General features: G+C 64.7%; 99 protein-coding genes, 1 tRNA gene and 1 pseudogene (2 of these 101 cut by a window edge). 56 read left to right on the top strand and 45 right to left on the bottom strand.

Translation table 11 applies throughout. The features are described from left to right. The 12 genes from QO259_RS12340 to QO259_RS12290 all read right to left on the bottom strand — a co-directional run. A protein-coding gene (locus QO259_RS12340) for a phage replication initiation factor (RefSeq protein ID WP_285950184.1) crosses the window boundary here: on the bottom strand, window positions 1-959 show its 5' portion. It extends 337 nt beyond the left edge of the window; the window shows 959 of its 1,296 coding nt (coding positions 1-959); the start codon lies at window positions 957-959; its stop codon lies beyond the left edge, outside the window. Window positions 960-1,288: 329 nt separating this feature from the next. Next, entirely contained in the window at window positions 1,289-1,978 is a 690-nt protein-coding gene (locus QO259_RS12335) for a TraX family protein (RefSeq protein ID WP_285950183.1), read from the bottom strand. Next, window positions 1,975-3,246 (bottom strand): secretin GspD/PilQ domain-containing protein, encoded by a 1,272-nt coding sequence (locus QO259_RS12330; RefSeq protein ID WP_285950182.1) that lies wholly within the window; start codon window positions 3,244-3,246, stop codon window positions 1,975-1,977. Before QO259_RS12330 ends, QO259_RS12335 begins: the two co-directional genes overlap by 4 nt. Continuing rightward, entirely contained in the window at window positions 3,227-4,303 is a 1,077-nt protein-coding gene (locus tag QO259_RS12325) for a zonular occludens toxin domain-containing protein (protein ID WP_285950181.1), read from the bottom strand. The genes QO259_RS12330 and QO259_RS12325 overlap by 20 nt, the downstream gene beginning before the upstream one ends. Next, window positions 4,303-4,668: a DUF5455 family protein gene (locus QO259_RS12320; RefSeq protein ID WP_285950180.1), complete on the bottom strand. Its 366-nt coding sequence runs from the start codon at window positions 4,666-4,668 to the stop codon at window positions 4,303-4,305. The genes QO259_RS12325 and QO259_RS12320 overlap by 1 nt, the downstream gene beginning before the upstream one ends. 12 nt (window positions 4,669-4,680) lie before the next feature. Further along, complete coding sequence (locus QO259_RS12315) at window positions 4,681-6,153, bottom strand: hypothetical protein (protein ID WP_285950179.1); 1,473 nt, start codon at window positions 6,151-6,153, stop codon at window positions 4,681-4,683. Between the two features lie 94 nt (window positions 6,154-6,247). Beyond that, window positions 6,248-6,520, bottom strand: coding sequence for a major coat protein (locus QO259_RS12310; RefSeq protein WP_285950178.1), 273 nt, complete (start codon window positions 6,518-6,520; stop codon window positions 6,248-6,250). A 100-nt stretch (window positions 6,521-6,620) separates the two neighbouring features. Next, window positions 6,621-6,719 (bottom strand): tail virion protein G7P-2, encoded by a 99-nt coding sequence (locus QO259_RS20290; RefSeq protein ID WP_353057283.1) that lies wholly within the window; start codon window positions 6,717-6,719, stop codon window positions 6,621-6,623. 15 nt (window positions 6,720-6,734) lie between these two features. After that, the gene (locus QO259_RS12305) at window positions 6,735-7,076 is read right to left on the bottom strand and encodes a hypothetical protein (protein WP_285950177.1); all 342 of its coding nucleotides are present in this window, start codon (window positions 7,074-7,076) and stop codon (window positions 6,735-6,737) included. 370 nt (window positions 7,077-7,446) lie between these two features. Then, window positions 7,447-7,650, bottom strand: coding sequence for a hypothetical protein (locus tag QO259_RS12300; protein WP_285950176.1), 204 nt, complete (start codon window positions 7,648-7,650; stop codon window positions 7,447-7,449). After that, a complete protein-coding gene (locus tag QO259_RS12295) occupies window positions 7,647-8,375 on the bottom strand; it encodes a hypothetical protein (RefSeq protein ID WP_285950175.1) in 729 nt (242 codons plus the stop codon). Before QO259_RS12295 ends, QO259_RS12300 begins: the two co-directional genes overlap by 4 nt. Next, entirely contained in the window at window positions 8,372-8,578 is a 207-nt protein-coding gene (locus tag QO259_RS12290; protein ID WP_285950174.1) for a DNA-binding protein, read from the bottom strand. The genes QO259_RS12295 and QO259_RS12290 overlap by 4 nt, the downstream gene beginning before the upstream one ends. A gap of 123 nt (window positions 8,579-8,701) precedes the next feature. On the opposite strand from QO259_RS12290, the gene QO259_RS12285 reads away from it, so the two are divergent. The 5 genes from QO259_RS12285 (at window position 8,702) to QO259_RS12265 (ending at window position 13,224) form a co-directional block, all read left to right on the top strand. Beyond that, window positions 8,702-8,998 carry a hypothetical protein gene (locus QO259_RS12285; RefSeq protein WP_285950173.1) on the top strand — a complete coding sequence of 99 codons (297 nt, stop codon included), beginning with the start codon at window positions 8,702-8,704 and terminating at the stop codon, window positions 8,996-8,998. 139 nt (window positions 8,999-9,137) lie between these two features. Further along, window positions 9,138-9,689: a hypothetical protein gene (locus tag QO259_RS12280; protein WP_285950172.1), complete on the top strand. Its 552-nt coding sequence runs from the start codon at window positions 9,138-9,140 to the stop codon at window positions 9,687-9,689. A 31-nt stretch (window positions 9,690-9,720) separates the two neighbouring features. Continuing rightward, window positions 9,721-10,638, top strand: coding sequence for a DUF2971 domain-containing protein (locus tag QO259_RS12275; RefSeq protein ID WP_285950171.1), 918 nt, complete (start codon window positions 9,721-9,723; stop codon window positions 10,636-10,638). Window positions 10,639-11,373: 735 nt separating this feature from the next. Next, window positions 11,374-12,696, top strand: a complete 1,323-nt coding sequence (gene glpT / locus QO259_RS12270) for a glycerol-3-phosphate transporter (RefSeq protein ID WP_035475924.1) — start codon at window positions 11,374-11,376, stop codon at window positions 12,694-12,696. A gap of 216 nt (window positions 12,697-12,912) precedes the next feature. Then, window positions 12,913-13,224 (top strand): DUF6482 family protein, encoded by a 312-nt coding sequence (locus tag QO259_RS12265; RefSeq protein ID WP_285950170.1) that lies wholly within the window; start codon window positions 12,913-12,915, stop codon window positions 13,222-13,224. A gap of 1,107 nt (window positions 13,225-14,331) precedes the next feature. Here the strand turns inward: QO259_RS12265 and QO259_RS12260 are convergent. Then, window positions 14,332-14,748, bottom strand: a complete 417-nt coding sequence (locus tag QO259_RS12260; RefSeq protein WP_207031964.1) for a hypothetical protein — start codon at window positions 14,746-14,748, stop codon at window positions 14,332-14,334. 216 nt (window positions 14,749-14,964) lie between these two features. Here QO259_RS12260 and QO259_RS12255 point away from each other — a divergent pair, with 216 nt between their 5' ends. Then, on the top strand, window positions 14,965-15,642 hold the full coding sequence (locus QO259_RS12255) for a Crp/Fnr family transcriptional regulator (RefSeq protein WP_285950169.1): 678 nt from the start codon (window positions 14,965-14,967) through the stop codon (window positions 15,640-15,642). 146 nt (window positions 15,643-15,788) lie between these two features. On the opposite strand, the gene QO259_RS12250 is transcribed toward QO259_RS12255, so the two are convergent. Beyond that, window positions 15,789-16,199 carry a carboxymuconolactone decarboxylase family protein gene (locus tag QO259_RS12250; protein WP_207031960.1) on the bottom strand — a complete coding sequence of 137 codons (411 nt, stop codon included), beginning with the start codon at window positions 16,197-16,199 and terminating at the stop codon, window positions 15,789-15,791. 153 nt (window positions 16,200-16,352) lie between these two features. Then, complete coding sequence (locus tag QO259_RS12245; RefSeq protein WP_285950168.1) at window positions 16,353-16,676, bottom strand: glycine zipper domain-containing protein; 324 nt, start codon at window positions 16,674-16,676, stop codon at window positions 16,353-16,355. 305 nt (window positions 16,677-16,981) lie between these two features. On the opposite strand from QO259_RS12245, the gene QO259_RS12240 reads away from it, so the two are divergent. Beyond that, complete coding sequence (locus QO259_RS12240; RefSeq protein ID WP_285950167.1) at window positions 16,982-17,590, top strand: LysE family translocator; 609 nt, start codon at window positions 16,982-16,984, stop codon at window positions 17,588-17,590. A gap of 41 nt (window positions 17,591-17,631) precedes the next feature. On the opposite strand, the gene QO259_RS12235 is transcribed toward QO259_RS12240, so the two are convergent. Further along, window positions 17,632-19,287 carry an acyl-CoA dehydrogenase family protein gene (locus QO259_RS12235; RefSeq protein WP_285950166.1) on the bottom strand — a complete coding sequence of 552 codons (1,656 nt, stop codon included), beginning with the start codon at window positions 19,285-19,287 and terminating at the stop codon, window positions 17,632-17,634. Window positions 19,288-19,527: 240 nt separating this feature from the next. Here QO259_RS12235 and QO259_RS12230 point away from each other — a divergent pair, with 240 nt between their 5' ends. Continuing rightward, entirely contained in the window at window positions 19,528-20,034 is a 507-nt protein-coding gene (locus tag QO259_RS12230) for an NUDIX hydrolase (protein WP_285950165.1), read from the top strand. Between the two features lie 96 nt (window positions 20,035-20,130). Continuing rightward, a complete protein-coding gene (locus tag QO259_RS12225; protein WP_035475934.1) occupies window positions 20,131-20,625 on the top strand; it encodes a glutathione peroxidase in 495 nt (164 codons plus the stop codon). A 32-nt stretch (window positions 20,626-20,657) separates the two neighbouring features. On the opposite strand, the gene QO259_RS12220 is transcribed toward QO259_RS12225, so the two are convergent. After that, window positions 20,658-21,062, bottom strand: coding sequence for a DUF7079 family protein (locus QO259_RS12220; protein WP_285950164.1), 405 nt, complete (start codon window positions 21,060-21,062; stop codon window positions 20,658-20,660). A gap of 184 nt (window positions 21,063-21,246) precedes the next feature. Here QO259_RS12220 and fabV point away from each other — a divergent pair, with 184 nt between their 5' ends. From fabV to QO259_RS12175, 9 genes are all read left to right on the top strand, one after another. Beyond that, window positions 21,247-22,446 carry an enoyl-ACP reductase FabV gene (fabV, locus tag QO259_RS12215; protein ID WP_035475938.1) on the top strand — a complete coding sequence of 400 codons (1,200 nt, stop codon included), beginning with the start codon at window positions 21,247-21,249 and terminating at the stop codon, window positions 22,444-22,446. 65 nt (window positions 22,447-22,511) lie between these two features. Then, window positions 22,512-23,513 (top strand): GlxA family transcriptional regulator, encoded by a 1,002-nt coding sequence (locus QO259_RS12210; protein WP_207031936.1) that lies wholly within the window; start codon window positions 22,512-22,514, stop codon window positions 23,511-23,513. After that, complete coding sequence (gene ampD, locus QO259_RS12205; protein ID WP_502949111.1) at window positions 23,510-24,082, top strand: 1,6-anhydro-N-acetylmuramyl-L-alanine amidase AmpD; 573 nt, start codon at window positions 23,510-23,512, stop codon at window positions 24,080-24,082. The genes QO259_RS12210 and ampD overlap by 4 nt, the downstream gene beginning before the upstream one ends. Before the next feature lie 532 nt (window positions 24,083-24,614). Then, entirely contained in the window at window positions 24,615-27,305 is a 2,691-nt protein-coding gene (aceE, locus tag QO259_RS12200; RefSeq protein ID WP_207031934.1) for a pyruvate dehydrogenase (acetyl-transferring), homodimeric type, read from the top strand. Window positions 27,306-27,411: 106 nt separating this feature from the next. Then, on the top strand, window positions 27,412-29,514 hold the full coding sequence (gene aceF / locus QO259_RS12195) for a pyruvate dehydrogenase complex dihydrolipoyllysine-residue acetyltransferase (protein ID WP_285950163.1): 2,103 nt from the start codon (window positions 27,412-27,414) through the stop codon (window positions 29,512-29,514). 263 nt (window positions 29,515-29,777) lie between these two features. Then, on the top strand, window positions 29,778-30,434 hold the full coding sequence (gene adk, locus QO259_RS12190) for an adenylate kinase (RefSeq protein WP_285950162.1): 657 nt from the start codon (window positions 29,778-29,780) through the stop codon (window positions 30,432-30,434). 96 nt (window positions 30,435-30,530) lie between these two features. Next, window positions 30,531-31,220, top strand: a complete 690-nt coding sequence (tsaB, locus tag QO259_RS12185; protein WP_285950161.1) for a tRNA (adenosine(37)-N6)-threonylcarbamoyltransferase complex dimerization subunit type 1 TsaB — start codon at window positions 30,531-30,533, stop codon at window positions 31,218-31,220. Window positions 31,221-31,415: 195 nt separating this feature from the next. After that, window positions 31,416-32,213 (top strand): undecaprenyl-diphosphate phosphatase, encoded by a 798-nt coding sequence (locus QO259_RS12180; protein ID WP_207031920.1) that lies wholly within the window; start codon window positions 31,416-31,418, stop codon window positions 32,211-32,213. Then, on the top strand, window positions 32,201-33,007 hold the full coding sequence (locus tag QO259_RS12175; RefSeq protein ID WP_285950160.1) for a class I SAM-dependent methyltransferase: 807 nt from the start codon (window positions 32,201-32,203) through the stop codon (window positions 33,005-33,007). The genes QO259_RS12180 and QO259_RS12175 overlap by 13 nt, the downstream gene beginning before the upstream one ends. Window positions 33,008-33,067: 60 nt before the next feature. On the opposite strand, the gene QO259_RS12170 is transcribed toward QO259_RS12175, so the two are convergent. From QO259_RS12170 to QO259_RS12155, 4 genes are all read right to left on the bottom strand, one after another. Beyond that, complete coding sequence (locus QO259_RS12170; protein WP_285950159.1) at window positions 33,068-34,375, bottom strand: arsenic transporter; 1,308 nt, start codon at window positions 34,373-34,375, stop codon at window positions 33,068-33,070. An 87-nt stretch (window positions 34,376-34,462) separates the two neighbouring features. After that, a complete protein-coding gene (gene arsH / locus QO259_RS12165) occupies window positions 34,463-35,185 on the bottom strand; it encodes an arsenical resistance protein ArsH (protein WP_285950158.1) in 723 nt (240 codons plus the stop codon). Window positions 35,186-35,190: 5 nt separating this feature from the next. Next, on the bottom strand, window positions 35,191-35,622 hold the full coding sequence (arsC, locus tag QO259_RS12160; RefSeq protein WP_285950157.1) for an arsenate reductase (glutaredoxin): 432 nt from the start codon (window positions 35,620-35,622) through the stop codon (window positions 35,191-35,193). A gap of 8 nt (window positions 35,623-35,630) precedes the next feature. Next, entirely contained in the window at window positions 35,631-35,996 is a 366-nt protein-coding gene (locus QO259_RS12155) for an ArsR/SmtB family transcription factor (protein WP_285950156.1), read from the bottom strand. A gap of 164 nt (window positions 35,997-36,160) precedes the next feature. Here QO259_RS12155 and QO259_RS12150 point away from each other — a divergent pair, with 164 nt between their 5' ends. From QO259_RS12150 to nspC, 3 genes are all read left to right on the top strand, one after another. Further along, window positions 36,161-36,412, top strand: coding sequence for a CsbD family protein (locus tag QO259_RS12150; RefSeq protein WP_035475959.1), 252 nt, complete (start codon window positions 36,161-36,163; stop codon window positions 36,410-36,412). Between the two features lie 300 nt (window positions 36,413-36,712). Continuing rightward, window positions 36,713-37,912: a saccharopine dehydrogenase family protein gene (locus QO259_RS12145; protein ID WP_207031889.1), complete on the top strand. Its 1,200-nt coding sequence runs from the start codon at window positions 36,713-36,715 to the stop codon at window positions 37,910-37,912. A gap of 23 nt (window positions 37,913-37,935) precedes the next feature. Next, window positions 37,936-39,114, top strand: a complete 1,179-nt coding sequence (gene nspC / locus QO259_RS12140) for a carboxynorspermidine decarboxylase (RefSeq protein ID WP_285950155.1) — start codon at window positions 37,936-37,938, stop codon at window positions 39,112-39,114. Window positions 39,115-39,369: 255 nt separating this feature from the next. Here the strand turns inward: nspC and QO259_RS12135 are convergent, their stop codons facing one another. From QO259_RS12135 to QO259_RS12120, 4 genes are all read right to left on the bottom strand, one after another. Then, entirely contained in the window at window positions 39,370-39,573 is a 204-nt protein-coding gene (locus QO259_RS12135; protein WP_285950154.1) for a hypothetical protein, read from the bottom strand. After that, window positions 39,570-39,815: a hypothetical protein gene (locus QO259_RS12130; RefSeq protein ID WP_207031883.1), complete on the bottom strand. Its 246-nt coding sequence runs from the start codon at window positions 39,813-39,815 to the stop codon at window positions 39,570-39,572. The genes QO259_RS12135 and QO259_RS12130 overlap by 4 nt, the downstream gene beginning before the upstream one ends. A gap of 415 nt (window positions 39,816-40,230) precedes the next feature. Beyond that, entirely contained in the window at window positions 40,231-41,157 is a 927-nt protein-coding gene (locus tag QO259_RS12125; RefSeq protein ID WP_285950153.1) for a LysR family transcriptional regulator, read from the bottom strand. A 114-nt stretch (window positions 41,158-41,271) separates the two neighbouring features. Then, window positions 41,272-41,790, bottom strand: coding sequence for a hypothetical protein (locus tag QO259_RS12120; RefSeq protein ID WP_285950152.1), 519 nt, complete (start codon window positions 41,788-41,790; stop codon window positions 41,272-41,274). Window positions 41,791-42,109: 319 nt separating this feature from the next. On the opposite strand from QO259_RS12120, the gene QO259_RS12115 reads away from it, so the two are divergent. Next, window positions 42,110-42,745 (top strand): hypothetical protein, encoded by a 636-nt coding sequence (locus tag QO259_RS12115; protein ID WP_285950151.1) that lies wholly within the window; start codon window positions 42,110-42,112, stop codon window positions 42,743-42,745. A gap of 95 nt (window positions 42,746-42,840) precedes the next feature. Here QO259_RS12115 and QO259_RS12110 read toward each other — a convergent pair whose 3' ends face one another. The 3 genes from QO259_RS12110 to QO259_RS12100 form a co-directional block, all read right to left on the bottom strand. Further along, window positions 42,841-43,044: a cold-shock protein gene (locus QO259_RS12110; RefSeq protein ID WP_035475974.1), complete on the bottom strand. Its 204-nt coding sequence runs from the start codon at window positions 43,042-43,044 to the stop codon at window positions 42,841-42,843. Window positions 43,045-43,331: 287 nt separating this feature from the next. Then, entirely contained in the window at window positions 43,332-43,547 is a 216-nt protein-coding gene (locus tag QO259_RS12105) for a hypothetical protein (RefSeq protein ID WP_285950150.1), read from the bottom strand. Continuing rightward, entirely contained in the window at window positions 43,544-43,795 is a 252-nt protein-coding gene (locus QO259_RS12100) for a hypothetical protein (protein WP_285950149.1), read from the bottom strand. Before QO259_RS12100 ends, QO259_RS12105 begins: the two co-directional genes overlap by 4 nt. A 207-nt stretch (window positions 43,796-44,002) precedes the next feature. On the opposite strand from QO259_RS12100, the gene QO259_RS12095 reads away from it, so the two are divergent. Further along, window positions 44,003-44,224, top strand: a complete 222-nt coding sequence (locus QO259_RS12095) for a hypervirulence associated TUDOR domain-containing protein (protein ID WP_035475979.1) — start codon at window positions 44,003-44,005, stop codon at window positions 44,222-44,224. Window position 44,225: 1 nt separating this feature from the next. On the opposite strand, the gene QO259_RS12090 is transcribed toward QO259_RS12095, so the two are convergent. Continuing rightward, entirely contained in the window at window positions 44,226-45,299 is a 1,074-nt protein-coding gene (locus QO259_RS12090) for an NAD(P)H-dependent flavin oxidoreductase (RefSeq protein WP_285950148.1), read from the bottom strand. 96 nt (window positions 45,300-45,395) lie between these two features. Continuing rightward, window positions 45,396-46,619, bottom strand: coding sequence for an NO-inducible flavohemoprotein (hmpA, locus tag QO259_RS12085; protein WP_285950147.1), 1,224 nt, complete (start codon window positions 46,617-46,619; stop codon window positions 45,396-45,398). Between the two features lie 116 nt (window positions 46,620-46,735). On the opposite strand from hmpA, the gene QO259_RS12080 reads away from it, so the two are divergent. From QO259_RS12080 to QO259_RS12065, 4 genes are all read left to right on the top strand, one after another. Then, window positions 46,736-47,173, top strand: coding sequence for an RrF2 family transcriptional regulator (locus tag QO259_RS12080; protein WP_035475983.1), 438 nt, complete (start codon window positions 46,736-46,738; stop codon window positions 47,171-47,173). A gap of 110 nt (window positions 47,174-47,283) precedes the next feature. Next, a complete protein-coding gene (locus QO259_RS12075; protein ID WP_285950146.1) occupies window positions 47,284-47,913 on the top strand; it encodes a LysE family translocator in 630 nt (209 codons plus the stop codon). Between the two features lie 9 nt (window positions 47,914-47,922). Continuing rightward, on the top strand, window positions 47,923-48,744 hold the full coding sequence (locus QO259_RS12070; RefSeq protein WP_285950145.1) for an AraC family transcriptional regulator: 822 nt from the start codon (window positions 47,923-47,925) through the stop codon (window positions 48,742-48,744). 128 nt (window positions 48,745-48,872) lie between these two features. After that, window positions 48,873-48,949, top strand: a tRNA-Arg gene (locus QO259_RS12065). Window positions 48,950-49,140: 191 nt separating this feature from the next. Here QO259_RS12065 and QO259_RS12060 read toward each other — a convergent pair. After that, window positions 49,141-49,734: a LysE family translocator gene (locus tag QO259_RS12060; protein ID WP_285950144.1), complete on the bottom strand. Its 594-nt coding sequence runs from the start codon at window positions 49,732-49,734 to the stop codon at window positions 49,141-49,143. 145 nt (window positions 49,735-49,879) lie between these two features. On the opposite strand from QO259_RS12060, the gene QO259_RS12055 reads away from it, so the two are divergent. The 3 genes from QO259_RS12055 to QO259_RS12045 all read left to right on the top strand — a co-directional run bounded on the left by QO259_RS12055 (window position 49,880) and on the right by QO259_RS12045 (window position 54,803). Beyond that, on the top strand, window positions 49,880-50,422 hold the full coding sequence (locus tag QO259_RS12055) for a TetR/AcrR family transcriptional regulator (protein WP_285950143.1): 543 nt from the start codon (window positions 49,880-49,882) through the stop codon (window positions 50,420-50,422). Between the two features lie 905 nt (window positions 50,423-51,327). After that, on the top strand, window positions 51,328-53,670 hold the full coding sequence (locus tag QO259_RS12050) for a KAP family P-loop NTPase fold protein (protein WP_285950142.1): 2,343 nt from the start codon (window positions 51,328-51,330) through the stop codon (window positions 53,668-53,670). A gap of 626 nt (window positions 53,671-54,296) precedes the next feature. Continuing rightward, window positions 54,297-54,803: a GNAT family N-acetyltransferase gene (locus QO259_RS12045; protein ID WP_285950141.1), complete on the top strand. Its 507-nt coding sequence runs from the start codon at window positions 54,297-54,299 to the stop codon at window positions 54,801-54,803. A gap of 54 nt (window positions 54,804-54,857) precedes the next feature. Here QO259_RS12045 and QO259_RS12040 read toward each other — a convergent pair whose 3' ends face one another. Continuing rightward, a complete protein-coding gene (locus QO259_RS12040) occupies window positions 54,858-55,394 on the bottom strand; it encodes an HPP family protein (protein ID WP_285950140.1) in 537 nt (178 codons plus the stop codon). Between the two features lie 194 nt (window positions 55,395-55,588). Between QO259_RS12040 and QO259_RS12035 the strand changes: the two genes are divergently transcribed. Next, entirely contained in the window at window positions 55,589-56,494 is a 906-nt protein-coding gene (locus QO259_RS12035) for a methyltransferase domain-containing protein (RefSeq protein WP_285950139.1), read from the top strand. Beyond that, the gene (locus tag QO259_RS12030) at window positions 56,491-57,495 is read left to right on the top strand and encodes a methyltransferase (RefSeq protein WP_285950138.1); all 1,005 of its coding nucleotides are present in this window, start codon (window positions 56,491-56,493) and stop codon (window positions 57,493-57,495) included. Before QO259_RS12035 ends, QO259_RS12030 begins: the two co-directional genes overlap by 4 nt. Here the strand turns inward: QO259_RS12030 and QO259_RS12025 are convergent. Together QO259_RS12025 and greB are read right to left on the bottom strand one after the other, a co-directional pair. Further along, window positions 57,479-58,723 (bottom strand): EAL and HDOD domain-containing protein, encoded by a 1,245-nt coding sequence (locus QO259_RS12025; RefSeq protein ID WP_285950137.1) that lies wholly within the window; start codon window positions 58,721-58,723, stop codon window positions 57,479-57,481. The genes QO259_RS12030 and QO259_RS12025 overlap by 17 nt on opposite strands. A 105-nt stretch (window positions 58,724-58,828) precedes the next feature. Continuing rightward, window positions 58,829-59,362, bottom strand: coding sequence for a transcription elongation factor GreB (greB, locus tag QO259_RS12020; RefSeq protein WP_207031831.1), 534 nt, complete (start codon window positions 59,360-59,362; stop codon window positions 58,829-58,831). A 174-nt stretch (window positions 59,363-59,536) separates the two neighbouring features. Between greB and QO259_RS12015 the strand changes: the two genes are divergently transcribed. Continuing rightward, the gene (locus tag QO259_RS12015; protein WP_285950136.1) at window positions 59,537-60,178 is read left to right on the top strand and encodes a tetratricopeptide repeat protein; all 642 of its coding nucleotides are present in this window, start codon (window positions 59,537-59,539) and stop codon (window positions 60,176-60,178) included. 242 nt (window positions 60,179-60,420) lie between these two features. Here the strand turns inward: QO259_RS12015 and QO259_RS12010 are convergent, their stop codons facing one another. The 4 genes from QO259_RS12010 to QO259_RS11995 form a co-directional block, all read right to left on the bottom strand. Continuing rightward, a complete protein-coding gene (locus tag QO259_RS12010) occupies window positions 60,421-61,608 on the bottom strand; it encodes an HlyD family type I secretion periplasmic adaptor subunit (protein ID WP_207031819.1) in 1,188 nt (395 codons plus the stop codon). Continuing rightward, window positions 61,608-63,773 carry a type I secretion system permease/ATPase gene (locus QO259_RS12005; protein ID WP_285950135.1) on the bottom strand — a complete coding sequence of 722 codons (2,166 nt, stop codon included), beginning with the start codon at window positions 63,771-63,773 and terminating at the stop codon, window positions 61,608-61,610. The genes QO259_RS12010 and QO259_RS12005 overlap by 1 nt, the downstream gene beginning before the upstream one ends. After that, on the bottom strand, window positions 63,770-65,248 hold the full coding sequence (locus tag QO259_RS12000) for a TolC family protein (protein WP_285950134.1): 1,479 nt from the start codon (window positions 65,246-65,248) through the stop codon (window positions 63,770-63,772). The genes QO259_RS12005 and QO259_RS12000 overlap by 4 nt, the downstream gene beginning before the upstream one ends. Window positions 65,249-65,379: 131 nt before the next feature. After that, on the bottom strand, window positions 65,380-80,778 hold the full coding sequence (locus QO259_RS11995; RefSeq protein WP_285950133.1) for an Ig-like domain-containing protein: 15,399 nt from the start codon (window positions 80,776-80,778) through the stop codon (window positions 65,380-65,382). A 525-nt stretch (window positions 80,779-81,303) separates the two neighbouring features. On the opposite strand from QO259_RS11995, the gene QO259_RS11990 reads away from it, so the two are divergent. From QO259_RS11990 to ilvD, 7 genes are all read left to right on the top strand, one after another. Further along, window positions 81,304-81,930, top strand: coding sequence for an NUDIX domain-containing protein (locus tag QO259_RS11990; protein ID WP_207037306.1), 627 nt, complete (start codon window positions 81,304-81,306; stop codon window positions 81,928-81,930). Between the two features lie 43 nt (window positions 81,931-81,973). Then, window positions 81,974-82,420, top strand: coding sequence for a DUF1249 domain-containing protein (locus tag QO259_RS11985; RefSeq protein ID WP_207037305.1), 447 nt, complete (start codon window positions 81,974-81,976; stop codon window positions 82,418-82,420). Continuing rightward, window positions 82,420-83,142 carry a phosphodiesterase gene (locus tag QO259_RS11980; RefSeq protein WP_106419800.1) on the top strand — a complete coding sequence of 241 codons (723 nt, stop codon included), beginning with the start codon at window positions 82,420-82,422 and terminating at the stop codon, window positions 83,140-83,142. Before QO259_RS11985 ends, QO259_RS11980 begins: the two co-directional genes overlap by 1 nt. A gap of 182 nt (window positions 83,143-83,324) precedes the next feature. Further along, the gene (gene cysD, locus QO259_RS11975) at window positions 83,325-84,248 is read left to right on the top strand and encodes a sulfate adenylyltransferase subunit CysD (RefSeq protein WP_233076505.1); all 924 of its coding nucleotides are present in this window, start codon (window positions 83,325-83,327) and stop codon (window positions 84,246-84,248) included. Continuing rightward, the gene (gene cysN / locus QO259_RS11970; protein WP_285950132.1) at window positions 84,249-85,673 is read left to right on the top strand and encodes a sulfate adenylyltransferase subunit CysN; all 1,425 of its coding nucleotides are present in this window, start codon (window positions 84,249-84,251) and stop codon (window positions 85,671-85,673) included. Window positions 85,674-85,854: 181 nt separating this feature from the next. After that, a complete protein-coding gene (gene epsC, locus QO259_RS11965) occupies window positions 85,855-86,766 on the top strand; it encodes a serine O-acetyltransferase EpsC (RefSeq protein WP_207031216.1) in 912 nt (303 codons plus the stop codon). Between the two features lie 127 nt (window positions 86,767-86,893). Next, window positions 86,894-88,744 (top strand): dihydroxy-acid dehydratase, encoded by a 1,851-nt coding sequence (ilvD, locus tag QO259_RS11960; RefSeq protein WP_285950131.1) that lies wholly within the window; start codon window positions 86,894-86,896, stop codon window positions 88,742-88,744. Between the two features lie 304 nt (window positions 88,745-89,048). On the opposite strand, the gene cmoB is transcribed toward ilvD, so the two are convergent. Both cmoB and cmoA read right to left on the bottom strand, forming a co-directional pair. Next, window positions 89,049-90,104: a tRNA 5-methoxyuridine(34)/uridine 5-oxyacetic acid(34) synthase CmoB gene (gene cmoB, locus QO259_RS11955; protein WP_285950130.1), complete on the bottom strand. Its 1,056-nt coding sequence runs from the start codon at window positions 90,102-90,104 to the stop codon at window positions 89,049-89,051. Then, the gene (gene cmoA, locus QO259_RS11950) at window positions 90,101-90,898 is read right to left on the bottom strand and encodes a carboxy-S-adenosyl-L-methionine synthase CmoA (protein ID WP_285950129.1); all 798 of its coding nucleotides are present in this window, start codon (window positions 90,896-90,898) and stop codon (window positions 90,101-90,103) included. Before cmoA ends, cmoB begins: the two co-directional genes overlap by 4 nt. Window positions 90,899-91,136: 238 nt before the next feature. Here cmoA and pgi point away from each other — a divergent pair, with 238 nt between their 5' ends. The 9 genes and pseudogenes from pgi (at window position 91,137) to QO259_RS11905 (ending at window position 103,480) form a co-directional block, all read left to right on the top strand. Next, window positions 91,137-92,786 (top strand): glucose-6-phosphate isomerase, encoded by a 1,650-nt coding sequence (gene pgi / locus QO259_RS11945; RefSeq protein WP_035469939.1) that lies wholly within the window; start codon window positions 91,137-91,139, stop codon window positions 92,784-92,786. Window positions 92,787-92,790: 4 nt separating this feature from the next. Further along, window positions 92,791-93,447 (top strand): YqiA/YcfP family alpha/beta fold hydrolase, encoded by a 657-nt coding sequence (locus QO259_RS11940; RefSeq protein WP_285950128.1) that lies wholly within the window; start codon window positions 92,791-92,793, stop codon window positions 93,445-93,447. Window positions 93,448-93,637: 190 nt separating this feature from the next. Continuing rightward, window positions 93,638-95,517 (top strand): annotated as a pseudogene (gene parE / locus QO259_RS11935) (DNA topoisomerase IV subunit B). Window positions 95,518-95,685: 168 nt separating this feature from the next. Beyond that, window positions 95,686-97,938: a DNA topoisomerase IV subunit A gene (gene parC / locus QO259_RS11930; protein ID WP_285950127.1), complete on the top strand. Its 2,253-nt coding sequence runs from the start codon at window positions 95,686-95,688 to the stop codon at window positions 97,936-97,938. A gap of 109 nt (window positions 97,939-98,047) precedes the next feature. Then, complete coding sequence (gene serB, locus QO259_RS11925) at window positions 98,048-99,262, top strand: phosphoserine phosphatase SerB (protein WP_285950126.1); 1,215 nt, start codon at window positions 98,048-98,050, stop codon at window positions 99,260-99,262. 318 nt (window positions 99,263-99,580) lie between these two features. Continuing rightward, on the top strand, window positions 99,581-101,296 hold the full coding sequence (locus QO259_RS11920) for an HD domain-containing phosphohydrolase (RefSeq protein WP_285950125.1): 1,716 nt from the start codon (window positions 99,581-99,583) through the stop codon (window positions 101,294-101,296). A gap of 109 nt (window positions 101,297-101,405) precedes the next feature. Next, on the top strand, window positions 101,406-102,458 hold the full coding sequence (locus QO259_RS11915; protein ID WP_285950124.1) for a M4 family metallopeptidase: 1,053 nt from the start codon (window positions 101,406-101,408) through the stop codon (window positions 102,456-102,458). Next, the gene (locus QO259_RS11910; RefSeq protein ID WP_285950123.1) at window positions 102,455-102,796 is read left to right on the top strand and encodes a protealysin inhibitor emfourin; all 342 of its coding nucleotides are present in this window, start codon (window positions 102,455-102,457) and stop codon (window positions 102,794-102,796) included. Before QO259_RS11915 ends, QO259_RS11910 begins: the two co-directional genes overlap by 4 nt. A 261-nt stretch (window positions 102,797-103,057) precedes the next feature. Beyond that, window positions 103,058-103,480: a DUF3465 domain-containing protein gene (locus tag QO259_RS11905; protein WP_285950122.1), complete on the top strand. Its 423-nt coding sequence runs from the start codon at window positions 103,058-103,060 to the stop codon at window positions 103,478-103,480. Here QO259_RS11905 and QO259_RS11900 read toward each other — a convergent pair. Continuing rightward, entirely contained in the window at window positions 103,477-104,178 is a 702-nt protein-coding gene (locus tag QO259_RS11900; RefSeq protein ID WP_285950121.1) for a glycosyltransferase, read from the bottom strand. The genes QO259_RS11905 and QO259_RS11900 overlap by 4 nt on opposite strands. A gap of 310 nt (window positions 104,179-104,488) precedes the next feature. On the opposite strand from QO259_RS11900, the gene QO259_RS11895 reads away from it, so the two are divergent. The 3 genes from QO259_RS11895 to QO259_RS11885 all read left to right on the top strand — a co-directional run bounded on the left by QO259_RS11895 (window position 104,489) and on the right by QO259_RS11885 (window position 106,963). After that, window positions 104,489-105,151: a response regulator transcription factor gene (locus QO259_RS11895; RefSeq protein ID WP_207031160.1), complete on the top strand. Its 663-nt coding sequence runs from the start codon at window positions 104,489-104,491 to the stop codon at window positions 105,149-105,151. Continuing rightward, the gene (locus tag QO259_RS11890) at window positions 105,148-106,542 is read left to right on the top strand and encodes an ATP-binding protein (protein ID WP_285950120.1); all 1,395 of its coding nucleotides are present in this window, start codon (window positions 105,148-105,150) and stop codon (window positions 106,540-106,542) included. Before QO259_RS11895 ends, QO259_RS11890 begins: the two co-directional genes overlap by 4 nt. An 88-nt stretch (window positions 106,543-106,630) precedes the next feature. Then, on the top strand, window positions 106,631-106,963 hold the full coding sequence (locus QO259_RS11885; RefSeq protein ID WP_285950119.1) for a DUF2834 domain-containing protein: 333 nt from the start codon (window positions 106,631-106,633) through the stop codon (window positions 106,961-106,963). Here QO259_RS11885 and epmB read toward each other — a convergent pair. Further along, a complete protein-coding gene (gene epmB, locus QO259_RS11880) occupies window positions 106,958-107,983 on the bottom strand; it encodes an EF-P beta-lysylation protein EpmB (RefSeq protein ID WP_285950118.1) in 1,026 nt (341 codons plus the stop codon). The genes QO259_RS11885 and epmB overlap by 6 nt on opposite strands. 89 nt (window positions 107,984-108,072) lie before the next feature. Between epmB and efp the strand changes: the two genes are divergently transcribed. From efp to epmA, 3 genes are all read left to right on the top strand, one after another. After that, the gene (efp, locus tag QO259_RS11875; RefSeq protein ID WP_035469951.1) at window positions 108,073-108,639 is read left to right on the top strand and encodes an elongation factor P; all 567 of its coding nucleotides are present in this window, start codon (window positions 108,073-108,075) and stop codon (window positions 108,637-108,639) included. Window positions 108,640-108,807: 168 nt separating this feature from the next. Further along, window positions 108,808-109,578, top strand: a complete 771-nt coding sequence (locus QO259_RS11870; RefSeq protein WP_285950117.1) for an SDR family oxidoreductase — start codon at window positions 108,808-108,810, stop codon at window positions 109,576-109,578. Window positions 109,579-109,580: 2 nt separating this feature from the next. Further along, window positions 109,581-110,558, top strand: a complete 978-nt coding sequence (epmA, locus tag QO259_RS11865) for an EF-P lysine aminoacylase EpmA (RefSeq protein ID WP_285952769.1) — start codon at window positions 109,581-109,583, stop codon at window positions 110,556-110,558. Between the two features lie 96 nt (window positions 110,559-110,654). Here epmA and arfB read toward each other — a convergent pair whose 3' ends face one another. The 3 genes from arfB to QO259_RS11850 all read right to left on the bottom strand — a co-directional run bounded on the left by arfB (window position 110,655) and on the right by QO259_RS11850 (window position 113,039). Continuing rightward, window positions 110,655-111,071 carry an alternative ribosome rescue aminoacyl-tRNA hydrolase ArfB gene (gene arfB / locus QO259_RS11860; RefSeq protein ID WP_035469956.1) on the bottom strand — a complete coding sequence of 139 codons (417 nt, stop codon included), beginning with the start codon at window positions 111,069-111,071 and terminating at the stop codon, window positions 110,655-110,657. A gap of 238 nt (window positions 111,072-111,309) precedes the next feature. Beyond that, window positions 111,310-111,759: a nucleotide triphosphate diphosphatase NUDT15 gene (locus tag QO259_RS11855; RefSeq protein ID WP_285950116.1), complete on the bottom strand. Its 450-nt coding sequence runs from the start codon at window positions 111,757-111,759 to the stop codon at window positions 111,310-111,312. Next, window positions 111,759-113,039, bottom strand: coding sequence for an FAD-dependent oxidoreductase (locus tag QO259_RS11850; RefSeq protein WP_285950115.1), 1,281 nt, complete (start codon window positions 113,037-113,039; stop codon window positions 111,759-111,761). Before QO259_RS11850 ends, QO259_RS11855 begins: the two co-directional genes overlap by 1 nt. A gap of 299 nt (window positions 113,040-113,338) precedes the next feature. On the opposite strand from QO259_RS11850, the gene QO259_RS11845 reads away from it, so the two are divergent. Then, window positions 113,339-113,798: the 5' portion of a TetR/AcrR family transcriptional regulator gene (locus QO259_RS11845; protein ID WP_285950114.1), read on the top strand. Its footprint extends 80 nt past the window's final position; only the first 460 of its 540 coding nucleotides appear in the window; its start codon is at window positions 113,339-113,341; its stop codon lies off the right edge, out of view.

Raw genomic sequence — 113,798 nt, 5'->3', positions numbered from 1 at the left:
CGATACTTGCCCATGGAGGTGCGCCAGAGGCCGGTGAGGTGGGGCACGGTGTCGGTGAAGCGCTTGAAGCCGTGGGCCATGTCGAGGCATTCACCGGTGTCGACGTTGCAGGGGGTGCCCTGGGCGAACTCACGCAGCACCGACTGGTGAAAGCGCATCTCGATTCGCCATACGTCCCGCTCAGGGTCGTAGTCGGAGGCCATGGGGTCATCGCTGGCCGACTGCTGCCAGATGCTTTCCCAGAAGTGGATTTTGTCGCGGTAGTGGGCCTCTTTGGTCTTGTTGTAGAGGCAGCACTGTAGCGCGCCCGCGGTGCCGAACATGAAGGTTTCGGCGTTGCCGTAGGAGGTGGCGATGTGGCCGTGGTTGAAGCTGAACTCGTCGATGCCGTTGATGCGCGTGACTTTCTTGGAGCGGGTGATGAAGCGTTCGAGGAAGTCGGCGGGGGGCTGCCAGCCTTGGACGTCTAGCGCGAGGTGCACGGCACAGCCCATGGGCTCGACATAGGCGAGGAGCTGCTTGGCGATGCCATCCATGTAGGCTTGCACGTCGGCGGTGCTGTGCTCGTGGATGAAGTGCGGGGAGAGCTCGATCTTGAGGTGAGTGCCGATGTCTTCGGCCTTCACGTGCCTGGCGTAGAACAGGACGATGACGCCCAGGTCGTTGTTCTGCAGGCGGTAGCGAAAGCCGCTTTGGGTGTTGCCCGCGCCGACGCTCCAGGTGGTGCCGAACAGGTCCATGGTGGCGCCCCGGCCTTCGCGGTAGACCTCGATGATTTGATCGAACAGGGCCATGCAGGGCTTGCCCGCGTAGAGCTGGCGCACGGTGTCGACGCCGGCGTGCAGGAGCTTGATGTTGCCGTGGTTGCGCTGGCCCTTGGGACTGATGAACAAACGCCCCTTCTCGTCCTGCGTGCCTTTGGCGAGCGATGCCAGCGAATAGCGTTCCCAAGTCTTCATTGTCGAATACTCCAAAACTGTCCGTAGTGAGCCGGTATGGTCAGATCGATAGTCGGTTAGCGAGACGTGTTACAGGGAGGGTCTCGCCCAATGCATGCCCCGATATTGGCGTGTGTTTTCTTGTAAGTCATTGTTGTAAATAAAGAAATGCCGGATTGGGCAAGTGACTTTCCAGAACGAGACACAGTGATACGCAGTGACGTTTTTGAATTTTTGAGCGTGGAGAATCAGGCAAGTGGGCAAACGGCTGTCGACTACCGTTGCCCGACGACAGATTCGTCTACCCCCACTCACTAGTCGTCGGTCCCCGGCAGTCCGTGTTGACCCCCTCATGACGTGATGCCCGCGGTGACCAGGGTGATGACGAGCAGGTGCAGCGGGTACCAGGAGAGCCGCAGGGGGCGCGGTATGGCCGGGACGGGTATGCGCCAGGAGAGCGACCCGTTGGCCAGCAGGAGGAGCACGACGGCGGTAGCGAGGCTGACGACCATGCGGGCCGGGATGGCGTTGATGAGGATCGCGGCGAACAGGAGCGGGAGAGCGGCGGCGGTGTGCCGGGGGTAGCGGAACGCCAGGGCGAACGCGGGCACCAGCAGCAGCCCAGGGAGGCCGTATTCGATCCAGGGATGGGCGGCGAGGGCGAGCATCAGCAGTGTGAGCCCGGCGGCGAGCTGTAGAGTGCGCTCCTCGAGACGCACCAGCAGCACCACGGCGAGCAGCCCCAGGCCCAGGGTAAAGCAGACGTTGAGCTTGTCCGGGGTGACGACCAGGGCGTAAGGGAGCTGGGCGACGAGGCCGACCAGCAGCAGGCGACAGCCGTAGCGTAGCGGGCGGCGGGTGTTGTGCAGCAGATGCCAAGCGACCATGCCGGCAAACAGCGGGAAGACGATGCGCCCGACCAGGATGGCCCAGGGTACGGCGGGCGAGTCGGGCCATATGAACTTGATGGCGTGTTCCTGCGTCATGGCGAGGATCGCGAGCCACTGGGCGAGCGGTACCCAGGCGTTGGTGCGGGTCATGAGGCGGCCTCCCGAGTCGGTAGGACGGTGGCTTGCAGCAGGACGTAGAGGTTGCTGCTCTGGTGGCTGGTCGAGGTGGAGCGGAACAGGGCGCCGATGACGGGGATGTCGGAGAGCACCGGCACGCGGTTTTGCTGCTGTCGGTTCTCTTCGGAGACGAGGCCGCCCAGGAGCACCGACTGGCCCGATTGAATCTGTACCGTGGTGTTGATGCTGCGCTGGTTGGTGATGATGTCGGATGCGAGCACCGAGTCGGTGAGGCTGTCGGCAGAGGTGCCCACGTCCATGACGATCAGCCCCGAGGGGGTGACCACCGGCAGCACGTTGAGGGTGATGCCGATGTCGCGGCGCTCGATAGTTTGGAAGGGGTTCTCGACGTTGGCCGCGGAGCCGGTCACGCGACCGGTGATAAAGGGGACGTTCTGGCCGACCGAGATGGTGCCGCGTTGGCCGGAGAGCGCCAGTATCTGCGGCGTGGAGAGAATACGGGCGTTGCTGTCGCGCTTGAGTGCCGAGATCGCGAGCGCGAGGACGTTGCCGTCGAAGATGCCGAAGGCGCCACCGGGCACCGAGAGCGTGCGACCGAGCCCGGCGGTGTTGAAGCCCCCGGCGGGGTTGCTGCCAGGGCTGGCGCGGCCAAACGAGACACCGAGGTCGAGGGTGTCGCCGTCGGTGGTCTCGAAGATCAGCGCGCGGATGAGCACCTGGGCGCGGGTAACGTCGATCTGGGGCAGCAGCCGTTCGAGCGCCTGGATGCGGTCGGCGGGGCCGCTGACCAGGAGCGCGTTGGCGGCGTGCAGCACCTGGGCGTGGGTGGCCTGCGCGCTACCGGGGGTGTTCTGTATCAGGAAGGCGTCGACCAGGGGCGCGAGATCGTCGGCGCGTAGATGGTTGATCGGCAGTACGCGGGAGACGCTGGGCTCACGCGGGGGCGGGGTGGCGATACGGCTCATGAACGTCTGGTCGCGCCGGGCCGGTGCCAGGGTCGGCGGGTTGCCGGGGACGAGCTGATAGCCGTGGGACTGCATGACGCCGTGGAAGAACTCGGGGAGCTGATCGGGCGGCACGTCCGGGGCGTAGACGGTCAGGGTGCCATGGACACGCGGGTCGATGGCGATGGGGGTGGCGGTTTGCTGGCTGTACCAGTGCACGAAGTCGCGCACGTCGGCGTCCTGCATATCGATGGGCAGGGCGTGGGCGGTGGACGTGAGCAGCAGGGCGCCAGCGGTCAGGGTGGCGCGGACGAGATTAGCAACCGATGTCGACATGGTGGGCTCCAGAGCCGAGGCGGAGATGACAGGCACCCATCGGGATGACGTCGAGGCCGAGGCGTTCGAGGTCGTCGCTGGTGGTGGGCCGGTGGTCGCCGTCCAGGAGGCGGTAGGTGGTGAGGTCGCCCAGCTGGGCGTAGCCGGTGATGCGCGCGCGGTCGAAGCGGGAGAGATCGACGGCGGGCGCTGGATCGGGCGTGGCCTCGGGTGCGTTCTCTCGTCGCGCGCTGACGGCCTGGGTGACGAGGACGGACGTGGTGAGGGCGATGCCCAGAACGAAGGAAGCGAGACCCAGCAACGGGCGGTTGAAGCGCTTCCAGTAGATACGGGTCATGCGCATGTAGAACCTCGCATCGCGGGGGACGCGGAACACGCCATGGGTGAGCCACGGCGGTAGCATCATGTAGGTCTGGTGCGGGTAGGCGTCGGAGAAGGCTTGCTTGGTGTCATAGGCCGGGTAGAGCGCGCGGCCGGTGTAGGTCCAGCGCTCGACGACGAGGCTTTGCGGGGAGTCGCCGTACTTGACGATGCCGAGGTGGAGCTTCGGCATCGGCAGCTTGCCGCCGGCGAACATCGACCAGAGCGCGCCGATGAAGGGCAGCGACAGGCGGTCAAGGCGGCGGCAGTATACGACGTGCTCGGCCAGTGCCACGCGGGCCTGCTTGTCCATGATCGAGAGATCCTGGATCAGAAAGATGATGTCCCAGCCGAGCTTGCGCGCGTGCAGAAACCAGTTGATGACGTCCTGGCGCGACTTGTCGGCCCAGGAGCGGGAGTTAAACCAGGTGCCGCACTCATCGAGCACCAGGAGGCCGTTCTTGGCTTCGTCGTAGGTGTCATTGCCGCTGCCGATGGCTTCCAGGTCGGCGAGCTGGGGCTTGTCGGGGATGCGATAGACGCGGGTGTTGCGCGCGCGTTCGCCGATCAGCTTATGCAGGCGCAGGTCGAGGTTGGTGGCCACCGGGCAGCCGTGGTTGAGCTTGTCCTTGATCTTGCCCACGGCGACCAGCGTCTTGCCCGCGCCCAGTTTGCCGGTGACGACATAGACGGCCATTAGCTGTTCCCCATGAACATGGAAATCAACTTGCTGTGGATCGCGAAGATAAAGGCGAGCGCCTTGACGCCGAGGATTGCCGAGACACAGGCAACGAAGTTGCTGGGAAGAATACGGGCAATGCCGTCACTTAACATCGGCGGTAGGCTAACAATAATAGTGTCGATGAAGTCGGAAACGCCGGAGTAAAAGTAGACGATGACGGTGGCAAGAATGGTGGCCTTGAGAATGAAAAGGCCAACTCCGACACCGATGCGAGCCAGTAATATGCGAAGGTTGCCGTTAAAAACCCCTTGCCCAATGGTGTGAACAATGGCTTTCCAAATAGTGGCCGATAGTCCGAGTACAACTGCGGGAGCTGCCATCACTATCTCCTATTAGGCTGGCCGAGAATTAAACATGATGGAAATAATCATCCACGCCGTCAGCACGTAGAGGATCCAAGCAAGTGCCGAACGGATAAGCTCGAATATCTCGCAATCGATGGTGATGGTGTAGACCTTGCCGGGAGCGAAAACGAGAGGTGTGCAGGAGGGGGGCGGCACGCTGGGGATGACAGAGCCGGCTAAATCCTTCATGGCCTTGAAAGGACCAGAGAAAGTCGAATCTGTCCCATCGATATAGCCGGTCAGGGTCGAGCCGGCTTCTTTAAGCGCGGAGTCCAAGGTGCTTTGCGCATCTTCATCGGAGCCGAACTCAGCTTCTAGCTCAGCCTGAGTAGGGGCGCTTTCGGCCATAGCAGAGAAACGATCTTCGGCGGCCTGATTACCCTCATCGATGGCATCGCCCACACCGGCGATCTTATCGACGAGGTTGGAAAAGCCATCATTGATCGCCTTACGCACGCCGCCGATGGCATCCAGTACAGCATCGAGGCCATCGCCGGGTTCATCGCTCTCTTCGCCGTCGCCGCTGTCGTTGCTGCCACTGTCGCTGCTACCGCCGTCAGTGCTGCCGGTATCGCCTTGGGTGGGCGTGGTGTCGTCATCGGTCGACGTATCGCCGCCACCGGTCGAGGTGTCACCCCCGGTCGAGCCACCACCGGAAGACCCGCCACCGGAAGCGCCACCGCCGCCGCCTGATGAGCCGCCACCGCCGGTCGATCCACCACCCGTGGAGCCACCGCCAGTCGAGCCGCCCTCGCTGACCGAACCGGTATCGCCACCGCCGGTATTGCCACCGGTGTCGGTGCCGCCGTCATTGGTCACCGGGTTACCGTCGTCGCCGATATGGATGGTGTTGATATCGGTCGATTGGCCGGTGTAGCAGTAGCTTTTGCCCCCAGAGGAATAGGAGCCGTTGGCGCAGCTCGATGGATTATCCGTGAGCTGAAACGGTGATTCTTCGACGGTCGCGCCTTCGGTGTCGGGGGCGTTCTGTTCGCCGGTGGATTCGGTGCGCCAGATGGTGGAGCAATGTTCCGTACCGGTATCGTTGCCGTTAGCGTCCTTATTATTGGTGCAGAAGGTGACCCCGGGTGTTTGATAGAGCTTACAGGCACCGGTATTGACGTAGGCATTAGATGACAGCAAGGAGCCTGTCGGCACATCAACTGCCTTCATCTCACCGCCGTAAGCGGCTTGGCATTGTTCGTCAGTGTATACAGAACCGTAAACAGTCTCATTGTTTGGCGGCAAATCCCAGCCTGATTTAGGTGATCGATAGATAGGAATATATTTGCAGCCAGAGCTCGAAGTCTGCTCGGCGCCGGCATAAAACACATAATTTTCATCCCACATATAAGAAGACGGGGATTGGCCTTTGCACAAAAATGCATTGGAATAATAGGACCAAGAAGCAGAGGCGCTAGACGAGAGTAAGGCAAGGGTAAAAAAAAGAATAAATCGCATAACTCACCCGCAAAAAAAGGAGCCCCGAAAGGCCCCTGGCGACCGGCCCCGGTATGCGCCCAGGGCGGACAGCGGGGCCGGTTGAACCACCGGATCAGGTGGCCTTGTTGGCGAACTTCTTGAACAGCCCGATGGCGAGCAGCGAGCCGACGATGGCGGTCACCACCGGCCATGCTTCGCTCGCCATGCTGCTGCCCTGGTCCTGGAGCGACTTGAAGGCCGCAGAGGCAGCCGAGCCGCCGGCATCGGAGGCCATGGCGGCGCTGGCCGTGGCGATGGTGCCGACGCCGATCATGGCGACCTTGCCGGGGATCGAGCGGGCGGCGTTGCGGGTCGTGACGAGCGCGTTTTTCAGTCGGGTTTTCATAGGGTTTTCTCCGCAAATTGCTTGAAGGTGAGTGTGGCTTTGCCCCACGCCCAACCGAGGGCGTAGGCGCCGAGCAGGTAGCCGATGAGTTCCGAAGGGCTCATCGTTGGCCACCCTTGATTGCACCGAGCCCGAACGCGAGCACGAGCCCGATACAAAAGATGAGGAGCCACAGGGCATTGAATTGGTCGTCAGTCATCTGTGGCACCCCGTGTTAGCTGGTCTTGCCGCTGGCCGCGTCGGGCTTGGCGTCAGCCTGACGCGAACGCCCGCTCACGGAGGCTTCACGCACGGCGATGGCGTGCATCGTGACCTTGCCCTGGGAGGCGCGAATCTCGACATCGAGTTCGAGGTTGCCGGGCAGGCGCGGGTTGAGTTCGCGGATGCGGTCGACCATCTCGTAAGGCGCGGACATGGTGGAGGTCTGGAAGCCGAAGAGGTTGTCATTGGTAGGGTCGGCTTCATTCATGATGATGAGCTTGGCGCCCTTGATGCCTTCGACTTCGTAGCGAGAGGCACCGATGACGTGGGCTTGAATGGTGTTAATCATGGACATGGTTGGGTTCCTTTCAGCGTTGGTACCGGGTTGCCAGGATGTGGCAGTGGCGAGCGAGTACGACTAGCTCAGTGAGGTCGGACGACTCGGGGTCGAGCATCCGGGTGAGGTGTTCCGCCTGGGCATAGAGCAGGGCGGCGTGACCGTAGTCACGGCCCTGGAGGCACCGCTTGGCCCGCTCCCTCAAGACTCGGGGCTCCGGGCAGGCGGCTACCCACCCCTGCCCGTCGTCCATCGGTCGGGATGCACGGCGGCCGATCCCGCGCCCCCCGTCAACCCGTGCTGCGCAGGGTATGACGGGGGGCGCGGTGCCGGCCTGGGACGCCGTGCGACCGATGGGCGACGGGTGACGGGCAGGCAGCAACATGACTTAAGCCCCGGCGTCCGGGCGGGCCGGGGTGGTGCCTTCCAACGGCGAGCGGTCGCCGCTTTCGAGCAGGGAGAGGCCGTATTGCATGAGCCGTTCGCCCAGGGCGGAAGGGGTCAGGCGGTTGGTGCCAGCCTGGACGAGAAACCGGGAGTGGTCGCTCTGATCCAGGAACACACGAACGGGCTGTTTCTTGGTCGTGGTCATTGGGTGTTCCTCGTGGTGGGGACTGCGTGGCGATGACCGGGCACGAGAGGCACCACGGTCGGGGGAATAAAAAGCGCCCAGGTACCGCCAGGGGCAGGCGACGGGGGGAGCGAGCCACCGGTGACCTGGGCGAAGGGGAACGCGGTATTGGCGGGGCGTGGGTCGGCCCCGGCCTGGATGTCAGCGGCAGTGACGCGGCGATAGCTGCCGTCGGTGTAGTGCAAGAGGTTGAAGGTCAACGCCGGGTAGACGTTGAAGACGCGCTTGGTGGGACGCGGAGCGGGCACGGGCTCAGGCGATGCGCATTCAGGAGTGAACGCGAGATCGCGTGAGCCGTTGCCCTGGCTGGGGTCATTCCAGGTGCGCTGGTCGATCAGCACGCGGGCCAAGGTGCGCTGAAAATCGGTGTCGGCCAGCACACGCTGATAGAAGGTGCTGGCGCAGGGCGAATTGACGGTGGTCCGAGCGCGAGACCTCAGTTGCCGGTAAGCCAGACGTAGAGCAAGCCGAGACACAAGACGTAGGGCAGCGGATCGATCAGCGACGGGGACATAGCCGCGAGCCTCGCGAAGACGAGTAGGAAGCCAGAACGCGCGATGGAAATAGACAAAGGCGGCGCCGGTAGCGTCCTGCCCGATATAGCCCGCGTATAGGCCATCCAGGTAAAAGCCGGTGCCCTCAGAGGGGGCGTCGGCGACGAGGTGGGCGAACGTGACCTGGATCATGACCAGTCCTCCGCCTGGAGGCATTCGGCGTTGAGCAGCGCCACATTGACCATGCGACGGCGGCCGATCTTGAACAGCGGCAGATTGCCCAATTGGAGCTGGCCCTTAATGACGTCATGGGAAAGGCCGGAAAGCTCGGAGAATCGCTCAATGGTCATGACGGGCACGGTGGCCGGGACCTGGGGCGCGTTGTTCTTTTCCATGGCGGTATCAGCTCGTTTTGGCTCGCTGTGGTATGTTCATGCAGGTGTGGCGAGGTCGCGCGACACCTAGCGGTGCCCTCACTAATGGGTACCTATGTAATCAGTATACTAAGAAGTTAGGACATGTCTAGTGAGCTGGCAAGAAGAATGCGAGAAATTCGCGAGGTCGAGACGACTGGCCGCCATGAATTCTCGCAACTCATTGGTGTAGCGAAGAAAACTGTAGAGAGCATCGAGCAGACAGGCCGAGCCCCGAAGGGCGAAATGCTGGAGGCAATCTGTGTCCAGTGGCCGAAATACGCCCTATGGCTTATGACAGGGCAGGTAGACGAAGCAGCAGGGCAGATAAGCCCGGAGATTGAGAGAGCGCGCCAGACGCTCAAGAAGACAGGCACGGATACCGAGTCGCGAGACGGGTAACGGCGCGCTGGTACCGGGGAACAGGGAATCAGTGATGGGCGGGCGGAAGGAGAGAGCGCGTTAGACGCTCAAGGTGGCCAAGGATCTACGATTGGATTTGAACATGAGGTGATAATCTAAGATAAAAAAGGGGCGTGAAATGTGGGCGGATCTCATTCTGAGAGGAATGATTGGAGTAGTGCTGCTGTTATCTTTCAACGACAGCGTGAATATGTTGTCTGAAAGACCTCCTGCCCCTTCCGACGATGAAATTCGTCTTTATGGTTTGAAGAATATAATAGAGCGCAATAGAGAGCGCATCAATAGCTTTGCCCTGGACCCCATTCGAGTTTATAGGCACCAAAGTAGAAGTCAGTTGTTTATAGATCTGAGTGCTTGGAATGAACAGCAGAAATACAGTGCCGGAAAATATAATTTCGGTGGAAGCAAAAGCATGGTTAGTTATTCAAAGTCCGTGAAAGTTTATTTTGACTGCAAAAGCAGGCAAGATGCGTATTGCTATGCGGTTGATGTGAATAATTATGCTGGGCAATACGTCTCGGATGCTAAAAGCGGGATCTGCTCGAATGAAATGTTAGATGAGATACGTAGCATAGGGGTTGATAGCGTTGCATTTTATATCTCAGGGATAAAAAAGCCAATAGCGACATGCACCAATGGTTTTTGGCTGATAGACTCTAGAGATGGCTAGTATCTAGGCGACTGTTTGATTTGGATTTTAAATGTTATACAAGTATTGTGATTTTAGCAAGAAAACAAAGGATGGCAAGGTTGTTTGTTTTTCGCTGAAAAATTTGGCGGAGGGCAGTTTTTATCTTAGAAGTATCTGGGGCATGAATGACCCCTTTGAAAACAAGCTGTTACTTGAAGTGCCCGAAGTAAACAGCTTTAGAGAGCTGAAAAATTACAGAAGAGATGCTTTAGGGCTCATAGATAGGTTAATAAATCTGCGGCGCGTGAATGAACAAGATTACAGCAAGCTTAGAAGTTTTAGGAAAGAGGTTAATAGGTGTGGATTAGAGAACTATAAGGATGTTTTTGCCAAGTTCGAGAACCATGCTATAACAGGGATTGGATTCCTCTCTAGGGGGATAAATATAACCTGCTTCTCAGAACGGCACGACATTCCAATGATGTGGTCTCATTATGCTGATGGTATGAGAGGTTTTTGCGTTGGCTATAAGCGTGCAGATACTAGAAATTCAATCAAGGTTAAATATGTCGAATCACCCAATAAGATTAGTATGCTTGAAGCTTTACCGTTTAGCGAATTGCATGTGAGAAGACTCCAGGAAAATGTAATTAAATACAAAAGCATCGACTGGGCGTATGAGAGAGAGCATCGTGTATATAGCTTGGGTCACAAGCTACCTTTTGATGCCAGTGAGATAAAATGCGTGTTCGTTGGTTTTAAAGCAAGTGTGGAAGATGTTGAAGCTTTAAGGCTGGCTTTGAGGGAAGGTGGTTTAAGTCCCGAAATATATCTATGCTTGTTGGAAGATTGGAGCTACAAGGTGAGCACAAAAAGGCTATCTTTTAGTGAGATAATCGGTTTCTTGAAATATCAAAAGGAAAGGCTGGCCCAAGAAAACGTTACAATAGAAGAAAAGAGGTCGGAAATTTTAAATAGAAGGGGTTAGTGCTTGATTTGCAAGGCAGCCCTGAAGAGCCCTTGATCGGTGTGTTTTGATTTTTAATTTTCTTATGATGTCTGGGTTATACGGAGTGGTTGATGGGTGATTGTTGGTTAAATGGATTTTTAGTCTTAAGATGGCCAAAGTGGGCTATGGGTTTTAAGGCGTGAGTCCGTCACGCAAATTATGTTTAGCAACAATGTGAAGCACGAGAAGGTGTTTCGAGCTCATAGTCCACATTATGTCCATCGCTACTGTCCAGAACGAGCATTAGCCGGCCCATCTGCATCGCTAAGCGCTTGAGTTCGAGGGAAACCAGCCAGAACAAGCCGGAATCCCTCGCGTTCAAAATCCGTCATTGGAAACCGCATGCCTACGCCGGATTTGATCATCGCTGACCTTATTGGCGTGAGGACGACTCTGGGCGTCTTACCTCCGCTGCCGGATGTTCATTTCTGTACATTGATCGCAAGCGTGTTCTCAAACCACGCCCCGCACCTGCCCGTCGGCGACACCAACGCCACGCCTCCCACTCGTACCCCACATAACCCTGCAAGCCAGATTTTTCGTGCTTACGGCTGGTCTCACGGGCGCCATTAGACTAAAGCCTAGCAGCTTATATGACAGAAATATGACAGTTTGCGCGTCCGTTCGCTTTCGAAAGTGAACATCGTGCTCGCCTGCCTGTCGGCGAGTCGGCCGGTGGGGTATCGGCACTCATTCCGTGTTCACGAGGTAATCATGCTAGGCATCTTCAAGGCGGGTGGCGCGGCGGCGCGGCTGCCCGAGGCGCGTATCGATCCGGTCTATCGGCGGCTGCGCTGGCAGATCTTCGCCGGGATCTTCTTCGGCTACGCGGGCTACTATCTGGTGCGCAAGAACTTCACCCTGGCGATTCCGCATCTGGTGGAGCAGGGCTACTCGCGTGGTGACCTGGGCGTGGCGCTGGCCGGTGTCTCGGTGGCCTACGGTATCTCGAAGTTTCTGATGGGCGCGGTCTCCGACCGCTCCAACCCGCGCATCTTCCTGCCGACCGGGCTGCTGCTCTCGGCGCTGATCATGTTCCTGTTCGGCTTTACCGACTGGGCCACTTCCAGCGTGGCGATCATGTTCGTGCTGCTGTTCCTCAACGGTTGGGTGCAGGGCATGGGCTGGCCGCCCTGTGGCCGTACCATGGTGCACTGGTGGTCGCAGAAGGAGCGCGGGCGCATCGTCTCGACCTGGAACATCGCCCATAACGTCGGCGGTGGGCTGATCGGGCCGCTCTTCATTCTAGGCATGGCCTGGTACAACGACTGGCATTCGGCATTCTACGTGCCCGCCGCGGTGGCGGTGGGCGTGGCGGTGTTCGCCTTCCTGACCATGCGCGACACGCCCCAGACCTGCGGGCTGCCGCCGATCGAGGCGTACAAGAACGACTACCCGGAGGGCTACGACGACTCCCACGAGAAGGAGTTCTCCACCCGCGAGATATTCGTCGAGCACGTGCTCAAGAACCGGCTGCTGTGGTACATCGCGCTGGCCAACGTCTTCGTCTACCTGCTGCGCTACGGCGTGCTCGACTGGGCGCCCACCTATCTGCAGGAGGTGAAGGGCTTCACCGTCGATAAATCCTCCTGGGCCTACTTCCTCTACGAGTGGGCGGGCATCCCCGGCACGCTGCTGTGCGGCTGGCTTTCCGATCGGTTGTTCAAGGGCAACCGCGCGGCGACCGGGATCACCTTCATGGTGTTGGTGACGCTGTTCACCGCGCTCTACTGGCTGACACCGCCGGGACACGCCATGCTCGACATGTTCAGCCTGATCGCCATCGGTTTTCTGATCTATGGCCCGGTGATGCTGATCGGTCTGCATGCGCTCGAGCTGGTGCCCAAGAAGGCCGCCGGCACCGCCGCGGGATTCACCGGCCTGTTCGGCTATCTGGGTGGCTCGGTCGCCGCCAGTGCGCTGGTGGGCTACACCGTGGATGCCTACGGCTGGGATGGCGGCTTTGCGCTGCTGATCGGCGCCTGTGTGCTGGCCATCGTGCTACTGGCGATGACGTCGCGCCATGCCGCGCGCTGATCACCCTCTAAGTCCTTGACGACCGAGCCCTCGACTAGCGAGACCTAGACCACCAGCGCCCCGATTGCCTCGCAGTCGGGGCGCTGGCGTCTCTGGCGAACCGATAGCCGCTTCAGAAGCACTAAGCTGTACAGAATAAAATATCTGTACAAGACTTGTGCCATTAAGCGGCGCGGACATTGGCCGCGCTCTGGCTGCAACGCCTGGGAGGCGACGATGACATTTCAGGAACTGGTAACACTCGCCCGGCAGGGCGGTATCGAGGAGCTTCATGTCGAAAAGCTCGAGGGCGATCTCTTCCTCTATCGAGCGGTGACTTCGGCGGGCAGCGAGGTGATTCAGAACGAATCGGGTGGGGTGCTGCGGCCCGCCTCGCTGCAGGATGCGCGCAAGCGGCTGCGCCATGCCGGGGGTTTCGATGGCGTGCCTCTGTATCTGGTCCAGCAGTCGCCGTACGACGAGATGATCGGTCTGGAAGGCGAGCAGGAGGCGCACAAGGCCCCTATGTCGCTGCATACCGGTACCTGAGGGCAAGAGGCGCCGGGGCACGCGATGATGGTCGGGTGCGTGCCTGGCCATTCGAACGTTTTGCCGACGCAAAAAAGCCCGAGGCGTTGGCGTCGGGCGGAAAGATCGCTCAGAGAAGCGACCATGAACGCGGTGGGGGCGGGCCGTTCTTGCTGCTCGCCATGGGATCGTGATGGCTGAATCATGCGCCAAGATGGCGCGTTTTGCACTATTTAGCGCATTCTAATGTTGAATGTTTTTTTCTTCCTCCGCGATAGGGTAGGCGTATCGACCCGGTGTCGTGTGAGCCACCCCCCAATAATCGTGGGGCAAGACGCAAAGCAGGGTGATAGGTAGAGGCGCTGAAATGGAGTAATGAAAAGCCCGCGGCGCGCTGATCTCCCTGATGGGGGAGGGCGGCCGCGGGCGGTATGGCGTTATGAACCGCTTCGAGTGCGCTTGTCTGCGCACTTCCGTTCATGGTCGTCTGTGTCTGTCATGAATCGAACGCAGACCGGCTCACGTGCGCTGATCGGGGTGCGATTCACAACGGCAGTCTACGCCGGTTTTTCACGCTGCAGCACGGGAAAATTGTAACTAGCCGTTGATTATTAATTATAATTAGCTTCAGGGCGGAAAAGCGCTCAGCTTTCTTGTTCGAACCCGCGGTGGCGCCAGCGCCTGCAAACGAACCTCGACTGTTCAGCGCCATCCGCGACACTATTTGTCTCCTCCCTTTGTCCCCCCGCTTTGTCTCCCCCGCTCGGTAGCGGGTCGCTCAGGGGTTGCGGGGTCTCCCTTGCGGCCCGATCGGTGTCTCCAGCGCTAGCTTGATCGCTTTGTCGCGATCGTAGCCCCGGTCGACCAGGGTTTTGACTCGGCTTTTCAGGGTGCCCAGTGGCATGCCCGCTTGGGCGGCCAGGCTTGCCAGGCTCCCCGGTTGACGCCGGCTGCGTTTGCGTTCGGGGAGGCTCGCCAGTTCGTGTTTCGTCAAGCGCACGACGTATTCCTTGTCACAGCCATGAAAAAATCGCTAACTTTCGTTAGCAATCTCATCGTTCTATCGGCAGTGCCCGGGATTTCTTCATCGCCGCGCTCGGCCGGTCGAGCGCGGGTGTCCGTCGTATCTCAGGCGTTGGACGTGGCGGCCAGGCAATCGGCAAGGCCGGCGGCGTCCAGGGTTTGGCGGCAGGTGTCCCGAGCGGCTTCCGGCAGGGTGAACTCGCACAGCTCGGGATGCAGTGCCCAGAGCAGGTCCTGTTCGATCATCGAGCGGGCATTGTGTGGGTGGAGATGGAGTTTCTCCATGGCCACCAGCCTGGCGGCATCCAGCCCCTCCAGTGGGCACCAGGGCGTGGCGCGGGATTCGCGGATCGACGCCGCGTAAGAGGTGAGCAGAAAGAATCCGAAGGCTTCGCGCAGGGCTTCCTGATAAGCCGGTTCCTGCGTGTTCGTTTCCGAGCGGGCGAGGCCATGCTTGGAGAGGGCACCATGCAGTGCGGTTTGCCACAATGCTTGGTAATCGAAATCTGCGCGCTCTTTCATGGGGTAACGTCCTGTTGTCGATGAAGAGGGGCTTGGTTGTTTATCGGCAGAGCGCTTGTGGGCCTGATCCCCGGGGGCCATTTCGCTTGCCGATCTAACCGGTGTTATATAACTCGCTCTCCTAACATGCTGTCATGCCTGAAAAATTTCAAAAGGCACGGAAGCATGGGTCAGCAGGAAGGCTGTCTATCTCAGCATTTCAAACATTATGGTAGCTTGTCCGCGAGCGAGTGCCGCCGGCTCGATGGACTGGAGGGTCCGGCGCTGGCGCTGACCAAGGGGCAGGTGTTCTGGCGCGAGGGCGATGCCGCCCGGGAGTTCGGCACGCTGAGCCGGGGCTGGGCTTACTCCTTTCGCGATCTGGAGGATGGCACCCGACATATCCTCGAGGTGTTCATGCCGGGCGATGTGATCGGACTGCGCGAGTTCCCGTTCAAGCAGCGGTTGTCGAGTGTGGCGATGCTGGAGGATGGCGAAATTCGCCTGACGCCGCACCGGCGGCTGATCGAGATCTTCCGTGACTCCACGCGTCTGACCTCATTGTGCTTTGCCGTCTCTTCCTACCAGCAGGCGCTGTTGAGCGAGCGGCTGGTGCACCTGTCGCGGCGCAGCGCACGTCAGCGGGTGGCCTATCTACTGTTCGAACTCTATTCGCGCACCAAGCGTAACGACGATTCGACCGGCGACTCCTTTCGCGTGCCGCTGTCACAGCAGCAGCTCGCGGATGCGCTGGGGCTCTCTCCGGTGCACGTCAGTCGGACCTTGACCGCTTTTCGTCAGGAGGGGGTTTTACGCCGGCTGCGCGGCTGGGTGCATCTGCTCGATGCCGCCGCGCTGGAAGCGGAGGGGAGCATCGTGGGCCATCTGCATGATGAGATCGAGCGGGTGGAGTGAGGGCTGGCGCGTGACGGCGTCACGCTCTCTGGCAGCTGTACTCTCTTGCTTGCCATTTTTTGCGTCGCGGGGCTAGCGGGCAACGCCGACAACCCCGCTCATGGCGGGGTTTCGGGGATGAGCCCTGAAGAGACCGAACGACGCGATCAGTTCGCCGCGCGGCGCGAGGCGCGGCTCAGCGCGCTGGTCATCTCGATCGCCATGGTCAGGTCGGCCAGTTCACGCGCCGAGAAGGCGGTGAGTGCCAGTTTGCGCATGGCCGGATCTGCCGGGCGGAAGCGGGTGAAGGATTCACACCAGGCCAGCGCGGCCTTTTCACGCTCGTCGAACTCGTCGGATTCGGACCAGGCGTCGAGCGCCGAGAGCTTGCTGGGGGCGATGCCCAGCGCCTCGGCCTGCTCCTGCCGGAAGTGGGTGCAGGTCAGGCAGCCGTTGATCTGAGACGCCCGCAGTTCGGCGAGACAGCGAATCGACGGGTCCAGCGAACAGGCATGTAGGGATCGGGCGGATCTGTCGATGTGTTTCACGTCGATCGTCTGCCACTTGTCAGCGCTCATCTCGGGTCTCCTGAAAGCGGGTGTGCCACGATTAAACGACTATCGTTCTCAATATTCCACAGCTTCGATTGGAAAGTTTAATCGTGGTTAATCATTGAAGCTATGGTTGCGCTTGACCGGTTGTCGAAATCGGTTGCCGACCTCGAGCGGCGGTCAGCGGCGTCCGAGCAGCAGGCCGATGACTGCCCCTGCGGCTGCCGCGGCGCCGATGGCGCGCCACGGGTTGTCGCGCACGTAGCGGTCGCACTCGTCGAGAGAGCGGCGGGTCGAGCGGCCCAGGCGGCGCTGGCGCCTGCGGGCTTCGGCGGCCGCGCGGGCGTACTGCTCTTCGCTGCGCAGGCGGGCTTCTTCGATGGCGTCCGCGGTCTCGTCGCGCAGGTCGCGTCCCAGCGCCCGGCTCTGCTCGCCAATATCATGGATGTCGTCGCGGATACGCTCGGCTCGCGTCTGCGAGTCATCACGCTTGAATAAACTCATGGTCCACCTCCCTGGTGTCTGGACCTGTGACAGCGTAGACGGGGAAAAGTGTCCTGGCGATAGCGTTTGGTGTTGGATAACGCTGGGTGAATGGCTCTTGGCAGTAGCTCTTGGCAGTAGCTCTTGGAAATAGCTCCTGGCAATAGGCGACGTACTGGGATGCGTGACGAGAAAGCGCCTGTGATGCCGTCGCGCTAGCCCTATGGCGCCTTGGAGGGTAAGGTCGGCACTCTTCCAGGCTTGGCCAGCCGTCATGGTCGTCGCGCCACCTGCCCGTCACGTCGAGTCGTACAAGGAGTATCAGCGTGTCCCCGGAACTCTGGTTGTCGCTTTTGCTGATCTGCGCCCTGGGGGCGATGTCGCCGGGCCCGAGCCTGGCCATGGTGATGCGTCATACCGTCAGCGGCGGCCGCGCGCCCGGCGTGGTGGCGGCGCTCACCCATGCGCTGGGGGTGGGGCTCTATGCGGGGCTGACCGTGCTCGGCCTGGCCACGGTGATCGCGCATCAACCCTGGCTGTTTCGGTTGGTGACGCTGGGCGGCGCGCTCTATCTGGCCTGGCTTGGCGTGCAGGCGCTGCGTGCCGGCGGCAGCGAGGGGCTGCGCGTGGCGCGGGTCGCCAGTGGCCGCCGGCTTGCCATGCGCGATGGCCTGCTGGTGGCGCTGGGCAATCCCAAGCTAATCGTGTTCTTCGTCGCGCTGCTGAGCCAATTCGTGAGTGCCGACATGAGCGCCACCGGGCGCTGGCTGATCGTGGCCACGGCGACCCTGGTGGATGGCGGCTGGTATGTGCTGGTGGCGCTGCTGCTCTCCCACTCGCGGGTGCTGCCCTGGCTGCAGCGCCGTGCGGTGTGGATCAACCGCCTCACGGGGGTGGTGCTACTGGGGTTGGCGGCGAGGGTCGCGTTGGGCTGAGCGGTGGCCGCCGCCACGCACCCCGGCGTCGGCCAGGGTGTTCACCCAAGCCGTGCCAGAATCTCGGCCACTGGAGCGCCGGTGGGCAAGACACCGTACTGCGGGGTGGCCGCGGCCAGGCGCGTGGCACAGAAGGTCTCCGCCACGGCGGTCGGCGCCTGGCGCAGCAGCAGTGCGGCCTGCAGCGCCTGGGCCATGCGCTGGGTCAGCCAGCGAGCCTGCGCCGCTTGCGTCTCTGCGGGGGCGGCGAGCAGGGTATCGAGCTCTGCCAGGGCGCTATCCAGCGCCGGATGCCCGCCGCGTGCCGGTGCCAGTTCCTGGCGCAGCGCCGCGATGCTCTCGGGATGACGCGCGAGGATGCGCAGCACATCGAGACAGATCACGTTGCCCGAACCCTCCCAGATCGAGTTGACCGGCGCCTCGCGGTAGAGACGCGCCAGCGGTGACTCCTCCACGTAGCCGATCCCGCCCAGGCACTCCATGGCTTCTGCCATGAAGCCGGGGCCGCGCTTGTTGTGCCAGAACTTGGCCAGTGCCGGCAGCAGGCGTGCCAGCGCCGCCTCGTGGGCGTCGGTGGCGGCGCGATCCATGGCCCGGGCGCCGCGCATGGCTAGCCACAGGCTGGCCTCGGTCTCCAGTGCCAGGTCGGCGAGCACGCGCTGCATCAGCGGCTGCTCGACCAGGCGGGCGCCGAAGGCCGCGCGTCCGCTGGCATGCGTGTGGGCGGCTCGCAGCGCCTGGCGCATCATGCCGGCCGGTGCGGTGGCGGCATCCAGCCGGGTCTGCTGCACCATCTCCAGAATCGCGGCAACCCCGCGTCCCGGCTCGCCTACCAATTGCGCCCAGGCGCCGCGGTACTCGATCTCGGCGGAGGCATTGGCGCGATTGCCGCACTTCTCCTTCAGCCGCTGGAGTTCGATGGCGTTACGTTCGCCGTCCGGCGTGAAGCGCGGGGCGAGAAAGCAGGAGAGGCCCGCGTCGGTCTGCGCCAGGGTGAGAAAGGCATCCGACATCGGTGCACTGCAGAACCACTTGTGCCCGCTCAGCCGGTACCAGGCGCCGCTGCCCGGGGCTTCGACCGGCTCGGCTCGGGTGGTGTTGCGGCGCACGTCGCTGCCGCCCTGTTTCTCGGTCATCGCCATGCCGAAGGTGTTGGTCGACTTGTGCCACGCCGGCAGCGCGCGGGGGTCATAGTGGCAACCGCGCAGGCGCTGCTGCCAGCTCGTGTCGGCTTCGAGATGGCGCAGTACCGGCATCGCCGCATGGGTCATGGTGAGTGGGCAGCAGAAGCCGGGTTCGGCCTGGGTCAGCAGATAGAGCCCGGCGACGTGGGCCTGATGGCCGCCGTCATGCTCGCGCTCCCAGGCCACGGCGTGCCAGCCGCCCTCGATCGCCAGCGTCATCAGCGCATGGTAGGCGGGGTGGTAGTGGACCTCGTCGAGGCGTTGGCCGTAACGGTCGAAGGCGCGCAGCGTAGGCGGATAGCGGTTGGCCTGGTCGGACCACTCGGCGATGTCGGGCTGGCCCAGGCGCTGTCCCAGGCGTGCCAGGCGCTCGCCGACCCAGGCCGGGGCCGCGTAGGCGACGGCATCGCGTAGGGCGGCATCGCTGGCCCAGAGATCGTCTGCGGCGGGCGCGCAAGGCTGATTCTCGACCCGGTGAGTGTCCAGCTCGGTGCGCGGGGCATAATCGGTCATGCGCGGTCTCCGAAGCCTCAGGTTCGATAGCGTTGGCCCTAGAGCATAGCGCTGGGCGATGTGGGTGGGCGTGATATTCGACCAATGCGGCAGGGGGATGGCGAAGGCACGAAGTGGGGGTTGGCGAAGGCACGACATGACGCAGTGAGACGAAGCCATGGGCCGAAGCAGCACGCGATGGCGCCAGTACAGAGTGCTAAGCTGGCGCGCATCTTCTGGCCGATCGAACACGAGCATCCCATGAGCGATACCATCATCGCCGACGAGCAGGTGCAGCTCGTCGATCCGCGTAACCGCCCCTGCGGCAGCACCTCCCGGGTGACACTGCGGCGCCTGGGCTGCTGGCACCGCGCCACCTACATCGTGGTGCGCAACCCGGCCGGTGAGCTCTGCGTGCAGACGCGCACGCTGATCAAGGAGACCCATCCGGGCTGGTACGATCTCGCCGCCGGTGGCGTGGTCGGGGCGGGGGAGGCGGCGCTGCCGGCGGCGCGGCGCGAGCTCGAGGAGGAGCTGGGGATTCGGCGGGTGCCGCTGACCCCACTGGGCGAGTTCCGTTTCGTCGACGGCTCCCTGCGCATCTACGGCAGTCTGTACGGCGTACGCTATGCCGGCCCGCTGCGCCTGCAGCCGGAGGAAGTGGCGGCGGTCAGCTGGCTGCAACCCTCGGCGGCGCTGGCGCTCAAGCACGCCACACCGGATACCCGTGTAGCGCTGGAACTGGCATTGGATCAGGATGGCTGGTGAAGCGCTGCCCGGCGTGGCAACCTTGTCGCCTCGATGTTCAACGAGCCCGTCGCGCTTTGCGGCGACGGCGTTCCAGGTCAGGATGAGCGGCCCGCCATGTCGCTGTACACGCAAGACTGCCGCACCCATGCCGGCGAACCCTTCAATCTGCGCGCGCTGCGTGGCCAGGTGCTGCTGGTGGTCAACGTCGCCAGCCAGTGCGGTTTCACGCCCCAGTTGGAGGGGCTGGAGAAGCTCTATCGCGAGTACCGCGACCAGGGCTTCACCATTCTCGCCTTTCCGTGCAACCAGTTCGGCCGCCAGTCGCCGGAGTCGGCCAGCCAGTTCGGCGCCTTCTGCGAACAGCGCTACTCGGTGACCTTTCCGGTGATGGAGAAGGTCAAGGTCAACGGTCGCGACGCCCATCCGCTGTTCACCCAGCTCAGGCGACAGGCGCCGGGGTTTCTCGGCAGCACGCCGATCAAGTGGAACTTCACCAAGTTTCTGGTCGGCCGTGACGGCCAGATCATCCGCCGCTTCGGCCCCCGCGCCTCGCCGCGCTCCCTGCGGCGGGATATTCAGAAAGCGCTGGATACGCCGTTCTCGGCGTGAGCCTCGCGTGAGTTTCTCAGATGGGTGGGCGCTCAGGTGGGCGGTCGTTCGCCACGTTCTACCATCAACCGATACACCAGCTCGTCGAAGCGCGGGCGGCTCATCATGGTGGTGAGCCCGGAAAAGAGGGTGGCAACGGCCTTGCGCGCGCCACTCAGGCGGCGGTTATGGCGAACCAGGCGCAAGAGCAGCAGGTTCTCGTCGAAAGCGCGCCACTCGCCCGCCATCGACACCTGATAGCGCACCATCACCGGCGACATCTCCAGCCGATAGACCCACTCCAGCTCTTTCAGCGTCAGGCCGCTGGCCTCGATCTCGCGCACCATGCGCGCAAAATCCGTCTCGCGCGGCTCGCGCTCCAGCCACAGGGCTGACAGCGCCAGCCACAGCGCGCCGCGGCGGGCGATCAACGTTTCGATTTCCTGTTCGTCGCTCATGCTGACTCTCTGGCCGCAGGGGCTCGGGGGGATATGGCGCGCCATCTTCGGACAGTGCGCAGGCCGACACAAGCCTGCGCGGCCTGCGCACAAGTTTTCGTCACCCTGTTAGAATGCGCACAACATCGTTGCGGGAGGCATCTCCCGCAGCGTCCCGATTCGGTACTGGAAGACGAGGTTAGACGTGATCATCAAGCCCAAGGTCCGCGGTTTCATCTGCACCACGACTCACCCGCTCGGCTGCGAGCGCAACGTGCTCGAACAGATCGAGGCGACCCGCGCCAATCTCGATGGGGTCGAAGGCGGGCCGCGCAACGTGCTGGTCATCGGTGCCTCCAGCGGTTACGGGCTGGCGGCGCGTATCACCGCTGCCTTCGGCTACGGTGCCGACACCCTCGGCGTGTTCTTCGAAAAGCCCGGCAGCGAGAAGAAGCCGGGGACTGCGGGCTGGTACAACGCCGCCGCGTTCGACAAGTTCGCCAAGGCCGAAGGGCTCTACAGCAAGGCGATCAATGGCGACGCCTTTTCCCACGAAGTGCGTGAGAAGGCGATCGAGCTGATCCGTGAAGACATGGGCCAGATCGATCTGGTGATCTACTCGCTGGCCTCGCCGGTGCGCAAGATGCCGGACAGCGGTGAACTCAAGCGCTCGAGCCTCAAGCCGATCGGCGAGACCTACACCGCGACCGCCATCGACACCAACAAGGACACCATCATCGAGGCCTCGGTGGAGCCTGCCACCGAGCAGGAGGTCGCCGATACCATCGATGTGATGGGCGGCCAGGACTGGGAGCTGTGGATCGATGCCCTGGACAAGGCCGGCGTGCTCGCGCCCGGTGCCAAGTCGGTGGCGTTCAGCTACATCGGCACCGACATCACCTGGCCGATCTACTGGCACGGTGCCCTGGGCAAGGCCAAGGAAGACCTCGACCGCGCCGCTGGCGAGATCGACGCGCGCCTTGGCCAGCAAGGTGGCAGCGCCAACGTGGCGGTGCTCAAGTCGGTGGTGACCCAGGCCAGCGCCGCGATCCCGGTGATGCCGCTCTACATCTCCATGGTCTACAAGGTGATGAAGGCGCAGGGCGTCCACGAGGGCACCATCGAGCAGCTCAACCGGCTGTTCGGCGAGCGCCTGTATGCCGCCGGCGAGCCGCCGCTCGACGAGGCCGGGCGCCTGCGTCTGGATGACTGGGAACTGCGCGACGATATCCAGGATGCGTGCAAGGCGCTGTGGCCGCAGGTCACCAGTGACAACCTGTTCGAGCTCACCGACTACGCCGGCTACAAGCACGAGTTCCTCAAGCTGTTCGGCTTCGAGCGCGACGACGTCGATTACGATGCCGAGGTCGATCCGATGGTCGAGTTCGATGTCGTCCAGATGTGATTCGCGTGCGTTGAGCGGGCAGGGTGCCGGGGGCTCGTGGGTGTGATGCCGAGAGTCTCGACAGCATGACCACGTCGGCCCACGATGCCCCACGGCAGGTGGGGTTCGTACTCCTGCCCGGGTTCTCGCTGCTGGCCCAGGCCTGCGCCATCGAGCCGCTGATCGTCGCCAATGGCCTGGCCGAGCGGCGCCTCTACGGGGTCACCACCTTCGGCATCGATGGCCGCCCGGTGGCCAGCGTGGCCGAGCTGGCGCTGACGCCCCATGGGGTTGCCGGCAGCGATGCGCGCCACCTCGACCTGCTGTTCGTGTGCGCGCCGCCGCTGGCCGCCGAGGTGGCACGCGATGCCAGCGACACCCTGCTCGCCTGGCTCAAGCGGCTGGCTCAGCGCGGGGTGATGCTCGGTGGTATCGCCGGCGGCACTCAGTGGCTGGCCCGCGCCGGGGTACTCGACGGCTATCGCGCCTCGATCCCCTATGCCAGCGCCGACACCTTCAGCCGCGCCTTTCCCGCAATCCATGTCTCTCATCAGTTGTTCGAGATCGACCGGGACCGCCTGACCTGCGGCGGCGGCACCGCGGCGATGGATATGCTGATGACGCTGATCGGGCAGCAGCAGGGCGCGGGGCTGGCCCAGCGTATCTCCGAGCACTTCGTGTGCGAGCGCATCCGTATGGCCGACGAACCCCAGCAGCTACCGCTGCGCTCGAGGCTGGGCAACGCCCCCGAGAGCCTGCTCGACGCGGTGGCGCTGATGGAGGCCAATATCGAAGAGCCGCTCACCACCCACGAGCTGTCGGCGCATCTGGGGATCTCCCGGCGTCAGCTGGAGCGGCTGTTCAAGAAGCATCTGCAGGCGGTGCCCAGCCGCTACTATCTCAACCTGCGCCTGCAGCGCGCGCGCCGGCTGCTGCGCGAGAGCGATCAGGCGGTGGGTGATATCGCCCTGGCTCACGGCTTCTCCTCGGGGGCGCACTTTTCCACCAGCTATCGCCACCACTTCGGCATCAGCCCGCGCGATGAGCGTCTGGTGCAGGTGGCCCGCGACCCGGAGGGCGACGCATGACCCTGACGCTCGAGCAGCACTGGCTGACCCAGGCGCGGCGGGTGCCTTCGCCCAACGCCAACGCCCGCCCCGAGGGGGAGGTCTCGGCGGTGGTGGTGCACGGTATCAGTCTGCCGCCGGGTGAGTTCGGCGGGCCGGCGATCGAGCAGCTGTTCACCAATACGCTGGTGCCCACGGCGCATCCGTACTTTGCCAGCATCGCCGCGCTGCGGGTCTCGGCGCATCTGCTGATCCGCCGCGACGGCGAGCTGGTACAGTTCGTGCCCTTCGATGCCCGCGCCTGGCATGCCGGGCGTTCGCGCTGGCGTGACGAGACGGGCCACCTGCGTGAGGGGCTCAACGACTTCGCCATCGGTATCGAGCTGGAGGGCACCGACGAGCGCCCCTATCGGGCGGCGCAGTACCACGCCCTGGCCGCGGTGCTCTCGACCCTGATGCAGCATTATCCGGCGATCACGCCGGCGCGGCTGGTGGGCCACGCGCAGATCGCGCCGCTGCGCAAGCGCGACCCCGGGCCCGCCTTCGACTGGGCCTATCTACGCCGCTGCCTTTACCGTGGCGCTTGCTGACAGGCTCGGTTCTGGCAACTAAAGCCCTGGCGACTCTCAGCCGGACAACCCCGGTTCTGGCGACTCTCCGCCGGAAGCCCCCGGTCCTGACGAACCTTGGCCAGATACCCCCAGGCCTGACAAACCCTGGCCGGCTGCTATGGTGAGGAGGTCGGCGGCGTGGGCCGAAGCTTGGCGGTGAGTGTGTCAATTCCGCGTTGGTTTGCTCCTAGGTAAATTCACTACCGCCTGGCGGGGCACCGATCATCTTTGCGGCTCAAAAGCCAAGTGCCTGTAAATACAGGATTTATACGAGCGTTTGACGCCGGGAGAGGCGGCGACGAATTGGCAGCGGTGCGCGTTTGCGGTATCTTCTTCGCCGGATTTTCCGCGTCACGCACGCCCGCTGTAATTCAGTTACAGCCGAACAATCTCGGAAAGCGGCCCCAAAAGAGCTGCACCTGCACCGAAGAGCGCATATTCCCAAGCCCCGCTGCGGCTACCCGCCACGGCCGGGCGAATGGCAAACCTTTTCCCATTCGGAGAGTTGTCTATGAGTCTGGAGACACGAGAAGATCTCGATCCGGTCGAAACCACGGAATGGCTGGACTCCCTGGCCTCGGTCGTCGAGCATGAGGGCGAGGAGCGCGCTCGGTACATCCTGAGTCGGCTGGCTGATCGCCTGCGTCGTGACGGCTCTTCGCCGCCGTTCTCCGGCACCACGCCGCACCGCAATACCATTCCGGTGCATCGTGAAGCCAAGATCCCCGGCGACATGTTCATCGAGCGCAAGATCCGCTCGGCGATCCGCTGGAACGCCATGGTCCAGGTGCTGCGGGCCAACAAGAAGCACAAGGGGCTGGGCGGCCACATCGCCAGCTACCAGTCCAGTGCGACCCTCTACGAAGTCGGCTTCAACCACTTCTTCCGCGCCGACAACGGTGACCACAAGGGTGATCTGCTTTACATCCAGGGCCACGTGACGCCGGGCATCTACGCGCGCTCCTTCCTCGAGGGCCGTCTCGACGAGACGCAGATGGACAGCTTCCGTCAGGAAGTCGACGGCGAAGGTCTGCCGTCCTATCCGCACCCTTACCTGATGCCGGACTACTGGCAGTTCCCCACCGTCTCCATGGGGCTGGGTCCGATCCAGGCGATCTATCAGGCCCACGTGATGAAGTATCTCAACTCGCGTGAGCTCGAGGACATGCAGGACCGCAAGGTCTGGGCCTTCCTCGGCGACGGCGAGTGTGATGAGCCGGAATCCCTCGGCGCGCTGCATCTGGCCAGCCGCGAGAAGCTCGACAACCTGATCTTCGTCATCAACTGCAACCTGCAGCGTCTCGACGGCCCGGTGCGCGGCAACTCGCGCGTGATCGACGAACTCGAGGGCGTGTTCCGCGGTGCCGGTTGGAACGTCATCAAGGTGGTCTGGGGCGGTCTGTGGGACCCGCTGTTCGAGAAAGACACCAAGGGCATGCTGCAGAAGCGCATGGACGAGGCGGTCGACGGCGAGTACCAGAACTACAAGGCCCAGGGTGGCAAGTACACCCGCGACAACTTCTTCGGCAAGTACGAAGAGACCGCCGAGATGGTCAAGGATTACTCCGACGAGGAGGTCTTCCGTCTCAACCGCGGTGGCCACGACCCGCAGAAGGTCTACGCGGCCTATCACGAGGCGGTCAACAACGCCAACGGGCGTCCCACCGTGATCCTGGCGCATACCGTCAAGGGCTACGGCATGGGTGGCGGCCACGGCGAAGCCGACATGGAAGCGCACCAGATCAAGTCGATGGACGTCGACGCGCTCAAGGCGTTCCGTGACCGCTTCGGCATCCCGGTCTCCGACAAGCAGATCGAGAGCGGCGACATCCCCTACTACAAGCCCGACGACGACAGCCCGGAGATGAAGTACCTGCATCTCCAGCGCGAGAAGCTCGGCGGCTTCCTGCCGGCGCGCAAGTCGGACTTCGAGGCGCTGGAGATTCCCGGCCTCGACGACAAGATGTTCGCCACCCAGCTCAAGGGCTCGGGCGACCGTGAAGTCTCCACCACCATGTCCTTCGTGCGCGTGCTCAACGGTCTGGTCAAGCACAAGCAGCTGGGCTCGCGGGTGGTGCCGATCATCCCCGACGAAGCGCGCACCTTCGGCATGGAAGGCATGTTCCGTCAGCTCGGTATCTACGCCGCCGAAGGCCAGAAGTACGAGCCGATGGATGCCGGCCAGATCATGTACTACCGCGAGGACAAGAAGGGCCAGATCCTCGAGGAGGGCATCACCGAAGCCGGTTCGATGTCGGCGTGGATCGCCGCGGCGACCGCCTACGCCAACCATCACCTGCCGCTGATGCCGTTCTACATCTACTACTCGATGTTCGGCTATCAGCGTATCGGTGACCTGGTGTGGGCCGCCGGTGACCTGCAGGCGCGCGGCTTCATGGTCGGCGGCACCGCCGGGCGTACCACCATCAACGGTGAAGGTCTGCAGCACCAGGACGGCCACAGCCATATCCTGATGTCCACCGTGCCCACCTGCCGCGCCTACGACCCCTGCTACGGCCACGAAGTGGCAGTGATCGTCCAGGACGGCCTCAAGCGCATGTTCCAGGACAAGGAGAACTGCTTCTACTACCTGACCGTGATGAACGAGAACTACGCGCATCCGGAGATGGTGGAAGGCAGCGAAGAGGGCATCGTGCGTGGCATGTACCGCCTGCACGAAGGCAAGGCCGCGGCCAAGAAGAAGCAGCCGCGGGTCCAGCTGCTGGGCAGCGGTACCATCCTGCGCGAAGTCGAAGCCGCCGCCGAGATGCTCGCCGAAGAGCATGGCGTGGTCGCCGACGTGTGGAGCGTGACCAGCTTCAACGAGCTGCGCCGCGAAGCGCTGGAGTACGATCGTCAGCAGTTCCTCGACTACGACGAGAAGCGCGAGAAGCCGTGGGTGTCGCAGCAGCTCGAAGGCACCGAAGGCCCGGTGATCGCCGCGACCGACTACATGAAGCTCTACGCTGACCAGATCCGTGCCTGGGTGCCGGGTGACTTCCATGTCCTGGGTACCGATGGCTTCGGTCGCTCCGATACGCGTGAGCAGCTGCGTCACTTCTTCGAGGTCGACCGCTACTACGTCACCGTTCAGGCGCTGCGCGCCCTGGCCAAACGCGGTGAGATCGACGGCAAGGTCGTCAACGACGCGATGAAGAAATATGGCCTAGATCCGGCCAAGCCCAGCCCGCTGGTGTCTTGATCGGCAGTTTCCATCGCAGGGTCGCCGCCTCCAGGGGCGGTGACCGCGGCCAGTTGAGCCGGCGCGTGTGCATGACGCGCTGGCGGATGATCAGAGGAGCGCGACCTTGAGTAGCGAAATCATCAAAGTTCCCGACATCGGCGGTAGCGACGGTGTCGAAATCATCGAGATCTCGGTGCAGGCGGGCGACGTCATCGCTGCCGAAGACACCATGATCGTGCTGGAGTCCGACAAGGCCTCGATGGACGTGCCGGCACCCAAGGCCGGCAAGGTCGTCAAGGTGCTGGTGAAGGAGGGCGACACCGTCTCCGAAGGCGACGACATCCTCGAACTCGAAGCGGAAGGCGAGAGTGACGCCGACGCCGAGCAGGACGAGAGCGACGCCGAAGCGGGTGACGCCCAGGAAGAGAGCCAGGACGCTGAGTCCGAGCACGCCTCCGCCAGCGAAGCGGCGCCGAAGAAGAAATCCGGCGGCGGCAAGCGCACCGTCGAGGTCAAGGTGCCGGATATCGGCGGCGGCGACGGCGTCGAGATCATCGAAGTCGCGGTGAGCGAGGGTGACGAGATCAGCGCCGAAGACACGCTGATCACCCTGGAGTCCGACAAGGCCTCCATGGACGTGCCCAGCCCCTACAGCGGCAAGATCGTCTCGCTCTCGATCAAGGAGGGCGACAGCGTCTCCGAAGGTGACCTGATCGGCACCATGGAGATCGCCGGTGAGGGCGACGACGACGCCGAAGACGACGCGCCCGCGGCGGACGATGCCGAAGCGCCGAGTGGCGACGACAGCGCCGATGCTGAAGACGACAGCGCCGACGAAGAGGGTGACGACGAAGACACCGACGACAGCGCAGGCGGCCGTCAGGAGATTCGCGTGCCGGATATCGGCGGCAGCGAAGGCGTCGAGATCATCGAAGTCGCGATCAGCGAAGGCGATGAGATCGACAAGGAAGACACCCTGATCACGCTGGAGTCTGACAAGGCCTCCATGGACGTGCCCAGCCCGGTCAAGGGCAAGGTGGTCGAGCTGGCGGTCAAGGAGGGCGACAGCGTCTCCGAGGGTGACCTGATCGGCTACGTCGAAGTCGCCGGCCAGTCGGGCGGTAAAAAGAAGTCTGCCAAGCCCGCTGGTGACAAGGGCAAGGACAAGGCCGAGTCGAAGGCGCCGGCGGCCAAGAAAGACGATGCCAAGGCCGCGACCGATTCGCGCGCGCAGAAGCAGCAGGGCGGCGAGCCGAGCCCGGAAGCGCGGCACAAGCACGGCGATGACAAGAGCGCCGGTGCCCACGTGCACGCCGGCCCTGCGGTGCGCAAGATGGCCCGCGAGCTGGGTGTCGAGCTGAGCGAAGTCAAGGGCTCCGGTCCCAAGGGGCGCATCCTCAAGGATGACGTCGACGGCTTCGTCAAGCAGGTGATGCAGGCACGCAAGCAGGGCGGTGGGCAGGCGGCAGCGCCCGCGGCCAGCGGCGGTGCGGGCATCCCGCCGGTACCGGCGGTCGACTTCAGCCAGTTCGGCGAGATCGAAGAGAAGCCGATGGGCCGCCTGATGAAGGCCGGGGCGACCAACCTGCATCGCAGCTGGCTCAACGTGCCCCACGTCACCCAGTTCGACGAGGCGGACATCACCGAGCTGGAAGCCTTCCGCAAGGCGATGAAGGACGAAGCCCAGCAGCAGGGCGCCAAGCTCACGCCGCTGCCGTTCATGATCAAGGCCGCGGCCAAGGCGCTGGAGAAGTTCCCGCAGTTCAACGTCTCGCTGCATCCGGATGGCGACAAGCTAATCCAGAAGAAGTACTTCCACATCGGCGTGGCGGTGGACACCCCCAACGGCCTGATGGTGCCGGTGATCCGCAATGTGGATCAGAAGGGCATCATCGAGCTGGCCAAGGAGGTGATCGACCTCGCCGGGCGCGCCCAGGAGGGCAAGCTCAAGCGCGACGAGATGCAGGGTGGCTGCTTCACCATCTCCAGCCTGGGCTCGATCGGCGGTACCGCCTTCACGCCGATCGTCAACACGCCGGAAGTGGCGATTCTGGGGGTCTCCAAGTCGCAGATGAAACCGGTCTGGAACGGCTCGGAGTTCAAGCCGCGGCTGATGTGCCCGCTGTCGCTCTCCTACGACCACCGTGCGGTCAACGGTGCCGATGCGGCGCGTTTCACCGCCTATCTGGCCCAGGTGCTCACCGACATCCGCCGCATGCTGGTCTAAGCGCGCGGTTCGGCAGTACCAGCGCCGATGGCTCCTGCGGGAGCCATCGGCGTTTTTTTGTGCGGTTGTATAAACCGCCATCGGCGTTTCCGCGCCCCTATCCCCACCGATTTCTTACCGCGGGCCCGCTCTGCGCCCAACCGAGCCTTGTGCGCCCGAGTGGCGAAAGGTATCGTCATGTGCCACTGACGATGTCACCGGCGTCGCCTCGGGCGACCGTGAGGTCACATAAGAACGATGCCATTCACGAAGGAGCTGTATCGATGCGTTTGATCCTCTTGGGCGCCCCTGGCGCTGGCAAGGGCACCCAAGCTCAGTTCATCTGCGAGCACTTCCATATCCCGCAGATTTCCACCGGCGATATGCTGCGTGCCGCCGTCAAGGAAGGCAGCGAACTGGGGATCAAGGTCAAGGAGACCATGAACAGCGGCTCGCTGGTGTCGGACGATCTGATCATCGCCCTGGTCAAGGAGCGTATCGCGCAGCCGGATTGCGCCAACGGCTTCCTGTTCGACGGCTTCCCGCGCACCCTGCCGCAGGCCGACGCCATGAAGGACGCCGGCATCAAGCTGGATCACGTGGTCGAGATCGCGGTCGACGACGAAGAGATCGTCAAGCGTCTGGCCGGGCGCCGCGTCCATCCGGATTCCGGGCGCGTCTATCACCTCGAGTACAAGCCGCCGCGCGAGTCGGGCAAGGACGACGTCACCGGCGAGCCGCTGATCCAGCGTGACGACGATAGCGAGAAGACCGTGCGTCATCGCCTCTCCGTCTACCACGATCAGACCGCGCCGCTGGTCGACTATTACCAGGAGTGGGCCGCCGAAGACCCCGAGGCGGCGCCTGCCTACCACCGTATTGCGGGCGTCGGCAGCGTCGACGATATCCGCTCCCGCGTGCTCTCCGCCCTCGAGGGCTGAGACCGCGCGACCGTCCCGCCACTCGGCGGGGCGGTCGTCGTCACGCCGTTCACACGCTATACTCGCCCCTCCTTTTGTAGTCACCCCGGGAAACCGATGTCGACGCTGCTGGCCCTAGACGCCTCCTCGACCGCCTGCTCCTGCGCGCTCTGGCGGGACGACGACCTGATTCATCGTTTTGAAATCGCCCCGCGCGAACATACCCGCCGGCTGCTGCCGATGGTCGACGAGCTCCTTGCCGAGGCGGATCTCGATCTCACCGCGCTGGATGCCATTGCTTACGGTCATGGCCCCGGTTCGTTCACCGGGCTGCGCATCGCTGCGGGTATCGCCCAGGGTCTGGCCTATGGCGCCGAGCTGCCGCTGATGGGGGTTTCCACCCTCGAGGCGCTGGCACTGGCGGCCCACCGCAAGTGGCATGCGCGTCACGTGATCGCGGCGCTGGATGCGCGTATGGACGAGATCTACGTCGGCGCCTATCGCTGTGCCGACGGCGAGCTGACGCCCTGTCTCGAGGAGCGTGTGATCGCCCCCGAGCGGCTGCGCCTGCCGGCGGAGAGCGGTGACCGCGAATGGCTGGGCATCGGCAGCGGCTGGCAACTGTTGGCGCGCATGCCGGTCGAAATACAGGCCGTGCTGCCCCAGACCCTGCCCGACGAGCTGCCGGCGGCCGAAGACATTGCGCGTCTCGCCGCCGCTGCCTGGGCGCGCGGCGAGCGTGGCGCACCGCCGCATGCGGTGACGCCGGTCTATCTGCGCAATGAGGTGGCGTGGCGCAAGCCTTAGTCATTGAAAGCCCAGTGACGCAAGACCTGGTCACGAAAAACCTAGTCACGGAAAGCCTAGTCACTGAAAGCATAGCCACAGTGTGGAAAGGCCCAGGATGGGCCGAGTCCGGCAGGGTAGGTGGCTCGCGGCGGCAGTGGCCACTCCACGCTTATCCCGGGGCCGTTGGCCCCCTCTGCAAGGAAACGCTTCATCATGGATGTGTTGCATCTCGCGGCGCTGGCGCTGATCCAGGGCCTGACCGAATTCCTCCCGATCTCTTCCTCTGCCCATCTGATCCTGCCGTCGCAGCTGCTCGGCTGGCCGGATCAGGGGCTGGCATTCGATGTCGCCGTGCACATCGGCTCGCTGGGCGCGGTGCTGGTGGCCTTCCGCCATGAGGTGATCAAGATTCTTTGCGCCTGGTTCGGGCAGTTCGGCGCGCGCGGGTCGAGCCCCGAGAGCCGGCTGGGCTGGGCGATCATCGTCGCCACGCTACCGGCAGTGGTGTTCGGCCTGCTGGTCGACGACTGGGTCGAATCCGCCGGGCGCTCGGTGCTGGTGATCGCCACCACCACGATCGTCTTCGGCGTGCTGCTGGGCATCGCCGACGCCCGCGGCAGCCGGGTCGAGCCGCTGGGGGCGATGACCTTAAAGCGCGCGCTGCTGATCGGCCTGGCCCAGGCGGTGGCGCTGATTCCCGGCACCTCGCGCTCGGGTATCACCATGACCGCCGCGCTCATGCTCGGCTTCACCCGGCAGGCGGCGGCACGCTTCTCGTTTCTGCTCTCGATTCCGCTGATCCTGGCCGCCGGTACCCTCAAGGGGGTCGAGCTGGCGCAGACGGGTACCGCCACCCAGTGGCACGAGATCGCCCTCGGCGTGGGCTTCTCCTTTGTCGCCGCCTGGCTCTGCATCAAGCTGTTCCTGGCTGCGCTCGACCGCATCGGCATGCTGCCGTTCGTGATCTATCGTCTGCTGCTCGGCGTGGTGCTGTTCGTATGGGCGACCTGAGCGGCGCTGTGCCGTTGGGTGAGGCGGTGGTCGTGGTGGGCGAGCCGCTGCGCCCGCTGGCGGCTCGCTACGGGCTTGCGTGGCGCGCCGAGCCGCCCGCCGAGGGTCTGGCCCTGCGCCAGGGCCCGGCGGGGCTGGAGATCGCCGGTGATCCGGCGCTCTACGGCCACCCGGTGCGTGCGGACTTCGTCAGTGGCGCTGCCGACCATCGGCGCCGCTTCGGCGGCGGCCGTGGCCAGCTGGTGGCCAAGGCGTGCGGCTTCGGCAAGGGCGTGGTGCCGCAGGTGGTGGATGCCACTGCCGGGCTCGGGCGTGATGCCTTCGTGCTCGCCTCGCTGGGTGCCGAGGTGCTGATGGTCGAGCGCGTGGCCGCGATCCATGCGCTGCTCGACGACGCCCTCGCGCGGCTGGCGGTTGCTGATGAGCTCGGCGAGATCGCCGCACGGCTGGCGCTGCGCCATGCCGATGGCACCACGGCGCTGGCGGATGCCATCGCCGACTGGCCGCATGCGCCGCAGGTGATCCATCTCGACCCGATGTTTCCCCACCGGGAGAAGTCCGCGCTGGTCAAGAAAGAGATGCGGCTGTTCCGCGAGCTGGCAGGTGCCGATGACGACGCCCCGCAGCTGCTGGCAGCGGCGCTGGATCTGGCCACCCACCGGGTGGTGGTCAAGCGCCCGCGCAAGGCGCCGCCCATCGCAGGCCCAGCGCCCCAGCACGTGATCGAGGGCAAGACCAGCCGCTACGATCTCTACGTGCGCCGTTCGCTGCGCACGGATGCCGCCTCGCCCTGAGCCACTGCCGTGGCCGCTGTCGCCCCTGCTGTCGTGCCCGTCGATGTTCCCGGTCACGGCTCAGGGTGCGATCAGCGGCAGCCACAGCGCCAGCGCGACCAGCGTGGCCAGCAATACCGGCGGCGTGATCAGCAGCCCGATCTTCATGTAGCGACCCCAGCCGATGCGATAGCCCTTCTTGGCCAGCACGTGCAGCCACAGCAGGGTCGCCAGGCTGCCGATCGGGGTGAACTTGGGCCCCAGGTCGTTGCCGATCACGTTGGCGTAGATCATCAGCTCGCGGGTCACCGCCGGCACGTCGGCCTGGTGGATCGCCAGCGCCCCGACCAGAGTCGAAGGCAGATTGTTCATCACCGAGGCGAGCAGGGCGCTGAAGAAGCCGGTGCCGATGGTGGCCACCAGCGGGCCGTGCTGGCCCAGCCACTCGAGCACGCCGGCGGCCAGCGGCGTGAGCCCGGCATGGCCGAGGCCGTAGACCACCAGATACATGCCCACCGAGAACCACACGATCTGCCACGGCGCGTGACGCAGGGCGTGGCCGACCGAGACCACCGCGCCGCGGCCTGCCTGCCACCAGCGCCCGGCGATGACGATCAGCGACAGCGCCGCCGCACCGGTGACGAAGGCCACCGGCACATGCCAGGCGGGCGTGACGAAGTAGGCCACCAGCAGCGTGATCAGCAGCGGAAAGGCGGCGCGGAACACCAGCGGATCGCGGATCGCGGTGTGCGGCGGGTCAAGCTTCTCCAGCGCGTAGCGCTTGGGCACCCGGCGACCGAAGGCGAGCCACAGCACCGCCAGGGTCGCCAGCAGCGAGACCAGATTCACCGGCAGCATGACCAAGGCGTAGCGCGAAAACGAGATGCCGAAGTAGTTGGCGCTGACGATATTGACCAGGTTGGAGATCACAAGCGGCAGGCTGGTGGAGTCGGCGACGAAGCCGGTGGCGATGATGAACGCCAGTGCCGCCTGGGGTGAGAACTCCAGACGCAGCAGAATCGCCAGCACGATCGGGGTCAGCAGCAGCGCCGCACCGTCGTTGGCGAAGAACGCCGAGATCACCGCACCGAGCACCACCACCAGCGGGAACAGCCAGTGGCCGCGGCCATTACCCCAGCGTGCCACGTGCAGCGCCGCCCAGGCGAAGAAACCGGCCTCGTCGAGGATCAGCGAGATGACGATCAGGCCGACGAAGGTAAAGGTGGCGTCCCAGACGATATCCCAGACCGTGCCGATATCGCCCGGCTGGACGACGCCGGTCGCCAGTGCGAGCACGGCGCCGCCGACGGCGCTCCACCCGATACCCAGGCCGCGGGGTTGCCAGATCACCAGGATCAGGGTGACAACGAAGATGGCCAGCGCCAGCATGCCAAGACTCTCCACGAAGGGGGCGGGAGCCGGACGGCGCGAGACACCGCCCAGCACGGGCACCCGATAATCGATTAGGGAATGCGATCACAGATCGCGCTGATTGACCCGGGCGGAGAGCTGGGCTGCGCTCTCCACGCGCTCCGAGTAGCGGTCGGTCAGATAGGCCGCGCGCCCGCGGGTCAGCCAGGTGAACTTCACCAGCTCCTCGCAGACGTCGACGATGCGCTGGTAGTAGGGCGAGGCGCGCATGCGGCCAGCGTCATCGAACTCGTTGAACGCCTTGGGTACCGATGACTGGTTGGGGATGGTCAGCATGCGCATCCAGCGGCCAAGAATACGCATCTGATTGACCGCGTTGAAGCTCTGGCTACCGCCGCAGACCTGCATCACCGCCAATGTCTTGCCCTGGGTGGGGCGGATGCCGCCCAGCGACAGCGGCAGCCAGTCGATCTGTGCCTTCATCACCGCGGTCATGGCGCCGTGGCGTTCCGGGCTCACCCACACCATGCCCTCGGCCCAGGTGGCCAGCTCGCGTAGCGCCGCCACCCGCGGATGCTCCGGTGCCGCGGCATCCGGCAGCGGCAGGTCGCGCGGGTCGAAGGTGGCCACCTCGCAGCCCAAGGCTTGCAGCAGCCGGCCCGCCTCTTCGGCCACCAGGCGCGAATAGGCGCGCTCGCGCAGCGAGCCATAGAGCACCAGGATGCGCGGCGGATGATGGGGCCCCGCCTCTCCCGCCAGGGCCTCGCCATCGATGGGCGCGAAGGCGGTGGGATCGAGCTGGGGCAAGGTGTCGAATAACGCAGACATGGTGTTTACTCGGCGGCGGGCGGATGGCTGGACGACGGTGTCGGGTGCACGACCTCGCCATCTTCCTTGGTGAAGGTGGCGACAGGATGATCCAGCAGCGACAGCACCACCTCCGAGGGGCGGCACAGCGCAGCACCCTTGCCGGTGATCACTATCGGGCGGTTGATCAGAATCGGATGGGCCAGCATCGTCGTGATCAGCGTCTCGTCGTCGAGGGTCGGGTCATCCAGGCCGAGCGTGTCGTAGGGGGTGCCCTTGCGTCGCAGCAGCTCGCGCGGCGACAGCCCCGTGGCCGCCAGCAGGGCCACCAGTTGGGCGCGATCCGGTGGGGTCTCGAGATAGTGGATCACCTGGGGCGTCTGCCCCGAGGCTTCGATCATCGCCAGGGCGTTACGCGAGGTACCGCAGTCCGGGTTGTGATAGATCACGGGGTTCATGGCGTTTCTCATGAAGGATCGGTCGATGGGCTGGGTGCGGCGCTGGCACAGCCGCCGAGCAGGCTATCCAGTGGCGCGCAGACCTCGGGGCTGCCTTGGCAGCAGTCGCTGACCAGAAACGCGGCCAGGGCGCCGACGGCGGCGAGGTCGGCACGGTAGATCATCGAGCGGCTCTGACGCTGGGCATGAATCAGACCGGCGCGGCTGAGCACCGCCAGATGCGCCGACAGCGTGTTGTGCGGCACGTCGAGGCGACGCGCCACCTCGCCGGCGGCGAGGCCGTCGGGTTCGTGTCGGGTCAGCAAGCGAAAGGCCGCCAGCCGGGTTGGCTGCGACAGCGCAGCGAAGGCGTCGAGAGCGTCTTTTGTGTCCATATGTCCAAGAATATCGACATAAAGTCGGGGCGGCAATCATCGCGATGACATTTCGTCGGGAGTGAGAGCGGTATGACCTTTGTGTGACCTGTATGAGCGGTCTACGCTCAAGAAGCTGTCTGGGCGGCAACCCGCCCAGCGCCCTATACGATCAAGGAGGTCGCATGTACGAAGAGCAGATGAAAGGACGCACGGAGTCCCTCAAGGGCCAGGCGCAGGAAGCCGTGGGCCGGTTCACCGATGACGAGGAGCTGCGCGACGAGGGCCGCGCGCGACATGCAGCGGGCAAGTTGCAGGCCAACTACGGCGAGAAGCTCGATAGCGTGCGCGAGGCGACGGTCAAGAATCCGATCAGCGCGCTGGCGATCGCCGGTGGCGTCGGGGTGTTCCTGGGTATCCTGCTCGGACGCCGCTGATACGCCCGAGTGCGCTACCCGCTCCCTGACGACGAAAGCCCCGGCTCAGCCCGGGGCTTTCATCGTCAGGAGGTATCGGAAGGTAGATGTCGACGCAGTTTCACATTTGACGCGGAAAATACTTGAGGCCAGCCTTCGTCGGGGCCATTATCTGCGCCCTTCCATCGGTCGCTGTGGCCGGCGGAGGACCAAGACCGGGGTGGCATCGGGTCGGGGTGCGCTGAATCTGCACGACAGATGAGTTGCCCACTACCGATAAGACCTTCCACTGTTGACTTTTCCCGATCTGGAATCGAACTCATGAGCAAAGTCCTGATTATTGGCGCCGGTGGCGTCGGCGGTGTCGTCACGCACAAGTGCGCGCAGCATCCCGAGGTGTTCACGGAAATCTGCCTCGCCAGCCGCAACGAAGCCAAGTGCAAGGCGATCGCCGAGCAGTTGCCGCGCCCCATCCAGACCGCCCAGGTCGACGCCGACGACGTGGACGCGATCGTGGCGCTGATCGAATCGTTCAAGCCGGACGTCCTGATTCACGTGGCGCTGCCGTATCAGGATCTGACCATCATGGAGGCGTGCCTGCGCACCGGCGTGCCTTATCTGGATACCGCCAACTACGAACATCCGGACGAAGCCAAGTTCGAGTACAAGGAGCAGTGGGCATTCCAGGAGCGCTACCAGAAGGCCGGCAACATGGCCACGCTGGGCTGCGGCTTCGACCCCGGCATGACCAATATCTACTGCGCCTACGGTCAGAAGAACCTGTTCGACGAGATTCATCGCATCGATATCCTGGATGCCAACGGCGGCGACCACGGCTATCCGTTCGCCACCAACTTCAACCCGGAGATCAACATTCGCGAGATCACCGCGAATGGCCGCTACTGGGAGAAGGGCGAGTGGGTCGAGACCGCGCCGCTGGCCGAGAAGCGCACCTTCGACTTCGACGGCATCGGCGAGAAGGATCTCTACCTGCTCTATCACGAAGAGCTGGAATCGCTCTCCCAGAACATCAAGGGGCTCGAGCGCATCCGCTTCTGGATGACCTTCTCCGAGAAGTACATCACCCATCTCAAGGTGCTCGAGAACGTCGGCATGACCAGCATCGAGCCGATCGAGGTCGACGGTGCCCAGATCTCGCCGCTGCAGTTTTTGAAGCGCGTGCTGCCGGATCCGGCATCGCTCGGTCCGCGCACCAAGGGCAAGACCAACATCGGCGTCATCCTCGACGGCATCAAGGATGGCAAGCGGCGCAAGGTGTACATCTACAACATCTGCGACCACGAGAAGTGCTACGCCGAAGTGCAGTCCCAGGCGATCTCCTACACCACCGGCGTGCCGGCGGTGACCGGCGCCATGCTGATGCTCGAGGGCATCTGGAAGGGCGAGGGCGTGTTCAACGTCGAACAGCTCGACCCCAATCCGTTCATGGAGCGCATTGGTGAGATGGGCCTGCCGTGGCAGATGGTCGAGCTCGATCCCGACGTCGACCCGCTGGCCTGAGGGCCGGTGTGATGGCTGATGCGATGAGCGATTCCACGCACGCGACGCCGGCTGAGATCTGCGGCTTCGATATCCACGCCTGCCCGTCGCCGGCCTACGTGGTCGACGATGCGCGCCTCACGCGCAATCTGGAACTGCTGGCGCGGGTTCAGGCCGAGAGCGGTGCCAAGATACTGCTGGCGCTCAAGGGGTTTGCCATGTGGGATACCTTCCCGCTGGTGAGCCGCTATCTGGTGGGAACCACCGCCAGCGGGCAGGACGAGGCGCGTCTCGGCGCGGAGACCTTCGGCGGCGAGGTGCATGTCTACTCGCCCGCTTTCACCGCGCCGGAGATGGAGGTGGTGCTGCGCTATGCCGACCACCTCAGCTTCAACTCGCCCGGCCAGTGGCGCCACTTCCGCGACACCGTCGCGGCGGCGGCGCGGCCGGTCTCCTGCGGGCTGCGGGTCAATCCGGAGCACTCCACCGGCGAGGTCGCGCTCTATGACCCCTGCGCGCCGGGCTCGCGTCTCGGCACGCGGGCTTCCGAGCTGTGCCCGGGAGATCTCGAAGGGCTGGAAGGGCTCCACTTCCACACCCTGTGCCAGCAGAACAGCGACGCGCTGGAGGCGACCCTGGCGGCGTTCGAGGCTCGGTTCGGCGAGTATCTGGGCGGGCTGCGCTGGGTCAACTTCGGCGGCGGGCACCACATCACCCGGGCCGACTACGATGTCGCGCGGCTGGTGCGGGTGATTCGCGAGTTTCGTGCCCGCCATCCGCATCTCGAGGTCTATCTGGAGCCGGGCGAGGCGATCGCGCTGAATACCGGCTTCCTGGTGGCCACGGTGCTGGATATCGTCGACAACGATGGCCCCATCGCGATTCTGGATACCTCCGCCACCGCGCACATGCCCGACGTGCTGGAGATGCCGTATCGCCCGGAGATTCTCGGTGCGGCCGAGCCGGGCGCGAAGGCCTACACCTATCGCCTGGGCGGCACGACCTGTCTGGCGGGTGATGTGATCGGCGACTACGCGTTCGATGCCCCGCTCGCCATCGGCGATCGGCTGGTGTTCACCGACATGGCCCACTACACCATGGTCAAGACCACCACCTTCAACGGCATTCGTCTGCCGTCGATCTGCCGGGTCGACGCCGAGAGCCGCGAGGTGCGCACGGTCAGGACCTTTGGTTACGAGGACTATCGCCAGCGCCTGGGTTGAAGACCGGCGTTACCAGGTGGTACCCGATAAACCCCGCTTCGGCGGGGTTTTTTAATGTCTGGAACAGGCACCCGGGCCAAAAGGGTAGCGAGAAAGCGGAGAGGGTATAGCGTGAAAGTGGAGAGGGGAGAGCGAGAGAGTCGCGAGTGAGCATAAAAAAGGCCGCCGAGACGGGGGGAGGCGGCCAAAGGGCTTGGACAAAACATTCGAACATAGCGAGCCAGTAGAAGCTGGCGGTGCGACTGAACCAGAGGCTTACACGGCGGCCACGGATGAGCGACTCTCGCTCATCGCGGCCACCGCCGTATCGGCACGACGCGGTTCGTAGCGGGGTGACTCGAAGTGGTGCGCCGTACACTGAGCGCAGCGCAACTTGCGCGTTTCACCCGGCCCCGAGGCGACGTAGAACTCGCGGAAGCCGCAGATCAGACACGGCTGCTCGAGTTGCACTCGGCTCACGCCGAACGCCGCGCGGTGGAATCGTTGAGCGCCCGGCTGGAGCGTGCCATCTGCAGGATCAACCCACGTGACAGGTTGAGCGCATGCATGGGATAGGAGACACCGTGGGTATCGGCGTAGTGGCCGCAGGTGTCGATGAATTCACCGCAATCGGTGCAGGTGATTTCGTCCCAGTCGTGGGCGGTATCCGGGGCGATGGCGTGCTGACTTCCACAGCGGGTGCATGAGATCTGGTAGTTCATGACTTCCCTCCTTGGCGCTGAGAGTGGACTTCCGGTGTCCAGGGGGTCGGCTTCCTTGCCGGTCCGGCCAGTGCGGGGGAGGCTGGCCTTCGGGACATCCTGTCCGTGTGTGACACCCTAAACTTGGCATAACCCGCAAAACTGTACAAGGTTTTTTTCAAGTACAACTCTGGGTGAGCTTGTGCGATCCATATCCTGACGCGGTAGGGCATCTCTGTGTCAGGAAACGCGCTGACCGTGAGCCGTTGCCAATCACGCTAGCGTTCGATCTTTGCACGTCGATGACAGGCCGGTGTCAGCCCGCCGGACGCTCTCACCCGAATGCCTTCACTCTGGAGCAGGTTTTAGGGAAAGGTCTTTGAGAAAGCCCTGAGAGGAAGGTCGGCGGTCTTGGGTGACGGCCTCTAGAACTGCCTCAGGAGGCCGGCGGCTCGCCGAGTGGGCCCACCTCACCATTCAGAATGGTATCCAGTAGCTCCTGAGCGCAGCCGGGTAGCACGCCCTCGTCACGAATCAGCAGCGTGCGCTCGCGGTAGGCCCAGGCATCGCCGAGATGGCGTACCTGCAGCTTCATGCTGGCCTGATAGCGCCGCGCGCAGGACTCGGGAATGATCCCCACGCCGACCCCGGCCTCGATCATGCGGCAGGCCGACTCGAAGCCGAACACCTGAATACGCACCGGCAACGGCAGGCCGAGTTCGAGCGCTTTCACCTGCAGGAAATGAAACAGCGTGCTGCCCTCGTGGAGCCCGACATGCGGGAAGTCGAGCGCATCCTCGAAAGTCACCGCGTCGCGGGTCGCCAGCGGGTGTTCCCACGGAGTGGCCAGAACCAGCCGGTCGCGGCTGAAGGGCAGCGAGCGTAGCCGCGGCGGCACCTCCATGCCTACCATGATGCCGAGAACCCCCATGTCGGCGGTGCCATCGAGCACGCCGCGAATGATATCGCTGGTCATGCGCTCCTGCAGATCGACGGTCACACCAGGCCGGGTGGCCAAAAATTCGGCCAGCACCTCGGGCATGAACTCGATCACCGCAGTGGTGTTGGCGAAGATGCGCAGATGCCCGCTGGCGCCATCGGCGTAGGCGGAGAAGTCACTCTTGACCCGCTCCACCTGTCGCAGGATCAGGCGTGCATGGTGCAGCAGGCGCTCTCCGGCGGGCGTCAGCTCCACGCCCTGGGCGCTGCGATAGAACAGGCGGCTATCGAGCTGCTGTTCGAGAGACTTGATCCGCCCGCTGACCGCGGCGGTGGAGAGGTGCGCGCGGCTGGCGCCGGCGGTCAGGCTTCGGGCCTCGGCGACATGAACGAAGATACGAAGATCGGCGAGATCGAAATGCATGGCGCTCGGCGTCGCTGGGGAGTGACAGGGCAGACGAGTATAGCGCCGTGGCGGGTGGGCACGAAATGTCGCGGGCAATGCCGGGGGCGGTTCTCTGCCCCCGGCTTGGGCCTGTCAGATCTGGCCCAGGTAGCGCAGGTTGCCGCGTTGCGACTGTGGCACGTCTTCGAGCAGCACCACGTTGAGCTTGTGCCCATCGTCACTGGTGGAGGAGACCGCGGTTCCCAGGGTGGCGTCCACCGCATCCGGGCTGAGCGAATACATCTTGCCCGAGAAGGGGTCGACCACGAACCAGCCGATCAGGCCGCCGAAGACCAGGTTACCGGCCAGATACCAGCCGTTGGGCGAACTGCTGATGTTAAGCGTCAGCGGCGCATAGCCGGGCTTGTCGAGGGAGAGCCGGTAGTCCTTGCCGCCCCAGTAGGAGCCATCGCTCTTGGCCAGGGTCACGGTGGTCGGGGTCTGGCCCTCGAAGACCTGCTTGCCGGTCTCGTCGACGATGGCGATATGCGCCTGTGACGGGGTGCTGGAAATGGCGATCGTTTGATTGCTGTCGCCGACGATGGAGGCGCAGCCGGTCAGGGCGAGAGTACCCAGTGCGAGTAGGGCGGAGAGCGTGGCTTTGAACGTCACGTAGGAGGTTCCCTTTTTGCTTTTTTTGGCGGCGTATTGGCGTTGGCCGTCTCTTCGATTCATCAGGCGCTGATTGGAAGTCGCTCGTGAAGATCGGCGGCCACCTTAATGAAAGAGCGCCTTATTGTAAAGATAAGTTAATGTAAGTAATTTGCGTGTATTGTTGTAGGATATTGGCTATTGACAGCTTGGGAAGCCCGGTACGACGGGGCCGGAGGCCGGTATTGCGCAAGCACGTGGCAAAGGACCACATAGGTTATCGTAGCGCCCGGTGGAGAGGACCTAGAGTGGCGGCACTTTAATAAGGAGGTGCCGATATATGGAGTGGTTCGCACAGAACAGCCGGGCGATTACCGCCGTGAGCAGCCTGCTCACGCTGTTTGTCTGGGTCTTTTACGCCCAGATTCTCTACCGCAATTTCGCGCGTACTCGGCGGCCCAGGATCATCATCAACCGGGGCCATGGCAACGGCCTCGGGGCGCGCTGCTTGATCAGCAACATGAGTTCCGAGCCGATCTTTCTCGAGCACGTGATCGTCTCTCTGCACACCAGTGAAGGGTGGTTGACCAAGGATCTGATCGATGAAGAGGTCAACTATCTGCGAGAGGCGGAGTCCGACAGTCAGCACGTTTCCAGCCAGGGGCCTATGCTCTCCGGCAGCTTCAGCCATATCGGTACCTTCCGCGCGATCATCCAGCAGATCTGCCGCGGCCACGATATCGACTTCGCTCAGGGGCATACCAGTAACGGGGCCAAGCTGCACCATCTCGATGTGCGGGTAGTGGCGATCTACGGTAGCGAGGACCATCCCATTGGTGCCGCTCGCCGCTTTCGCATGGAGCATGAGGAAGACGGGGATACCTGCGTGCTGGTACCGGTCTCCATCGATACCAGGCGCTATGCCAGCCGGCTGCAGCGCTGGCGGGTGCGCCAGTGGATCCGTCGCCTCGATTGAGAGTCGAGGCCCAAACTCGAGGCCCAAACGCAACGAAGCCCGCAGATGCGGGCTTCGTCGATGCTATCTTGCGCCGTGGCGCAGGGCTAGCGAGATCAGAGCGGCTTGATGTTGGAAGCCTGCAGACCTTTTTTGCCTTGAGTCACGTCGAAGGAGACTTCCTGGCCTTCCTGCAGCGACTTGAAGCCGCTCGCTTGGATTTCAGAGAAGTGTGCGAACAGGTCGTCGCCGCCTTCGGACGGAGTGATGAAGCCAAAGCCCTTGGAGTCGTTGAACCACTTAACGGTGCCAGTTGCCATGTGTCGAATTCCTCAATACGTGAGCTTGCGCTCAAAAGTTGCCGGGTAATACCCGAATTAGTGGGCAAAACAAGGGGATATAACCAGGCTACCGATTGACTCGACTGCGACTGACAATATGCGACTTGCTACCTACCTGCCTCAGGGTGCAGCTTTGGGCCTGAAGTGTCAAACGATATTTTCGCTGATCAGAGAAAAAGTCATTCGACGCCCGCGCGTGCTGAGAAGCAGGGGCGAGCGACCGCCGATAGTACGATACTCACCGAGGTATCGAGACCCCTTGGGGCTCAGCGCCCGGCGCCCGCACGCTGTGAGCTGTGCTGCCCATCGATGACCGCGGCGTCAGTAGCGCGATGCGCGCCGAAGGCGGCAGCGGGCCGTGAACGCCCCAACTGGCGGTGGGCGTTGCAGCGCTCGCAGATGGCTCGCTCTGGCGTGAGCGACACATCGAATCGGTCGTGGCCGCAGACCCAGCACCTGACATCGAGACGCACCGCGCTCATGCCGCCTCCCCGGTGATGCCGGTGAAGCTGGCATCGCCCGGCTCTTCGCGGGCCATGCGCACCAGCGTCTCAACGGAGAGGCTCAACGTGTGAAGGCGATGGTTATGCGAACCAAAGGTGGCGTTGTGGTCGCGTGTGGCGATGAACTCGCCGCAACCGACGCAGATGATCTCGTCCCAATCCTGGGCGGTGTCGGTGGAGTGACCCTGGTCGTGGCCACAGCGGTGACAGGCAATATCGTGTTTCATTTTGGGGCCTTCCTCGGCATCCAGCCGCCGATCTTCCTGACCGGCGGTACTCAAAGGTGGCAATCCTTGCCAGGTGGTTCCAGCATCCGATGCTGACTCCAGTAGCCACAATCCTTGCGGCGTGATGGCAGAGTGGCATACTCCCAAAACTTGTACAAGTATAATTAGGAGTACAATTCGTGCAGAGCTGGAAACGGAGAGCTGGCAATGTCGACGTCTACCTTCAAGCAGCGTGAGTGGGTCAAGTGGAAGTGGGGGCCGAACTGGGCCGAGGGGCAGGTGACCAAACGTTTTCACGAGCCGGTGACGCGTAAGCTGCAGGGCAGCGAAGTCACCCGTAAGGGCTCCAAGGCCAACCCAGCGTATCTGATCAAGCAGGAGGATGGCTCGCGTGTGCTGAAGCTGCATAGCGAGCTGCAAAAAGCCTAGCCTAGCCTCGGCTGGCCTGGCGCCACTCTGCGTCGATCGTCTCGATCAGGGCCGCCGCGGGCAGCATTCGCGCGCGGTCGGCCCCGGTGCCCGCCCACTGGGCGCCGTAGGTGCCATCGCCGCTGGCCTTGGCGGCGGCATTCAGTGCCTTGCCCAGGTCATAGGCGCAAGGGTAGGCGGGTACCTCGTCTGCCTGCGCATCCCGCGCCCAGGCCGTGAAACCGTTCTCCAGGCAGCGCGCCGGGCGCCCGGAAATCGCCCGGGTCATGACGGTCTTGCCCCCGGCTGCCAGGCGCTCTCGGTAGGCCGGGTCCGCGGCGCTCTCCGGGCAGCCGATAAAGGCCGTACCCAGCTGCGCCGCGCTGGCTCCCCACGACAGCGCCCGGGCGATATCCACGCCATCCATCAGTCCACCGGCGGCAATGATCGGCGGTTCGAATTCCGCCACCAGTCGGCGCGTCAGCGCCTCGGTGGAGAGACCTTCATCGTTGCCTTCGGGGTCGAAGATGCCGCGGTGCCCACCCGCCGACCACCCTTGCGCGATGATCGCATCCAGGCCACTGGCGGCGATCCGGCGCCCCTCGTCCAGGGATGTCGCGGTGGCCAGAAGCAGGCAGCCTGCGCGGCGCAGTGCCTCGATCTGTGCTGGCGTGGGTAGACCGAAGTGGAAACTGACCACGGCCGGGCGGGTTTCCAGCAGCACCTCCAGCATTGCCGGGTCGAGCTGAAAAGGGCGATAGATCTCCTCCAGCGCTGGCGGTGGTGTGCTGCCGAAGGTCTCGAACAGCGGCCGGGCGCGTTCGATCCAGCGCGACTCGGCCTCGCTGTCGCGTGCCGGCGCTGCATGGCAGAACAGGTTGACCTGGAAGGGGCGTGCAGTCAGCGCCTGGGTGCGGAGAATCGCCGCATGTGCCGCCGCTGGGGTCGCGGCCCCCAGGCCCAGCCCGCCCAGCGCGCCGGCATTGGAGACCGCCGCTGCCAACTCGGGGGTGGCCGTGCCGGCCATGGGCGCCTGCAGCAGCGGCAGCGTCAGCGCCTGAAACAGCGCCTGTGTCGAAGCGTATCGTGGGTTCACGGGTCACCTATTTAGCTGAATCGTTTACCTTCACTGAGTCCTTCTGTATTACCCGGCCTTTCTCTTTTATCCGGTCTTTCACCCGACACGGCGGGATCAACTCGCCAGCATCTGCCCTGGGCCGAAGCACTCGTAGTGGCGGTTCTCCGCGCTCACCCCCTGTTCGGCCAATAGCCGGTCCAGCGCGCGCATCATCGGCAGCGGCCCGCACACATGGTAGCTGGCCGCCGAGTCACCCACCCAGGTAGCGAGATCTGCCGCTTCCAGCAGGCCATGCTTGATTTCGGCCACCGAGTCGGCGGGCTCATCGGCGCGCGGTTCGTCGTAACACAGATGCAGCGAAAAGTTGGCGTGTGCCCGGGCCAGTGCCGCCAGCTCTCCGCCAAAGGCGCGCACACCGGCGTGCCGGGCAAGCTGGATCATCACCACCTGCCGCTTCGGTGACGCGGCCAGGGCAGCATGCGCCATCGAGATCAGCGGGGTAATCCCCACACCACCGCCGATCAGCACCACCGGGCGGGCCGGGTCTTCCGGCAGCGTGAGTTCGAAGGTGCCATAGGGCGGTGTGAGCTCGACCTGATCCCCCTCGGCGAGCGTGGCATGAATCTGTGGCGATACCTGGCCTGCCGGCTGCTCGGCGCTACCCGTCTCGTGCTTGATGCTGAGGCGATAGGTTTCGCTGCCGGGGGCATTGGAGAGGCTGTACTGGCGCATGAGCCAGTTGCCTGCCGCATCCGCCAGCCGCAGGGTCACGTATTGACCGGCTACGTGGGTCGGCAGCTTGCGGCCGTCGCTCGGCGCCAGATAGAGCGAGACGATGTTCTCGCTCTCCGCCTGGCGGCGTACGATGGTGAACGCCAAAAAGCCGGACCAGCCTTGGGTCTCGCGCTGCTGAGTGTAGAGTTCATGCTCGCGGCCGATGAACACCGCAGCCAGCTGGGCGTAAGCTGCCTTCCAGGCGTCAATGATCTCCGGTGTGGCGGCATCGCCCAGAACCTCCTGGATCGAGGCGATCAGGTTTTCACCCACGATGGGATAGTGCTCCGGGCGAATGGTCAGCGAGGCATGCTTGTGCGCGATCACCTCCACCGCCGGCGCCAGCGCGGCCGTATCATCGATATGGCGTGCGTAGGCCAGGATCGCCCCCGCCAGGGCCCGTTGCTGCGCGCCCTCGCGCTGATGCGCGGGATTGAAGTAAGGCTTCACTTCGGGATTGTGCGCGAACATGCGAGTGTAAAAATGGCGGGTCAATGTTTCCCCATGAGCCTCGAGCACGGGAATGGTCTGCTTGACGGTGGCGATCTGGTCTGGACTGAGCATGGTGACTCCCCGATGGCGGGTAAGGCTGGCGGCTGGCACCAGCGTTTCTTAATTGGTATGTCATCTACCAATTTAAACTGGAGTATCATTTACCACTTTATGACTGTCAAGCGATCATGAAACTCACCACGCACACCGACTACGCGCTGCGGCTGCTGATCTATCTGGCGATCCGGGGCGATGACATGCCCGCGACCGTGCAATCGGCGGCGGGCCACTACGGTATTTCCGGGCACCATCTGGCCAAGGTCTCGCAGACGCTGGTGCAGTTGGGCTATGTCTCCAGCCTGCGCGGGCGGGGCGGCGGCCTGCGCCTGAATCGTCCGCCCGAAGAGATCAATATCGGCGCGCTGATTCGACAGACCGAGAACCTCGAACTGCTGGAGTGCTTCGGGCCCAACTCGACCTGCCCGATCGACCCCGCCTGCCGGCTCAAGCACGTGCTGTGGTCCGCCCAGCAGGCGTTCATGCAGGTGCTGGATGGCTACGTGCTGGCGGATATGATCGAGAACCGCGAGGCGCTGCGCCTGCTGATTTCGAGCGACGCTAGCTGAGAGCGGCGCGGCAAGTACACGACTGCACGATCGTTCAATACCGCTCCCTCGGGCGCCTTCACACTGGCGACGCATTCATGTGAACGGAACCGAGAGGCAGCGAGTCAATCATGGAGATCGTGCTGTACGCCTTTACCGTCATGTACACCCCGGGGCCGGTCAACCTGCTGGGGCTCAACGCCGGGCTCACGCGCTCGCCGCGGGAGAGCCTGGGGTTTTTCCTGGGAGTGGCCCTGGCGATGTTCGTCTGGTTCGTGGTGATTGGCTTTGCCGGGCAGCTATTCGTGGTCCAGCGTGTGCTGCCCTATATCGCTTTCGCCGGTAGCGCCTACATTCTCTACCTGGCGGTCAAGGTGTACCGCGCGCCGGTGTCGCTCGATGCGCAGACAGCGCCCGCCGCCAGGCTGATGTTTCGCGATGGCTTTCTGATGCAGCTGCTCAACCCCAAGAACTCGCTGGTGGTGATCCCCATCGCCACGGTGATGTTCCCGGGGCGCGGCATCGCCGGTGGCGAGCTGCTGGCATGTTCGGCGGCGATCGCCCTGGGCGGCGGCGGGGCACCCGCGCTCTACGCGCTGGCCGGCCATCTGATTGGCCGGCGTATCGCCCGGGTCGAGGTGTTCCGCCTGTGCCATCGGCTGATGGCGCTGCTGCTGGTGGTCGTGGCGATCCTGATGTTGCGTGACTATGTCTGGTATAGCGATGTCTGGTATAGCGATGTCTGGGCAGCACTGCGCTGAGGAGATGACATGGCAGAGGCGGAAGGAAGACGGACGAGTGATTGGCTGATCGCATCGCCGACATCGCGGCTGGAGCGAATCGAAGCGCGCTTCCAGGGGCATGCCTACGACATGCACCGGCACGACAGCTTCGCCATCGGCCTGACCCTGAACGGCGTGCAGAGCTTCCACTACCGCCGTGGCTATCGCCATAGCCTGCCCGGCACGGTGCTGGTGCTGCACCCGGACGAACCCCACGACGGCCATGCCGGCGACGCCCGTGGGTTTCACTACCGCATGCTCTATATCGAGCCAGCGCTGATCCAGGGTGCCCTGGGCGGGCAGCCGCTGCCGTTCGTGGCTGGCGGGCTCTGCCGCGAGCCGCGACTTGCCACGGCAGTGCAGACGCTATTGGCCAGCCTCGACGGCGCGCTCGACCCACTGGAGGAGAGCGACGGCATCGCCGAGCTGGCCGATGCCCTGGCCGCCAACGGAGATGCCCGCCGCGGCCCGCCCAAGCGCTTGCCCGACTATGGTGCCGCGCAGCGGGTGCGGGAACGGCTCGACGCGGCGCTGCTGGACGGCGTCTCGCTGGATGAGCTGGAAGCCATCGCCGGCCAGCCGCGCTGGACGCTGTCGCGGAATTTTCGCGCGCTCTTCGGCACCAGCCCCTACCGCTATCTGACCCAGCGCCGGCTAGCGCTCGCCCGCCAGCAGATCGCCGCAGGCACTGGCCTGGCCGAGGCGGCGCATGCCGCCGGCTTCGCTGACCAGAGCCATATGACCCGCGCCTTCGGGCGGACCTATGGCCTCTCTCCGGCGCGCTGGCGCGGTCTGCTCGGCACCCGCTGAGTGCCGGACCATCTGCCGTACAGCCCGGGCCGGCGGCACTCGGGGCCACAACGGGTTTATCTCGGAGAATCCGGCGCTTATACTGTGCGCCGCTTGGAAACAGCGGCGCCATGCCGTCTCGCCACCACGCCCCCGTAGCTCAGCTGGATAGAGCGGCCCCCTCCTAAGGGGCAGGTCATAGGTTCGAATCCTATCGGGGGCACCAAGTGACCTTCCTCGTTGCCCCACTTTTTTGCTATTCGCTAGTCCCCACCAGAATCGGCATACGCAGGGTTATGCAGTGAAGTATGGCTCTCCGTTCGGCGCGCAGCTGCATACCCACGTGCCGCTACGTATTAGAAAGATCGAATCGACCAGGCCGTATCGGCCATGGATCTCTTGGAACATCAAGAGAGCTCAACTCTGTATGAAGGCCCAGAAGACAGCGCCGATCATCAGCAGGGCGAAGGTGAGGCGTAGCAACCGGGAGAAGAGAGGGCGCTGCACAAGGGGCCGGATGGCGCCGCCGACGCACATCCAGAAGATATTGGTGAACACAGCAACCGCCAGGCAAACCCCCATGGTGGCCACATAAGCGATGGTCGCTGGCGAGATCGGCAGCAGAAACTGCGAATAGATCACCAGTAACACCGCGTAGGACTTCGGGTTGAGTACATTGAGCAGGACACCATCGCGCATCGTCAGGCGGGCGCCTTCGGCTGCGCGGGTGTCGAGTGGCGTGGTCGCAATGCGGTAAGCGAGGTAGAGCACGTAGAGCCCGCCCACGATCTGTAGTGTCAGCTTTGCGCTTGGCCAGGCTGCCAGCAGCGCCGCCAGACCCAGGGCAGCGGCCACCATGGATATCGCCAGCCCGGTCAGAATGCCCACGTAGAGCGAGAGCGTCTTGCGCACCCCAAAGGTGGCGGATGTCGCCACGATGGTCATGGGGCCCGGCCCTGGAGAGCCGAACAACAGCATTGCCGTCATGGCGAGCGTGGTGAGTGGCGACATGGGCCTCTTCGTCTCTGAGCAGGGGCTCTCACAGCGACAACGACCGTGGCATGCCGCTATCGTTGATCGGAACCGATCAGTACCGTTTGCGTGAGACGGTACTGATCATTACCATCCCATGTCAATCTCACAGAAGGGATAAGCCATGGCGACACAGGCGCGTGAACGACTGATAGCGACAGCGGAAGCGCTCTTCTATCAGCGCGGCATCCAGGCGGTCGGCATCAGCGAATTGATCGATGCCTCTGGCGTGGGGCGTGCCTCCTTCTACCGTCACTTCGACAGCAAGGACGCCCTGGTGCATGCCGTGCTACGCCACCGCAATGAGAGGGCCCTGGCCGCCTTCGAGGCAGCTCTTGCCGGAAGCGATGGTTCACCTTTGGATGTGTTCGACGTGGTCGCCGAGCGCTACGGGCAAGCCGACTTTCGGGGCTGTGCCTTTATCAACGCCATGGTCGAAGCCGCCGACCGGGGCAGCGAGACCCACCGCATTGCCAGAGCGCACAAGCTGGCTCAGATAGAGATCATTGCTCGCCAGCTCGAGCAAGCCGGCCATTCTCCGAGCGAAGAACTCGCCCGCGATTTTCAGCTACTGATCGATGGCGCGGTCATGGGCGTACTACGTGAAGGCAATCTCGAACCGGTCGAGAGAGCCAAGCAGATAGCGGCCAGACTGCTGAGTCTGTAAGCATCGGCTCAACCGTAGTGATGGTTCCCCGAGCATGCTCAGCCCGCGATAGGAGCGGGGTGCGATAGCCTCAGTGCCCCCTGAGTTGCACTGGTGGCCAATCTCGATCATCTACCACTCCCCGCGCCAATCTCATCCCGCCACGCACGATCAAAACCCCGCCTGGCCCGTGAGCTAAAGCAGGTAGCAATTGCGCAGCCTCCGACAAACCGTACGTTGCACTCCCACTGGTGCTGATATGAGCCTTGGGTAGCGCCAAGAATTTATCTAGATATCTGCCACATTTTTCCCTAAGCCAATTTCGGCTGCGGTGTGGCTGCGCTGTCGACTTACCGCTTGCACATTAAATGGGTCGGTTTTGATGCAGCGTTGCAAGTGCCGACAAGTGCTGCCAGTGTTGGATCAGCGTTGCGATTTGGTGGTCGATAGGATGGCGCGAAATGTTGCATTTTGCGGCTTAATAGATGAAAGTTAGTGAGGGTTAGATAGGGTGTGTTAGAGTGATGCAATATGTATTCCCGGTAAGTCATTATAGTGCTTATATATTTTTAAGTGTAGCGGGGTTTTAGTCTAATAGTAGGCGGTCTCCTGCTGAAGATAAAAGGTTTGGCAAGCTGAGAAAGTTGGGGTGTCCGGAGTTGCAAAAAATGATCAGCGGCGGAGATTTGGAGTGGCTGGGCTATAAGGGAGGGGGCGGGCTTAGATTTCAAACAGGCCAAACATTCTTTCTCAGGCGCAACCGATCATCAGAAGTCCGAGCTGAAGAGTATCCTGAAGATGTCTAATGCCTATCGAGCTAGTCCTGGTTATGTTCTAATTGCCGTCAAAGGCCAGGCACCACACCCAGTCGAGGTGGTTGGGGTTGCTGTCTAAGACCAACTTCTTTATGAGGAGTCTGCGCGATAATGACCAAGCTGTTGGCGTCACTTTGGGCGTGGCTCGCTCGCCAATTTAAAAAGTCTGCGTCAAAGGGGGCCGGGGTGGAACGGACGAATGATGAGATTGGGACTGAAGTGCCTATCCGGAATGCGTCCCAGGATCGCCTTAGGAGAGTAGGTTTTGCTGATCGAATTGCCTGTATACTCTCGGAGCTCAGTCCGCGAGAAGGCAGGGTGTTCGCAATCAGGGGAGGATGGGGGTTCGGCAAGTCCTCCCTTAAGAATCTGATAATCGAGAGACTCGGCGCTAGGAACGATGGAGCGAAATGGCTTGATTTCAACCCCTGGCAATGGGGTGACAGTGACGCCATAGCACGCGCTCTATTCGGCCAGATAGCGGATCGCCTAGGCAGCGAGTATTCAGGTGCATCTCTCGCACGCGCCGAGGCCCTGCGACGCTATGGCGCGATTCTCAACGGGAGCAGCGCTCCGCTAAAGAAAGCTGGGGACTATAGTAGTTTCATCTCGGCGACGTTGACAAACGTCTCAGTGATCGCCATTGCCTCGACCATAGGTTTCGATCTCCCAACGGCAGCAATGGTGGCTACATGTCTCGCTTTGCTTTCGGTAGGCGCATCTTTGCTGGGGCGTGTGCTGTCCTATTTCGGACGTGACCGCAGTGGTGATGCGCTTGACAAGGTCCGCGAAGCATTGGAAATACGGCTTCGCGAACTCGATCGTCCCCTTGTTGTATTCGTTGATGATATAGACCGACTTGAGCCCGAGCAGATTCGAATGCTACTGCGGCAGGTTAAGGTGAATGCCAATCTACCCAACATCGCATTTGTGTTGCTCTTCCAACCCAGCATCGTAGAGCAAGCACTCGCACCGGTTGCTGATGGCGATGGCCGCGCTTTCCTCGAGAAGGTCGTGCAGGCTTGCTTCGACTTACCTGCTGTCCCGGTATCGACTGTGCATCGAATCTTCGGGGAGGAACTCTCTGAATTAGCGGGACCCTACGCTACAGAAGCCAATGGGTTCTCACATACTCGCTGGGGGAACGCCTTCGTTGGATGTATCCAACCGTTAGTGCGCAACTTACGAGACGTACGCCGATTAATTTCCTCCATCGCCATGCACATTCCGTTACATGTGGCTGGCAACGTGTTTGAAGTGAACATTGTTGACTTCTTGGTTCTGGAGGCTCTCAGAGTTTTCGAGCCGGACCTCCACGAGACTATGTTCCGTGAAAGGGAGCTGCTTCTGCAAGAGAGTCGATTCAAAGGCGACGGCCGGAGAGAAGTAGATAAGGTCGCGGCAGAGAGGCTTCTCGAGACCGTATCGGAGCGGCACCGTTCTATTGCTCAAGATGTGCTCAAAGAACTTTTTCCCCCGCTTGAGTGGGCATACGGAGGCATGAACTATGGAGACGGCTTTCACGTCAGATGGCTGGCTGAGAAGCGTGTGTGTTCGTCACGTTACTTCCCACGTTATTTTGAACTCCAGACTGCGATTGGTGAGATTTCGGAACGTCGTTTCGTAGAATTCCTAGATGCCACCGCCTCGGAGAACAGGCTCGCGGAATCGCTCGAAGCCATTGAGGCTGACTTCCTACTACCTTCGCTCGCTGCGAGGCTTGACGAGTCTATCGATCGTCTTCCGGTTGAGAACGCCGCTGTATTACTGCCTGGGATGTTCCGCGTCGCTCAGAAGTTAGTAGGTCAGGGTGAAGCAGATCCCTTCAGTTCGCCTTGGGTGTCCGCATGGCGAGCGACGAGCTGGTTTTTGAGTCGAATACCTCAGGACCAACGAGGTGAGCTTGTCTTAAGGGCGCTTTGCCATACCAAGGCGTTGTCCGTCGCCGCTATTTTGATCCATCTTAATGACCCCACAGATCAAAAAGAGGATAGGGGGGAGGCCTTTGATCCGTCACTTGATCTCGATACTGTGGAGTCGATGAAGGCAGAATGGTTGAGATTGATAAAGAGCCTTGCCGTGGACGGTGACGTTCTGAGGAATCAACCGGATCTCGTCTCCCTACTTTACCATTGGAAGCAGTATTCGGGTTCCTTGCAAGAGCCTCGGGAGTGGGTTTCACAGGAAATCCAAAGTGACCAAGCTTTTGCAAGCTTGACTACACGCATGATGAGCCGTGGCATGAGTCACTCATCAGGTGATCGGGTAGGGACTCCACGCAACACATTCAGTAGAGAGGTGGTTGATAACTTCATCGGCATCGATGTGGCGAAAACAAGATGTGACATGATCGACCCCAGCGATTATCCCGAGCATGAGGAGGCGCTACGAACTTTGCATCGCTACGTTGAATTATGGCTCGGTCTTAGAGAATCCGGCCCACTCGATTATTAACTTTTTGCACGGTTACGTTGAAACGGCGGAATTGTGACTACTTTTTATCCGTGATCAACTAGTGGAAGCTCCCAGCTGAAGACTGCCATGCTCTCGCGTTAGGACCGTGTGGGTCGATTAAGTGGGTGGCCGGCCAAGCTGGGTGATTTATGCCTAGGTACAGCGGCATTTTTATTTTTTCCATCTAAAAATCAGAGGCTTGAATTAAGTCTAAGAATCCTATCTTGCGCGGCAGCGTGAGTTCTTGAGTCTTTTCCTCGATTTTCCGTGCTTATCGCACAGGACAGCGTGACGATGCGCTGCCTTCGCAAATTGCTCGCCCTCGACCGGCTCCCACAGCGCCATCGAGCGCTCAGACGCCGCTCGGAAAGCGGCGCCAGGTGGCCTGGGGTAGTCCATCAGCCATCGCCTTGTGCGAGATCTCTTACAAAGTTGGACCAAATAGTCTTAGAAAACTGGTCCTATGGCGGGCGGTGAGATTCGTTATCCTGTGTGGGTGCCCGTTTGGGCCTGCGTTTGAACCCGGCCCCTTGGGCCGGGTATTTTCGTTTCAGCCCCGCAAACCCCTGGCTGGCTCGGTAACGCTCGCAGGGGGCAGGCTGGATCTCGAAAAGGCCCGACCACCAATGACGCTGACACTCGTTCACCCTACGCAGGCGCACCAGTCGGCCTTTCTGGCCGCCGTTCGGCACAGCCAGCCGCTGTTGGGTGGCTGGGTCTTCCCGCCGGCAACGCCGCAAGCCTACGCCGACTTTCTCTCCCGCTACGCGGCAGAGACCCACGTGAGCTATCTCGCCATCGCCCCCGATGGCAGCCTGATCGGCTGTATCAACCTGAATGAGATCGTCCTCGGTGCGCTGCAATCCGCCTATTTAGGCTATTACGGCTTTGCGCCGCACCAGGGCAGGGGATGGATGAAGCAGGCGCTGGGCGAAGTGATCACCCGCGCCTTCGATAGGTACGGCCTGCATCGGCTGGAGGCCAATATTCAACCCACCAACCACCGCTCAATCGGGCTGGTGCAATCCCTGGGCTTTCGCCATGAAGGCTTCTCGCCGCGCTACCTGCGTATCGATGGCGAATGGCGCGACCACGAGCGCTACGCCATCACTGCAGAAGAGTGGGGTGTCTGATAGAGTCCCGCAGATGCGCTCGTCATCTGCGCTCTGGGGAACGTCTGGGCTGCCTCACCACCAGTGCTGCGGATAGCGCCGGTGCCGGGCGAGGTTGTTGATCACCACCGCCACGCTGAGCATCAGGATGCAGCCGAGGCCGACCGGGAAGAAAGCGTAGATCCAGCCGAGTTGGTGCAGTTCGCCCGAGCCGATCACCGCGATCAGCGCGGTGGCGCCGCCGGGCGGGTGCAGGGTGTGGGTGAGCTGCATCAGCAGGATGGCGGTGGAGACCGCGACCGCGGCGGCGATCCAGCCGTCACCCAGTAGCGACCAGGTGACGAAGCCGCAGAGCGCCGAGAGCACGTTGCCGCCGAGCACATTGCGCGGCTGGGCCAGCGGGCTCTCCGGTGCGGCGTAGAGCAGCACCGAGGTGGCGCCGAACGAGCCGACCATTAGCAGCGGGTGGGCCTGGGCCGCCTGGGTGCTGAGCCAGCCCACGCCGGCCATGCCCAGAAAGGCGCCGAGCCAGGACCACAGCGCGTCGCGCCAGTTGGGGGCAGGGCGCGAGACCGGGGCGCCTTTCATCTTGCTCAGATATTGCTTCACCATGGGGTAGGTATCGCCATGTGTGGAATTCAATGGGGGGATCGAAGGCGCGCTATCTTGCCAGCTCGTGTCCATGCGGGGAAATACGCCTTGGCAATAGCCTCATGACCGCCGCGCCGGGACGCCCGCCTTGGGCGTTGCTACAATGCCCGGCTTTCCCGGATGCAGGGCTTGCCCGTTCATGTTCGAGCTTTTTCATGCCTGATCGCGCCGATAGTGCCGCGCCTGCCGATGGTCTGCATGGCAATCGTCATGACAACCGCCATGGCAACGATGTGCCGGTGGCGCAGGACCGTATCTTCGACGGTCTGGCCGACAAGTTCGCCTCGAGCCTGTATGCCAGCGCGCGTGGGCGTATCCGCCTGGCGGTGCTGACGCCGCTGCTGGAGCAGGCGCTGCCGGCGGATGGTTCGGCGGCACTGGATGTCGGCGGCGGCCTGGGCCAGATGAGCGCCTGGCTCGCCGCGCGGGGGCATCGGGTCACCCTGGCGGAGCCCTCCGCCGAGATGCTGGCCCGGGCTCGCGAGACCCTGGCGCAAACCCCGTCGGCGATGCCGGTGCAGGCTCTGCAGGCGCCGCTGCAGGCGCTCGGCGAGCTGGCCCCTGGGCCGTGGCCACTGGTGGTGTGTCATGCGGTGCTGGAGTGGCTGGCCGACCCCGCAGCCGGGCTGCGCCAGCTCGCGGCACTGCTGGCCCCGCAGGGGCGGCTGTCGCTGATGGTGTTCAACCGCGATGCGCTGCGTTTTTCCAATGTGGTCAAGGGCAATCTCGACAAGGCCCTGGAGGATCGCCTGTCGGGTACCGGTCAGCGCCAGCGGCTGACGCCGATCTCGCCGCTGACCCATGCCGATATCGTGCGCTGGTGCCAAGCCTGCGGGCTCGAGATCGAGCGTGTCGCCGGGGTCCGCATCTTCCATGACTACCTGCGCGAGCGCGAGCCCAGCGAGGCCGACCTGGCCAAGCTGATTGCGCTGGAGCGCCGCTACTGCGAGACCGAGCCGCACTGGCGTCTGGGCCGCTACCTGCACTATCTGATCCGTCCCGCTGTCCCCGCCGGGAGCGAACCCCCGCGAGACGCGCACCTGCAAGGAGAGAGCCGATGAAGGCACAAACGCCCCCGTGTGAACTGCTGGCGCGCCAGGACGCGGACTACCGCGGCTGGCTGTGGGTGGCGCCGCCGCGGGATAGCTGGCTGGAGAGCGGCGAGGGCGTGGTGTGGAGCGCCGATCTCGGCGTGGTGAACGCGTGGCGGGCGGCCGGGCGCGAAGCCCACGCGGAGCTGGCGCTGCCGCCGCTGGCGCCCCCCGGGGCGGTGCTCTTCTGGCCCAAGAGCCACGCCCTGGGCGAGTGGTGGTTACGCACCCTGAGCGCGACCCTGCCCGCCGGCACCCCGATCCAGATCGTCGGTGAGCACCAGGGCGGGATCAAACGAGTGCCCAAGGTGCTTGCAGCCATGGGCCACGCCTGCCGCAAGCTGGATAACGCCCGCCGTTGCACCCTGTTCGCGACCGAGGCGGGAGAGGCCACGCCCGACCCGGAGGCGGGCTGGGAGCACTTCGAGACCCACGGGCTGGCGCTGGCGACCCACCCTGGGGTGTTCGGCCACGGCAAGCTCGATGATGGCACCCGGCTGCTGCTGGAGACGCTGGAAATACTCGCCGAGCGCGGTGAGCTGCCTGCCGGGCCCACCCTGGATATTGGCTGCGGCGACGGCATCCTGGCGGCGTGGCTTTCGCGCCGTGGCCAGGCGGTGACGGCCACCGATGTCAGCGCCTTTGCGGTGGCGGCGACCCAGCGCACCCTGGCGCTCAATCAGTTGGAAGGGGAGACGCGTCAGAGCGATGTGTTCGAGGCGGTGCCGGAGCGTTTTGCGCTGATCGTCAGCAACCCGCCGTTCCATCAGGAACGGGCGGTCGACTATGGCCCGGCGGCACGTCTGATCGAGGAGGCGCCGGCGCATCTCGAGGCTGGTGGGGTGCTGCTGCTGGTGGTCAACGCCTTCCTGCCGTATCCCGACTGGCTGACGGCGGCGTTCGGTGAGTTCGAGACCCTCGCCGATGATCGCCGTTATCGGGTCTATCGTGCGTTCAAAAGCCGCCGCTAGCCTGCAGCTCGCCGACGATTTTCAGCGCGCGCTGGTTGGCGGCGCCGACGTCGATGGCCTGAATGCCGAGGGCTTGTAGTCGCGCCCAGGGGATCTCGTTCCAGTCGCCGTGCTCCAGCTTGATCGCGGTGTCGAGCAGCGCGCCCAGCGGCCCTTCGTGCAGCAGCAGGGCAGCGTTGATCGCGGGGTGCAGCGGTAGGATGGCGACCAGGTCCTTCAGCGGACGGTCGAAGAACGCCTCGAGATAAGAAAACAGGCCGACGATGAAAGCGCGCTCGGAGAGCAGCGGGTCGTCGATCGCCAGCTCCCGGCAAAGGCTGGCCCGGGTCAGCGCCAGCTGGCGCAGCGAGTGAGGCTTGTCGTTCAGCTCGCTGAGCGCCAGCAGCGTGGCCAGGCTGCGCACCCGGTGAACTCCGACCAGCCTCACCGCCTGGTGCAGCGAATCGATCTCGCCGGGGCGCTGGTACTGCGTGGTATTGACCAGATGCAGCAGGCGCATACCGAGCGCCGGGTCGCGCTCGATCGTCGTGGCGATATGGCGGGTGCCGATATCGGGCTGGTTGAGTTCGGTGATCAGCTTGAGGATGGTCAGGCGGGCGGTGGTCACCGGCTTGCCGTGGACGATCTGAGGGCGAGCCAGGAAGTAGCCCTGGAAGTAGTCGCAGCCGGCGTCGAGACAGTGCTCCAGCTCCGCTTCGGTCTCGAGCTTCTCGGCCAGCAGCTTGAGATGGGGCTGGTGTCGGCGCAACTGGGTGATGATCCGGTAGAACTCTTCGTTCGAGTAGTGGGGATACTCCAGCTTGACGACATCCACCAGCGGCAGGAAGGGGTGGGTGGCATCGTGCTCGGTATAGTCGTCCAGCGCCAGAGTGAAACCCCTTTCACGCAGCTCCACGAGACGCTGGCATACGGCTTCGGTGCAGGGGGTGTCTTCGAGGATCTCCACGACCATATGCGCGTTGTCGAACGGAATCTCACCGGCCAGGGTATCCGCGGTGAAGTTGACATAGAGCTGCTTGCCCTGGCCCACCGTCTTCAGATCGCCCTGGGTGAAGGCGTTGAGCAGCACGGTACTGGTGGCGCGATTGCCGTCGAAGGGTAGCGGCATGGGCCCACCGTCGGTGGGGCGGAACAGCAGCTCGAAGGCGACGATCTCACGCGAGCTGTCGAAGATCGGCTGACGCGCGAACAGCACCGAGGGCTGATGAGGGTCGGAGAGCGCTGACATGGCAAGCTCCTCATGAGTGTCGGGCCTGGCCACTGCCGCCCCTGCAGGGCGTTCTATCGGCCGTTACCAATCAAATTTGAAGGCGGCTTTAGTGCGAGGCCCGACTCAGCCTGGTGCGTAGTCGATCGCGGTGATGATGTAGTGGGTCTCGCCGCCCGGTGCGGCGACCACGACGTCGTCGTCCAGCGCCTTGCCTAGTGCGGCCTGAGCCAGCGGGGCGTCGATGCTGATCCAGTGCTTGGCAGTGTCGGTCTCGTCGTGGCCGACCAGACGGATCGACAGCTCCTCGCCGTCGTCGTCCTCGAGGGTGACGAACGCGCCGAAGTAGACCTTGCCAGTGTCTGCGGGCAAGCGATCGACCACCTGTAGCTCGTCGAGGCGCTTGCGCAAATAGCGGATGCGCGCGATGACCCGATTGAGCTCTTTCTTGTTATAGGTGTAGTCGGCATTCTCGCTGCGGTCGCCCAGTGCGGCGGCTTCGCCTACCTTGGCCGAGAGCTGGGGGCGTTTGACCCGCGAGAGATGGTCATGGATACCCTGCAATCGATCATAACCCTGAGGGGTGATCAGGTTGCTCTTTTTCTCCTGGCGCGGATCCTTCTTGGGATCGCGCCAGCGGGTCATGTTGCGTCCTTGCATGCGTTGTCTCTGGAGGGGCTTGCTGACAGTGGCTGGCCATTTAGATTAACGCATCGGACGGCGCCGCGACCACGCGCGTAAGCTCCCTCGGAACCGGATGCGACTAAAACACAATGGCCGTGCATTCAAACGCTCGTTAGATTTTCCCCAGGATCGCAACCGGAGCGACGACTCATGCCACGCTTTACCAAGACGATGATGGGCATCACCGCTGGGGTAGTGCTGAGCGCGGGGCTGATCGGCAGCGCCGCAGCCCAGCAGAACGAACTCTTCCCGCTGATGCAGCGCTGGGGCAACGTCGAGTACGAGATGCAGGGAGATGCCCAGCAGCGTGCCTTCGAGAGCCTGGTCAAGGAGGTCGATGCGCTGGCCCAACGCTACCCCGATAACGCCCACGTGCTGACGGCGCAGGGCGTGGTCCTGGCCTCCTACGCCAAGGCCAAGGGTGGGCTGGGGGCGCTGGATCTGGCCAAGCAGGCGCGCAAGGCGCTGGAGCGGGCGATCCAGATCGACCCCCAGGGCGAGAACGGTTCGGCCTATGTCACCCTGGGTGCGCTCTATCAGCACGCGCCGGGCTGGCCCATCGCTTTCGGCGACGACGACAAGGCAGGGGAGCTTTTGAAGCGTGCGGTGGAGATTCGCCCCGACGGCATCGATACCAACTTCTACTATGCGCAGTACCTGGAAGATCAGGGTCAGCACGCCGAGGCCCGCCAGTACGCCGAGCGGGCGGTGGAAGGACAGGCGCGTAAGGGTAGGGCCTCGGACGAGGCGCTGCGCCAGGAAGTGCGGCAATGGCTGGCGCGGCACGGCTGAGCGTCTCGAGTCGCGTGTCTCTGGCCGCGGCTCTCGCATCTCTGGCCTAGACGCGTGGAGCTCGAACTTCCTTTCCAGAACCCCGGCTCTTCAAAACTCCGGCTCTTAAAAACTACAGCTCGTCAAAACTACAGCTCTTCAAAACTCCAGCTCTTCAAGACCTCTGTCCTTGAAAACCTCGCTACCCGCCCCCGGGAGACGTCGCTGCCGACGCCTCCCGGTTCGCTGTCGTGCGGGTCGGGTCAGTAGAGCTTCGCCTTGAGCAGTGGCTTGAGCAGGTAGTCCATCACGCTGCGTTCTCCGGTCTGGATATCCACCTGGGCGATCATGCCGGGGATGATCGGCAGCGCCTCGCGGCCGTGCTCGAGCGAGCCGCTGTCGGTGCGGATATAGACCTTGTAGTAGGACTCCTTGCCGCGCGGGGTCTCCTCCTCGATGGTGTCGGCGCTAATCTGCTCCACGCTGCCGCGCAGGTCGCCGTAGATGGTGTAATCGTAGGCGGTGATCTTGACGCTGGCGGGCATGCCGGGGGCGAGAAAGGCGACATCGCTGGGCTGGATCTTGGCTTCGATCAGCAGCCGGTCCTCCAGCGGGATCACCTCCATGATCGTCTCCCCCGGCGGCACCACGCCGCCACGCGTGGTGTAGTTGATGGCGTTGACCCGGCCATGTACCGGCGAGCGGATCTCGGTGCGCTCGAACTGATCGCGCTTCTGCACCAGCACCTGCTCGAGTGAGGCGAGTTCGCCTTTCTTGTCGGTCAGCTCGGTGTAGGCATCCTGCACGTAGCTGTTCTGGATCTCGGCGCGCTTGCCGCGCAGCGAGGCGATATCCTGGCGCAGCTGCAGGGCCTCCATCTGGCTCACCGCCTGACGCGCCACCAGCGGCTCGATCAGCGCGAGCCGGCGGTTGGCCATGCCGATCTCATGCTCGAGCGAGTCGGTGGCGGCGCGTAGCTTGTCGCGCCGGGCGCGGAATAGCTCGCGCTCTGACTGGGCCAGCGAGCTGTCCGGGTCGATCTCGGCGGGGAACTCGATCGACTCGCGCTCGAGTACCTCCGACTGCAGCCGGGCCACGGTCGCCTGCAGCGCGACCACCTGATTGCGGGTCTCGCGGTAGGCGCTCTCGAAGCGGGTGCCGTTGAGCTGTACCAGCAGTTGCCCCTCATCGACGATGTCCCCCTCCTTGACCGGGATGCGCGCGATGATGCCGCCCTCCAGGCTTTGGATCGTCTGGATGCGGCTGACCGGCACCACCCGGCCCTCGCCATGGGTGACCACGGCGATCTCGGCCCAGGCTGCCCAGCCGATGAAGCTCGCCAGCGCCAGCAGCACCACCCAGAGCGTGGGGCGTGCCAGCGGGTGGCGCAGGCTTTCGCTGGGGTCCCCCAGGTCGCGGCGCAGGCGCGCGTCCTCGTAGTGTGTCGACATCAGCTGGCCTCCCGTTTACCCGCGACCTGGTTGCCCGACACCATCTGCTCGATGCTGCCCTGATTGGCGAGCCGGCCGTCGCGCAGCACGATGGCCCGCTCGGTGAGCGCCAGTAGCGGCCGCTTGTGGGTCGAGACGACTAGCGTGCGCCCGCTCATCCAGCGCTGCAGGAACGCCACGGTGTGCTTCTCGCTGGCCTGGTCGAAGGCGGCGGTGGGTTCGTCGAGCAGCACGATACGCGGATCCTGCAGGACCAATCGCGCCAGCCCGATCGCCTGGCGCTGGCCGCCGGAGACGCTGCCGCTGGAAGCGATGGGCAGCTCCAGCCCTAGCGGATGCGCGCGCACGAAGCGGCCCAGACCGACCCCGTCGAGGGCCTGGAACAGCTCGTCGTCGCTGTAGCCGCCGCCATCCAGGGTGAGGTTGTCGCGCAGGGTGCCGTAGAACAGCGCGATATCCTGGGGCAGGTAGCCGATGGCACGGCGGCGGTCGGCGGTGTCGATCTGTGCCAGGTTGACGTCATCCAGCATCACCCGGCCACCTTGCGGCTCGGCGAAGCCAGAGAGCAGCCGCAGCAGGGTCGACTTGCCGGCGCCGTTGCCGCCGAGCAGTGCCACCCGGGCGCCCGCTTCCAGGCGCAGCTCCGGAATCTGCAACGCTGGCGGGGCGTCTTCTCCGTGACGCACCACGATCTCCTCCAGGCGGTAGTCGCCGCGCAGCGCGGGCTTTCGCACGCGCTGGCCGCTGCCGCCCTCGGTGGGCGCCCGCATCATCTCGTCCAGCCCTTCGATCGCTGCCTTGACGTGCTGCCAGCGCGCCAGCAGGGCGCTGGTCTGGGCCATCGGAGCGATCGCCCGTGAGCCCAGGATCGAGCAGGCGATCAGCGCGCCGATAGTCATCTCTCCCGCGCTGATGCGATAGACGCCGACGATGACGATGCCGACATAGCCGAGCTGCTGCAGCATCGAGGCGGCGTGACCGAGCAGGCTGGTGGTGGCGCGCAGGCGGATCGAGGCGCTGGAGAGCTGTGCCGAAAGCGACTCCCACAGCGCCAGGTTGCGCCCTTCGGCGCGGGTCGCCTTGAGCGTTTCGAGCTGATCCAGCGACTCCAGCAGAACGCCGTTGCGCACCGCGCCCTCGCGCAGGTTCTCCCGCGCCAGACGCGCCAGATGACGCTGCAGCAGCAGCCCGGGGAGAATCATCCCGGCGATGGCGGCCACGGGTACCCAGGCCACGGGCCCACCGATCCAGGCGATCAGCAGTACGAAGACCAGCACGAAGGGCAGATCACTGATCGCCCCGGCGGTGGCCGAGGTGAAGAACTCACGCACCGATTCGAACTCGCGCACCTGGCTGGTGAAGGCGCCGGTGGAGGCGGGCTTGGCCGCCAGCTTGAGCCGGGTCGCCTGGGCGAACAGGCGCGAGGAGAGGGTGAGATCGAGACGCTTGCCGATCACCTCGAGCAGGTGGGCGCGTAGCCCCTTGAGCACGAACTCCAGCACCACCGCCAGAGCCACCCCGCTGGCGAGCACCCAGAGGGTGTCGAAGGCCGCGTTGGGCACCACGCGGTCGTAGACCTGCATCGCGAACAGCGCGGTCGAGATCGCCAGCAAGTTGGCGGCCAGCGCGGCCATGCCCACTTCGGCGTAGGCTGGCCAGCAGGCGCGCAGCGGCCCCTTGAGCCAGTGCTCGGGTGCGGCCTTGGCGAAGCCCTCGGCGCGGTCGTCGTGGCGGTGGCGCGGGCGGGCGAAGACCGCCAGACCGGCGTAGCGCGCCTCCAGCGTCTCGCGGCTGAGCGTCTGGATACCGCCGCCGGTCTCGGGGATGGCGACCTCGGCGCTGGCGTCGTCGAGGGCCTCCAGCAGCAGCGTGCTGCCGTCATCGAGCAGCAGCAGCGCCGGCAGCAGGGTGGCCGGGAGACCGGCCAGCGGGCGTGACATCACCCGCGCGCTGACATCCGCGCGGCGTAGCGCGCGTGGGACCTCTGCCAGCGGCAGCTTGCCCTGGACCAGCGGCAGGCCATCGCCGAGCTGGCTGGCGGAGGTCGGGCGCTCGAGGCGCGCGCAGAGCAGCACCAACCCGTCGCGCAGCGGGTCGCTGTCGGCGCTGCTGTTGCTGTTGGTGCTGTTGGTGCTGTTGGTGTCGTTAACGCTATCGGCGGTCATGGCAGGCTCTCCCGGCGCATGGCGCCATCACTCCCGGCGGCTGCCGCGCTGGCGGTGGGTGGCAGCGGCAGGGCGTTGGCGATCAAGGGATGAATCAGGCCGAGCTGGGCGGCGGCGCGATACTCGATGCGTTTCTGCTGGCCCTCCACGTCGATCAACTGGCGGCGTGCGTTGAATGCCTCCTGGCGGATCGTCAGCAGGTCATTGATATCGCGCAGACCGACACCGAACTGATCCTGGTAGAGCGTGCCCACCGAGTCGGCCTCTCGCGCCTGCTCGACGAGCACTTGTTGACGCTGGCGATAGACCTCGGCGTTCTCGATCAGGGTCAGGACTTCGCGCCGAATCTCGCGGCGGCTTTCTTCGATACGATAGGTGGCGGCCTCGAGGCGCTGACGCGAGGCCTTGGGCCGCTCGAAGCTGGCCAACCCTTGCAGGGTATCCATGCGCAGGCGCAGGCCGATCACCGAATCGTTCTGCAGGTCGCCACCGATCTGGCGCCGCTGCAGTGAACCTTCGAGATTGAGCTGCGGCTTGAGCGCGGCCAGGTCTTCATCGAGGGTCGCTCTGGCCTGCGCCGCCTTGGCCTGCGCCTGGCGGTAGGCGGGCGCCTGGGCGATCCAGTCGTCCAAGGTGCCGCTGGCCTCCAGCCGGCGGGTCAGCGTGGCCGGGTCCGGCGCGGTGAGGTCGTCGGCTGCCAGCCCCACCAGTACGCGAAACTGGCGCCGGGCATCGGCCAGCTCGCCGGCGGCGGTGATCCGGTCATCACGCGCCTGGGCCAGGTCGAGCGCCACCCGGGCGCGCTCGCTGCGGTCGGTATAGCCCTGCTGACCGCGGGCCTGGGTCAGCTCGTCGAGTGCCGTGAGGCTGTCGATATAGCGCTGTGTCAGCGTCACCCGACGCTGGGCGGCGAGAATATCGAGATAGTTCTCGGCGATCTCGAGCGCGGCCTTCTCCTCGGCCACGCCGAGGGCCCGGCGAGCCTCCCGGGCGGCGGCATCGGCATTTTCCACCTGGCTCTCGACACGCCCCCAGTCGTAGAGCATCTGACGGGCCGAGGCGTCGTAACCCCACTCGCGGAAGGGGAAGTCCTCGGGCCCGGCGGAGAGGCTCAGCTCGGGGTAGTAGCCCCAGCGGGCGATATCGACCTCGGTACCCGCGCTCTCGAGATCGGCCACGGCGGCGCGTACCGATGGGTTGATCGCCAGGCCGCGGCGGATCGCCTCGGCCAGGGTCAACCCGGTGGGGGGCGATATCGGCTGTACGTCCGCCAGCGGGGGCGTCGGCGTCCCGGCCGCGACCGGTGACGCCGACCACGCCGGCGCCGGCAGGGTGATGCGCGGCGGCGTGGCCGAGTGCAGCGACGCGGCCTGCCACCAGCCGGCGTGGCTGGCCGCTGCCGCTGGCGGTGTCAGGCTCGCCAGCAGCAGCAGCGTGGAAACGGAAGACAGTCCCCGGTGTCGGGGAGCTGCCACGAGGGCGCGTCTCGCGCATGGCGCCATGGCGCGGGGTCGTGCGTAGCTGCGCATGCATTCTCGATCTGTCAGATTCGACTCGCGGGGCGCCGGCTGGCGCCCCGATCCCTTGCGCTAGTCACGCGGCCGATTCAGGTCTCCACGACGACGGTGTTGTGTTCCACCTGCAGCGTGGCGTCGCCAAAGGTGTACTGGTCATAGGCGGTTCCCTCCAGCGTTACGCTGCCGGTGAGCGTGGCGCCCTGAACGCTCAGGGTGTCTTGCTCGTCGCCGGTGATCTGCAGCACGTTGTCGTCGTCGGTCATGTCGAGCACGTTCTGAGCGCTGAGCGTGGCGCGACTGCTGCCATCGCCGCTGCCCAGATCGAGCCGCTCGATGTTGCCGATCGATCCGATGCCGCCCGCGATCATGTCGAGATCGATACCGCCATCCAGGACCAGGGTGTCGAAGCCGTCGCCACCGTCGACCGAGGCGAAGGCGTTGCCGCTGACCACGATGGTGTCGTCGCCGGTGCCGCCATCAAGGGTGTCGGCGCCGTTGCCGCCGATCAGGAGATCGTTGCCGGCGCCGCCGTTGAGCACGTTATTGCCGGAGCCGGCGTTCAGCAGATCATTGCCATCACCACCGTTGAGGGTGTCATTGCCGGCGTAGCCGTAGAGCCGCTGACCGCTGTCAGCGGCGTTCAGCACGTCGTTGCCGCTGCCACCTTCGAGCAGGAAGTCGCTGCCATCCAGTCCCAGCAGGCGGTTGATCGCCTGGAGACTGACCAGGTTGCCGGCGGCATCTGCGGTGGTGGTGCCGGAGATATCCGTGGCGGCGACGGTGAAACTCCCCAGCGCGCTCAAGCCGGCGTCCAGATTCAGCCCGGCTAGATCGAGCGAGCCGGTGTCGAGCTGCAGTGTGGCGAGGAATTCGTTGATCTCCAGGTTGTCGAGCGTGCCGCCGTCGCGCGCCGTGATGGTGATGGTGGTATTGGGCACCAGCACCCCGGCGAGGGCGCCGGTCTCTACGTTCACCTCATAGCCGAAGGCCTGCGCCATCGCCGTCGAGTAGGTGAAGGCGACGCTGCCGAGGGAGAGCGCGGCGAGTGCCTGATAGGTGATCTCCACCTGTCGCAGGTCGTTATCGGGATCCAGCGCGATGAACGACTGCTGATCGAGGTCGATGATGCCGAGCGCCTCGACACCGAGCAGCCCCAGCAGGGAACCATCGTCGGCCTGCACGATGGGCGCGTTGGCGCTGGTACTGTCGGTGCTGTTGCGATCGACGGTCACGGTGGTGGTGTCGGTGTCGCCGTCACCATCGACCACCGTCGCGTCGACCACGGTCTGGTCCGGCAACTCGGCGCTGGAATCGACGGTCTCGCGATTGACCAGCAGATTGCCGTTGGCCAGCAGATTGTTGATGATCGCCGCCTGGTTGGCGCCGAACTCGCCTACCAGATCGCTACCTTCGATGCGAATCACCTGATCCGCCTGTGCCTGAGCCGAGGCTTCGGTGATGCCGTCGGCGAACGCTCCTTCGGAACTCACGTAGAGCACGGTGGTGCCGCCGACCAGGGCGAAGAAGAGGTAGCTGGTGAGGTTGCCGGCGGTGGTGCCGCGGGCGCGGCCGCCCTCCAGCAGGCCGCGCAGATCGAGCCGATCACCGCCACCGCGCACGGGTTGCGCGCTGAAGTCGGTGATGATGTCGGTGGCGGCGGCGCCGACGCTACCGGCATCTCCGGACTGCCACAGGAAGGTGTCGTTGCCCGCACCGCCGGTCAGGGTATCGTTGCCACGCCCGCCGATGATCACATCGTTACCCGCGGCGCCGATCAGGGTGTTGGCGCCGGTACCGCCCAGCAGCCAGTCATTGCCCTCGCCACCGGAGAGGCTGCCGCTGGCGCTGGCGACCACCAGCACGTCGTCTCCAGCGGTGGCGGTCGGGTCGATGATGCTGCCTGCTCCACCCCCACTACCGGTCAGTAGATCGACGTTGAGCCCGCTGGTGTCGGAGGTGGTACTGGTATTGCCGGCGGCGTCGGTGGCGGAGAGCGACAGCGACGAGCCGGTCAGCGAGAGGATATTGACCCCGGACTGCTCGAGCCGGACGGTCGAAAGCAGGGCGTTGAGCTGCTGGTTGCTGATGGTGCCGCCATTGAGCCCGGTCAGAGTGATCGAGGCGTTCATCGACGAAATGATCCTGATGCCGAGGACCGTGGTCTGCTGGATATTGCTGGTCAGCTGGACATCGACGCCCAACGCCTGGGCCAGGGTCTGCGAGTAGGTGAAGGCCAGGCCGGCATTGCCGACCGCGATGTTCAGGTCCAGCAGGCTGCCGGTCGCGGTATTGATGGCGACCCGCGTGGTGTCGTTGTCCGGGTCCGATACCTGGAAGGCCTGGTTGCTGCTGTTGGAGACCAGCCCGCCGACCGCATCCACGCCGACGAGGCCTAGCAGATCGTTCGACGGATCGAGACTGACCTGTGGTGCGCTACCCAATGCCACGCTGCCGTACTGATACTCGCCGGTGGTCATGTCCACGATCAGCGTCTCGGCGTTGCCGATCTCGATGGTCAACTGACCGCTGTCGGCATCGAAGCTCTGCTGCAGTGCAAAGGTATCGCTACCGCTGGTGGTGACACTGGCGCTGTCCGGGTCATAGGTCAGTGTGTAGCCGCCGATACCGAGGCTCTGCACATAGCCGCCATCGGCGCCGAAACTGGCCACCAGGGTGCCGCTCGCCGAGGTGCCCTCAGTGCCAAGGCCGAAGACCTGATCCGCTGCCGCGGTCGGGGTGGCATCCTCGACATCGAAGGTCAGCGTGCCGCTGCCGAGATTGCCGGCCAGGTCGGTGAGCGCGATATCGAAGCCAAGGCTGAGCACGTCCGCGCCTGCTGCGAGATGATCGAACGGACGCGATTGCGTGAAGGTGTAGCTGCCGTTGCTGGTGATCTCGAGCACCGCGACCTCGGCGCCGCCGGCACTGCCGCTCAGGCGATAGGTGCCGTTGTTCTCGGTGAGGCTCCAGCTCACGCTGACGCCAGCGCTGGTGATACCGCTCGGCGCGCTGATATCCAGCTCACCCACGCCGCTGCCAGTGGCAAAATCGAGCGTGCCGGTGGTGGTGATGGCGGGGACGAAGAACAGCTCGGACTCCGAGGTCGCTACCGCGGTGTCTTCGACAGTGGGTGCCGTGAGATCCACCTGCACTGGGCCCAGACTATCGACTGGGCTGACATTGCCCGCCACATCGGTCTGGCGCACCTGCACATCGCCATCGGCATAGGTGCCTTCACCCAGCTCGAAGCTGGCGCCGGTGCCCGTGGTCCAGGTGGTGCCGCCGTCGGTGGAGTACGCCCAGGTGGCGTTGGCTTCGAGGCCGTCGACAGTCACGGTGGCATCGTTGGTAATGCCGTCGGCGATATCCGCGCCGGTGTCATTGGCCAGCGAGATCGTCGGCGCGACAGGTGCGCTAAGGTCCACGACTACCGGGCCCAGGTCACCAACCAAGCTGGTGTTGCCCGCGACGTCCGTCTGGCGAACCTGCACATCGCCATCGGCGTAGGTGCCTTCACCCAACTCGAAGCTGGCGCCGGTGCCCGTGGTCCAGGTGGTGCCGCCGTCGGTGGAGTACTCCCAGGTGGCGTTGGCTTCGAGACCGTCGATAGTCACGGTGGCGTCGTTGGTGATGCCATCGGCGATATCCGCGCCGGTATCATTGGCCAGCGAGAGCGTCGGCGCGGTCGGAGCACTGAGGTCCACGACGACCGGGCCTAGGTTGCCAACCAGGCTGGTGTTGCCCGCGACGTCCGTCTGGCGAACCTGCACATCGCCATCGGCGTAGGTCCCTTCACCCAGCTCGAAGCTGGTGCCGGTTCCGGTAGTCCAGGTGGTGCCGCCGTCAGTGGAGTACTCCCAGGTAGCGTTGGCTTCCAGGCCGTCGACATTGACTGTGGCGTCATTGGTAATGCCGTCGGTGATATCCGCGCCGGTGTCAGTGGCCAGCGAGAGCGTCGGCGCGGTGGGCGCGCTAAGGTCGACGACGACCGGGCCCAGGTCGCCAACCAAGCTGGTGTTGCCCGCGACGTCGGTCTGGCGGACCTGAACATCGCCATCGGCATAGGTGGCCTCAGCCAACTCGAAGCTGGTGCCGGTGCCAGTCGTCCAGGTCGTACCAGCGTCGGTGGAGTACTCCCAGGTGGCGTTGGGTTCCAGGCCGTCGATATTGACCGTGGCGTCATTGGTGATGCCATCGGCGATATCTGCGCCGGTGTCGTTGGCCAGTGAGATCGTCGGCGCGACAGGTGCGCTCAAGTCGACCGTGATCGGCCCCAGGGCATCGACCGGGCTGACGTTGCCCGCGACATCGGTCTGGCGGACCTGAACATCGCCATCGGCATAAGTCCCTTCACCCAGCTCGAAGCTGGTGCCGGTTCCGGTAGTCCAGGTGGTACCACCGTCGGTGGAGTACTCCCAGGTGGCGTTGGGTTCCAGGCCATCGACAGTCACGGTGGCGTCATTGGTGATGCCGTCGGCGATATCCGCGCCGGTATCAGTGGCCAGTGAGAGCGTCGGTGCAGTCGGGGCGCTGAGGTCCACGACGACCGGGCCCAGACTATCGACAGGGCTGACGTTGCCCGCAACGTCGGTCTGGCGAACCTGCACATCGCCATCGGCGTAGGTCCCTTCACCCAGCTCGAAGCTGGTGCCGGTGCCCGTGGTCCAGGTGGTGCCGCCGTCGGTGGAGTATTCCCAGGTGGCGTTGGCTTCGAGGCCATCGACAGTCACGGTGGCGTCATTGGTGATGCCATCGGCGATATCCGCGCCGGTGTCAGTGGCCAGCGAGATCGTCGGTGCGGTGGGCGAGCTCAAGTCGACAGTAATTGGTCCCAAGGCATCGACGGGGCTGACATTGCCGGCGATATCGGTCTGGCGCACCTGCACATCGCCATCGGCATAGGCCCCTTCACCCAACTCGAAGCTGGTGCCGGTGCCAGTCGTCCAGGTGTTGCCGCCGTCGGTGGAGTACTCCCAGGTGGCGTTGGCTTCCAGGCCGTCGACAGTCACGGTGGCATCGTTGGTGATGCCATCGGTGATATCCACGCCGGTGTCGTTGGCTAGCGAAATCGTCGGTGTAAGAGGCTCGCTCAAGTCGACAGTAATTGGTCCCAAGACATCGACCGGGCTGACGTTGCCCGCGACATCGGTCTGGCGAACTTGGACATCACCATCGGCGTAGGACCCTTCAGCTAGCTCGAAGCTGGCGCCGGTGCCGGTCGTCCAGGTCGTGCCGCCGTCGGTGGAGTATTCCCAGGTGGCGTTGGCTTCCAGGTCATCGACAGTCACGGTGGCGTCGTTAGTGATGCCATCGGTGATATCCACGCCGGTGTCGTTGACTAGCGAAATCGTCGGTGTAAGAGGCTCGCTCAAGTCGACAGTAATTGGTCCCAAGGCATCGACCGGGCTGATATTGCCGGCGACGTCGGTCTGGCGAACCTGTACGGCGCCATCGGCATAGGTCCCTTCACCCAGCTCGAAGCTGGTGCCGGTGCCAGTCGTCCAGGTGGTGCCGCCGTCGGTGGAGTATTCCCAGGTGGCGTTGGCTTCCAGGCCATCGACAGTCACGGTGGCATCGTTGGTGATGCCATCGGTGATATCCGCGCCGGTGTCATTGGCCAGTGAGATCGTCGGCGCGACAGGTGCGCTCAAGTCGACCGTGACCGGCCCCAAGGTATCGACGGGGCTGACGTTGCCGGCGACATCGTTCTGGCGCACCTGCACATCGCCATCGGCATAGGTGCCTTCATCCAGCTCGAAGCTGGTGCCGGTGCCGGTCGTCCAGGTCGTGCCACCGTCCGTGGAGTACTCCCAGGTGGCGTTGGGTTCGAGACCGTCGACAGTCACGGTGGCATCGTTGGTGATGCCGTCGGCGATATCCGCGCCGGTGTCAGTGGCCAGCGAGATCGTTGGTGCAGTCGGGGCGCTGAGATCCACGACGACCAGGCCCAGACTATCTACCGGACTAGTGTTACCGGCGACATCGGTCTGGCGAACCTGGACATCACCGTCGGCGTAGGTCCCTTCACCCAGCTCGAAGCTGGTGCCGGTGCGCGCGCTCCAGGTGGTGCCACCGTCGGTGGAATACTCCCAAGTGGCGTTGGCTTCGAGACCGTCGACAGTCACAGTGGCGTCGTTGGTAATGCCATCGGTGGTATCGAGACCGCTATCGGTTTGGAGAGCGACCGTCGGTGCGGTGGGCGCGCTAAGGTCCACGACGACCGGGCCCAGACTATCGACAGGGCTGACGTTGCCCGCGACGTCGGTCTGACGCACCTGCACCGCACCATCGGCATAGGTCCCTTCACCCAGCTCGAAGCTGGTGCCGGTGCCCGTGGTCCAGGTGGTACCGCCGTCGGTGGAGTACTCCCAGGTGGCGTTGGCTTCCAGACCATCGACAGCCACGGTGGCGTCATTGGTGATGCCGTCGGTGATATCCGCGCCGGTGTCAGTGGCCAGTGAGATCGTCGGTGCGAGGGGGGCGCTAAGGTCGATGCTCAGTGAGAATGGAGCGCTCTCTTGAGACGTGTTGCCCGCAGCGTCGGTTGCTGTGACCGTGAAGTCATAATTGCCCTCGCCAAGCGCTGCCGGTGTGTAACTCCAGTTGCCGGTGTCATCAGCGATTACCGTGTCTAGCTGGATACCTCCCAGGAAAATCGTGACGGTGCTGCTAGCTTCCGCGCTCCCTCTCAAGGTGGGCGTCGTGTCGTTGGTGCTGTCGCCATTGGCGAGATTTCCGACAGGGTCCACGTCGTCGACCGCGAAGTCGATCATGGGTGTAGGCGGTGGCGTCGTATCGTCGAGGTTGACATCCACATTTTGAGAGTCGGTACCGCCGATATTGCCCGCCAAGTCTGTCGCCGTCGCCTGCACCTGCGTCGCATCGGCGAGGGGAGTCGCTGGCTGGAACGACCAGTCACCGTTGGCATTGGCAGTGACCTCACCTAGGAACGTTTCGTCGCCATCGGTCAATGTGATCGTGCTATTGGGTTCGGCAGAGCCGGTGATGATCTGCCCGTTGGTCGGATCGATGGTAGGCGCGGGAGGCGGTGTGAGGTCGATAGTGACCTGGCCGAGATTGCCTACGCTGCTATTACCCGCCACATCGGTCTGGCGGACCTGCACATCGCCATCGGCATAGGTGCCTTCAGCCAGTTCGAAGCTGGTACCAGTGCCCGTGGTCCAGGTGGTGCCGCCGTCGATGGAGTACTCCCAGGTGGCGTTGGCTTCCAGGCCGTCGACAGTGACGGTGGCATCGTTGGTGATGCCGTCGGCGATATCCGCGCCGGTATCAGTGGCCAGTGAGAGCGTCGGTGCGACAGGTGCGCTCAAGTCGACAGTAATTGGCCCCAAGGCATCGACGGGGCTGACGTTGCCCGCGACGTCGGTCTGACGGACCTGCACGGCACCGTCGGCATAGGTGCCTTCAGCCAGCTCGAAGCTGGTGCCGGTGCCCGTGGTCCAAGTGGTGCCGCCGTCAGTGGAGTATTCCCAAGTGGCGTTGGCTTCGAGACCGTTAACAGTCACGGTGGCATCGTTGGTAATGCCATCGGCGATATCCGCGCCGGTATCAGTGGCCAGCGAGAGAGTCGGCGCGGTGGGCGCGCTCAAGTCGACAGTAATTGGTCCCGAGGCATCGACGGGGCTGACATTGCCGGCGATATCGGTCTGGCGCACCTGCACATCGCCATCGGCGTAGGTCCCTTCACCCAGCTCGAAGCTGGTACCGGTGCCAGCGGTCCAGGTGGTGCCACCGTCGATGGAGTACTCCCAGGTGGCGTTGGCTTCCAGGCCATCCACGGTCACGGTGGCATCGTTGGTGATGCCATCGGTGATGTCCGCGCCGGTATCAGTGGCCAGTGAGAGCGTCGGTGCGAGGGGCTCGCTCAAGTCGACCGTGATCGACCCCAAGGTATCGACGGGGCTGACGTTGCCGGCGACGTCGGTCTGACGCACCTGCACATCGCCATCGGCATAGGTCCCTTCACCCAGCTCGAAGCTGGTACCGGTTCCGGTAGTCCAGGTGGTGCCACCGTCGGTGGAGTATTCCCAGGTGGCGTTGGCTTCGAGGTCGTCGACAGTCACGGTGGCATCGTTGGTGATGCCATCGGTGATGTCCGCGCCGGTATCAGTGGCCAGTGAGATCGTTGGTGCAGTCGGGGCGCTGAGGTCCACGACGACCGGGCCCAGGTTGCCAACCAAGCTGGTGTTGCCCGCGACGTCCGTCTGGCGGACCTGCACATCTCCATCGGCATAGGTGCCTTCAGCCAACTCGAAGCTGGCGCCGGTGCCAGCGCTCCATGTGTTGCCACCGTCGGTGGAGTACTCCCAAGTGGCGTTGGCTTCCAGGCCGTCGACATTGACCGTGGCGTCGTTGGTGATGCCGTCGGTGATATCCGCGCCGGTATCTTCGGCCAGCGAGATCGTCGGCGCGGCCGGTGCGCTCAGGTCGATGGTGATCGGCCCCAGACTATCGACAGGGCTGACGTTGCCGGCGACATCGGTCTGGCGAACCTGCACATCGCCATCGGCATAGGTCCCTTCACCCAGCTCGAAGCTGGTGCCGGTTCCGGTAGTCCAGGTGGTGCCGCCGTCGGTGGAGTACGCCCAGGTGGCGTTGGGTTCGAGACCGTCGACAGTCACGGTGGCATCGTTGGTGATGCCGTCGGTGATATCCGCGCCGGTGTCAGTGGCTAGCGAGATCGTCGGTGCGACAGGGGCGCTCAAGTCGACAGTAATTGGCCCCAAGGCATCGACCGGGCTGATATTGCCGGCGACGTCGGTCTGGCGGACCTGCACATCCCCATCGGCATAGGTGCCTTCACCCAGCTCGAAGCTGGTACCAGTGCCAGTGGTCCAGGTGGTGCCGCCGTCGGTGGAGTACTCCCAGGTGGCGTTGGCTTCGAGACCGTCGACAGTGACGGTGGCATCGTTGGTGATGCCATCAGCGATATCCGCGCCGGTATCGTTGGTCAGCGAGATCGTCGGGGCGAGGGGCTCGCTCAAGTCGACAGTAATTGGCCCCAAGGTATCGACAGGGCTGACATTGCCCGCGATATCGGTCTGGCGAACCTGTACGGCGCCATCGGCATAGGTCCCTTCACTCAGCTCGAAGCTGGTGCCGGTGCCCGTGGTCCAGGTGGTGCCGCCGTCGGTGGAGTACTCCCAGGTGGCGTTGGCTTCCAGGCCATCCACGGTCACGGTGGCATCGTTGGTGATGCCATCGGTGATGTCCGCGCCGGTGTCAGTGGCCAGCGAGATCGTCGGTGCGGTGGGCGCGCTCAAGTCGACAGTAATTGGTCCCAAGACATCGACCGGGCTGATATTGCCCGCGACGTCGGTCTGGCGCACCTGCACATCGCCATCGGCGTAGGTGCCTTCACCCAGCTCGAAGCTGGTGCCGGTTCCAGTCGTCCAGGTGGTGCCGCCGTCGGTGGAGTATTCCCAGGTGGCGTTGGCTTCGAGGCCGTCGACATTAACCGTGGCGTCGTTGGTAATGCCGTCGGTGATATCCGCGCCGGTATCGCTGGCTAGCGAAATCGTCGGTGTAAGGGGGTCGCTCAAGTCGACAGTAATTGGTCCCAAGGCATCGACGGGGCTGACATTGCCGGCGATATCGGTCTGGCGGACCTGCACATCGCCATCGGCATAGGTGCCTTCACCCAGCTCGAAGCTGGTGCCGGTGCCCGCGCTCCAAGTGGTGCCGCCATCGGTGGAGTACTCCCAGGTGGCGTTGGCTTCCAGGCCATCCACGGCCACGGTGGCATCGTTGGTGATGCCATCGGCGATATCCACGCCGGTATCGTTGGCCAGCGAGATCGTCGGTGCGAGGGGGGCGCTCAAGTCGACAGTAATTGGTCCCAAAGCATCGACAGGGCTGATATTGCCGGCGACATCGGTCTGACGCACCTGCACATCGCCATCGGCGTAGGTCCCTTCACCCAGCTCGAAGCTGGTGCCGGTGCCAGCGCTCCAGGTGGTGCCAGCGTCGGTGGAGTACTCCCAGGTGGCGTTGGCTTCCAGGCCATCGACATTGACCGTGGCGTCGTTGGTAATGCCGTCGGCGATATCCGCGCCGGTGTCAGTGGCCAGCGAGATCGTCGGGGCGACAGGTGCGCTCAAGTCGACCGTGATCGACCCCAGACTATCGACAGGGCTGACGTTGCCCGCGACATCGGTCTGGCGGACCTGCACGGCACCGTCGGCATAGGTGCCTTCACCCAGCTCGAAGCTGGTGCCGGTTCCGGTAGTCCAGGTGGTACCGCCGTCGGTGGAGTACTCCCAGGTGGCGTTGGCTTCGAGACCGTCGACAGTCACAGTGGCGTCGTTGGTGATGCCATCGGCGATATCCGCGCCGGTATCATTGGCCAGCGAGATCGTCGGGGCGACAGGTGCGCTCAAGTCGACCGTGATCGGCCCCAGGCTATCGATAGGGCTGATATTGCCGGCGACATCGGTCTGGCGCACCTGCACATCGCCATCGGCGTAGGTCCCTTCACCCAGCTCGAAGCTGGTGCCGGTGCCCGTGGTCCAGGTGGTGCCGCCGTCGGTGGAGTACTCCCAAGTGGCGTTGGCTTCGAGGCCGTCGACAGTCACGGTGGCATCGTTAGTGATGCCATCGGTGATATCCGCGCCGGTATCGCTGGCTAGCGAGATCGTTGGCGCAGCTGGAGCGCTGAGGTCCACGACGACCGGGCCCAGGTTGCCAACCAGGCTGGTGTTGCCCGCGACATCGGTCTGGCGCACCTGCACATCGCCATCGGCATAGGTCCCTTCAGCCAACTCGAAGCTGGTGCCGGCTCCGGTAGCCCAAGTGGTACCGCCGTCGGTGGAGTATTCCCAGGTGGCGTTGGCTTCGAGACCGTCGACAGTCACGGTGGCATCGTTAGTGATGCCATCGGTGATATCCGCGCCGGTATCAGTGGCCAGTGAGATCGTCGGTGCGGTTGGGGCCGTGGCATCGATGTTCAGCGAGAACGATGCACTCTCCTGAGATGTATTGCCCGCTGCATCAGTGGCGGTGACCGTGAAGTCATAGCTGCCGTCAGCCAGTGCATCTGGCGTAAACGACCAGTTGCCCTCGGCATCGGTCATCGTGGTGCCCAGCAGCACGCCGCCGGCGAACACGCTGATACTACTACCGGGCTCTGCGCTGCCGCTTAGTGCGGGTGTGTTGTCATTACTGATGTCACCACTGGCTAGGTCGCCGGCGGGGGAGACGTCGTCGACCACGGTATCGATAGAGGGCGCGTCAGGCGGTGTGGTGTCCACATTGATGGCGAAGGGGCCGCTGGGCTGGGATGTTTGTCCCGTGGGATCGAAAGAGAGTGCCCGGAAAGTGGTGTTGCCGCTGGCCAGCCGCGAAAGGATGCGGAAGCTCCAGTTACCGAAGTTATCGGCTTGAGTCTCTCCCAACATTTGCATGCCGCTGCCACTATCCGCCCAAAGCTGTACGCGGTTGGTCGCTTCTGCGGTGCCAATCAGCGTCGGCATGGTGTCGTTGGTGGTACCGCCATCTCCGACTTCGCCGGTGATGGGAGCTTCGGTATCCAGAGACGTGATGATGACCGGGTCTGCCGGCGGACGGTTATCTACCAGGTCCGAGTCGACGGTGGCGCTACCGGGATCGCTGGCGTTGCCGGCGGCATCCGTTGCGACGGCGGTGACGGTACTGCCATCGGCCAGTGGCGTATCCGGTGCGTAGGACCAATTACCATTGCGGTCCACGTTCACCGTGGCGAGTTCGTTGGCATCGCCATCGGTCAGGGTCACCGTGCTGCCGGCTTCGGCCGTACCGGTGACGATCTCGCCGTCGGTCGGATTGACGACCGGCGCCGCGGGCGGCTGGGTATCGACCGTCAGGGTGAAGGGGGCGCTGGCCGGCGAGTCGTTGCCGGCGCTATCGGTGGCGGTAAAGGTGAAGTCGTAATCACCCTGGGCCAGTGCGTCCGGCGTGAAGTTCCAGTTGCCCTGGGCATCGGTGCTGGTCGTGCCGATTGCGTCGCCATTGGCGTAGACCGTCACTGTGCTGCCGGCTTCCGCGCGGCCGGTGAAGCGCGGGGTGGTGTCATTAGTGCTGTCGCCGCTGGCGAGCGCACCGGTCTGTGGCGCGACGTCGTCGCTGACGGTGGTCAGGGTCGGCGCGGCCGGCGGGGTGGTGTCGTTGAGATCACCCTCCACGGTGGCCGAGGTCGGTGCACTGGCATTGCCGGCGGCATCCGTGGCGACGGCGTTGACCGCACTGCCGTCGGCGAGCGGGGTGCCGGGCTGGAACGACCAGTTGCCGTTGGCATCGGTGGTGGTGGAGCCGATGGGATTACCGTCGCCATCGGTCAGGGTCACCGTGCTGCCGGCTTCGGCCGTACCGGTGACGATCTCGCCGTCGGTCGGATTGATGGTCGGCGCCGCGGGCGGCTGGGTATCGACCGTCAGGGTGAAGGGGGCGCTGGCCGGCGAGTCGTTGCCGGCGCTATCGGTGGCGGTAAAGGTGAAGTCGTAATCACCCTGGGCCAGTGCGTCCGGCGTGAAGTTCCAGTTGCCCTGGGCATCGGTGCTGGTCGTGCCGATTGCATCGCCATTGGCGTAGACGGTTACCGTGCTGCCGGCTTCCGCGCGGCCGGTGAAGCGCGGGGTGGTGTCATTGGTGCTGTCGCCGCTGGCGAGCGCACCGGTCTGCGGCGTGACATCGTCGCTGACGGTGGTCAGGGTCGGTGCGGCCGGCGGAGTGGTGTCGTTGAGATCACCCTCCACGGTGGCCGAGGTCGGTGCGCTGGCGTTGCCGGCGGCATCCGTGGCGACGGCGTTGACCGCGCTGCCGTCGGCGAGCGGGGTGCCGGGCTGGAACGACCAGTTTCCGTTGGCATCGGTGGTGGTGGAGCCGATGGGATTACCGTCGCCATCGGTCAGGGTCACCGTGCTGCCGGCTTCGGCCGTACCGGTTACGATCTCGCCGTCGGTCTGATTGACGGTCGGCGCCGCGGGCGGCTGGGTATCGACCGTCAGGGTGAAGGGGGCGCTGGCCGGCGAGTCGTTGCCGGCGCTATCGGTGGCGGTAAAGGTGAAGTCGTAATCACCCTGGGCCAGTGCCTCCGGCGTGAAGCTCCAGTTGCCCTGGGCATCGGTGCTGGTCGTGCCGATTGCATCGCCATTGGCGTAGACCGTCACTGTGCTGCCGGCTTCCGCGCGGCCGGTGAAGCGCGGGGTGGTGTCATTAGTGCTGTCGCCGCTGGCGAGCGCACCGGTCTGTGGCGCGACGTCGTCGCTGACGGTGGTCAGGGTCGGCGCGGCCGGCGGGGTGGTGTCGTTGAGATCACCCTCCACGGTGGCCGAGGTCGGTGCACTGGCATTGCCGGCGGCATCCGTGGCGACGGCGTTGACCGCACTGCCGTCGGCGAGCGGGGTGCCGGGCTGGAACGACCAGTTGCCGTTGGCATCGGTGGTGGTGGAGCCGATGGGATTACCGTCGCCATCGGTCAGGGTCACCGTGCTGCCGGCTTCGGCCGTACCGGTGACGATCTCGCCGTCGGTCGGATTGATGGTCGGCGCCGCGGGCGGCTGGGTATCGACCGTCAGGGTGAAGGGGGCGCTGGCCGGCGAGTCGTTGCCGGCGCTATCGGTGGCGGTAAAGGTGAAGTCGTAATCACCCTGGGCCAGTGCGTCCGGCGTGAAGTTCCAGTTGCCCTGGGCATCGGTGCTGGTCGTGCCGATTGCATCGCCATTGGCGTAGACGGTTACCGTGCTGCCGGCTTCCGCGCGGCCGGTGAAGCGCGGGGTGGTGTCATTGGTGCTGTCGCCGCTGGCGAGCGCACCGGTCTGCGGCGTGACATCGTCGCTGACGGTGGTCAGGGTCGGTGCGGCCGGCGGAGTGGTGTCGTTGAGATCACCCTCCACGGTGGCCGAGGTCGGTGCGCTGGCGTTGCCGGCGGCATCCGTGGCGACGGCGTTGACCGCGCTGCCGTCGGCGAGCGGGGTGCCGGGCTGGAACGACCAGTTTCCGTTGGCATCGGTGGTGGTGGAGCCGATGGGATTACCGTCGCCATCGGTCAGGGTCACCGTGCTGCCGGCTTCGGCCGTACCGGTTACGATCTCGCCGTCGGTCTGATTGACGGTCGGCGCCGCGGGCGGCTGGGTATCGACCGTCAGGGTGAAGGGGGCGCTGGCCGGCGAGTCGTTGCCGGCGCTATCGGTGGCGGTAAAGGTGAAGTCGTAATCACCCTGGGCCAGTGCCTCCGGCGTGAAGCTCCAGTTGCCCTGGGCATCGGTGCTGGTCGTGCCGATTGCATCGCCATTGGCGTAGACCGTCACTGTGCTGCCGGCTTCCGCGCGGCCGGTGAAGCGCGGGGTGGTGTCATTAGTGCTGTCGCCGCTGGCGAGCGCACCGGTCTGTGGCGCGACGTCGTCGCTGACGCTGGTCAGGGTCGGCGCGGCCGGCGGGGTGGTGTCGTTGAGATCACCCTCCACGGTGGCCGAGGTCGGTGCACTGGCGTTGCCGGCGGCATCCGTGGCGACGGCGTTGACCGCACTGCCGTCGGCGAGCGGGGTGCCGGGCTGGAACGACCAGTTGCCGTTGGCATCGGTGGTGGTGGAGCCGATGGGATTACCGTCGCCATCGGTCAGGGTCACCGTGCTGCCGGCTTCGGCCGTGCCGGTGACGATCTCGCCGTCGGTCGGATCGACGACCGGCGCCGCGGGCGCGCTGAGATCGATGGTAACGGCGCCTAGATTGCCGACCGGGCTGGTGTTGCCAGCGCTATCGGTCTGACGTACCTGAATGGCACCATCGGCGTAGCTTCCTGCCGGCAGTTCGAAGCTGGTGCCGGTTCCTGTGGCCCAGGTCGTACCACCGTCCGTGGAATACTCCCAGGTCGCGTTGGCTTCAAGGCCCGAAACGTTGACTGTGGGGTCCCCGGTAATGCCGTCATCGGTATCTGCGCCGGTATCGGTGGCCAGTGACAGTGTCGGGGCGCTCGGCGGTAGAGTGTCGCCGCCATTCCCCTCACCGCCATCGTTGCCACCATCGTCAGGGGCATCGCCACCACCGCCATCGTTGCCACCATCGTCAGGGGCATCTCCGCCGCCGCCGCCACCGCCACTACCTGCTGCCACCGCACCCGCTACACCCACCCCGGCGGCGATGGCCGCGATGCCGGCGGCGGAAAGGCCGCCACCACCTGCGGTATCGCCGGCGATCGCGAGAAGGCCCGAACTGTCATCGAGCGGTATATAGTCGGCAACGAGTAAACCATTGCTCTGGGCAACACCGAGATCCGCCAGATAGAGCTGGTTATCCTCACCCAGCAGATAAAGTTGGCTGGTGGCCGTTTCGCCGTAGCCGTAGAAATCGGTGATACGCAGGACCTGACCATCTGACAGCGTTACGATCAGGTCGTCGCCTTGGCGTACCACTTCTCCGATCTGGTCAGGAGAGAGCTTTAGCAGCACGTTGCTAGGCTGCTCGAGTGAGAGTGTGCCGTTATCGACGTTGATCAACGGGGCCTGGTTCAGATCTTCTGAGCGAGCGCTAACCCTGGCGGAGACGGTCATGTGGCTTACCCCTGCGTGAGATAATGATTTATATGTTTGAATTATAAGTGCGTAAGGTCATGCTTATTAGTTGCTGCTAATTACACTTAGTTTGTCTGTGCGGCCCCTTCAATGGTGTGATTGGTAAATAAGTGTTACCGGCTGTAAAGGGTCGGATTTTTCTTTCAAAAACAGTCTCGTCCTCTTCTTATTAGTAGTTTCTGAATAAAATTGACCAGGGTTATTGTATAAACATGTAGATGAGATAGAGGTTTCTATTAACTGGGTGGGGCGCTTTCTCTAGCCTGACAAACGTCGGCGAGGTGCTGGTGCCATTGATGCACGTGGCCGTACTGGCGTCGGCCGAGCGCGCTTTCTTCCCGGCTGACGCGCAAGCATCACCTCGAGTGGCTTGGCCACGCCGATAGCGGTGGTTGGAAACCCGGTTATCTGCCTCAATAGAGGGAGGCTACCGATGACAGGAGCACAGGCATGGCGCAGCATCCCCAAGAGCCGGGTCGGTTCGACGCCGATGACGTGGAGCGGTTGGAAACCGAGCTGATCTATGACGGGTTCTTTGCGCTGGAGAAGCGCCGTCTGCGTCACCGCCTCTTCAACGGCGGCTGGAGCGAGGCCATGGACCGCGAGGTCCATGTTCGCCGCGATGCGGTGGGGGTACTACTCTACGATCCGGCGCTCGACCGCGTCGTGCTGGTAGAGCAGATCCGGGCGGGAGCGCTCGACGACGCGCGCTCGCCCTGGAAACTGGAGCCCGTGGCGGGGCTGGTCGAGGCCGGCGAGTCGCCGGCCGAGGTGGCACGCCGTGAGGCTAAAGAAGAAGCCGGGTGCGAGATTGATGAGTTGATCGAGCTACACCGGTACTATCCCAGTCCAGGTGCCTGCACCGAGCAAGTGACGATGTTCTGTGGTTTGATCGATAGCTCGGGCGTAGGCGGCGTGCACGGACTCGACATCGAGCACGAAGACATTCTGGTTCACGTCATGCCGTTCCCGGAAGCTTGGGACCGGCTGATGGCGGGTGATTTGGACAATGCCATGGCGTTGATCGGTTTTCACTGGCTGGCGCGCGAGCGCGCAGGGCTGAGAGCACGGTCATAGCGGCTTCATCGCGGTCGACGCCAGGCCCTAGCAGGAGAAAAATATGGTCAAGACCGCCTATGTCACCGATCTCAAGGCACTGCAGGCGGAGTGCAGCAGCAACTACGTGAGGCTGTGCCGGCTGGTGGCCGACATGGCCGCGGGCGAGGTGCGCGAAGTGCCTCTGGCAGGGGAGCGTGCGCGCTTCGGCACGCTGTGGCTCGAAGTGCTGGAACAAGCGCCCTACACCACGATCGCCCGGGTTTCGCAGACCGGCGTGCTGGATGGCTTCATCGACTCGCCGCGCATGACCGTGCACCTCTATCACGATGCCAATATGGCCGAGGTCACCGATTTTCAGCGTCAGCGCCACTTCCAGGGGCGTTATCGCTATCCCAATCCGCGCATGCACCAGCCCGACGAGAAGCTCCAGATCAACCGCTTTCTGGGGGAGTGGCTGCAGCACGGTCTCGCCCATGGTCACGCGGCCGGTGTCCCGGAAGCCCCCTGATGCGCGTGATTCAGATTACCGATTGCCATCTGCTGGCCGACCCCCAAGGCACCTCGCGCAAGGGGTTCCCGCTACGACAGCTCCAGGCCGTATTGCGCCGGGCGGCCCAGCTGCGTCCCGATGTGCTGTTGGTCACGGGTGATGTCTCCCAGGACGAGACCTCCGCGACCTACCGTCTGGCCAGTGAGGCCTTCGCGCGGTTGGGCTGCCCCTGGTTCTGGATTCCCGGCAATCACGATCAGCCCGAGCTGATGGCGGAGTGGCAGCCGGCGCTGGACGAGATCGACCTCGAGCACTGGCGCATCCTGCTGCTGGACACGCGAATCAGCGGGCAGCCGGGCGGGGCGGTCGGGCAGACCCAGCTACAGCATCTGGCCGCGCAGCTCGAAGACGACGACAGGCCCACGCTGATCGCGATGCATCATCCGCCGCTCGCCATCGGTTCGGTGTGGATGGATGCGATCGGGCTCGAGGATCGTGACGCTTTCTGGCAGACCCTGGCGCCCTATCCGCAGGTGCGGGCGGTTCTGTGCGGCCACATTCACCAGGCCTTTGCCGCCTGGCAAGGGCTGGTGGCGGTCTATGGATGTCCCGCCACCTCCGATCAGTTCCTGCCCGGCAGCCACGAGTTCAGTGTCGACGAAGCCGCCCGTCCCGGGCTGCGCGTGGTCGACCTCGAAGGCGATCGGCTGTCGACCTGGATCGAGCGTGTCGAGCTGTAGCGTCGCCTGGCGGCAGCGCCCTTCGGGGTGTGAAGCGCAGCATCCGGCTGCGCTTCTTTATAACTAAATCAGATTTTGAGATTAGCTTTCATTCTTTGACGTTATTACCGATCTCTCGCTAGGGTGACGACTCTACGATTCCGAGCCGTGCCTTCACGAAGCACGTGACAGCGAGATTCCCCATGGCAGATCGATTGGTTAGCGCACAACGTCAAACCCACCTCAAGCAGCTCGAGGCGGAGTCGATTCACATCATCCGTGAGGTCGCGGCCGAGTTCCGCAACCCGGTGATGCTCTACTCGATCGGCAAGGACTCCTCGGTGATGCTGCATCTGGCGCGCAAGGCGTTCTATCCGGGGACGCCGCCGTTTCCGCTGATGCACGTCAACACCACCTGGAAGTTCAAGGAGATGATCGAGTTCCGCGACCGCATGGCGGCCAGCGTGGGCATGGAGCTGATCGAACATATCAACGAGGAGGGACGCGCCGCCGGCATCAACCCCTTCGATCACGGTAGCGCCAAGTACACCGACATCATGAAGACCCAGTCGCTGAAGATGGCGCTGGACAAGTACGGCTTCGATGCCGCCTTCGGCGGTGCGCGGCGCGATGAAGAAGCGTCCCGGGCCAAGGAGCGGGTCTACTCCTTCCGCGACAAGCACCACCGCTGGGACCCCAAGAACCAGCGCCCGGAGCTGTGGCGGCTCTACAACGGCAAGGTCAACCAGGGCGAGTCGATCCGCGTCTTCCCGCTCTCCAACTGGACCGAGCTGGATATCTGGCAGTACATCTACCTCGAATCGATCCCCATCGTGCCGCTCTACTTTGCCGCGCCGCGCCCGGTGGTCGAGCGTGACGGCATGCAGGTGATGGTCGACGACGAGCGCCTGCCACTGGCACCGGGTGAAGTGCCGGAAGAGAAGTGGGTGCGTTTTCGCACCCTCGGCTGCTACCCGCTCACCGGGGCGGTGGAGTCGCGGGCGGCGACGCTGCCCGAGATCATCCAGGAGATGCTGCTGACCCGCACCAGCGAGCGCTCGGGCCGGGCCATCGACCGCGATCAAGCCGGGTCGATGGAGAAGAAGAAACGCGAGGGGTATTTTTAAATGTCACATCAGTCTTCGCTCATCGCCGACAACATCGAGCAGTACCTGCACGAGCACGAGAACAAGGACCTGCTGCGCTTCATCACCTGCGGCAGCGTCGATGACGGCAAGTCGACCCTGATTGGGCGCCTGCTGCACGACTCCAAGATGATCTACGAAGATCAGCTTGCCGCCATCACCCGCGACTCCAAGACCAGCGGCACCACCGGTGACAAGGTCGACCTGGCGCTGCTGGTCGACGGCCTGCAGTCGGAGCGCGAGCAGGGCATCACCATCGATGTCGCCTACCGCTTCTTCTCCACCGACAAGCGCAAGTTCATCATCGCCGACACCCCGGGGCACGAGCAGTACACCCGCAACATGGCCACCGGTGCCTCCACCGCTAGCCTCGCGGTGATCCTGATCGACGCCCGCCACGGGGTGCAGACGCAGACCCGCCGGCACAGCTTCATCGCCGACCTGCTGGGTATCCAGCACCTGGTGATCGCGGTCAACAAGATGGATCTGGTCGACTACGCCGAAGCGCGCTTCGACGAGATCGTCGCCGAGTATCGCGCCTTCGCCGAGAAGCTCGACGCCCGCGATATCCGCTTCGTGCCGCTCTCGGCGCTGGAGGGCGACAACGTCGTCAACCCCAGCGAGCAGATGGATTGGTACGCTGGTCCGCCGTTGCTCGAGTTGCTGGAGACGGTCGAGATCGCCCACGACGCCAACCTCTCCGATCTGCGCCTGCCGGTGCAGTACGTCAACCGCCCGCACCTCGACTTCCGCGGCTACTGCGGCACGCTCGAAGCCGGCATCCTGCGCCCCGGCCAGGCGATCAAGGCGCTGCCCTCGGGCAAGCGCTCACGGGTGGCGCGCATCGTCACCTTCGACGGCGACCTCGAAGAGGCGTATCCCGGGCAGGCGGTGACGGTGACCCTGGAAGACGAGATCGACCTTTCCCGCGGTGACTGGCTGGTGGCAGCGGATGCCGAGGTGACCCAGGCCAGCGCGCTGGAGGCCGACATCGTGTGGATGCACGAGAACGCCCTCGAACCTGGTCGGCTCTACGACTTCAAGCTGGGCACCCAGGAAGTGGCCGGGCGAGTGGCCGAGATCGACTATCAGATCGACGTCAACAGCCTGGCGCAGCTGCCGGCGGAGCAGCTGGCGCTCAACGCCATCGGGCGCTGCCGGGTGGAGCTGACCGCGAGCGTGCCGCTGGACGACTACCGGCGCAGCCCGGGGACCGGCAGCTTCGTGGTGATCGACCGGCTGAGCAACGTCACCGTGGGCGCGGGGCTGATCCGCGGCGCGGCGGCGGGCCGCGAGGTGAGCGGCGAGGTCGACTGGCAGGCCTTCGAGGTCGAGTTCAACGCGCTGATCCGCAAGCACTTCCCGCACTGGGAAGCGAAGGATGTGCGCGAGCTACTGAAGCGCTGAGACGCGCCCACGCGACGTCTGTCGTACACCATGGCGGCCCCGGTAGCGGGGCCGCCTTTTTGCGTTGCGCGGGTGGGCGAGGCCGCCACGCCGGGGGCGCGACCCTCGCCGTGGTTGGTCAACGCGGCCTCGAGTCGTATGATATCGCTCCGGCCCGCGCGCAGATTCAAAGGACACGCTGATGCAACACGTCAACTGGCAGCTCGATGGCATCGTCACCCAGCTTCGCGCGACCCGCGAACAGTGGCGCGCCCAGAACGGTCGCGAGAAAGAGCGTGGCTGCCGCGAGCTGCCGTCGCGGCATCGCCTGCGCGATACCCTGGATGTCCTCAGCGGCGCGCTCTTCCCGATGCGCCTGGGGCCCTCGGATCTGCGCAAGGAGAGCGAGGACTTCTACGTCGGTCACACCCTCGACCGGGCGCTCAACGCGCTGCACGAAGAGGTGCTCCTGGAGCTGCGCTACATGGCGCGTCTGGACGGTGAGCGCGACAGCGATCCCACCGAGCGCGCCAATCAGATCGTGCAGGGCTTCGCCGACAGCCTGCCGGCGCTGCGTCGGCGCCTCGATGGCGATGTGATGGCGGCCTACTACGGCGATCCCGCCGCGCGCAGCGTCGACGAAGTCCTGCTCTGCTATCCCGGCGTGCACGCGGTGATCTACCACCGCATCGCGCACTACTTCTATCGCGCCGGCGCGGGCCTGGTGGCACGGATCATTGCCGAACTGGCCCACTCCGACACCGGGATCGATATTCACCCCGGCGCACAGATCGGTGAAGGCTTCTTCATCGATCACGGGACCGGCGTGGTGATCGGCGAGACCGCGATCATCGGCGACCGCGTGCGTCTCTATCAGATGGTGACCCTCGGGGCCAAGCGCTTCCCGGCCGACGAAAAGGGGCATCTGGAGAAGGGCCTGCCGCGTCACCCGATCGTCGAGGACGACGTGGTGATCTACGCCGGCGCCACGATTCTCGGCCGTATCACCGTCGGCCGGGGATCGATCATCGGGGGCAACGTCTGGCTCACCTGCAGCGTGGAACCCGGCAGCAATATCACTCAGGCAAACATCCAGAGTGGTCCGTGTCCTTGAACGACACCTTTCGACGCGCACCCCTGCCGCCGCGTCGTCCTGCGCGGGTGCCCTAAGCCCGCCTCTGAGACCCTGACACGCCCCGGGCCTGGCCAGGCCGGCCCCGACCCAGACAGATGAGGACAGCATGCCCGAGTATCGCTCGCGAACCACCACCCAGGGCCGCAACATGGCCGGCGCCCGCGCCCTGTGGCGCGCCACCGGGATGAAGGACGACGACTTCCACAAGCCGATCATCGCCGTCGCCAACTCCTTCACCCAGTTCGTGCCTGGCCACGTGCACCTGAAGGACATGGGCCAGCTGGTGGCGCGTGAAATCGAAAAGGCCGGCGGGGTGGCCAAGGAGTTCAATACCATCGCGGTCGACGACGGTATCGCCATGGGCCACGACGGCATGCTCTATTCGCTGCCGAGCCGCGACATCATCGCCGACAGCGTCGAGTACATGGTCAACGCCCACTGTGCCGATGCGCTGGTGTGCATCTCCAACTGCGACAAGATCACCCCCGGCATGCTGATGGCGGCCATGCGCCTCAACGTGCCGACCATCTTCGTCTCCGGCGGTCCGATGGAAGCCGGCAAGACCAAGCTGCTCGATCACGGCCTCGATCTGATCGATGCCATGATCTCCGCCGCCGACGACAAGTACAGCGATGACGAGATCGCCGAGATCGAGCGCAGCGCCTGCCCCACCTGTGGTAGCTGCTCGGGCATGTTCACCGCCAACTCGATGAACTGCCTGACCGAGGCGCTGGGCCTGGCGCTGCCCGGCAATGGCACCATGCTCGCCACCCACGCCGACCGCCGTCGGCTGTTCGAGACCGCGGGCGAGCGCATCGTCTCGCTGGCCAAGCGCTACTACGAGGGCGACGAGGCGCATCTGCTGCCGCGCGCCATCGGCTCCAAGACCGCTTTCCGCAACGCGATGACGCTGGATATCGCCATGGGCGGTTCGACCAACACCATCCTGCACCTGCTGGCGGCGGCGCAGGAGGCGGAGGTCGACTTCACCGTGGCCGATATCGACCGCCTGTCGCGGGAGGTGCCGCAGCTTTGCAAGCTGGCGCCCAACACCCAGAAGTACCATATCGAGGATTGCCACCGCGCCGGCGGCATCATGGGGATTCTGGGCGAGCTCGACCGCGCCGGGGTGCTGGATACCTCGGTGCCCACCGTCTATGGCGACTCCCTGGCGGCGGCGCTCGACGAGTGGGACATCATGCGCAACCCGACCCCGGAAGTGGTCGAGTTCTACAAGGCCGGCCCCGGCGGCGTGCCGACCCAGCAGGCGTTCTCGCAGGCGGCGCGCTGGCCGTCGCTGGACGGCGACCGCGCCGAGGGCTGTATCCGCAGCCTGGAGCACGCTTTCTCGCGCGAGGGCGGCCTGGCAGTGCTCTACGGTAACATCGCCGAGAACGGCTGCGTGGTGAAGACGGCGGGCGTCGACGACTCCATTCTGGTATTCGAGGGGGCGGCCCACGTGGTCGAATCCCAGGACCAGGCAGTCGAGCGAATTCTCGGTGGTCAGGTGAAGGCGGGCGAAGTGGTGGTCATCACCTACGAGGGGCCCAAGGGCGGCCCGGGCATGCAGGAGATGCTCTACCCGACCTCTTATCTGAAGTCGAAAGGGCTCGGCAAGGCGTGCGCGCTGATGACCGACGGCCGCTTCTCCGGCGGTACCTCGGGGCTCTCGATCGGTCACGTCTCACCGGAGGCTGCCGCCGGCGGGGCGATCGGACTGGTCGAGAGCGGCGACACCATCCGTATCGACATCCCCAATCGCACCATCGAGGTACTGCTCTCCACCGAGGAGCTGGCGCATCGCCGGCAGGCCATGGAGGATCGCGGCGCCAAGGCATGGAAGCCGACGATTCAGCGCGAGCGCAAGGTTTCCGCGGCGCTCAAGGCCTACGCCATGCTGGCGACCTCGGCCGACCGCGGTGCGGTGCGCGATCTGGACAAGCTCGAAGAGCGCTAGGCTGCAAACCTAAAAGGCTGTCCAGACTCACTCAATGCGTCTGGTGGCCACGAGCGAGAACGCCCGCTTATCAGCGGGCGTTCTTGTTGCTAGGCACTGTCTGAAAAGTACTGCGCTCGCCCATGCAGCGTTAAAAATCGGTTCAAAATGCTCATTTACACCCCGTAAACTCCGCGTTTTCGCCGATTTTTGCCTTGCCTGGCCTTCGCTCGTCGACTTTTCAGGTAGCACCTAGGCCTCTCGTGTGGCGAGCTTGGTGCGCCGCTGGTGCCTATCGCTATCCCAGGACATAGGCCGGCCAGGGTCAGCGTTGCGGCTTGCGCGCCACCAAGGTCGCCCGGCGTGGGGCGGGGTAGCCTTCGATCGTTCGAGTGCGGTCCTGCGGGTCGAGGAAGTCGGCCAGCGAGTGGAACCTCATCCAGTCGGTGGTGCGCTGCTCGTCGAGGCTGGTGACGGTCTCGTCGACACAGCGGATCGCCTCGAAGCCGCAGCGCGCGAGCCAGTGTGCCAGCGCCTGCGACGACGGCAGGAAATAGACGTTGGGCATGCTCGCGTAGCGCTCGCCGGGCATGAACACGGTCTGTTCGTCACCCTCGACCACCAGCGTCTCCAGCACCAGCTCGCCGCCGGGGGCGAGGGCATCCTTGAGCTGCTGCAGATGTTCCAGCGGCGAAGCACGATGGTACAGCACGCCCATCGAGAACACGGTATCGAAGGCGGCGAGGCGCGGCGGGACGTCTTCGATGCCCACCGGCAGAAAGTGGGTGCGGTGGTCGTCGGCATCGCCGACGAAGTGCCGCAGCGCCTGGAATTGATAGTAGAAGCGCGGCGAGGGGTCGATCACCAGCACGAAGGCGGCACCGGCGCCGGCCATGCGCCAGGCGTGATAGCCGCTGCCACCGCCGACGTCGAGCACCCGTCGTCCGGCCAGCGGGGAGAGGTGCGGAGCCACGCGCTGCCACTTCCAGTCCGAACGCCACTCGGTGTCGATGGTGAGGTCGCCGAGCCGGTAGGGGCCCTTGCGCCACGGCATCAGAATGCGCAGCAGGTTCTCGCAGCGGCGGCGATCGGCGTCATCGAGATCGACCTCGACGCTGACCGTGTCGGCATTGAGCACGACCCGGCGCGCCGCGGGCAGCGCTGGCAGCTTGGCCACCGCCTTCTCCCACGCGGGCAGATCGCCGTGGCGCTGGCGGTCGAGCCCGCGGGCGAGCTGTTCGGGCAGGGCGGCCAGCCAGCGGGTCAGCCCCTGATCGAGAAAGGCCAGATAGAGACGGCGTTCGGCCTCGGCCAGGGTGGCGGCGGCGTCGCGGCTGGCGGTGGACAGGATAGGGGTGGACGGAGTGGAAGGCTGACTCATGCGGGTTCATCGCCTGCGTGGGTGGCGCTCGTCTCGGCCCGGGCACCGCTCTCGCGCTCCTTGAAGGCGATCATGGAGGCGAAGTTGAGATACTGGAACCAGGTCGTTACGCGGCCGAAACCGGCCGCTTGCAGCCGCGCCTGGTGCTGCGCCAGGGTGTCGGGCACCAGTACGTTCTCCAGCGCGGTGCGCTTCTGGCTGATCTCCATGTCGCTGTAGCCGTTGGCGCGCTTGAAGTCGTGATAGCGCTCCACCAGCCAAGCGTTCTCCTGTTCGTCGGGGGCGACGATCTTCTCCGACAGCACCAGGATGCCGCCGGGGTCGAGCGCCGCGAAGAGTCGCGCGATCACCGCATCACGGTCCGCCGGTGGCAGGAACTGCAGGGTGAAGTTGAGCACGATCATCCCGCTGGGGCGGTAGTCGAGCTTGCGGATATCGCTTTCGATGAACGCCAAGCGATGGTTGGGGGCCTCGCTTTGCGCGGTGGCGCGGGCGCGGGCGAGCATCGCCGGTGACAGGTCGACGCCGGTCAGGGCGAACGCCTCCGGCGCCAGGCGCCCGGCCAGTGCCAGCCCTACCGCGCCCAGCGAGCAGCCCAGATCGTAGACGTGGGCGCCATGGCGCAAGTGGCGCTCGGCGAGCAGGCCGAGCATGCCCAGGATCTGGCCGTAGCCGGGAATCGAGCGGCGCACCATGTCGGGAAAACACGCCACGACCTGCTCGTCGAACGAAAAACTGGCCACACGATCGAGGGGTGTCGAAAAGATGGCGTCACGGTAAGATGCGTCAGTCATTGTCGGAAGACTACGTGGAAGATCCGTTTCATCGTGGAAGATCATTTTCATCGGGAGCGCGTGACGCGAGCGATGGGTCGCGGACGACGCTGAGCGCTGGGCGTAGTGTACGTTTTGCGCGCCCCGGCTGCACGTGACCGGCGCACGCCGGGAGGGCACGCCGGCCTGCTTGATTGGCGCCGATCCATTTGGCGACGCCGCGCGCGACACCCGTTCCCGATACAAGGAGAGTCAATCGATGTCGATCCGTGAGACCCAGGCATGGCAGGCGCTCGAGCAGCAGCTCGAGGATGGCATGCGCGATGTCCACCTCAAGACCCTGTTCCAGCAGCCGTCGCGTTTCGAGACCTTCGCCCTCGAGGCGGCGGGCATTCATCTCGATCTGTCCAAGCAGCGCTGGACCCCGGCGGTGCGCGAGCGACTGATCGCGCTGGCAGAGGAGGCTCGGGTCCCCGCGGCCATCCAGCGGCTGCTCAGCGGTGAGCGGGTCAACCAGACCGAGGATCGGCCGGCGCTGCACAGCGCGCTGCGGCTGCCGCGGGAGGCCAAGCTGGAGGTCGAGGGCGTCGATGTCGTCAGCGAGGTGCATGCGACCCTCGACAAGATGGAGACGCTGGTCGGCAAGCTGCTCGACGGGCAGTGGCGCGGTGCCACCGGCAAGCCGATCACCGATGTGGTCAACCTCGGCGTCGGCGGCTCCGACCTCGGCCCCTTGATGGTGACCTCGGCACTGGCCGACTTCGAGCCGGACCACGCCCATGAGGTGGCGACCCACTTCGCCTCGACCATGGATGGCTCCCAGCTCGCTGACTTTCTCAGCTGGCTCAATCCCGAAACCACGCTGTTCATCCTGTCGTCGAAGTCCTTCGGCACCATCGATACGCTCTCCAACGCCTCCACGGCACTCGACTGGATCGCTTCGCGCCTGGGCGGTGACGAGAAGCTGATCAAGCGCTTCCACTTCGTCGGTGTCTCGACCAAGCCGGACAAGATGAGCGAGTGGGGCATCGACCCGGCCAATCAGCTTTTGTTCTGGGACTGGGTCGGCGGGCGCTACTCGCTGTGGAGCGCCATCGGCCTGCCGATCGCCATTCGTGTCGGCATGGACAACTTCCGGCGCCTGCTCGCTGGCGCCCACGCCATGGACGAGCACTTCCGCACCGCACCGCTGGCCGAGAACCTGCCGGTGCAGCTGGCGCTGATCGGGATCTGGAACGTCAACTTCCTGGATATCCGCTCCCACGCGGTGCTGCCCTACGATGGCCGGCTCAAGCATCTGCCCGGCTACTTCCAGCAGCTGGAGATGGAGTCCAACGGCAAGTCGGTGACCAATGACGATGCCGTGGTCGATTACTCCACCTGCCCGGTGATCTGGGGCGAAATCGGCCCCAACGGCCAGCACGCCTTCTATCAGCTGTTGCATCAGGGCACCCAGCCGGTGGCGTGCGACTTCCTGGCGCCGATCAATCGCTACAACGACGTCGAGGATGAGCGCTTCCGTGACGACCTGATGGCCCAGCATCGCCTGGCGCTGGCCAACTGCTTCGCCCAGTCGCGGGTGCTGATGCTGGGTGACGACGCGATCAAGTCCGAGACCACGCCGCCGAGCTACAAGCGCTACCGCGGCAACCAGCCCTCGACCACGATGCTCTTCGACAGCCTCAACCCGGCCACCCTGGGGGCGCTGATCGCGCTCTACGAGCACAAGGTGTTCGTCCAGGGGGTGATCTGGGATATCGACTCCTTCGACCAGTGGGGCGTGGAGCTGGGCAAGAAGATCGCCACCGAGACCGAAGAGATCATCGCTACCCAGACCGGGCTCGATGCCCTCGACGACTCCAGCCGTGGCCTGATCGAGGCGATCTGGCGCGGCCAGCAGCAGGCCTGAGCGGATGTCATCGTCATCTGCCGCGCCGGTGAGCGAGCCTGCCGGCGCGTCGGCGCCGGTGGATTCGCTGCTTTACCTGCACGGCTTCAACAGTGCCGGCGCCTCGCCCAAGGCGCAGCTGGTGGCCGCCGCCTGCGCGACGCTGACGGCGTCGGGCGAACGCGAGCTGATCTGCGCCACGCCTGACTTGCCGCACCATCCCCAGGCCGCCCTCGATCACGCCGAGGCGTGCCTGGACGCGCTGCCCGGCACCACGCTGCTGGTGGGCAGTTCCATGGGCGGCTTTCTCGTCACCTGTCTGGCCGAGCGCCACGGCTTGCCGGCGGTGCTGATCAACCCTGCGGTTCAGCCGGCGCGCTTCGTGGCCGATTATCAGGGGCAGCACCTGGTCAACGCCTACACCGGCGAGTCCTTCGTCATCGGTCCGGCCCACCACGAGCAGCTGCTCGCGCTGCAGTGGTCGCGCCTGGTACATCCTCAGCGCTATCTGCTGCTGCTGGGCAGCGCCGACGAAACGCTCGACTGCCGCGATGCGCTACGCGCCTACGCCGGCTGTCGCATGCTGATCCATCCCGGTGGCGACCACGGTTTCAGCGAGTTGGCGCGCTATCTGCCGGCGTTGTTCGCGCACGGTGGCTGGACGCTGCCGCCGAGGGTCTGACCCCGACCGCTGGGCCCCTCGGGTGTCAGCGCCTGACGTGACCCGGTACTGATGATTTGAACAGTGGTGTATGATGTCCGCCGCGGTGACCGATTCCGTCGATAGCGGCGCTATCGCTGGCGGCGGCGTCCACGCCGTGGGACCGCTGCGGCATCACCCCTTCGTTTCTGCAAATACGGCGAGACACTGCATGACGCAATACAGTGCCAGCTCCATCGAGGTCCTCTCGGGGCTCGATCCGGTCCGCAAGCGGCCGGGCATGTACACCGACACTTCCCGCCCCAACCATCTGGCGCAAGAGGTGATCGACAACAGCGTCGACGAGGCGCTGGCGGGCCACGCCCACGATATCCGCGTGGTGCTGCTCGACGACGGCGGCATCGAGGTCTCCGACGATGGCCGCGGCATGCCGATCGATCTGCACCCCGAACACGGGGTCTCCGGGGTGGAGCTGATCCTGACCCGGCTGCATGCGGGCGGCAAGTTCTCGCAGTCGAGCTACCGCTTCTCCGGCGGTCTGCACGGGGTCGGGGTGTCGGTGGTCAACGCGCTGTCGACCCGGCTCGAGGTCGAGGTGTGCCGCGATGGCAGCCGCTACCGGATCGCCTTCGAGAAGGGCGAGAAGGTCGAGGAGCTGGCGGTGATCGGCAGTTGCGCCAAGCGCGCCACCGGTACCGTGGTGCGGTTCTGGCCGGAAGCCGGCTACTTCGACAGCCCCAAGCTGTCGCTGCCGCGGCTCAAGCATCTGCTTCGGGCCAAGGCGGTGCTCTGCCCGGGGCTCAAGGTCTCGCTCAAGGAGAGTGACGGCAACGAGAGCGTATGGCAGTACGCCGACGGCCTGCGTGACTATCTGGCCCAGGCCACCGATGGCTTCGAGGTGCTGCCGGCAGCGCCCTTCACCGGCCATTTCGAGGATGACGAGCAGGCGGTCGACTGGGCCATCCAGTGGCTGCCGGAGGGCGGCGAGCCGCTGCTCGAGTCCTACGTCAACCTGATCCCCACCCCCTCGGCGGCACCCACGTCAACGGCTTCCGCAGCGGCTTGCTCGACGCCGTGCGCGAGTTCTGCGAGTACCGCAATCTGCTGCCGCGCGGGGTCAAGCTGAGCCCCGAGGATCTGTGGGAGCGGGTCTCGTTCGTGCTTTCGGTGAAGATGCTCGACCCGCAGTTCGCCGGTCAGACCAAGGAGCGGCTGTCGTCGCGGACCGTGGCCGGTTTCGTCTCCGGGGTGGTCAAGGACGCCTTCTCGCTGTGGCTCAACCACCATACCGATCAGGCCGAAGCGCTGGCCGAGCTGGTGATCAGCGCCGCCCAGCGGCGCCAGAAGAGTGCCAAGAAGGTGGCGCGCAAGAAGATCACTTCCGGCCCCGCGCTGCCGGGCAAGCTGGCCGACTGTTCGGGCCAGGACCCGGTGGCCAGCGAACTGTTCCTGGTCGAGGGCGACTCCGCCGGCGGCAGCGCCAAGCAGGCGCGCAACCGGGAGACGCAGGCGATCCTGCCGCTGCGCGGCAAGATCCTCAATACCTGGGAGGTGGAGTCGGGGGATATCTACAGCTCGCAGGAGGTCCACGATATCGCCGTGGCGATCGGCCTCGACCCGGGCAGTGACGATCTCTCCAAGCTGCGCTACCACAAGGTGTGCATTCTCGCCGACGCCGATTCCGACGGCCTGCATATCGCCACGCTGCTGTGCGCGCTGTTCGTGCGCCATTTCCCGGCGCTGGTGGATGCCGGTCACGTCTTCGTCGCCATGCCGCCGCTCTACCGCATCGACCTGGGCAAGGAGGTCCACTACGCCCTCGACGAGAGCGAGAAGGCCTCGATTCTCAAGCGCCTGGAGAGCAAGCGCGGCACGCCCAATGTCCAGCGCTTCAAGGGCCTGGGCGAGATGAGCCCGTTGCAGCTGCGCGAGACCACCATGGCGGTGGACACGCGGCGGCTGGTGCAGCTCACCCGCGAGCTCGACGACGGCACGCTGGAGATGATGGATATGCTGCTGGCGCGCAAGCGGGCGAGCGATCGCAAGAGCTGGCTCGAGGATTACGGCAACCTCGCGGATATCGAAGTGTAGTGCCAGGGCGCGCGGCGCCGGCGGCAGGTCTCAGCGGAGGTCATTTGCCAGGGATGGCAAATGTAGCGCCCAGGGAGGGGTTCACAGCGCCTCCGCAAAGACCTGCCGCCGGGTAAGCCGCGAATAGGGCAGACAATGATTCTTGAACCCTGACCAAGGGCTTAGCGTATGACCATGGATATCCAGGTGGCGGAGGGCGACGTCGAACGCCTGTCGCTCAAGGAGTACACCGAGAAGGCGTATCTCGACTACTCGATGTACGTGATTCTCGACCGCGCGCTGCCGCACATCGGTGACGGCATGAAGCCGGTGCAGCGGCGTATCGTCTACGCCATGCGCGAGCTGTCGCTGACCGCCAACGCCAAGTACAAGAAGTCGGCGCGTACCGTCGGCGACGTGCTGGGCAAGTTCCACCCCCACGGCGACAGCGCCTGCTACGAAGCGATGGTGCTGATGGCGCAGCCGTTCAGCTACCGCTATCCGCTGGTCGACGGCCAGGGCAACTGGGGTAGCCCCGACGATCCCAAGTCGTTCGCCGCGATGCGCTACACCGAGGCGCGGCTCTCCAAGTTCAGCGAAACGTTGCTCGCCGAGTTGGGGCAGGGCACGGTCGACTGGACCCCTAACTTCGATGGCACCCTGAACGAGCCGTCGGTTCTGCCCTCGCGCCTGCCGCATGTGCTGCTCAACGGCGGCACCGGCATTGCGGTGGGCATGGCGACCGACATCCCGCCGCACAACGTGCGTGAAGTGGTAGAGGCGACCTGTCATCTGCTGCGCCATCCCGGCGCCAGCGTCACCGATCTGATGGCCTATGTGCCGGCGCCGGACTTTCCCACCGAGGCCGAGATCATTTCGCCGGCCGCCGACCTGCGCAAGCTCTACGAGAGCGGCCGCGGCTCGGTCAAACTGCGCGGGCGCTATGTGCGCGAGGATGGCAACATCGTCATCACCGCGCTGCCGTATCAGGTCAGCGGGGCCAAGGTGCTCGAGCAGATCGCCGCCCAGATGCAGGCCAAGAAATTGCCGATGGTGGCCGATCTGCGCGACGAGTCGACCCATGAGACGCCGACCCGGCTGGTGATCGAGCCGCGCTCGAACCGCATCGATGTCGAAGGTCTGATGGCGCATCTGTTCGCCACCACCGATCTCGAGAAGAACGTACGCGTCAATCTCAACGTGATCGCCCTCGACGGCCGGCCGCGGGTGATGCCGCTCAACGATATGCTCGGCGAGTGGCTCAGTTTCCGCCGCGAGACGGTGCGTCGGCGCAGCCAGCATCGTCTCGACAAGGTCGAGGAACGCCTGCATATCCTCGAGGGTCTGCTGGCGGCCTATCTCAATATCGATGAAGTGATCCGCATCATCCGCGAGGAGGACGAGCCCAAGCCGGCGCTGATGGCGGCGTTCGGGCTCAGCGAGCGCCAGGCCGAAGCGATTCTCGAACTGCGCCTGCGCCATCTGGCCAAGCTCGAGGAGATGAAGATCCGCGGCGAGCAGGACGAGCTCGAGGCCGAGCGCCAGCGGCTGCAGAAGCTGCTGGGCAGCCAGGCGGCGATGACCAAGCTGATCGAGAAGGAGCTGCGCGAGGCCGCCAAGACCTATGGCGACGAGCGCCGTTCGCCGCTGGTCGAGCGCAGCGAGGCCAAGGCGCTCTCCGAGGTCGAGCTGCTCGGTGCCGACCCGGTCACCGTAGTGCTCTCCGAGAAGGGCTGGATCCGCGCCGCGCGGGGGCACGACATCGACCCGGCGGGGCTCTCCTACAAGGCGGGTGACAAGTTCCATCTCGCCGCCCGCGGCAAGACCAACCAGCCGCTGGTGCTGCTCGACGACAGCGGCCGCAGCTACACCCTGAGCGCTCATAACCTGCCGTCGGCGCGGGGGCAGGGCGAGCCGATCACCGGGCGGATCAATCCGCCGGCGGGGGCGAGCATGATCGGGGTGATGCTCGATGTGCCCGAGGCGCGCTATCTGCTCGCCACCGACGCCGGCTACGGCTTCATGGTCAAGCTCGAGGATCTGCTCGGCAAGAACAAGGCCGGCAAGGCGGTGCTCTCGGTGCCCCAGGGCTGTAACGTACTGCCGCCGCAGCCGATTCCCGCAGGCGACACGCTGCGCGTGGCGGTGGTCTCCAACGAGGGCCGGCTGCTGGTGTTCGCGCTCTCCGAGCTGCCCGAGATGGCCAAGGGCAAGGGCAACAAGATGATCGCGATTCCCGGCCAGCGCGCCGCCAACCGCGAGGAGTTCGTGCGCGATCTGGTGCTGCTGCCGGAGGGCGCGGCGCTGGTGGTGCATGCCGGCAAGCGCAAGCAGACGCTCAAGGCGGCCGATCTTGATTACTACGTCGGCGAGCGCGGACGGCGCGGCAGCAAGCTGGCGCGGGGCTTCCAGAAGGTCGACCGGCTCGCGGTCGAAGGCTGAGCACCTCGCCTAGCACCATCCAGGACAGCGCTAGACTGACACGCGTGGCCCGCTGCGGCAGGCCGCGCCACCGACAAGAGGGGCGTCGACGGCGCCCCGTGGGGAGACAATGGCACGACGTTTCGTGATAAGAGCCACCGGCCCGGCGCGCCCGGGGCAGACCGCTACCCTGAGTACCGCGCTGGCGACGGCGGGGCTGCGGCTACTGGACATGGACCAGCACGTGGCCTTCGGTCAGGTGCGCCTGGAGGCGCTGGTCGAGACCGACGACGAGGTCGACGTGGCCGCGCTGCTGCCGAGTGCCGGTGACATCTGCGGGCTCGACTGCCGGGTCGAGGAGATCGGGCCAGAAGCCAACCAGCGCTGGGCCGAGGAGGCCGTGGCACCGCGTTGGAGGCTCAGCGTGCTGGGGCCGCGCATCAGTGCCGAAGTGGTTGCCGAGGTGGCGACGCTGACTGCCAGTGAAGGGCTGACCATCGAGCGCATCGAACGGCTCTCGGCACCACCGAGCCTCGACGCGGGACCCGAGGTGCTGGCGCATGGCGCCTGTCTGCAGTGGCGTCTGCGCGGTGAGTCCGCCGATCCGCAGGCACTGCGCGAACGCATGCTGGCGCTGAGCGAGCGTTTCGCGGTCGACGTCACCCTGCAGCCCGCCGATCTCTGGTCGCGGCATCGTCGCCTGGTCTGCTTCGACATGGACTCGACCCTGATCCAGGCCGAGGTGATCGACGAACTGGCTCGGCGCCACGGCGTGTTCGATGAGGTGGCGGCGATCACCGCACGCGCGATGCGCGGCGAGCTCGATTTTCAGCAGAGCTTCCGCGAGCGCATGCGTAAGCTGGAGGGGCTGGACGAGTCGGTACTCGCCGAGATCGCCGAGTCGCTGCCGCTGATGCCCGGGGCCGAGCGCCTGATGCACCATCTCAAGCGGCTGGGTTATCGCACCGCGATTCTCTCCGGCGGGTTTACCTACTTTGCACGCTACCTGCAGCAGCGTCTGGGGTTCGACGAGATCCATGCCAACGAGCTGGTGATTCGTGATGGCAAGGTGACCGGTGAGGTCGCCGAACCGATCGTCGACGCCGCGCGCAAGGCGCAGCTGCTTGAGCAGATCGCCGAGCGCGAGGGGCTCGATCTGGCCCAGACCGTGGCCGTGGGGGATGGCGCCAACGATCTCCAGATGCTGGCTCGTGCGGGGCTGGGTGTCGCCTTCCATGCCAAGCCGCTGGTGCGTCGCGAGGCCGCGCTGTCGGTCTCGACGCTGGGCCTGGATGGTCTGCTCTATCTGCTGGGGTATCCCGAGCACGCGCTGGAGGGAGAGTGACGCGCCGACGCGCAAGCCCTGCCGCCGGAGAAGTCCACGTCGCCTAGTAGTCGTGAAAGGCGTTGCCAGCCGCCGCTGGCGGTCACAAACAGCGTGGCCGCTGGCGGTCGAACCAAGTTGCCGCTGGCGGTCGAACCAAGTTGCCGCTGGTGGTTGAACCAAGTTGCGGCTGGCGGCCAAATCAAGTTGACGTCGGCGGTCAAAAAAAGTTGCCTTGGCGATTAAATAAAGTTGTCCCGCGCCAGTTCCGGTAGCAGCGTTCGGCAACCGAATGTTGTAAATTGTATCCACGATTTGCAGCCAGCCCCGAGATCTCGCATGAGCACCTCCGCTTCGACCGATATCGTCAACCCCTTGGCCAAGTGGGAGTGGCTCGATCCACTCTGCATCCAGGGCAGCGTCAATCTGGCGTTCGACCTGGGCGGCACATCGTGGCCGGTGCTGCTCGATGACATCGAGCGCGATCGCGCGCTGATCGTCGACATCAGCGCAGTCCCCGCGCTGGCCGAGCAGCTGGAGCGGGGCGATGCCTTTCATCTCTTCGGGCATGTCAATGGTGCCATGGTGCGCACCTCGACCCTGGCGCTGATCGAGTGGCTCGACCCCGAAGAGGGCGAGGGTGGCCGGCAGCGTCTGCGCTGCAGTTACCCCGAGTGGCTGAGCACGGTGCATCGGCGCAATAGCTTCCGCGCGCCGATTCGCGCCGAGATGGGCGTCGATGCGCGTCTGAGGCTGGAAGATCGTGACATACCGGTAACCGCGGAGCTGCGTAATCTCTCCCTGGGTGGCTGCCTTTTGGCGATGCCGCTGACGCATGCCGTCTCGCTCTTGGAAAATCAGCGTTTCGCGCCGCTCGAGCTGCACTTTCCCAGCCGCCAGTCGCTGCGCCTCAGTGGCTGTATTCGCCACGTGCGCAGCGATGAGGAGTGGCGCGAGGCGCTGGTCGGCTGTGAGTTCGACGAACCCGGCATCGATACCGAACGGCTGCTGTGGTACTGCGTCAAGGAGGCCGAGCGCGAGAGTGCGCGCAGCGTGACGACGCGTGACAAGGCGCTCTCGCCCTCGCCGCTGTTTCGGGGGCCGGACGGCAAGCGTCCAGCGCCGCGGCAGCCCGAGACGGCCTCGCTGCCGGTCGGCAACGCCACCGCGCGGCGGCTCAAGAAGATTGCCGATTATCTCAGTGCACAGATCCTGACGCTGCAGAACGGCGGCTCGATCGCGTCGTCGCTGCTGTCGCGTCACGCCGATACCCTGGTCACGCTGAGTAATCAGGGAGACCAGGCGCTGCTCTATGCGCTCGGCTATCTGCATGGGGAAACGCCGCTGGTACGCCACTCGCTCGGCGTTGCGATACGTGCCACCGACCTGGTGCGCTGGCAGGGCTATCCCGAGGACGTGATCAAGGCGGTGGCGGCCAGTGCGCTGGTGCATGACCTGGGCAAGTGCCAGTTGCCAACATCGATTGTGGAGAGCCGTGAGCCGCTCGGGGCCGAGGCGCGCGCGCATCTGTCCGAGCACGTGCCGGCAATCCTCACTCAGCTCGAAACGTGTCGCTGGCTATCACCGGATATCGCGCGTGCCATCGTTGGTGAGGCCAACGAGCGCCTCGACGGCAGCGGCTATCCGGCGGGCCTGGACGACACCCAGTTGAGCGCGCTGGGGCGCATGATGGCGGTGGTCGACGTGATCGACGCGCTGGGCCAACCCCGCGCGGATCGTGATGCTTGGCCATTGCTCGAGCGCTATCGCCATGTGCTGGGTCACCCGGCGCTGTTCGATGCGACCTGGGCGCAGCGCTACGTGCGCCGCTTCGGCACTGCGCCGGTGGGTTCGCTGGCGCGTTTCTCCAGCGGTGCGCTGGCCTGGGTGCAGCGTATCGACGATCGCGGGCTGCCGGCCCAGGTGCACCTGGTGCTCAATGCCAAGAGCCCACGCCGGCGCCTCGATCAGATGCTCAATGACAACGACATCGCCCAGCTCGGCAAATTCGAGGGCGTGGTGCCCGAGGCGAGTTATGGACTGTCGTTGAGCTGAGTGCATGTCACCTCGGGGCAGTGACAAAACGCAACAGGGTCATAACGGCATGCCTGCCGAGCCTGAACCACACTGACTGTGACCTTGATCTCATCACAGGAGGTGTCCGATGCCAGCGACGACGCGCCCGGGTCAAGCCTACGGCTTCATGCCGCCCCATGTATTGGAACGTCTTCTTTCCCACGGCAACGCACGCTTACAACGCTGCGCCCAGGCCACCCTCAAGGCCGATGCCCAGTTTCGTCTGCGCAACGCGACGCAGCCTGCGGCACGCCCCGCCGATGGGAGGCGTGGCGGCGAGCCCGCCCGCTATATCTATACCGCCGCTCAGCAGGAGATCCTGCCGGGTGAGCGGGTGCGCAGTGAGGGCGATCCGGAGAGCGGCGATGTCGCCGTCGACGAGGCGTATCGCTGGCTGGGTGCCACCTATCGCTTTTACTGGGAGGTCTTTGCTCGCGATTCCATCGACGCCCAGGGCATGGCGCTGTTGGGTACCGTTCACTACGGTGAAGACTACGACAACGCCTTCTGGAACGGGGCGCAGATGGTCTTCGGCGATGGTGATGGCGAGCTGTTCAATTGCTTTACCGCGGCCCTCGACGTGGTCGCCCACGAATTGACCCACGGGGTGATCGAGCGTGAAGCGGGGTTGATCTATGCCGATCAGTCCGGTGCGCTCAACGAATCCCTGGCCGATGTATTCGGCGTCATGGTCAAGCAGCACCATTTCGAGCAGGCGGCCGAGGAGGCCGACTGGCTGATCGGCGAGGGTCTGCTCACCGACCGCGTCAATGGTCGGGCGTTGCGTTCCATGGCCAGTCCTGGCAGCGCCTACGACGACCCGGTGCTGGGCAAGGACCCGCAGCCGGGGCATATGGACGCCTTCGTCAATACGGCCTCCGACAACGGCGGCGTGCACATCAATTCCGGCATTCCCAATCGCGCTTTCTACCTGGCGGCGACGCGCCTTGGGGGCTTCTCTTGGGAGGCCGCCGGGCCGGTATGGTTCGATGCGCTGCGGGATTCGCGCCTGGCACGGGATGCCAATTTTGCCACCTTCGCCGAGATCACCGTGCGCTGCGCGCAGCAGCGTTTCGGCGCTGACAGCCCGGTGATGGATGCCGTGCGCCGAGCCTGGGTCGATGTGGGAGTGCTGCGGTGAGCGCGCGTGGCGTACCGCGACTGGCACCCACGGCGGTGCTGGCGGTGGTGCGCGAAGGGGGCTTTGCCGCCATGCCCGGTCTGGAGCGCCCGCGACGCATCGAGTGCCGTGAACTCAGTGAACCCCAGCGCGAACGGCTACAGCGGCTGCTCGACGAGATCGACCGCCAGGCGTCGGCCGAACCCGCAGCGGGCGCCGACCGGCGCGTCTTCCGGCTGTCTCTCGAGCAGCCGGAGGCCGAATGCTGGCAGTGCGCGCTCGACGAGACACAGGCGCCGCGCGGCGTGGTGGGGCTGTGGCAGCACGGCCCCGACGCGCTGGACGAACCGGAGACCTGAACGCGACCGGCTATTTTTCTTTTTCAGGAACTCTAGCGGTATATCGTACTCTGATTGAGTAGCCCAGGACGGGCACACAGCGTAGGCCGAGCCCGGATTTTGGGGTTCGGCCTCTTTTTTTGCGTCCGGCGCGCACGTGGTATGCCTCCGGCGCGTGCGCGGATCTGCAGCTTGCGCTGCGGATCACCGCCCAGGCTTTATCGCACAGCGGCCCGGTGTCACAGTGGCTCTCTGGCAATAAAAGGGGCCATGACCCGGATGATGAAACGAAGAATCGGCGGTGCCGTGATCGCGTTGCTGTTGGCGGCACTGCTGGTGCCGACGCTGGCTCACTGGCAGGCGCCGGTATCTTCGACGATGACGCCGCGGGCGGCCTTCGAGGCGCAACGCGAGGCGGTCTGGGTCGAGGGGGAAGGGCGCGTGCAGCGCCTGCTGCCGGATGACGACGACGGTAGCCGGCATCAGCGTTTCATCCTCGGGCTCGGCGATGGTCATACGCTGCTGATCGCCCACAACATCGATCTGGCGCCGCGGCTCGACGGGCTCGCGCGTGGGGATGCAGTGCGCTTTCGTGGCGAGTATGTCTGGAATGCTAAGGGCGGCGTGGTGCACTGGACCCATCGCGACCCGCGCGGCGAGCGTCCGGGTGGGTGGCTCGAGTGGCGTGGGCGGCGCTACCGCTAGGAAATTGACGCCGGGCGGCGCGAGACCTGGCGCGGACGCCAGCGGCGGGCCTGGCGCCACTGCCTCAGGGTCTCGCCGAGTGTCGCGAATGAAGGCCGCGGTGCGGATATCGCGATGACGTCACCCTGCGTGCGCCAGTGGATCGGGTGCTGACCCACGCGACCGCCACCGCGGCGGATCAGCAGCGGCAGAAAACGCATCAGGCCTTTTAGCGGCGGCAGGGCGCACATGGCCTCGCGCTCGATCAGATACAGCCCTTGGGGTTGTGCGTCGACGGCGGTGAACGGCGCCGCCAGCCGTGCCAGCCAGTGCCTCGCCCTTGAAGCGTGGTGCGCTCGCCCCTGCACCAGTGCCAACCCCTGATGGCGTGCCGCGCAGAGCATGTCGGGAAGATCGTGGGGGTCGGCGCGGCCACTGCTGCCGAGGGTCACCAGCCAGTCGCCCCGGGCCTGGCGTGCCGCCTGGGCCAGGGCAGCGTCGATATCGCTGGCGCCTGGCAGCACCTTGATCTGGTCGGTCTCCAGCGATAGCCCCTCGAGTGCCTTTGCGAGACGCGCATCGCGCCGGCTGTCGAGGATCAGGAATTCCAGCGCCCGGGCGTGCACCAGCGCGTGCGAAGCCTCTTCGATCAGCGCCGCGACTTGGGCCGCGGGGGCAGTGGCGAAGACGATCAGCGAGAGCTTGGGCAGTGCGAGCATCGTGGTCTCCCTGGGCGTGGATGGCTTGCGCAGCGGATCGTTTGACGGACCTGGCCACGGTCGGGATCGACTGTGACAGGGTTTCCTTAACTCAGGCTTAGAAACGGGCCTTGGATGTGCTCGTCCACTTCCGCGGCGCCAGGCTGCGCGCTGCCGATGACTCGGTGATGACACTGCCGGACACGCGAGCGGATGACGCGGTATGCTGAAACCGTGCATGTGACACCGCGCCGAGCACCGCCGTGGGGCGAGTGGGGTAGACATGAGATGCCGTCTCGAAGCGAGCCGGGGCAAGACGAGAGAGAAAGCTATGCGGGTAATGCTGGTGGAGGACGACCCCCTGCTCGGTGAGGGGGTGGTCGAGGTGCTGCGGCGCGAGAACATCACGCCGGAGTGGCTGGGCGAGGGGGAGGGCGTGTGCGAGGCGCTGGCGCATTCGGCTTTCGACGCCCTGATCCTCGATGTCGGCCTGCCCGATATCGACGGGTTCGAGGTGCTCAAGCGGCTGCGCGAGGCCCAATGCCAGATACCGGTGCTGATGCTCACCGCGCGGGACGGCGTCGAGGATCGCATCCGCGGACTCGACGGCGGCTGCGACGACTATCTGGTCAAGCCGTTCGACAGCGGCGAGCTGCTGGCGCGTCTGCGCGCGCTGGTCCGGCGCAGCGCCGGGCGCGCCTCCCCACAGGTGACCCATGGCCTGCTCAGTCTCGATCCGGCCGCCCACGAGGTGCGTCTGGCGGGAGAGCTGATCCCGCTGGGGCGGCGCGAGCACGATCTGCTGGCCTATCTGATGACCCATCCGGGCCAGGTGTTTTCCCGCGACCAGCTGGTGGAGGTGCTCTACGGCTGGGATGCCGAGGTCGAAAGCAACGTCATCGAGGTGCATGTCCACCATCTGCGACGCAAGTTCGGCAGTCGCGTCGTCGCCACCGTGCGGCATGTCGGCTATCGCATGGGGGAGACCGGTTGATTTCGATCAGACGCTATCTGCGGCGCGTGCTGCTGATCTCGGTGACGTCGATCACCGCGGTGGCGGCGCTGTGGAGCTACTACGACACCCGCGACCAGATCGACGAGCTGTTCGATGCCGAGCTGGCTCAGACCACGCGCACCATGGTGGCGCTCTACTTCGCCTATCGTGCCGGCTCGGAAAACGACCAGGCCGCGCCGGTGGATATTCAGCTTAAGGCGCCGCTGGTGCCGGACAACGCCACCGATGCGCCGACCGCCCTGGGCCACCCCTATGAGAAGAAGCTGGGGTTCCAGGTATGGGACGAGCAGGGCCGCGCGCTGTTCGGCATGCAGCCGACCGGGGCGCTGCCGGCGCTCGAACGGCGCCCCGGCTACTCCCATGCGCTCAGCGGCGGTCACGACTGGCGCACCTTCACCCTGCACGACGAAACCCGCGGCGTGTGGGCCAGCGCCGCCCAGCGCGACGACGTGCGCGACGAGCTGACCTGGCAGATCGCGCTGCGTAACCTGATGCCGCCGGTCATCGGGGTGCTGCTGATCGCACTACTGATCCCGTTCGCCATTGCCCGCGGCTTCTCGCCGCTGCTGCGAGTCAGCCGGCAGATCACCGCGCGCCAGCCCAACTTCCTCGAGCCGCTGGATGCAAGCCAGGTGCCGGAGGAGATTCGCGGCATGGTCGATGCGCTCAATGGCCTGTTCGCACGTCTGGCCGAGACCCTGGAGAAGGAGCGCCGCTTCACCGCCAACGCCGCCCATGAACTGCGCACACCGCTGGCGGCGGTCAAGGTCCACGCCCAGAATCTGCTCAGCGAGACCGACACCGAGAGCGCGCGACGCGCGGCGCAGTCGATCATCAATGGGGTCGACCGCATGACCCGGGTGGTCGAGCAGCTGCTCACGCTGTCGCGGCTGGAGAGTGGCCAGGCGATCACCCGCCAGACCGTGCGTCTGGCGCGACTGGGCAGCGAGCTGGCCCGCGACACCCAGCCGCTGGCCGCGCAGCGCGACATCCACCTGACTCAGCAGCTCCCCGAGGGGCTCAGCGTGCAGAGCTACGAGAATGGCCTCTATGTGCTGCTGCGCAATCTGCTCGACAACGCCATGCGCTATACCCCCAGCGGTGGCCAGGTGCATCTGCGCATGGCCGCCGAAGCGACGCGGCTGCATATCGAGATCGCCGACACCGGCCCCGGTATCCCGCCGCAGGATCGCCAGCGGGTGTTCGAGCGCTTCGTGCGTCTGGCCGGGCAGAAGACCAGCGGCTCGGGCCTGGGGCTGTCGATCGTCAAGGAGCTGGTCGAGCGTCTGGAAGGCGAGATTCGCCTCGACGACACCTCGCTGCCGGCGGCCAGCGGTCTCAGCGTGCATGTCTATCTACCGCTATCCTGAACGTGAGCGGTAGCGCCGCGAGTGCTCGCGGCGCTACCCGTCGGGGTGGTGCGGCCCGGCCACCGCACCCGTGAACGGGAGATGAGAGATGCTGCGTTTCTGGGTGCCGCTGACGGCACTGATCGCCTTTTCGGCCTATACCGCCTATGCCATTGCCACCAGTGACCAGAGCCTGAGTGCCTTCGCCGGCGAGCTGATGCGCAAGCCGACCACCGCGCTGGTGGTGTTCGATGTCTACCTGGCACTGCTGATGCTGGCGGTGTGGATGTTCTTCGATGCCCGGCGCCGGGGGCACGGGATGGGCTATCTGCTGGTGTTCTACGTGATCACCTTCTGCTTCGGTTCGGCCGGGCCGCTGGCCTATCTGACCCTGCGCGGCTGGCGTGACTGGCGAGCCCAGCAGCGGCGCACGCGCTCATAGCGGGGTCTTGCTCGCCTCGCCGGGGATCTCGCGCACCAGCCGTGGCATCAGAAAGCCCGGCAGGCGCTCGCGCAGCGCTGCCACCAGGGCCCTGGCGCTGTCGTCGTCGACATCGAAGTGGGCCGCGCCGCTGACCGGATCGAGTACGTGCAGGTAGTAGGGCAGCACGCCGGCGGCGAACAGCCGTTCCGACAGCTCGGCCAGGGTGTCCACCCGGTCGTTGATCCCGCGCAGCAGCACGCTCTGGTTGAGCAGGGTGACGCCGGCGGCCGCCAGGCGTCGGCAGGCGTCGACCACCGCGGCGTCGATCTCCTGGGCGTGATTGATGTGCAGTACCATCACCTTCTGCAGGCGTGTACCGCCGAGCCAGTCGAGCAGCGCGGTGTCGACCCGGTCGGGAATCACCACCGGCAGGCGGGAGTGGATGCGCAGGCGCTGAAGATGGGGGATCGCCTCCAGCCGCGCGACCAGTTCGGCAAGGCGCCGGTCCGGCGAGGCCAGCGGATCGCCGCCGGAGAGGATGACCTCACGGATCGAGGCGTCGCCGCGCAGATAGTCGAGGCTGGCGTCCCATTCGCGCATCGAGGGGGCATGCTCGGCATAGGGGAAGTGGCGCCGGAAGCAGTAGCGGCAGTTGATGGCGCAGGTCGGGCTGGCGATCAGCAGCACGCGCCCGGCATATTTGTGAATCAGCCCGGGGCGCGGGGTATGCTCGCGCTCGGCCAGCGGGTCGGCGACGAAGCCGCCGACGGCATCCTGCTCCGCTGCCAGCGGCAGCACCTGACGCAGCAGCGGGTCGTAGGGGTCGGCGTGGCGGATGCGCGCCAGGTAGGCTTCGGGTACCCGTACCGGGAACAGCGCATGACCCGCGCTGGCGCCGGGCAGCAGCGCCGGGTCGAGGCCGAGGCGCTGGCACAGCACCCGCGGGTCGCGGATCACCTCGCGCAGCTGGTGCTGCCAAGCCGCGGGAGCGCGCGATTCGGCTTCACGATGCACGGCGATCGGGGTTCGGGTTATCATGCGGACCACCTGAGTTAGAACGCGCCCTGGCAGCGCTGTTACGGAATTCTCGTCGCGGACGCCCCGCGATCGTTCATTAGTGAGGAAACATGGCGAACTATTCTACCAACGAATTCAAGGGCGGCCTGAAAGTCATGCTGGATGGCGACCCGTGTAACATTCTCGAGAACGAATTCGTCAAGCCCGGCAAGGGCCAGGCGTTCAACCGCGTCAAGCTGCGCAACCTGATCACCGGTCGGGTCTGGGAGCGTACCTTCAAGTCGGGCGAGTCGCTCGAGGGCGCCGACGTCATGGACCTCGACATGGAGTATCTCTACACCGACGGTGACATGTGGCACTTCATGAAGACCGATGGCTCGTTCGAGCAGTACGCGGTGGACAAGAAAGCCATCGGCGACGTCGAGAAGTGGCTCAAGGAGCAGGCGGTCTACACCGTCACCCTGTGGAACGACAACGCCATCGCCGTCAGCCCGCCCAACTTCCTCGAGCTCGAAGTGGTCGAGACCGACCCGGGTCTCAAGGGTGACACCGCCCAGGGCGGTTCCAAGCCGGCGACGCTCTCCTCCGGTGCGGTGGTTCGTGTCCCGCTGTTCATCAACCAGGGCGAAGTGCTCCGGATCGATACGCGCAGCGGCGAGTACGTCTCCCGCGCCTGATGCTGGCGCCGCACCGGCGCTGAGATCGCACCGGTGCAAGCGAGGTATCAGTCAGATTGGCCACGCTTCGGCGTGGCCTTCTGCGTTTGCTGCCGGCAGCGGCCGCGGGGTGGAATGGCCGGCGTGCTCGAGCCGTTGATCGCGGCGGCGCCGTGGGAGGAGATCGGGATGGGCAGACTGACGGGGCGGACCGCTCTGATCACCGGCGCGGCCAGCGGCATCGGCCTGGCCACGGCGTTGCGCTTTGCCGCCGAGGGCGCGGCACTGGCCCTGCTCGATCGCGACCGGGCGGCGCTGACGCGCGCCTGCGAGCGTGTCGAACGGGAGAGCGGCCGCCGTGTGGTGGGCGTCGAGGCCGACGTCGCCGAGGCCGATGACGTCGGCCGTGCGGTGGCCGAGGCCGCAGCGGCGCTCGGGTCGCTCGAACTGCTGGTCAATGCCGCCGGGGTCAATGTCTTCAGCGACCCGCTGACCACCGACGAGGCGAGCTGGCGGCGCTGCCTGGCGATCAATCTGGAAGGTGCCTGGCATGTGATCCAGGCGCTGCTGCCGGAGATGCTGGCACGCGGCTATGGCCACGTGGTCAATATCGCTTCGGTGCACGGCCACAAGATCATTCCCGGCTCCTTTCCCTACCCGGTGGCCAAGCATGGTCTGATCGGGCTGACCCGCGCGCTCGGCATCGAGTACGCCGCCCGCGGGCTGCGCTTCAACTCGATCTCGCCGGGGCTGATCCGTACCCCCTCGGCCCAGGCATGGCTGGATGGCCTCGACGACAGCGAGCGCCAGCGCCAGATTGCGCTGCTGCCGTGCCAGCGCATCGGCGAAGCGGAGGAGGTGGCCAACACCGCCCTGTTCCTGGCCAGCGACGAAGCGCGTTTCATCAATGCCACCGATATCCTGATCGACGGTGGCCGCAGCCAGGTCTATCACACGTGACGATGACGCCCAGCCCGGACGACTGGCAGCCCTCGGCAACGCGCGAGACACTGCGCCAGCGGGCGCGGCTGCTGGCGGCGGTGCGCGCCTTCTTCGCCGCGCGTGACGTGCTCGAGGTGGAGACCCCGATCCTCGGCCATGCGGGGAGTACCGACCCGCATCTCGATTCGCTCTCATTGAGCGCGACCACCCCTGCCGGGCGCGAGACGCTGTGGCTGCAGACCTCGCCGGAGTTCCACATGAAGCGCCTGCTGGCGGCGGGCAGCGGCCCGATCTTCCAGCTCGCCCGCAGCTTTCGCGATGGCGAAGTGGGGCGGCGCCACAATATCGAGTTCACCATGCTCGAGTGGTACCGCCCCGGTTTCTCGCTGGGTGCGCTGATCGAGGAGTGCGAGGCGCTGATCCGCGCGCTGATGCCGGCGGCCGGCTCGGCACGCCGGCGACGCTATCGCGAGTTGTTCCGTGAGGCGCTGGCGCTCGACCCCTTCACCACGCCATTGGCCGAGCTGCAGCGGATGGCGGGCGAGCGCGGCGGGCTCGATATGGCTGACAGCGATCGCGATGGCTGTCTCGACCTGCTGATGAGTCTGGTAATCGAGCCGACGCTGGGGCAAGACGGCATCGACGTGGTGGTGGACTATCCCGCCACTCAGGCGGCGCTGGCGCGCAAGCGGGTCGATGAGGAGGGCACCGAGGTTGCGTCTCGCTTCGAGATCTACCTGCAGGGTATCGAACTCGCCAACGGCTACGACGAGTTGACCGATGCCCGGGAGCAGGCCGCCCGTTTTCAGGATGACAATCGCCAACGTGTGGCGCTTCACAAGCCGGTCGTGGATGTCGACCGCCGTCTCGTCGCTGCTCTGGCCCACGGGATGCCGGCTGGCAGCGGGGTGGCGCTGGGGATCGACCGCCTGATTCAGCTGGCGCTGGGCAAGGCGTCGATTGCCGAGGTCCTGGCGTTCCCGACGCCGCGCTGCTGACCGGCCGTGGCGCTATCATCATCCCGCCGGTAGCGGCGCCTGCGTTGGCGAGGCGACCGGCGCGAGGCATCAGTACCTGCCGAGCTGCACAGCGCTTCAATCATCGACTCGCCCGCGCAGACGTTTCTTCTGGCCGTGTTTGGTCTTTTGATCGACCCGCTTGCGTTTGGCGCTGCGGCTCGGCTTGGTCGCCTGGCGCGGTTTGTCGCCGTAGAGCACGGGTTTGATCAGCTGTTTCAGCCGGACGCGTGCCGCTTCCCGGTTGAGCTCCTGAGTCCGATGCTCCTGCGACTTGATCACGATGATGCCGTCGCGAGTGATGCGCTTGTCACTCAGGGCCAGCAGCTTCTCCTTGAACCCGGGGTGCAGGCTGGAGGCGCGGATATCGAAGCGTAGATGAATCGCCGAGGAGACCTTGTTGACGTTCTGGCCGCCGGCACCCTGGGCGCGCACGGCGATGAGTTCGATCTCGTGGTCGGGGATCGAGACGTTGCGCGAAATCTCTAGTGCCATTCACGGGACCTCAGGTGTTGCGGGAAATGATAACCGGGGCGAGATCGCACGGCGTGGCAGCGGGGATGGGTGTCTGGCGAAGCGGCGCTGGTGCACCATGATGATCTCGCCCCGGGGAAGAGGGGCGAGACAAGGTAGCGGCGCCACCCGCTGAGTGCAATAGACGAGGCGATGGCGCGATACCGAGTGCTGCAGAAAGTGTGAACTCGACGCCGAGGGTGCGGTTATCGAGGCCGGATCAGGGAGCCTTTCGCGGATAGGCATGCCAGCCATCCGGCAGGGGCTGGCCCGCAGTCTGCGCCAGCAGTGCCGCGCTGGCAGGGAACAGCGGCCGGGGCAGCGCATCGCAGGGGAACCAGCGCCACTGGTCGAAGACCTCGGGTTCTGTGACCCGCGGCGTGGGGGGATCTTGCAGATGCAGGTGCGCGGCGACGGTGATGGCGGTGCAGTCGGGATTCAACTGATGCAGGAAGGCGCCGATCTCGATGGTTGCCTCGGTGAGGATGCCGGTCTCCTCATGTAGCTCCCGCCGCGCCGCCGCGGCAAAGGTCTCGTTGGGTTCGACATGGCCGCCGGGCATGCACCAGCAGGGCGTCTCGCCCGCCTTGATACGGTAGCCCAGCAGAATCTCACCCGCGCCGCGGGTGAGTATCAGGCCGACGCCGATTCTCGACTTAGGGGCCGGCATCAGGCGCGCTCCTGGAGGCGTGCCGGCTGGGCCAGCGTTTCGGCCACGGCGCTGGCGGCGTAGTGGCCGCTGACGAAGGCGGCGACGATGCCGCGGAACAGCCCGCAGGCGTCACCCACCAACCAGGTGGGCCGGTCGACCAGCCGCAGGCTGTCATCGACCTTCGGATACCAGCCGACGCCTTCCAGCGTCGGGCCTATCAGGCGTGTGGTGTCGTCCTCTAGCCTTGGGAAGTTGTCGACCAGTTGGCGTAGCCCGCGCTGCATCGCCTGTGCCAGCGGCGCCCCATAGACCCGCTCCATGGTCGCCGTGGCGTCGGGATCGTCGGCGAGCCAGGCGCTGAGCGGGAGATTGAAATGCGAATCCGCGCGGCTTAGCGTGCGGGTCAGCGCAGTGATGGTCTCGCGGGCCAGCGCCTCATCGAGAATGCGCGTGTTGAAGCCGACGTTGGAGCGCTCGGTGGGCGGGCCGTCCGAGTGCCCGGAGACCGTCCACAGCCCCTGGGTTCGGGTCAACACGGTGCGTCCGTGGCGACAGGCGCAGAAGGTGCGCCACTCGGTCGCCTTGTCGGCGGCGTGCAGGGTCAGCTTGGGGTCGAGATCGACGAAATCCTGAAAGAAGGCGCGCTCGCTCGGCTGTTCGATACGAAAGCCCACTTCCAGCCGGCGGAAGCGCGTGTTGATGCCGTCACCTAGCCCCAGCGGCCCGAAACGCCCGGCAGCCCAGATCAGGGTGGTCGCGGTGAGCGCGCTCCGCGTGCCGTCGGCGGCGCGCAGTTCGAGATGATGGCACGTCTCGTCTTCGTCGTAGCGCTGGCTGATCACCTGGGTGTCGCTGACGATATCGACATCTAGCGCGGCGATCAGTTCGGCGATCATCGCCTCGCGCTGGGTCAGCGGCAGATAGTAGGAGGGGTAGTGCTTGATTGACCAGGCATCATGGCACGGCGTGTAGACATCGGCGCGATCGGGAAACGGCGGGGTCTTCATCCCGTGGCTATTCAGCAGCTCGCGGGTCCAGGCATAGGCCTGATGCAGCGGCGCACGGCGTGGCAAACGCCACAGCTCGGTGGCGGAGGGGTAGAACGAGAACTTGCCATCGGAGTAAAGGCCGGCACCGCCGTGGCCCTGGGTCAGCTCGGCCTCGCTCTGGTGGTCACGCCGGTCGATCGCGTGGCCCTGGTCGACCAGCAGTACGCGCAACCCGCGGTGCGCAAGGCGGCTGGCGGCGGCGAGTCCGGCAGGGCCTGCGCCGACAATGACGCTATCGTATTCTGTCACTGGAGCCTCCAGTCGCGCGGCGGCGAAAGATGGAAAGAGTCGACACCTCGTGTAGAGTGCCGCTTCACTGAGGGTGGCGTACACCGTTTCATGGTAGTGTTTTACAATTCCTGACTAAAAAGTGATACGAGTCGCTGCGTATCAGATAGTATCGTATTTCCCAGGAGCTGTTTTTGACAAGGATGTCTCCCATGTCTGCGTCTACATCGTCTATGTCCGCATCTACATCATCTATGTCTACATCTACCGATTCACCGGCTCGTCCCGGCCGACCGCGCAGCGCCACGGCCTCGGCCAAGGTGACGCGTGCCGCCCTCGAGCTGGCGCTGGAAGGTGGGTTGCCCTATGCCACCATCGAGCGTATCGCCAGCGTCTCCGGGGTCGCCAAGTCGACCATCTATCGGCGTTGGCCCAACGCGGGCGCCATCCTCATGGACGCCTTCCTCGATGTCGTCGGCCCGGCTATTGCCTATGACGACAGCTTGCCGATCTTGGCCAACTTCCGGCGCAGCGTGGCCGGGCTCTCCGAGGTGCTCAACGGCCCCCACGGGCGCCTGCTGCAGCATCTGCTGGGGGCGGCTCAGTCGGACCCCGAGCTCAGCCGTGCCTTCGTCGAGCGCTGGATCGGCCCGCGCCGGCAGATGGGGCGCGAGGCGATCGAGCACGCGGTGGCGCGCGGAGAGCTGGCTGCCGAGATCGACCCTGGACTGAGCATGGATCTGATCTACGGGGCGATCTATTACCGGCTGGCGGTGTCGT

It is taken from the genome of Salinicola sp. JS01 (assembly GCF_030284585.1).
Lineage (GTDB): Bacteria > Pseudomonadota > Gammaproteobacteria > Pseudomonadales > Halomonadaceae > Salinicola.
The sequence above is the reverse complement of the archived record's forward strand: the minus strand, read 5'-3'. Positions and strand labels throughout refer to the sequence as shown.

Excerpts from the sequence above, each read along its gene's own strand:
- QO259_RS12335 (WP_285950183.1), bottom strand. The coding sequence starts at position 1,978 with ATGACCCGCACCAACGCCTGGGTACCGCTCGCCCAGTGGCTCGCGATC.
- epmA (WP_285952769.1), top strand. The coding sequence starts at position 109,581 with ATGACGCCCAGCCCGGACGACTGGCAGCCCTCGGCAACGCGCGAGACA.
- QO259_RS11900 (WP_285950121.1), bottom strand. The coding sequence starts at position 104,178 with ATGCTCGCACTGCCCAAGCTCTCGCTGATCGTCTTCGCCACTGCCCCC.
- QO259_RS12275 (WP_285950171.1), top strand. The coding sequence starts at position 9,721 with ATGTTATACAAGTATTGTGATTTTAGCAAGAAAACAAAGGATGGCAAG.
- QO259_RS12310 (WP_285950178.1), bottom strand. The coding sequence starts at position 6,520 with ATGAAAACCCGACTGAAAAACGCGCTCGTCACGACCCGCAACGCCGCC.
- QO259_RS12245 (WP_285950168.1), bottom strand. The coding sequence starts at position 16,676 with ATGAGTTTATTCAAGCGTGATGACTCGCAGACGCGAGCCGAGCGTATC.
- QO259_RS12130 (WP_207031883.1), bottom strand. The coding sequence starts at position 39,815 with ATGAACTACCAGATCTCATGCACCCGCTGTGGAAGTCAGCACGCCATC.
- QO259_RS12315 (WP_285950179.1), bottom strand. The coding sequence starts at position 6,153 with ATGCGATTTATTCTTTTTTTTACCCTTGCCTTACTCTCGTCTAGCGCC.
- QO259_RS12080 (WP_035475983.1), top strand. The coding sequence starts at position 46,736 with ATGAAACTCACCACGCACACCGACTACGCGCTGCGGCTGCTGATCTAT.
- hmpA (WP_285950147.1), bottom strand. The coding sequence starts at position 46,619 with ATGCTCAGTCCAGACCAGATCGCCACCGTCAAGCAGACCATTCCCGTG.
- QO259_RS11895 (WP_207031160.1), top strand. The coding sequence starts at position 104,489 with ATGCGGGTAATGCTGGTGGAGGACGACCCCCTGCTCGGTGAGGGGGTG.
- QO259_RS12050 (WP_285950142.1), top strand. The coding sequence starts at position 51,328 with ATGACCAAGCTGTTGGCGTCACTTTGGGCGTGGCTCGCTCGCCAATTT.
- QO259_RS12005 (WP_285950135.1), bottom strand. The coding sequence starts at position 63,773 with ATGACCGCCGATAGCGTTAACGACACCAACAGCACCAACAGCACCAAC.
- QO259_RS12100 (WP_285950149.1), bottom strand. The coding sequence starts at position 43,795 with ATGAAACACGATATTGCCTGTCACCGCTGTGGCCACGACCAGGGTCAC.
- greB (WP_207031831.1), bottom strand. The coding sequence starts at position 59,362 with ATGCAAGGACGCAACATGACCCGCTGGCGCGATCCCAAGAAGGATCCG.
- epsC (WP_207031216.1), top strand. The coding sequence starts at position 85,855 with ATGCAACACGTCAACTGGCAGCTCGATGGCATCGTCACCCAGCTTCGC.
- QO259_RS12220 (WP_285950164.1), bottom strand. The coding sequence starts at position 21,062 with ATGAGCGACGAACAGGAAATCGAAACGTTGATCGCCCGCCGCGGCGCG.
- cysD (WP_233076505.1), top strand. The coding sequence starts at position 83,325 with ATGGCAGATCGATTGGTTAGCGCACAACGTCAAACCCACCTCAAGCAG.
- QO259_RS12155 (WP_285950156.1), bottom strand. The coding sequence starts at position 35,996 with ATGGACACAAAAGACGCTCTCGACGCCTTCGCTGCGCTGTCGCAGCCA.
- serB (WP_285950126.1), top strand. The coding sequence starts at position 98,048 with ATGGCACGACGTTTCGTGATAAGAGCCACCGGCCCGGCGCGCCCGGGG.
- QO259_RS12300 (WP_285950176.1), bottom strand. The coding sequence starts at position 7,650 with ATGACCACGACCAAGAAACAGCCCGTTCGTGTGTTCCTGGATCAGAGC.
- QO259_RS12075 (WP_285950146.1), top strand. The coding sequence starts at position 47,284 with ATGGAGATCGTGCTGTACGCCTTTACCGTCATGTACACCCCGGGGCCG.
- QO259_RS12150 (WP_035475959.1), top strand. The coding sequence starts at position 36,161 with ATGTACGAAGAGCAGATGAAAGGACGCACGGAGTCCCTCAAGGGCCAG.
- QO259_RS12180 (WP_207031920.1), top strand. The coding sequence starts at position 31,416 with ATGGATGTGTTGCATCTCGCGGCGCTGGCGCTGATCCAGGGCCTGACC.
- pgi (WP_035469939.1), top strand. The coding sequence starts at position 91,137 with ATGTCGATCCGTGAGACCCAGGCATGGCAGGCGCTCGAGCAGCAGCTC.
- QO259_RS12265 (WP_285950170.1), top strand. The coding sequence starts at position 12,913 with ATGACATTTCAGGAACTGGTAACACTCGCCCGGCAGGGCGGTATCGAG.
- QO259_RS12045 (WP_285950141.1), top strand. The coding sequence starts at position 54,297 with ATGACGCTGACACTCGTTCACCCTACGCAGGCGCACCAGTCGGCCTTT.
- QO259_RS11855 (WP_285950116.1), bottom strand. The coding sequence starts at position 111,759 with ATGCCGGCCCCTAAGTCGAGAATCGGCGTCGGCCTGATACTCACCCGC.
- QO259_RS11980 (WP_106419800.1), top strand. The coding sequence starts at position 82,420 with ATGCGCGTGATTCAGATTACCGATTGCCATCTGCTGGCCGACCCCCAA.
- QO259_RS12225 (WP_035475934.1), top strand. The coding sequence starts at position 20,131 with ATGTCGCTGTACACGCAAGACTGCCGCACCCATGCCGGCGAACCCTTC.
- arsH (WP_285950158.1), bottom strand. The coding sequence starts at position 35,185 with ATGTCTGCGTTATTCGACACCTTGCCCCAGCTCGATCCCACCGCCTTC.
- QO259_RS12290 (WP_285950174.1), bottom strand. The coding sequence starts at position 8,578 with ATGGAAAAGAACAACGCGCCCCAGGTCCCGGCCACCGTGCCCGTCATG.
- QO259_RS12070 (WP_285950145.1), top strand. The coding sequence starts at position 47,923 with ATGGCAGAGGCGGAAGGAAGACGGACGAGTGATTGGCTGATCGCATCG.
- cysN (WP_285950132.1), top strand. The coding sequence starts at position 84,249 with ATGTCACATCAGTCTTCGCTCATCGCCGACAACATCGAGCAGTACCTG.
- cmoB (WP_285950130.1), bottom strand. The coding sequence starts at position 90,104 with ATGAGTCAGCCTTCCACTCCGTCCACCCCTATCCTGTCCACCGCCAGC.
- epmB (WP_285950118.1), bottom strand. The coding sequence starts at position 107,983 with ATGATAACCCGAACCCCGATCGCCGTGCATCGTGAAGCCGAATCGCGC.
- QO259_RS12115 (WP_285950151.1), top strand. The coding sequence starts at position 42,110 with ATGGAGTGGTTCGCACAGAACAGCCGGGCGATTACCGCCGTGAGCAGC.
- QO259_RS12250 (WP_207031960.1), bottom strand. The coding sequence starts at position 16,199 with ATGAGCGCTGACAAGTGGCAGACGATCGACGTGAAACACATCGACAGA.
- QO259_RS12010 (WP_207031819.1), bottom strand. The coding sequence starts at position 61,608 with ATGTCGACACACTACGAGGACGCGCGCCTGCGCCGCGACCTGGGGGAC.
- QO259_RS12030 (WP_285950138.1), top strand. The coding sequence starts at position 56,491 with ATGAAGGCACAAACGCCCCCGTGTGAACTGCTGGCGCGCCAGGACGCG.
- QO259_RS20290 (WP_353057283.1), bottom strand. The coding sequence starts at position 6,719 with ATGACTGACGACCAATTCAATGCCCTGTGGCTCCTCATCTTTTGTATC.
- QO259_RS12210 (WP_207031936.1), top strand. The coding sequence starts at position 22,512 with ATGACCACGTCGGCCCACGATGCCCCACGGCAGGTGGGGTTCGTACTC.
- QO259_RS11905 (WP_285950122.1), top strand. The coding sequence starts at position 103,058 with ATGAAACGAAGAATCGGCGGTGCCGTGATCGCGTTGCTGTTGGCGGCA.
- arfB (WP_035469956.1), bottom strand. The coding sequence starts at position 111,071 with ATGGCACTAGAGATTTCGCGCAACGTCTCGATCCCCGACCACGAGATC.
- QO259_RS12285 (WP_285950173.1), top strand. The coding sequence starts at position 8,702 with ATGTCTAGTGAGCTGGCAAGAAGAATGCGAGAAATTCGCGAGGTCGAG.
- QO259_RS11920 (WP_285950125.1), top strand. The coding sequence starts at position 99,581 with ATGAGCACCTCCGCTTCGACCGATATCGTCAACCCCTTGGCCAAGTGG.
- QO259_RS12305 (WP_285950177.1), bottom strand. The coding sequence starts at position 7,076 with ATGTCCATGATTAACACCATTCAAGCCCACGTCATCGGTGCCTCTCGC.
- QO259_RS11940 (WP_285950128.1), top strand. The coding sequence starts at position 92,791 with ATGTCATCGTCATCTGCCGCGCCGGTGAGCGAGCCTGCCGGCGCGTCG.
- QO259_RS12320 (WP_285950180.1), bottom strand. The coding sequence starts at position 4,668 with ATGGCAGCTCCCGCAGTTGTACTCGGACTATCGGCCACTATTTGGAAA.
- QO259_RS12105 (WP_285950150.1), bottom strand. The coding sequence starts at position 43,547 with ATGAGCGCGGTGCGTCTCGATGTCAGGTGCTGGGTCTGCGGCCACGAC.
- QO259_RS12230 (WP_285950165.1), top strand. The coding sequence starts at position 19,528 with ATGAGCGATACCATCATCGCCGACGAGCAGGTGCAGCTCGTCGATCCG.
- nspC (WP_285950155.1), top strand. The coding sequence starts at position 37,936 with ATGAGCGATTCCACGCACGCGACGCCGGCTGAGATCTGCGGCTTCGAT.
- QO259_RS12145 (WP_207031889.1), top strand. The coding sequence starts at position 36,713 with ATGAGCAAAGTCCTGATTATTGGCGCCGGTGGCGTCGGCGGTGTCGTC.
- QO259_RS12040 (WP_285950140.1), bottom strand. The coding sequence starts at position 55,394 with ATGGTGAAGCAATATCTGAGCAAGATGAAAGGCGCCCCGGTCTCGCGC.
- cmoA (WP_285950129.1), bottom strand. The coding sequence starts at position 90,898 with ATGACTGACGCATCTTACCGTGACGCCATCTTTTCGACACCCCTCGAT.
- glpT (WP_035475924.1), top strand. The coding sequence starts at position 11,374 with ATGCTAGGCATCTTCAAGGCGGGTGGCGCGGCGGCGCGGCTGCCCGAG.
- QO259_RS12295 (WP_285950175.1), bottom strand. The coding sequence starts at position 8,375 with ATGATCCAGGTCACGTTCGCCCACCTCGTCGCCGACGCCCCCTCTGAG.
- QO259_RS11985 (WP_207037305.1), top strand. The coding sequence starts at position 81,974 with ATGGTCAAGACCGCCTATGTCACCGATCTCAAGGCACTGCAGGCGGAG.
- parC (WP_285950127.1), top strand. The coding sequence starts at position 95,686 with ATGACCATGGATATCCAGGTGGCGGAGGGCGACGTCGAACGCCTGTCG.
- ilvD (WP_285950131.1), top strand. The coding sequence starts at position 86,894 with ATGCCCGAGTATCGCTCGCGAACCACCACCCAGGGCCGCAACATGGCC.
- QO259_RS12035 (WP_285950139.1), top strand. The coding sequence starts at position 55,589 with ATGCCTGATCGCGCCGATAGTGCCGCGCCTGCCGATGGTCTGCATGGC.
- QO259_RS12175 (WP_285950160.1), top strand. The coding sequence starts at position 32,201 with ATGGGCGACCTGAGCGGCGCTGTGCCGTTGGGTGAGGCGGTGGTCGTG.
- QO259_RS12260 (WP_207031964.1), bottom strand. The coding sequence starts at position 14,748 with ATGAAAGAGCGCGCAGATTTCGATTACCAAGCATTGTGGCAAACCGCA.
- QO259_RS11885 (WP_285950119.1), top strand. The coding sequence starts at position 106,631 with ATGCTGCGTTTCTGGGTGCCGCTGACGGCACTGATCGCCTTTTCGGCC.
- QO259_RS12055 (WP_285950143.1), top strand. The coding sequence starts at position 49,880 with ATGGCGACACAGGCGCGTGAACGACTGATAGCGACAGCGGAAGCGCTC.
- QO259_RS11990 (WP_207037306.1), top strand. The coding sequence starts at position 81,304 with ATGGCGCAGCATCCCCAAGAGCCGGGTCGGTTCGACGCCGATGACGTG.
- efp (WP_035469951.1), top strand. The coding sequence starts at position 108,073 with ATGGCGAACTATTCTACCAACGAATTCAAGGGCGGCCTGAAAGTCATG.
- ampD (WP_502949111.1), top strand. The coding sequence starts at position 23,510 with ATGACCCTGACGCTCGAGCAGCACTGGCTGACCCAGGCGCGGCGGGTG.
- QO259_RS12015 (WP_285950136.1), top strand. The coding sequence starts at position 59,537 with ATGCCACGCTTTACCAAGACGATGATGGGCATCACCGCTGGGGTAGTG.
- QO259_RS12025 (WP_285950137.1), bottom strand. The coding sequence starts at position 58,723 with ATGTCAGCGCTCTCCGACCCTCATCAGCCCTCGGTGCTGTTCGCGCGT.
- QO259_RS11915 (WP_285950124.1), top strand. The coding sequence starts at position 101,406 with ATGCCAGCGACGACGCGCCCGGGTCAAGCCTACGGCTTCATGCCGCCC.
- QO259_RS12330 (WP_285950182.1), bottom strand. The coding sequence starts at position 3,246 with ATGTCGACATCGGTTGCTAATCTCGTCCGCGCCACCCTGACCGCTGGC.
- QO259_RS12325 (WP_285950181.1), bottom strand. The coding sequence starts at position 4,303 with ATGGCCGTCTATGTCGTCACCGGCAAACTGGGCGCGGGCAAGACGCTG.
- QO259_RS12170 (WP_285950159.1), bottom strand. The coding sequence starts at position 34,375 with ATGCTGGCGCTGGCCATCTTCGTTGTCACCCTGATCCTGGTGATCTGG.
- adk (WP_285950162.1), top strand. The coding sequence starts at position 29,778 with ATGCGTTTGATCCTCTTGGGCGCCCCTGGCGCTGGCAAGGGCACCCAA.
- QO259_RS12125 (WP_285950153.1), bottom strand. The coding sequence starts at position 41,157 with ATGCATTTCGATCTCGCCGATCTTCGTATCTTCGTTCATGTCGCCGAG.
- QO259_RS12095 (WP_035475979.1), top strand. The coding sequence starts at position 44,003 with ATGTCGACGTCTACCTTCAAGCAGCGTGAGTGGGTCAAGTGGAAGTGG.
- QO259_RS12235 (WP_285950166.1), bottom strand. The coding sequence starts at position 19,287 with ATGACCGATTATGCCCCGCGCACCGAGCTGGACACTCACCGGGTCGAG.
- tsaB (WP_285950161.1), top strand. The coding sequence starts at position 30,531 with ATGTCGACGCTGCTGGCCCTAGACGCCTCCTCGACCGCCTGCTCCTGC.
- QO259_RS11870 (WP_285950117.1), top strand. The coding sequence starts at position 108,808 with ATGGGCAGACTGACGGGGCGGACCGCTCTGATCACCGGCGCGGCCAGC.
- aceE (WP_207031934.1), top strand. The coding sequence starts at position 24,615 with ATGAGTCTGGAGACACGAGAAGATCTCGATCCGGTCGAAACCACGGAA.
- QO259_RS12280 (WP_285950172.1), top strand. The coding sequence starts at position 9,138 with ATGTGGGCGGATCTCATTCTGAGAGGAATGATTGGAGTAGTGCTGCTG.
- QO259_RS12110 (WP_035475974.1), bottom strand. The coding sequence starts at position 43,044 with ATGGCAACTGGCACCGTTAAGTGGTTCAACGACTCCAAGGGCTTTGGC.
- QO259_RS12060 (WP_285950144.1), bottom strand. The coding sequence starts at position 49,734 with ATGTCGCCACTCACCACGCTCGCCATGACGGCAATGCTGTTGTTCGGC.
- arsC (WP_285950157.1), bottom strand. The coding sequence starts at position 35,622 with ATGAACCCCGTGATCTATCACAACCCGGACTGCGGTACCTCGCGTAAC.